Source organism: Vibrio diabolicus, assembly GCF_011801455.1.
GTDB classification, from domain to species: domain Bacteria; phylum Pseudomonadota; class Gammaproteobacteria; order Enterobacterales; family Vibrionaceae; genus Vibrio; species Vibrio diabolicus.
The window spans coordinates 1,729,316-1,844,658 of sequence record NZ_CP042452.1 but is presented as its reverse complement, the minus strand read 5'-3'; the positions used below and the strand labels follow the sequence as shown (position 1 = coordinate 1,844,658).

94 protein-coding genes (1 of these 94 cut by a window edge) are annotated in these 115,343 nt (G+C 46.2%); 44 read left to right on the top strand and 50 right to left on the bottom strand.

From position 1 onward, the window contains the following. Window positions 1-193 precede the first annotated feature (193 nt). Complete coding sequence (locus tag FR741_RS23495) at window positions 194-1,873, top strand: DUF342 domain-containing protein (protein WP_167427848.1); 1,680 nt, start codon at window positions 194-196, stop codon at window positions 1,871-1,873. Between the two features lie 56 nt (window positions 1,874-1,929). Here the strand turns inward: FR741_RS23495 and catC are convergent, their stop codons facing one another. Next, window positions 1,930-2,589 (bottom strand): type C chloramphenicol O-acetyltransferase, encoded by a 660-nt coding sequence (gene catC / locus FR741_RS23490; protein WP_167427847.1) that lies wholly within the window; start codon window positions 2,587-2,589, stop codon window positions 1,930-1,932. A gap of 88 nt (window positions 2,590-2,677) precedes the next feature. Here catC and FR741_RS23485 point away from each other — a divergent pair, with 88 nt between their 5' ends. Both FR741_RS23485 and FR741_RS23480 read left to right on the top strand, forming a co-directional pair. After that, the gene (locus tag FR741_RS23485; protein WP_167427846.1) at window positions 2,678-3,589 is read left to right on the top strand and encodes a LysR family transcriptional regulator; all 912 of its coding nucleotides are present in this window, start codon (window positions 2,678-2,680) and stop codon (window positions 3,587-3,589) included. Window positions 3,590-3,626: 37 nt separating this feature from the next. After that, entirely contained in the window at window positions 3,627-4,292 is a 666-nt protein-coding gene (locus FR741_RS23480) for a Type 1 glutamine amidotransferase-like domain-containing protein (RefSeq protein WP_025552528.1), read from the top strand. A gap of 89 nt (window positions 4,293-4,381) precedes the next feature. Here the strand turns inward: FR741_RS23480 and FR741_RS23475 are convergent, their stop codons facing one another. The 3 genes from FR741_RS23475 to murQ all read right to left on the bottom strand — a co-directional run bounded on the left by FR741_RS23475 (window position 4,382) and on the right by murQ (window position 7,971). Then, window positions 4,382-5,437, bottom strand: a complete 1,056-nt coding sequence (locus FR741_RS23475; protein WP_015313726.1) for a porin — start codon at window positions 5,435-5,437, stop codon at window positions 4,382-4,384. 148 nt (window positions 5,438-5,585) lie between these two features. Next, the gene (murP, locus tag FR741_RS23470) at window positions 5,586-7,040 is read right to left on the bottom strand and encodes a PTS N-acetylmuramic acid transporter subunit IIBC (RefSeq protein ID WP_005500182.1); all 1,455 of its coding nucleotides are present in this window, start codon (window positions 7,038-7,040) and stop codon (window positions 5,586-5,588) included. A 28-nt stretch (window positions 7,041-7,068) separates the two neighbouring features. Further along, window positions 7,069-7,971: an N-acetylmuramic acid 6-phosphate etherase gene (murQ, locus tag FR741_RS23465; RefSeq protein WP_015313724.1), complete on the bottom strand. Its 903-nt coding sequence runs from the start codon at window positions 7,969-7,971 to the stop codon at window positions 7,069-7,071. A gap of 242 nt (window positions 7,972-8,213) precedes the next feature. Between murQ and FR741_RS23460 the strand changes: the two genes are divergently transcribed. Continuing rightward, a complete protein-coding gene (locus FR741_RS23460; RefSeq protein ID WP_167427845.1) occupies window positions 8,214-9,065 on the top strand; it encodes a MurR/RpiR family transcriptional regulator in 852 nt (283 codons plus the stop codon). Window positions 9,066-9,084: 19 nt separating this feature from the next. Here the strand turns inward: FR741_RS23460 and mpaA are convergent, their stop codons facing one another. Beyond that, window positions 9,085-9,795, bottom strand: a complete 711-nt coding sequence (mpaA, locus tag FR741_RS23455; RefSeq protein WP_053808187.1) for a murein tripeptide amidase MpaA — start codon at window positions 9,793-9,795, stop codon at window positions 9,085-9,087. Window positions 9,796-9,936: 141 nt separating this feature from the next. Here mpaA and FR741_RS23450 point away from each other — a divergent pair, with 141 nt between their 5' ends. Further along, the gene (locus tag FR741_RS23450; protein WP_167427844.1) at window positions 9,937-11,562 is read left to right on the top strand and encodes an ABC transporter substrate-binding protein; all 1,626 of its coding nucleotides are present in this window, start codon (window positions 9,937-9,939) and stop codon (window positions 11,560-11,562) included. A gap of 62 nt (window positions 11,563-11,624) precedes the next feature. On the opposite strand, the gene FR741_RS23445 is transcribed toward FR741_RS23450, so the two are convergent. After that, window positions 11,625-12,209, bottom strand: coding sequence for a flavodoxin family protein (locus FR741_RS23445; RefSeq protein ID WP_085342445.1), 585 nt, complete (start codon window positions 12,207-12,209; stop codon window positions 11,625-11,627). A gap of 231 nt (window positions 12,210-12,440) precedes the next feature. Here FR741_RS23445 and FR741_RS23440 point away from each other — a divergent pair, with 231 nt between their 5' ends. After that, entirely contained in the window at window positions 12,441-12,779 is a 339-nt protein-coding gene (locus tag FR741_RS23440; protein WP_167427879.1) for a hypothetical protein, read from the top strand. A 301-nt stretch (window positions 12,780-13,080) separates the two neighbouring features. Here the strand turns inward: FR741_RS23440 and FR741_RS23435 are convergent, their stop codons facing one another. The 7 genes from FR741_RS23435 to FR741_RS23405 form a co-directional block, all read right to left on the bottom strand. Beyond that, window positions 13,081-13,674 (bottom strand): mechanosensitive ion channel family protein, encoded by a 594-nt coding sequence (locus tag FR741_RS23435; protein ID WP_012842403.1) that lies wholly within the window; start codon window positions 13,672-13,674, stop codon window positions 13,081-13,083. A 508-nt stretch (window positions 13,675-14,182) separates the two neighbouring features. After that, window positions 14,183-16,297 (bottom strand): type I secretion system permease/ATPase, encoded by a 2,115-nt coding sequence (locus FR741_RS23430; RefSeq protein ID WP_006740888.1) that lies wholly within the window; start codon window positions 16,295-16,297, stop codon window positions 14,183-14,185. 15 nt (window positions 16,298-16,312) lie between these two features. Further along, entirely contained in the window at window positions 16,313-18,226 is a 1,914-nt protein-coding gene (locus FR741_RS23425; RefSeq protein WP_031780239.1) for a bifunctional diguanylate cyclase/phosphodiesterase, read from the bottom strand. 5 nt (window positions 18,227-18,231) lie between these two features. Then, window positions 18,232-18,915 (bottom strand): transglutaminase-like cysteine peptidase, encoded by a 684-nt coding sequence (locus FR741_RS23420; RefSeq protein WP_005392134.1) that lies wholly within the window; start codon window positions 18,913-18,915, stop codon window positions 18,232-18,234. Between the two features lie 114 nt (window positions 18,916-19,029). Continuing rightward, window positions 19,030-20,421, bottom strand: a complete 1,392-nt coding sequence (locus FR741_RS23415; protein ID WP_005392136.1) for an HlyD family type I secretion periplasmic adaptor subunit — start codon at window positions 20,419-20,421, stop codon at window positions 19,030-19,032. A gap of 172 nt (window positions 20,422-20,593) precedes the next feature. After that, window positions 20,594-21,820: a sigma-54-dependent transcriptional regulator gene (locus FR741_RS23410; RefSeq protein WP_167427843.1), complete on the bottom strand. Its 1,227-nt coding sequence runs from the start codon at window positions 21,818-21,820 to the stop codon at window positions 20,594-20,596. Then, entirely contained in the window at window positions 21,813-23,687 is a 1,875-nt protein-coding gene (locus tag FR741_RS23405; protein WP_174856120.1) for a sensor histidine kinase, read from the bottom strand. The genes FR741_RS23410 and FR741_RS23405 overlap by 8 nt, the downstream gene beginning before the upstream one ends. A gap of 115 nt (window positions 23,688-23,802) precedes the next feature. Between FR741_RS23405 and pdxH the strand changes: the two genes are divergently transcribed. Next, window positions 23,803-24,438 (top strand): pyridoxamine 5'-phosphate oxidase, encoded by a 636-nt coding sequence (gene pdxH / locus FR741_RS23400; protein ID WP_005392142.1) that lies wholly within the window; start codon window positions 23,803-23,805, stop codon window positions 24,436-24,438. Window positions 24,439-24,510: 72 nt separating this feature from the next. On the opposite strand, the gene FR741_RS23395 is transcribed toward pdxH, so the two are convergent. Then, the gene (locus tag FR741_RS23395) at window positions 24,511-25,230 is read right to left on the bottom strand and encodes a helix-turn-helix transcriptional regulator (RefSeq protein ID WP_005392144.1); all 720 of its coding nucleotides are present in this window, start codon (window positions 25,228-25,230) and stop codon (window positions 24,511-24,513) included. 974 nt (window positions 25,231-26,204) lie between these two features. Between FR741_RS23395 and FR741_RS23390 the strand changes: the two genes are divergently transcribed. From FR741_RS23390 to putP, 4 genes are all read left to right on the top strand, one after another. After that, the gene (locus tag FR741_RS23390; protein ID WP_167427841.1) at window positions 26,205-27,017 is read left to right on the top strand and encodes an AraC family transcriptional regulator; all 813 of its coding nucleotides are present in this window, start codon (window positions 26,205-26,207) and stop codon (window positions 27,015-27,017) included. 405 nt (window positions 27,018-27,422) lie between these two features. Then, entirely contained in the window at window positions 27,423-30,554 is a 3,132-nt protein-coding gene (putA, locus tag FR741_RS23385) for a bifunctional proline dehydrogenase/L-glutamate gamma-semialdehyde dehydrogenase PutA (RefSeq protein ID WP_053808194.1), read from the top strand. A gap of 11 nt (window positions 30,555-30,565) precedes the next feature. Next, on the top strand, window positions 30,566-31,273 hold the full coding sequence (locus FR741_RS23380; protein WP_006740880.1) for a 1-pyrroline-5-carboxylate dehydrogenase: 708 nt from the start codon (window positions 30,566-30,568) through the stop codon (window positions 31,271-31,273). A gap of 136 nt (window positions 31,274-31,409) precedes the next feature. Continuing rightward, a complete protein-coding gene (gene putP, locus FR741_RS23375; RefSeq protein WP_005392162.1) occupies window positions 31,410-32,903 on the top strand; it encodes a sodium/proline symporter PutP in 1,494 nt (497 codons plus the stop codon). 124 nt (window positions 32,904-33,027) lie between these two features. Here putP and FR741_RS23370 read toward each other — a convergent pair whose 3' ends face one another. Further along, window positions 33,028-33,561 carry a GNAT family N-acetyltransferase gene (locus FR741_RS23370; protein WP_167427840.1) on the bottom strand — a complete coding sequence of 178 codons (534 nt, stop codon included), beginning with the start codon at window positions 33,559-33,561 and terminating at the stop codon, window positions 33,028-33,030. A 182-nt stretch (window positions 33,562-33,743) separates the two neighbouring features. Between FR741_RS23370 and FR741_RS23365 the strand changes: the two genes are divergently transcribed. Then, window positions 33,744-33,983 (top strand): RNA recognition motif domain-containing protein, encoded by a 240-nt coding sequence (locus FR741_RS23365; RefSeq protein WP_005392166.1) that lies wholly within the window; start codon window positions 33,744-33,746, stop codon window positions 33,981-33,983. A gap of 58 nt (window positions 33,984-34,041) precedes the next feature. Here FR741_RS23365 and FR741_RS23360 read toward each other — a convergent pair whose 3' ends face one another. After that, the gene (locus FR741_RS23360; protein WP_167427839.1) at window positions 34,042-34,596 is read right to left on the bottom strand and encodes a GNAT family N-acetyltransferase; all 555 of its coding nucleotides are present in this window, start codon (window positions 34,594-34,596) and stop codon (window positions 34,042-34,044) included. A 384-nt stretch (window positions 34,597-34,980) separates the two neighbouring features. Between FR741_RS23360 and FR741_RS23355 the strand changes: the two genes are divergently transcribed. Then, window positions 34,981-35,229, top strand: a complete 249-nt coding sequence (locus FR741_RS23355; protein WP_012842405.1) for a hypothetical protein — start codon at window positions 34,981-34,983, stop codon at window positions 35,227-35,229. A gap of 289 nt (window positions 35,230-35,518) precedes the next feature. Next, the gene (locus FR741_RS23350; RefSeq protein WP_006740877.1) at window positions 35,519-35,995 is read left to right on the top strand and encodes an Lrp/AsnC family transcriptional regulator; all 477 of its coding nucleotides are present in this window, start codon (window positions 35,519-35,521) and stop codon (window positions 35,993-35,995) included. A 124-nt stretch (window positions 35,996-36,119) separates the two neighbouring features. Here the strand turns inward: FR741_RS23350 and FR741_RS23345 are convergent, their stop codons facing one another. Both FR741_RS23345 and FR741_RS23340 read right to left on the bottom strand, forming a co-directional pair. Further along, window positions 36,120-36,827 carry a DUF445 domain-containing protein gene (locus FR741_RS23345; protein ID WP_005392172.1) on the bottom strand — a complete coding sequence of 236 codons (708 nt, stop codon included), beginning with the start codon at window positions 36,825-36,827 and terminating at the stop codon, window positions 36,120-36,122. Between the two features lie 591 nt (window positions 36,828-37,418). Beyond that, window positions 37,419-39,269, bottom strand: coding sequence for an ABC transporter ATP-binding protein (locus tag FR741_RS23340; protein WP_104972120.1), 1,851 nt, complete (start codon window positions 39,267-39,269; stop codon window positions 37,419-37,421). Window positions 39,270-39,671: 402 nt separating this feature from the next. Here FR741_RS23340 and FR741_RS23335 point away from each other — a divergent pair, with 402 nt between their 5' ends. Continuing rightward, a complete protein-coding gene (locus tag FR741_RS23335) occupies window positions 39,672-40,673 on the top strand; it encodes an arginine deiminase-related protein (RefSeq protein WP_085342453.1) in 1,002 nt (333 codons plus the stop codon). 130 nt (window positions 40,674-40,803) lie between these two features. Here the strand turns inward: FR741_RS23335 and FR741_RS23330 are convergent, their stop codons facing one another. After that, entirely contained in the window at window positions 40,804-41,727 is a 924-nt protein-coding gene (locus FR741_RS23330; protein WP_167427838.1) for an AraC family transcriptional regulator, read from the bottom strand. A gap of 436 nt (window positions 41,728-42,163) precedes the next feature. Between FR741_RS23330 and FR741_RS23325 the strand changes: the two genes are divergently transcribed. The 4 genes from FR741_RS23325 to FR741_RS23310 all read left to right on the top strand — a co-directional run bounded on the left by FR741_RS23325 (window position 42,164) and on the right by FR741_RS23310 (window position 44,483). After that, window positions 42,164-42,613, top strand: coding sequence for a cupin domain-containing protein (locus FR741_RS23325; protein ID WP_174856115.1), 450 nt, complete (start codon window positions 42,164-42,166; stop codon window positions 42,611-42,613). 150 nt (window positions 42,614-42,763) lie between these two features. Next, window positions 42,764-43,117: a cyclophilin-like fold protein gene (locus FR741_RS23320; protein ID WP_233059818.1), complete on the top strand. Its 354-nt coding sequence runs from the start codon at window positions 42,764-42,766 to the stop codon at window positions 43,115-43,117. A gap of 106 nt (window positions 43,118-43,223) precedes the next feature. Then, on the top strand, window positions 43,224-43,940 hold the full coding sequence (locus FR741_RS23315) for a carboxymuconolactone decarboxylase family protein (RefSeq protein WP_167427837.1): 717 nt from the start codon (window positions 43,224-43,226) through the stop codon (window positions 43,938-43,940). A gap of 42 nt (window positions 43,941-43,982) precedes the next feature. After that, window positions 43,983-44,483 (top strand): (R)-mandelonitrile lyase, encoded by a 501-nt coding sequence (locus FR741_RS23310; RefSeq protein WP_167427836.1) that lies wholly within the window; start codon window positions 43,983-43,985, stop codon window positions 44,481-44,483. 48 nt (window positions 44,484-44,531) lie between these two features. Here the strand turns inward: FR741_RS23310 and FR741_RS23305 are convergent, their stop codons facing one another. Next, the gene (locus FR741_RS23305; RefSeq protein ID WP_167427835.1) at window positions 44,532-45,224 is read right to left on the bottom strand and encodes an MOSC domain-containing protein; all 693 of its coding nucleotides are present in this window, start codon (window positions 45,222-45,224) and stop codon (window positions 44,532-44,534) included. Window positions 45,225-45,335: 111 nt separating this feature from the next. On the opposite strand from FR741_RS23305, the gene FR741_RS23300 reads away from it, so the two are divergent. Further along, on the top strand, window positions 45,336-46,151 hold the full coding sequence (locus FR741_RS23300) for an AraC family transcriptional regulator (protein ID WP_167427877.1): 816 nt from the start codon (window positions 45,336-45,338) through the stop codon (window positions 46,149-46,151). An 88-nt stretch (window positions 46,152-46,239) separates the two neighbouring features. Further along, window positions 46,240-47,232, top strand: coding sequence for a zinc-dependent alcohol dehydrogenase family protein (locus FR741_RS23295; protein ID WP_167427834.1), 993 nt, complete (start codon window positions 46,240-46,242; stop codon window positions 47,230-47,232). Between the two features lie 73 nt (window positions 47,233-47,305). Here FR741_RS23295 and FR741_RS23290 read toward each other — a convergent pair whose 3' ends face one another. From FR741_RS23290 to FR741_RS23280, 3 genes are all read right to left on the bottom strand, one after another. Next, the gene (locus FR741_RS23290) at window positions 47,306-48,001 is read right to left on the bottom strand and encodes a VC0807 family protein (protein ID WP_046875662.1); all 696 of its coding nucleotides are present in this window, start codon (window positions 47,999-48,001) and stop codon (window positions 47,306-47,308) included. 168 nt (window positions 48,002-48,169) lie between these two features. After that, window positions 48,170-48,655 (bottom strand): sigma-70 family RNA polymerase sigma factor, encoded by a 486-nt coding sequence (locus FR741_RS23285; protein ID WP_167427833.1) that lies wholly within the window; start codon window positions 48,653-48,655, stop codon window positions 48,170-48,172. An 84-nt stretch (window positions 48,656-48,739) separates the two neighbouring features. Next, on the bottom strand, window positions 48,740-49,426 hold the full coding sequence (locus tag FR741_RS23280) for a DJ-1/PfpI family protein (RefSeq protein ID WP_167427832.1): 687 nt from the start codon (window positions 49,424-49,426) through the stop codon (window positions 48,740-48,742). A gap of 126 nt (window positions 49,427-49,552) precedes the next feature. On the opposite strand from FR741_RS23280, the gene FR741_RS23275 reads away from it, so the two are divergent. Together FR741_RS23275 and FR741_RS23270 are read left to right on the top strand one after the other, a co-directional pair. Beyond that, window positions 49,553-50,509 carry a LysR family transcriptional regulator gene (locus tag FR741_RS23275; RefSeq protein WP_167427831.1) on the top strand — a complete coding sequence of 319 codons (957 nt, stop codon included), beginning with the start codon at window positions 49,553-49,555 and terminating at the stop codon, window positions 50,507-50,509. 127 nt (window positions 50,510-50,636) lie between these two features. Further along, a complete protein-coding gene (locus FR741_RS23270) occupies window positions 50,637-51,176 on the top strand; it encodes a CAP domain-containing protein (RefSeq protein ID WP_167427830.1) in 540 nt (179 codons plus the stop codon). A 77-nt stretch (window positions 51,177-51,253) separates the two neighbouring features. On the opposite strand, the gene FR741_RS23265 is transcribed toward FR741_RS23270, so the two are convergent. The 4 genes from FR741_RS23265 to FR741_RS23250 all read right to left on the bottom strand — a co-directional run bounded on the left by FR741_RS23265 (window position 51,254) and on the right by FR741_RS23250 (window position 55,639). Beyond that, the gene (locus tag FR741_RS23265; RefSeq protein ID WP_025793617.1) at window positions 51,254-51,673 is read right to left on the bottom strand and encodes a VOC family protein; all 420 of its coding nucleotides are present in this window, start codon (window positions 51,671-51,673) and stop codon (window positions 51,254-51,256) included. 920 nt (window positions 51,674-52,593) lie between these two features. Continuing rightward, window positions 52,594-54,162, bottom strand: a complete 1,569-nt coding sequence (gene ahpF, locus FR741_RS23260) for an alkyl hydroperoxide reductase subunit F (protein ID WP_164665966.1) — start codon at window positions 54,160-54,162, stop codon at window positions 52,594-52,596. A gap of 157 nt (window positions 54,163-54,319) precedes the next feature. Next, window positions 54,320-54,877, bottom strand: coding sequence for an alkyl hydroperoxide reductase subunit C (gene ahpC / locus FR741_RS23255; RefSeq protein WP_005395542.1), 558 nt, complete (start codon window positions 54,875-54,877; stop codon window positions 54,320-54,322). Window positions 54,878-55,180: 303 nt separating this feature from the next. After that, window positions 55,181-55,639, bottom strand: a complete 459-nt coding sequence (locus tag FR741_RS23250) for a MarR family winged helix-turn-helix transcriptional regulator (protein ID WP_005395543.1) — start codon at window positions 55,637-55,639, stop codon at window positions 55,181-55,183. A 137-nt stretch (window positions 55,640-55,776) separates the two neighbouring features. Here FR741_RS23250 and FR741_RS23245 point away from each other — a divergent pair, with 137 nt between their 5' ends. Next, window positions 55,777-56,199: an organic hydroperoxide resistance protein gene (locus FR741_RS23245; protein ID WP_006740859.1), complete on the top strand. Its 423-nt coding sequence runs from the start codon at window positions 55,777-55,779 to the stop codon at window positions 56,197-56,199. A 59-nt stretch (window positions 56,200-56,258) separates the two neighbouring features. On the opposite strand, the gene FR741_RS23240 is transcribed toward FR741_RS23245, so the two are convergent. The 5 genes from FR741_RS23240 to FR741_RS23220 form a co-directional block, all read right to left on the bottom strand. Next, window positions 56,259-57,158 (bottom strand): AraC family transcriptional regulator, encoded by a 900-nt coding sequence (locus FR741_RS23240; RefSeq protein ID WP_139059674.1) that lies wholly within the window; start codon window positions 57,156-57,158, stop codon window positions 56,259-56,261. A gap of 178 nt (window positions 57,159-57,336) precedes the next feature. Beyond that, on the bottom strand, window positions 57,337-58,461 hold the full coding sequence (locus FR741_RS23235) for a lipocalin-like domain-containing protein (RefSeq protein WP_167427829.1): 1,125 nt from the start codon (window positions 58,459-58,461) through the stop codon (window positions 57,337-57,339). Continuing rightward, window positions 58,461-60,971 (bottom strand): ABC transporter permease, encoded by a 2,511-nt coding sequence (locus tag FR741_RS23230; RefSeq protein ID WP_167427828.1) that lies wholly within the window; start codon window positions 60,969-60,971, stop codon window positions 58,461-58,463. The genes FR741_RS23235 and FR741_RS23230 overlap by 1 nt, the downstream gene beginning before the upstream one ends. Further along, window positions 60,958-61,692, bottom strand: a complete 735-nt coding sequence (locus FR741_RS23225; protein WP_139059671.1) for an ABC transporter ATP-binding protein — start codon at window positions 61,690-61,692, stop codon at window positions 60,958-60,960. Before FR741_RS23225 ends, FR741_RS23230 begins: the two co-directional genes overlap by 14 nt. Window positions 61,693-61,918: 226 nt before the next feature. Continuing rightward, entirely contained in the window at window positions 61,919-62,164 is a 246-nt protein-coding gene (locus tag FR741_RS23220; RefSeq protein WP_005383498.1) for a DUF3297 family protein, read from the bottom strand. A gap of 304 nt (window positions 62,165-62,468) precedes the next feature. On the opposite strand from FR741_RS23220, the gene FR741_RS23215 reads away from it, so the two are divergent. Beyond that, window positions 62,469-64,190: an ArnT family glycosyltransferase gene (locus FR741_RS23215; protein WP_167427827.1), complete on the top strand. Its 1,722-nt coding sequence runs from the start codon at window positions 62,469-62,471 to the stop codon at window positions 64,188-64,190. Window positions 64,191-64,229: 39 nt separating this feature from the next. Beyond that, complete coding sequence (locus tag FR741_RS23210; RefSeq protein WP_005395558.1) at window positions 64,230-65,231, top strand: glycosyltransferase family 2 protein; 1,002 nt, start codon at window positions 64,230-64,232, stop codon at window positions 65,229-65,231. Window positions 65,232-65,251: 20 nt separating this feature from the next. Here the strand turns inward: FR741_RS23210 and FR741_RS23205 are convergent, their stop codons facing one another. The 3 genes from FR741_RS23205 to FR741_RS23195 form a co-directional block, all read right to left on the bottom strand. Next, window positions 65,252-66,136, bottom strand: a complete 885-nt coding sequence (locus FR741_RS23205; protein WP_167427826.1) for a hypothetical protein — start codon at window positions 66,134-66,136, stop codon at window positions 65,252-65,254. Further along, on the bottom strand, window positions 66,126-66,770 hold the full coding sequence (locus FR741_RS23200) for a class I SAM-dependent methyltransferase (protein ID WP_053808213.1): 645 nt from the start codon (window positions 66,768-66,770) through the stop codon (window positions 66,126-66,128). The genes FR741_RS23205 and FR741_RS23200 overlap by 11 nt, the downstream gene beginning before the upstream one ends. Window positions 66,771-66,922: 152 nt before the next feature. Then, on the bottom strand, window positions 66,923-68,914 hold the full coding sequence (locus tag FR741_RS23195) for a U32 family peptidase (protein WP_167427825.1): 1,992 nt from the start codon (window positions 68,912-68,914) through the stop codon (window positions 66,923-66,925). A gap of 227 nt (window positions 68,915-69,141) precedes the next feature. Here FR741_RS23195 and FR741_RS23190 point away from each other — a divergent pair, with 227 nt between their 5' ends. Then, window positions 69,142-69,588, top strand: coding sequence for a DUF302 domain-containing protein (locus tag FR741_RS23190; RefSeq protein ID WP_167427824.1), 447 nt, complete (start codon window positions 69,142-69,144; stop codon window positions 69,586-69,588). Window positions 69,589-69,684: 96 nt separating this feature from the next. Here the strand turns inward: FR741_RS23190 and ptsG are convergent, their stop codons facing one another. Beyond that, window positions 69,685-71,127, bottom strand: a complete 1,443-nt coding sequence (ptsG, locus tag FR741_RS23185; protein ID WP_167427823.1) for a glucose-specific PTS transporter subunit IIBC — start codon at window positions 71,125-71,127, stop codon at window positions 69,685-69,687. 265 nt (window positions 71,128-71,392) lie between these two features. On the opposite strand from ptsG, the gene FR741_RS23180 reads away from it, so the two are divergent. Genes FR741_RS23180 through FR741_RS23170 form a run of 3 tightly spaced genes read left to right on the top strand, consistent with a single transcriptional unit; the run spans window position 71,393 to window position 74,767 of the window. Then, window positions 71,393-72,100 carry a response regulator gene (locus FR741_RS23180; protein WP_167427822.1) on the top strand — a complete coding sequence of 236 codons (708 nt, stop codon included), beginning with the start codon at window positions 71,393-71,395 and terminating at the stop codon, window positions 72,098-72,100. Next, window positions 72,090-73,520 carry an ATP-binding protein gene (locus tag FR741_RS23175; RefSeq protein WP_021822097.1) on the top strand — a complete coding sequence of 477 codons (1,431 nt, stop codon included), beginning with the start codon at window positions 72,090-72,092 and terminating at the stop codon, window positions 73,518-73,520. Before FR741_RS23180 ends, FR741_RS23175 begins: the two co-directional genes overlap by 11 nt. A 2-nt stretch (window positions 73,521-73,522) precedes the next feature. Continuing rightward, the gene (locus FR741_RS23170) at window positions 73,523-74,767 is read left to right on the top strand and encodes an ABC transporter substrate-binding protein (protein ID WP_167427821.1); all 1,245 of its coding nucleotides are present in this window, start codon (window positions 73,523-73,525) and stop codon (window positions 74,765-74,767) included. Window positions 74,768-74,840: 73 nt separating this feature from the next. On the opposite strand, the gene FR741_RS23165 is transcribed toward FR741_RS23170, so the two are convergent. From FR741_RS23165 to FR741_RS23145, 5 genes are read right to left on the bottom strand one after another with little or no spacing between them, the layout of a single operon-like run. Beyond that, window positions 74,841-76,043: a type III PLP-dependent enzyme gene (locus tag FR741_RS23165; RefSeq protein WP_167427820.1), complete on the bottom strand. Its 1,203-nt coding sequence runs from the start codon at window positions 76,041-76,043 to the stop codon at window positions 74,841-74,843. Beyond that, window positions 76,036-77,865: an IucA/IucC family protein gene (locus FR741_RS23160; protein ID WP_167427819.1), complete on the bottom strand. Its 1,830-nt coding sequence runs from the start codon at window positions 77,863-77,865 to the stop codon at window positions 76,036-76,038. Before FR741_RS23160 ends, FR741_RS23165 begins: the two co-directional genes overlap by 8 nt. After that, entirely contained in the window at window positions 77,837-79,042 is a 1,206-nt protein-coding gene (locus FR741_RS23155) for an MFS transporter (RefSeq protein ID WP_109169279.1), read from the bottom strand. Before FR741_RS23155 ends, FR741_RS23160 begins: the two co-directional genes overlap by 29 nt. Window positions 79,043-79,048: 6 nt before the next feature. Further along, the gene (locus tag FR741_RS23150) at window positions 79,049-80,881 is read right to left on the bottom strand and encodes an IucA/IucC family protein (RefSeq protein WP_167427818.1); all 1,833 of its coding nucleotides are present in this window, start codon (window positions 80,879-80,881) and stop codon (window positions 79,049-79,051) included. Then, window positions 80,878-82,089: an ATP-grasp domain-containing protein gene (locus tag FR741_RS23145; protein WP_167427817.1), complete on the bottom strand. Its 1,212-nt coding sequence runs from the start codon at window positions 82,087-82,089 to the stop codon at window positions 80,878-80,880. The genes FR741_RS23150 and FR741_RS23145 overlap by 4 nt, the downstream gene beginning before the upstream one ends. Before the next feature lie 250 nt (window positions 82,090-82,339). Here FR741_RS23145 and FR741_RS23140 point away from each other — a divergent pair, with 250 nt between their 5' ends. The 6 genes from FR741_RS23140 (at window position 82,340) to fecE (ending at window position 90,429) form a co-directional block, all read left to right on the top strand. Beyond that, window positions 82,340-84,376 (top strand): TonB-dependent receptor, encoded by a 2,037-nt coding sequence (locus tag FR741_RS23140; protein ID WP_167427816.1) that lies wholly within the window; start codon window positions 82,340-82,342, stop codon window positions 84,374-84,376. 121 nt (window positions 84,377-84,497) lie between these two features. Next, entirely contained in the window at window positions 84,498-86,636 is a 2,139-nt protein-coding gene (pvuA, locus tag FR741_RS23135) for a TonB-dependent siderophore vibrioferrin receptor PvuA (protein ID WP_029853989.1), read from the top strand. 100 nt (window positions 86,637-86,736) lie between these two features. Further along, the gene (locus tag FR741_RS23130; protein ID WP_167427815.1) at window positions 86,737-87,660 is read left to right on the top strand and encodes a Fe(3+) dicitrate ABC transporter substrate-binding protein FecB; all 924 of its coding nucleotides are present in this window, start codon (window positions 86,737-86,739) and stop codon (window positions 87,658-87,660) included. A gap of 74 nt (window positions 87,661-87,734) precedes the next feature. After that, on the top strand, window positions 87,735-88,694 hold the full coding sequence (locus FR741_RS23125; RefSeq protein ID WP_370685978.1) for a FecCD family ABC transporter permease: 960 nt from the start codon (window positions 87,735-87,737) through the stop codon (window positions 88,692-88,694). Next, window positions 88,691-89,662 carry a FecCD family ABC transporter permease gene (locus tag FR741_RS23120; RefSeq protein WP_025504940.1) on the top strand — a complete coding sequence of 324 codons (972 nt, stop codon included), beginning with the start codon at window positions 88,691-88,693 and terminating at the stop codon, window positions 89,660-89,662. The genes FR741_RS23125 and FR741_RS23120 overlap by 4 nt, the downstream gene beginning before the upstream one ends. Before the next feature lie 2 nt (window positions 89,663-89,664). Continuing rightward, complete coding sequence (gene fecE / locus FR741_RS23115) at window positions 89,665-90,429, top strand: Fe(3+) dicitrate ABC transporter ATP-binding protein FecE (protein ID WP_140291718.1); 765 nt, start codon at window positions 89,665-89,667, stop codon at window positions 90,427-90,429. 118 nt (window positions 90,430-90,547) lie between these two features. Here the strand turns inward: fecE and FR741_RS23110 are convergent, their stop codons facing one another. Next, window positions 90,548-92,434 carry a methyl-accepting chemotaxis protein gene (locus FR741_RS23110; protein ID WP_167427814.1) on the bottom strand — a complete coding sequence of 629 codons (1,887 nt, stop codon included), beginning with the start codon at window positions 92,432-92,434 and terminating at the stop codon, window positions 90,548-90,550. A 364-nt stretch (window positions 92,435-92,798) separates the two neighbouring features. Here FR741_RS23110 and FR741_RS23105 point away from each other — a divergent pair, with 364 nt between their 5' ends. Next, window positions 92,799-95,549 (top strand): M16 family metallopeptidase, encoded by a 2,751-nt coding sequence (locus FR741_RS23105; protein ID WP_167427813.1) that lies wholly within the window; start codon window positions 92,799-92,801, stop codon window positions 95,547-95,549. Window positions 95,550-95,637: 88 nt separating this feature from the next. Here the strand turns inward: FR741_RS23105 and FR741_RS23100 are convergent, their stop codons facing one another. Both FR741_RS23100 and FR741_RS23095 read right to left on the bottom strand, forming a co-directional pair. Next, a complete protein-coding gene (locus FR741_RS23100; protein WP_074190324.1) occupies window positions 95,638-96,090 on the bottom strand; it encodes a bactofilin family protein in 453 nt (150 codons plus the stop codon). Then, a complete protein-coding gene (locus FR741_RS23095) occupies window positions 95,994-96,947 on the bottom strand; it encodes a M23 family metallopeptidase (RefSeq protein ID WP_005395595.1) in 954 nt (317 codons plus the stop codon). Before FR741_RS23095 ends, FR741_RS23100 begins: the two co-directional genes overlap by 97 nt. 428 nt (window positions 96,948-97,375) lie before the next feature. Between FR741_RS23095 and FR741_RS23090 the strand changes: the two genes are divergently transcribed. Further along, the gene (locus tag FR741_RS23090; RefSeq protein ID WP_174856114.1) at window positions 97,376-99,130 is read left to right on the top strand and encodes a hypothetical protein; all 1,755 of its coding nucleotides are present in this window, start codon (window positions 97,376-97,378) and stop codon (window positions 99,128-99,130) included. A 90-nt stretch (window positions 99,131-99,220) separates the two neighbouring features. Here the strand turns inward: FR741_RS23090 and FR741_RS23085 are convergent, their stop codons facing one another. Next, window positions 99,221-101,467, bottom strand: a complete 2,247-nt coding sequence (locus FR741_RS23085) for a CehA/McbA family metallohydrolase (RefSeq protein WP_167427811.1) — start codon at window positions 101,465-101,467, stop codon at window positions 99,221-99,223. A 504-nt stretch (window positions 101,468-101,971) separates the two neighbouring features. Here FR741_RS23085 and FR741_RS23080 point away from each other — a divergent pair. Next, entirely contained in the window at window positions 101,972-102,181 is a 210-nt protein-coding gene (locus FR741_RS23080) for a DUF3955 domain-containing protein (RefSeq protein WP_104972970.1), read from the top strand. 16 nt (window positions 102,182-102,197) lie between these two features. Here the strand turns inward: FR741_RS23080 and FR741_RS23075 are convergent, their stop codons facing one another. The 4 genes from FR741_RS23075 to glgX all read right to left on the bottom strand — a co-directional run bounded on the left by FR741_RS23075 (window position 102,198) and on the right by glgX (window position 106,878). Then, complete coding sequence (locus FR741_RS23075) at window positions 102,198-102,842, bottom strand: START domain-containing protein (RefSeq protein WP_174856113.1); 645 nt, start codon at window positions 102,840-102,842, stop codon at window positions 102,198-102,200. A gap of 79 nt (window positions 102,843-102,921) precedes the next feature. Further along, window positions 102,922-104,106 carry a multidrug effflux MFS transporter gene (locus tag FR741_RS23070; protein ID WP_167427810.1) on the bottom strand — a complete coding sequence of 395 codons (1,185 nt, stop codon included), beginning with the start codon at window positions 104,104-104,106 and terminating at the stop codon, window positions 102,922-102,924. Then, window positions 104,103-104,747 (bottom strand): recombinase family protein, encoded by a 645-nt coding sequence (locus tag FR741_RS23065; RefSeq protein ID WP_167427809.1) that lies wholly within the window; start codon window positions 104,745-104,747, stop codon window positions 104,103-104,105. Before FR741_RS23065 ends, FR741_RS23070 begins: the two co-directional genes overlap by 4 nt. Before the next feature lie 160 nt (window positions 104,748-104,907). Continuing rightward, on the bottom strand, window positions 104,908-106,878 hold the full coding sequence (gene glgX, locus FR741_RS23060; RefSeq protein ID WP_167427808.1) for a glycogen debranching protein GlgX: 1,971 nt from the start codon (window positions 106,876-106,878) through the stop codon (window positions 104,908-104,910). A 446-nt stretch (window positions 106,879-107,324) separates the two neighbouring features. On the opposite strand from glgX, the gene FR741_RS23055 reads away from it, so the two are divergent. The 5 genes from FR741_RS23055 (at window position 107,325) to FR741_RS23035 (ending at window position 114,012) form a co-directional block, all read left to right on the top strand. Beyond that, complete coding sequence (locus tag FR741_RS23055) at window positions 107,325-108,596, top strand: maltoporin (protein WP_006740823.1); 1,272 nt, start codon at window positions 107,325-107,327, stop codon at window positions 108,594-108,596. Between the two features lie 100 nt (window positions 108,597-108,696). Next, window positions 108,697-109,506, top strand: coding sequence for a MalM family protein (locus FR741_RS23050; RefSeq protein ID WP_167427807.1), 810 nt, complete (start codon window positions 108,697-108,699; stop codon window positions 109,504-109,506). A gap of 317 nt (window positions 109,507-109,823) precedes the next feature. Next, window positions 109,824-110,330 (top strand): glycosidase, encoded by a 507-nt coding sequence (locus tag FR741_RS23045; RefSeq protein ID WP_167427806.1) that lies wholly within the window; start codon window positions 109,824-109,826, stop codon window positions 110,328-110,330. 120 nt (window positions 110,331-110,450) lie between these two features. Next, complete coding sequence (locus FR741_RS23040) at window positions 110,451-112,064, top strand: alpha-amylase family glycosyl hydrolase (protein ID WP_167427805.1); 1,614 nt, start codon at window positions 110,451-110,453, stop codon at window positions 112,062-112,064. Window positions 112,065-112,395: 331 nt separating this feature from the next. Beyond that, window positions 112,396-114,012, top strand: a complete 1,617-nt coding sequence (locus tag FR741_RS23035) for an endonuclease (RefSeq protein WP_167427804.1) — start codon at window positions 112,396-112,398, stop codon at window positions 114,010-114,012. A gap of 99 nt (window positions 114,013-114,111) precedes the next feature. On the opposite strand, the gene pulA is transcribed toward FR741_RS23035, so the two are convergent. After that, window positions 114,112-115,343, bottom strand: the end of a protein-coding gene (gene pulA, locus FR741_RS23030; protein ID WP_167427803.1) for a pullulanase-type alpha-1,6-glucosidase. Its footprint extends 2,758 nt past the window's final position; the window shows 1,232 of its 3,990 coding nt (coding positions 2,759-3,990); its start codon lies beyond the right edge, outside the window; its stop codon occupies window positions 114,112-114,114.

Here is a 115,343-nt window from a genome sequence, read left to right as displayed (position 1 = left end):
CTCCTTTTTATTTCAGTGTGTATTTTGATTGAGCTTTAGGTTAAATCGAAATGCTCTCTTAATATCTGTTTAACCGTTATTGATGGATTACTTTCTTTAGTGACGTGAGCCTTATAATAAGAAATGCGAGGTTTGTTCAGAAAACGGATTTGGGTAGACTGAAAGTGTTGATGGGAAGCAAAGTGGTAAGGGTATGTGGAAGCTGTGTCTTGAGTTATCTGAAGATAAGACCAAGGTGATAGCCCGTCTTCCGGGAGAAGTGGACCTCGGTGGTGAGCTAAATCAAAATGAATTAAACGAGCAGCTCGTCGCAATGAACGCTGAAAAGATGTTTGTTGTTGAGGGGGAAGTCGTGAGATTCATTAACTGCGCCAAAGAACGTAAAGCCGAGGCCTACGAAGGCATCGTCATTGCGGAAAAACGCAACGCGCAAGTTGAGGTTGAATTATCGAATAATGACATGCTCGCCAGTATGAACGTTGTCGGCGCGTACGGAGGCCGAGGTTTACGTGGCCCCGAGATTGTTCAAGCCCTTGCTCAAGCGCGAGTTTCGAAAGGCATCAACAAACTGGCTTTGAAGAAAGTGTTGGTTGTCAGCACTCAGCTCAAACCAGGCGAAACTTTTTCTCAACCTGTAGCGGTTGGTAAGCAACCTATCAAAGGCAAAGACGCTCTTTTTACTCCTCTCGTTAAAGACATCACCAAACGCATCCTCAAACCCAAAGACGGCCAATCTGCTAGCGACAAAATTGATTTACGTAACCTCGGTGAAACTATCGCGGTTGATGTAGGCGATGAGGTGATGCGCCGCACGCCTGCGACCAAAGGCACACCTGGTTTTACTGTTCAAGGACGAGTGATTCCTCCACAAGCTGGAAAAGACAGCCCAATGAAGCCAGGCAAGGGCACCGAGATAAGCAAGCACGACCCAAACCTATTGATTGCATCGGTATCCGGTACGCCTCTGATTAAAGACAAAACCATTGAAGTTGATAACGCACTCTGCCTCAATAGCGTTGGCGTGAATACAGGCCACGTGAAATTCAAAGGGAATGTGATTATCGGTGGCAACATTGAATCCGGAATGATTGTTAAAGCGACGGGCTCTATTACTGTAGGTGGCTTCATTGAATCGGCTGACGTACAAGCACAAGACGACATCCAAGTCGGTAAAGGGATCATTGGCCACACCGTGAGTGATGGTCAGCCAAAGAGTTGTCACGTCAAAGCCAAAGGTTCGATTCGTGCCAGCTACGCCCAATATTGTGATTTGCAAGCCGGCGAAGATATTGAGTTGGCGGTGCACAGCATGAATAACGATATTCTTTGTGGGCGCAATCTGACGGTGCTGGATGCGAACGGTAGGAACGGTACGCTCAGCGGCGGGGATGCAAAAGTCGGTGACAAAGTGGTGTGTTTACAATTGGGCGTAGAAGGCGACACCGCCACTAAGGTAGAAGCGTTCGCGCGATATTCTGCATTTAAGGAGCGGTTAGCAGAACTCAAAGATCGATACAAACGTACTCAAGAAGGAACGATGGATGTGATTCGTAAAGAGCTCGAATTTAAGAAACGTCCTAAAGCCGAACGTACCGACGAAGAACAAGCTCAGATTGATGTGATGAAAACACAAAACAACGAGCAACTTGAAGCGATAAAGCAAAAGTTAGAACAAACGGAACATGACTTTGAAGTCGCGTTAGAAGAAAATATTGTCGAAGCCAAAGAGCGTGTCTTCACTCGTGTGACGGTGCAGTTTGGCGACGAGCAAGTAACGACAAAGCGTACTCATGGCGGTTGTTCGTTCCGTTTCAATCAATACGAAATTCAAGTCTCGGCGAACTTGGAAGAAGAGGACGTCGCTGCGGTTTAAGCTTTCTTACTTACTGAGCCCACATGTCGAAACAAGATGTGTGGGCTTTTGTTTAACTAAAAATCGACAATGTGCTCTTGATAGTAGTCCGTAAGCGCACCGACTTGGCTGCTACACATTACTTTCATTGCTTGTTTAATGTGTTCTATTGGCCAGTTCCACCATTGGATATTGAGTAGAGTTTCAATCTCTTTATCGCTGAATCGTTGACGTACGACTTGGTTGTTTCCAACCACCACCGAATAAGGTTGGATGTCTTTCGTCACTAGGGCGCGTGCTCCGATGACGGCTCCATCGCCGATGTTTACTCCGGGCATGATCATCGCCTCACTGCCAATCCAAACATCATTCCCCACCACTGTATCTCCGGCACGCTCGAAACCGTCTTGTACGCCTTCTCCAAATTCTTCAGGAGAGAAGGGGAATGTCGAAATCCAGTCAATGCGATGACCTTGGTTGCCTGCCATCATGAAGGTGGTTCCAGAAGCGATGGAACAAAACTTGCCAATGATTAATTTGTCGATGCTATCGGGTTCTCTACTTTGCCATTCTTGAAGTGTGACGGGGTCACCCAACAAGTAGCGTACCGCTTGCTCTTCGAAGCTTTTTTGATGATAGAAGCCCGAGTAATAGCTGTAATCGCCAACGATGATATTGGGATTTGTGATGTGATCTTTAATGACTTGACCTTTTAACCACGTGTCGAAAACACTCATAACTCATCCTTTCAAATTTAGGTTGTACAGAGTTTAGATGCTTTCTATTATTTCCAGTAGTTTGATTTTAGAGATTCAGAATTACTGTATGGAAATAAAATGGCTCAGCTACGTACCACTTTACGTCGCTTTGTGCGAGGAGCGAAGTATTGCTGGCGCGGCAAAGCGCCTGAATTGTTCGAATGCGCATGTAAGTCGGCAACTTAAACAGCTTGAAGAGATATTGTCGGTGCAGCTTATTCAGCGAACTACGCGCCAGTTTAATTTGACCTACGATGGTTTGCGGTTTTATCAGCAGGTAAAGCAACTGCTCGAAGGCGCTGAGCAGATCAATGAGCAAGTCATGGCAAACGAGATCGTATCGGGAAAATTGAGAATAGCGGCGTCTGCTTCTTTCGGAGCCGCGTTACTCAGCCAAACATTGATCGAGTTTCGATTGCAGAATCCACAAGTGAGCGTCGAAGTGATCTTCACAGAGACACCTCTCGACTTGATTGAAGCTGGGTTTGATATCGCATTCTACTTTATCGATACTCCTCCTGAGGGATACGTCGGCCATCAGTTACGCGCTTTACACTGTAAACCGATCGCTCATCGCTCGTATTTAGCTGATAAACCAAATGTAAGTACGCCAGAGGAGCTTGGTGACTTAGAGCACATCCTTTATAAAAGTCGTGACTTGGTGTTAGACAAGTGGACGTTTACGCATAAGCAAACTCAACAGCAGTGCAGCATTGAGTTAGAAAGTACGCTGAGTTTTAATCTTGTCCAGTCCATGTTGGATGCTACTTTGACTGGCTGTGGTGTAGCCATGTTAGATGAATTTGCACTGGCTAAACTCGACCCTGCACAAAAAGAACAACTCGTGAGTTTGCTGCCAGAATGGCAAACGGATGCGATTTTGCCGCTTTATCTGCTTTACCCAAAACGTGAGCACTTACCAAGAAGAACGCGAGCGTTCATTGATCACTTTAGGAACATATATTCTGTCGGCGAATAGCGACAACAAACTTAGCAACAATTGAGGAAGCAAAGGAATGCGAAAACACTGTATTGCGATTGGTGGTGGTGGCTGGATGATGGGAGAGAACCCGAGTCCGCTCGATCAATACATTTTGTCTTTGTCTGGTAAGGAGAATCCAAACATTTGTTTTCTACCGACAGCCACAGGAGACGCTGATGAAGTTATTGAACGTTTTTACAATGCGAAGCTTAGTGAAAACGTAACCCATTTTCCGCTGTTTAAGTTTGATGCTGGTTGGAAAGAAACGCTATTTGAACAAGACATCATTTACGTCGGTGGCGGTAATACACGTTCGATGTTGGCCATTTGGCGCGAATGGGGAATCGATAGAATACTCAAGCAGTGTTATGAACAAGGCATCATCATTTGTGGCATGAGCGCTGGTGCAATTTGTTGGTTTGAGTTTGCGGTGACAGACAGTGATCCCGAAGCATACCAAGTTATGCGTTGTCTTGGATTAATTGACGGTTTGGCTGCGGCGCATTTTTCTCATGTAGGTGAGAAGTTCGAGGTTTTCCAAGCCTTTGCTCGTTCTCAACCGAGCATCACTTGTTATGGCATTCACGATTATGCGGCATTGCACTTTGTCGATGGAAAATTGTTAGCTACTGTCACCAGCTTTCCTGATGCAGGCGTGTTGGTTAAAATAGGTAACGAAGAAAACATATTGCGAGGGTGAGCTTCTTCAAATCAGCATTAAAGGCAATAACTACTGACCGGACACAGAAGAAGCTCATGGATTCAGCTAACTTACATTAAGTATCGTGCTTACAGCTCGTAACGCAGACCTAAGTGGTAGTAGCTTTCGTCTGCGTGCGCACCGCCAAACGAGACTTCTTGTCCATTGCTGTAGCCACGCGAACCGTTACGATCAACGTAGTTTGTGTAGATAGAAGAACGAGGCGTCAGTTTGTATTGCACTTCTAGCGTTGTATCTTTCAGCTCTAGCTCGTCACCCTCACTGTTTTCTAAAGAACGATAACCAGCACGCAGTGCCCATTTGTCATTTACACTGTAAACCGCCGTCAATTCCATCACTTTGTCGGTACTGGTTTGCGAGTAATAGCCCTCTAGTTCATCTTCCGAGTACAACGCACCCAACATTAAATCACCTAAGTAGTAACGCGTACCTGCGCCCCAGAATGTGTAATCGGTGTCGTTGCTTTCACGTGCATCACCTTTATTTTTCTGCATCGCCACCACTGGTGCCAAAGTACCCAAATTCCCCATGTCTAGCGTATAACGCAGTGCAGCGTTGTAACCGTAGTCGAGCTCAGAAGTGTTGTTTCCTAAAATGTACGCGACAGAAAAATCGAAATTACCTAGGCTGTTTTGGTATTGCAGCGTGCCATCTTGACGGAAAACTTGCGTCGCGGTTTTGTCGACTTTATTCGCTTGGCGCGCCATAGAAACATCGGAAGAGGCGAACACATCACCAATGTCGGTAAACATAATCAACCCAGAAGCCACGCGACCACCAGTAATGCGACCATAATCTTTCGCATCAATACCCGCCCATACATAACGTGCGGTCAGAGACGGTTTGTCGTTTACTTGGTTTGCGTATTCAGCGGCACCCACTTGGTATTGCGCTTGGCCGATGATCGACGCGTACTCGTTGATGGTTTGTGAACCGTTTAAACCAATACGGCCATCAAACTCGCCATTTGCATCGCCGTGCTCATCATTTTTACTGGTGACATTGAAACCAAGACGAGAGTAAATATTTAAAACTGACCCATCTTCCGCTTGATACAGCTGCGCTGCCATTGCGTTTGATGCCATCAATGTAGGGAGAAGTAGAGTCAAAATGTGCTTTTTCATGATTAACGACCTTTCATTTCTATTGTTTTAGGTACGACAAAGCCCCTTCCGAGTAACGGAATAAGAAAAACTGTCGTGAAGTAGAGAGAGGGTGCGCCCTTGTTTGCCAAGGGCGCGAGCTAGTCCATTCCTATAGGGGAAGAATGATTTAGCTTAAATCGACGTCTTTGCAGCCAAAGAAGTAAGTCGCGAGGAAGCCGACGATGTAAGAGATAAGCAGGCCAGCAACAAACACCATCATGCCCGGGAAGATGCCATTTTCAGATGTCATGAGAGGAATCGCCACGATACCGGACGGGCCAAACACCGTATTAAGACCAACTGGTAAGCCAAGGTAAGAAACTAAACCGATAAAGAAGCCGCCCGCAGCACCACCAATACAAGCGGTAACAAATGGTTTTACGCGTGGTAATGTCACGCCGTAAATCAATGGTTCGCCAATGCCTAGAAGACCCGGAATAATAGCGCCTTTAACTTGAGTGCGCAGTAGAGCGTCTTTTTTGGCTTTGAAATACAGCGCCATTGACGCGCCAACCTGACCGCCACCTGCCATCGCCAGGATAGGGAATAGCGAGTTAAAGCCCTGTGCTTCCATCAATGCGAAGTACACAGGAACAAAACCTTGGTGGATGCCAAATACCACAGAAATTAAGAACAAACCTGCCAAGATTGCAGCGCCTAATGGGTTATCGTTCAAGTTGAGGAACAACCAAGACATCCCTTTAAACAGCTCGCCGCCGATTGGCATGATGATCAAGAAGGTTACCGCACCCATGATCAACAGAGTGATAACGGACGTTAAGATCATGTCCAGATCATCTGGCATGTATTGACGAACCTTACGCTCGACTTGTGCACCGATGATCGCCGCCAAAAGTACGCCGATAATGTTGCCGCGCGGATCAATCGCAAAGCCGAAAAACTCGTTCATGCCAGAATAAATGCCGGATGTAGCCTCTGGGTTGTAACCCAGCACGAACAAAGAGGCGAGAATGGCACCATTAACACCAGAGCCGCCAAACGCTTGCTGCGCGTTGTAACCAATCAGAATACTTAGGAAAGCAAACAGACCCTTACCAAAGACTTTCATGTAGGCGATCAAATCCAGCATAAACTGGCTTGGTGTCTGGTCGAGAACAAACATCTGTTCCAATAACGTCGCAAAACCTAGCAACAAACCAGCGGCAATAAAACCAGGGATCAACGGCGTAAAGATGGTAGCAAACTTGCTTAAAAAACGCTGAACCGCACTGGTTTGTTTGCTCTTCATCTGCTTTTTCTGCTCGGCCGCGACGGCAGAAAGATCTTGTTGCGGCATATCTGGTTCTTCACTGTCACCAGAGGTTAAGCTGTCGATCAATTGATTCATCATCTCAGCCGCTTGTTGAGCTTTTCCGGGACCGAGAATGATCTGAAACTGCTCATCGCTTTCCACCACACCCATTACGCCGGGAATTTGCTTGATAACAGACTGGTCAGCCAAGCCATTGTTGGCGAGCGATAAACGCAAACGCGTCATACAGTTACCACATTTGCTTACGTTGCTGCTGCCACCCACTGCGGACAGCAACTGCGATACTGTGTTTGAAGTTATTTTTGCCATAGGGTCTATCCTTCAGAACTCGGATTATTTAGTTATTATTTAGTGCTGCGCGAATAAAACCGTTGTGCGCGGCGAGGCGTGATTTGGCTTGTTCGGCATCCAAATCGGCCAAAATCATTAAGATGGCAGTTTTGCAGTGGCGATCGCAGGCATTTAATGCTCGCTCTGCTTCTTCTTTTGATGCGCCAGTTGCTTCTACAACAATGTTGGTTTGGCGTTGGATGAGCTTGGCGTTGGTGGCCTCTACATCCACCATTAAGTTGCCAAATACCTTACCGCTACGAATCATTGCACCTGTCGTGAGCATGTTTAACACCAGTTTTTGTGCGGTGCCGGCTTTCATGCGAGAAGAGCCAGTAACGACCTCTGCGCCAACAATCGGCAGAATCGCGATGTCGGCCGCTTTTGCCATGGCACATTCTGGATTACAGGCGATAGATGCGGTCGTAGCTCCGATGGATTTAGCGTACTCCAAACCACCTAGCACATAAGGCGTGCGGCCACTTGCAGCTATGCCTACAACCACGTCATGCTTGGTGAGGTGAAGCGCTTTTAAGTCGTCTTGACCCATTTTCACGTCGTCTTCTGCGTTTTCTACCGCTTTCAAAATCGCTTGGTGTCCACCAGCAATTAAGCCAATCACCATGTCTGGATGCGTGCCGTAGGTAGGAGGACACTCGCTCGCATCAAGAATTCCTAAGCGGCCTGATGTGCCAGCTCCCATGTAAACCAAACGGCCACCATTGGCGAACGCTTGAGTAATTGCATCAACCGTCTTTGCAATTTGTGGTAGCACTGCTTTGACCGCGAGCGCGACTTTTTGATCCTCTTCATTAATGACTTGCAGCATCTCGATGGTCGAAAGCGTATCAATCTCTGCACTGGCTGGATTACGGCTTTCTGTCACCAATCGGCTTAAATCAATTTTCATGTTTTGCACTCTTCGTAATGTTCAATCTGAGGGCGATTTTATGGAATAAAATATTCAGGTTTGGTGATAAAAATCACACTTGAGGTTATTCTTTATGCAGGAGAAATTTGGAATAATGAGAGAAAATATACGTCTATTACGTCCGGGATTAACTGTCTTGGTTAGAATAATCAGGGGGTTAAATCAAACGCCTATTATTTCTGATTTGGAATAATTTATTTAAAATTTTTGAGGTTTTTGTTGTGTCAGTTATCAATAAGATAGTCGCGAGGCGTACTCAGCTTTCGCAAAGTGGTCGTTTGGTTGGCGATTGGATTGTTGAAAACGCAGAAAAGGCGGCGCTGCTCACCAGCCAAGAACTTGCGGCGCAAGTAAAAGTGAGTCAATCGAGCATTGTGAAATTTACTCAGCGTATCGGCTTTAAAGGTTACAGCGAGTTTAAGTTAGCTCTGAATGAAGAGATTGGCCGTAAGCATGCGATGCAGTCGACACCGCTGCACAGTGATATTTTGGCTGACGACCCCATTGCGGTTATTTCACAGAAACTGGTGAAAGCGAAAACCGACGCTATGTTTCAAACCACCAATACGCTGTCTTACGAAGCGTGTCACCAAGCGGTGAAATGGTTGAGTGAAGCGCGTCGAGTGCAAGTGGTCGGGATTGGGGGCTCTGCACTGACCGCGAAGGATTTAAGCTTTAAACTGCTTAAACTTGGTATTACGGCGCTTTCTGAACAAGACAGCCACGTGCAGATTGCTGTTTCCCGCACGCTCTCTCCAGAAGATGTTCAGATTGCAATTTCGTTTTCGGGTGAGCGCAAAGAAATTCTCGTCGCGGCAGAAGCGGCAAAAGAGCAGGGCGCGAAGGTGATTGCGTTATCTGCGCCTGGAAGAAGTCGCTTGCGCGGTATTGCCGATATTACGTTTGATACGATTGCCAATGAAACGGAACATCGCAGCTCATCCATTGCTTCGCGTACCGCGCAAAACGTGATCACCGATTTGCTGTTTATCATCTTGGTTCAACAAAGAGACGACAGTGCCCGTCAGTTGATCAGCGATATCAGTACCGACATCAAACAGATCCTCACATGATCGCTTAACCAACAGCGGACTAAAGATCCGGATCGTGCCTCAGCAAAGCAATAAAAGCAGAGAGATGTTTTTCAATGGTGAGATCGGCAGAAATAGCGGGCAATTCCAACGTGATGCAAGGTAAATCACGTTCACTACACCAAGTGCCGAATGAGCCGGGTGTTTCGTAGTCGACATCGTCCACGATTGGCAGTTGGAACTGCTCGCCGAGCCATTTGGCAAGGTCGGAATGTTTGGGATCATCTACAAACGCAAGCGGTTCATGAAACGACACCACAAACTTTGGCTTGCGCAGTTCAATCAAGTTAATTAATGCGCTAACTTCTGGCTCTAGCTGGTTTTTAGTGCCAGTTTTCACTTTTACGTCTCGAACGGGTGTGTGAGAACTCCATCGATACACTGTGCCATGCTCAGTCCAATTTTGGGTTGGAAACGCGCGATTGAGGTCCACTTGGTTTGCATTTGCGCGTGTGCCTAGCTGGTTGCCGTCCGGATTCAGTGACAGAATCACATCATGTCGTAAGTTTTCAGCAGGCAAGCTTCTTAGCGCGCAGGACAAACCTGCAATCGAGGCCGTCTCATCCCCGTGAGTGCCTGCTAAAATCAAACCTCGCGAAGCACTTTCGACTTGTGCCGGAAAATACAGTAATGGCGCACCAAGCACGGATTGACCGTATATTGTTGGCCGAATTAAAAATGCCGCTCTTTCCGTTCTTGGAATTAGACTCACCGTAATCTCCTGATTGATGAAGTAGTATCAATATCTAAGCTAATTACACCTAGCTAAACTGAACCGTTTAAACTCGTCAACGGTTGAAATGTTAATTGTGGCACTTGCTTCACAAGACGCGTTAGGAGAACGAAAAGCGATATGGATTTTAAAAAACATTCAACGGCGTTGCTGATTTCCTCTTTATTCACCCCTTTTCTTGCTACATCAGTTGCTGCGGAGACCTTACCTAAAGGCATTCAACTTGCCGCAGAACAGCATTTAGTACGTGCGAATGACGCAGAGGCGGCGACGCTTGACCCAGCGAAAGCCGAAGGTCTGCCAGAAATGCATGTGATTCGTGACTTATTTGAAGGGCTTGTGACTCAAGATCGTGACGGAAACATCATTCCCGGTGTGGCAGAATCATGGGAAACCAACGACAACCAAACCTTTACTTTTCACTTGCGCAAAGAAGCGAAATGGTCGAATGGCGAGCCTGTGACGGCGGAGGATTTTGTCTATTCACTGCGCCGAGCGGTAGATCCGAAAACCGCTTCTCCAAATGTTTGGTATCTCAAACTCACCAAGATCAAAAACATCGCCGATGTAGCAGAGGGCAAAAAGCCTTTGGACGAGCTCGGTATCAAGGCGGTAGATAAATACACCCTACGTTTTGAGTTGGACAGTCAAGTTCCGTACTTTGTTGCCATGACTGGGCACACGTCCATGATGCCAGTGCATCAAGCGACAGTGGAAAACCGCGACAAGCCGTGGAGCGATCCAGACCAATTTGTTAGTAACGGTGCATTCACATTGGATAAGTGGGTCGTGAATGAGCGCATTGAACTGGTTAAGAGTTCAAGTTACTGGGGCAGCGCAGATACGCATTTAAACAGAGTGACTTACATTCCGTTTGAAAACCAAAACGCGTCGATCAATCGTTATGCGGCAGGAGAGCTGGATATCACGTCAGATGTGCCGACTCATATGGCGCAGAAGCTTAAACAAGATTACAAGCAGGCTTACACGGTGGTGCCATTGTTGTGTACGTATTACTACGCATTCAATACCACTCGTCCGCCATTTGATGATGCGCGAGTGCGTCAAGCGGTGTCGTACTCCATCATGCGCGATGTGATTACGAATGGTGTCACGCAAGTGGGCAACCTTCCTGCTTATACTTTTGCGCATCAGTACACCGCAGGGTTTGATGCGACGCCGCCTGAATACAGTAAGTGGAGTCAGCAACAACGTGACGAGAAAGCGCGTCAGTTGTTAAAAGAAGCGGGTTACAGCCAAGACAAGCCGCTCGATTTTAAATTGCTGTACAACACCAGTGAGGCAAACAAATCGATCGCGGTTGCGATAGCGTCGATGCTACAAAAAAATCTCGGTGCAAATGTGGAGTTAGAAAACCAAGAGTGGAAGTCGTACTTAGTGGCGCGTAAACAAGGCAATTTCGATGTGATGCGCGCTTCCTGGTGTGGTGATTACAATGAAGCGTCTACTTTCCTGAGCTTACTTCGCTCAGGTTCTTCGGGTAACTTTGCACGTTACAGCAGTGAAGCGTATGACAACGCGATGAACAGTGCATTGGCTGCAACTAATGAGAAAGCGCGCCAAGGATTTTACGATCAAGCTGAACAGTTGCTGGCGACAGATATGCCTATCGCGCCAATCTATTACTACATGCAAGCACGTTTGGTTCGTCCAACCGTGGGTGGCTTTGCAAAGAATAACGTAGAAGGGCGCATCTACTCGAAAGATCTCTACATCAAGAAGTAGCGCTCAAAACAAGCGATAAACAGAAGCCCCGAAGATGTGTCTTACGGGGCTTCTGTTTATTGTTAGCGAGCGGAGAGCTTGTCCACTAGCATTGCGACTCGTTTGCCAAGATACTCCGCCGTTGCAACATCAGAAGCATGCAACTGACCACCTTCACCACCTTGTGCAACAATACCACCTTGTACACCATAACGATTCAGGTTTTGCTCCCCAGAATTGCTGATCTTATCCAACCCGACCCACATCATGCCGTGTTGGTTAGCGAGCGTTTGTAGATATTGTAATGTGCAAGATTGGTCGCCATTCATTGCCCCACCACTGGTAAAGCCAGCCGCGATTTTGCTCGCCCATTTTTGGTAATACCAAGATTCACTGCTTGCATCTGCAAATGCTTTAAACTGCGCTGCTACACCGCCCATATAGGTCGGTGAGCCAAAGATAATCGCATCACACTCAGCAAGTTCATCCATTAGTTTAGGGTTCACAAAACGTCCCTCAATAATCTCACTGCCTTCAATTCGGTGAGAGAGGATTTCACATTCATCTTGCTGCTTAATGCCTTGTTGTTCAACGCCTGCGGCAATCGCGCGAGCAAGCTGACCAGTAACGTCGGTTTTAGAGAAATAAATAATCGCAATTTTGGACACAATGGTTCCTTTTTTCATTGTTGATTTTTAATCGTGCGACTAAGGCTAAAACCTCAAGCTAAGTTGAGGTCAAGAAGAGGTTTGAGATAGATAAAGTACGAATTGGTATCTAAAGAGCTTTCTTATAGGGTAAGTCGACGGCATAACTACAGTGAATGCAACGACGATGAATGTCGTGTATAAAAGCGTTAAAGGAAGATCTTAAAGATGTAGAAAACTCTCTTGGAAACAATGATAAAGGTACCGATGCTAGTGATGATTAATAGGCGGAAAAATAGATTAAAATATGTAAACTCAGACCTGATCCAAGGCGGGAAAAGTACATTTCATCGTTTCTTAAGGCGAGGGATTATTATCATTATGGTAGGAGGCCTTTCTACAGCCTCTTCCACGGTAATTGCACACTTTATAGGGGGGATGTTTGATGTGGATATGAATGTTCATCCAGAGAGCTTAGAAGAAAAAGTGCATGCACTACTTTTTGTTTCGGTCAGTCTTGTTTTTTACCTCTTTTCTGCCCTTATCTCGCTAAATATTAGTGGGTGGCTCATAATGAAGCTAAAAATATAAGCTTAACTAAAACCATGTCCTTGTATTTTAAGGAAGATGGAACTAGTGACGATTTTTTCTTTGCTTGCACCATCTCTATTTTTTGTATTTATTTAAGGTTCGTAAAGAAGAAGCTTACTTTGGTTAAAGTGGCGCTTTTGGTTTCGGCGATGTGTCATGTGTTTATCATGAAAGAATACAGCGGTGACCTTTCAGTTTATACGTTTTGTCTCTTCACTGTTGTTCTCCATTAACTTTGGGTTATTTGTGACTACCAAGTGATATTAAAAAGCCGATGTATCTACATCGGCTTTTTAGTGGGTTATTTCTTTCTGCGAGTATAAATCCGAGATTTTGCTTTACTTGGCTCTGGCTTGTTTTTCGCCAGCTTTAGTACCGCTTTTTGCAAAATCTGGTTGTTTGGGTAAGTGATCAAGTTACCGTTATCGTGCTTAATTAACACGTGAAACATACTGATTTCTTGAATCTCGCCGCTGATGTCTTCGTCTTTGTCTACGACTTTAATGCGATCGCCCACTCGGTATGGGAAGACAAAAAAGATCAAAAAGCTGGCAGTGATGTTGCTCAGAATTGACCACTGCGCAATAAACGCCACACCCAATACGGCGAAAATGGACGATAGGAACAATGACACATCGCCATAGCCAATCCCGGTGATAATGGCAAAAACAGACGCGGTTAAAAATAAAAGCACGACGTTAAAACAACGCTGAATAAAACTCAGGCGGGCCTTTTTTACACCTTTTGAGGTCGCTAAGTTTAAAATGGCTCGATTGACGATTCTCTTCAGAATGCGATAAGCAATCAGGACAATAATGCCCATTAAGACTTTGTACCCGAGAGAGCCAGCGGTGAAATACTGGCTCACTTGATCTAGATGGATCCAATCATTCATTTCTTCAACTCGACGATATTAAGAAAACCGCTGTTATAGCTGATTTTCTGATGTAAGTAATCACAAATTTTTCTCTCCATTTTCGTCTCTCTACCTAGGAATTTCGCCCTAGAGCCTACGGAGAGTTGTAGAGTTTTATCAATAGTGTGCAGAGCTTTACTTCTGTTTGCGCTCACCGCATATATTCAACCAAAGTTGATGCGGTTTTAAAGTGTTTAATGTTTGAGCTGTATCTCATATCCGGTATTGTATGAGGCTAGGATCGTATAAACGTGCTGAATATGATTTTTGTCCTGATAACCTAAGACGTGTTGAGTGAAATGGCTTGCTAGGATATCTATCAAATGGAAGAAGATGAAAAGGCGATTATGATTTTATTCGTGATTGTTGGCCTTGTACTCGTTTGGATAGTGCTTGAAGAGCTTAACTATCTTGGATTCTCAATAAAATAAGCCCCGTTAAACATGAGTCAAACGGGGCCTTTCTCTTTTGTAAATGCTAATTTCGGTTAGCTAACCGCACGTACTTTGCCTTGCTTTAGGTCATTCAGCACTTGCGCTTTAGGACCGTCAGCAATGATGCTGCCTTTCTCCATCACAATTACTCGATCAACGATGTCGAGCATCGACGTTTTATGCGTAATCAGTATCAATGTTTCGCTCGGTTTGAGCTGAGATAGCTGGTGCTTAATATGCATTTCAGAGCGGTTATCCATCGCGCTGGTCGGTTCATCCATGAGTAGGACGGGAGGACGGCCCAAAAATGCACGAGCGATCGTGACTGCTTGACGTTGACCACCAGAAAGCATCGCACCACCTTCACCTACTTGACGTTCTAAACCAGCTGGATCCGATTGTGTAAATGCGGTCACGCCTGCACGGTTTGCTGCATCAAGCACGTCTCGGTCATCTGTTAGTGGACGACCCAAGGTAATATTGTCGCGAATCGAACCGAAGAATAGATTCGAATCTTGAGGCACACAGCCGATGTTACGTCGAACATCAACGTGGTGAAGCTGTGCAATATCAGTGTCATCGATACGTACGTGCCCCTCTGTTGGCTTATACAAGCCCATAATCAAGCGCTCCAACGTTGTCTTACCCGAACCAATCCGACCGATGATAGCGACTTTTTCTCCAGGATTTATCGTGAGAGAAATGTTACGTATAGACGCGACAGGAGAGTCTGGGTAATGAAACGTTACGCGATCAATTTCAATCTTACCTTGGATGATTGGGCGATGGATATAGCGTTTCCCTTCTTCTTGCTCGTCCGGCATTTCCATGACTTGATTGATAATCGTCATAGAAGACTTCGCCTGGTTGTAGCGCGTTGAGAGCAAAGACAACTGAACCAAAGGCCCTATGGCGCGACCGCTCAACATGGTTGCGGCGATTAAGCCACCCATAGTGAGCTCGCCCTCTGCAATCAGATAAACACCGAGAATGATCATCCCAACGTTACTACTTTGCTGCACGAAGCCTGCCGCATTCTGGATGCTGTCGGTAATGCGGCGGCTTTTGATGTTCCAGTTCGCCATGTGCGCCACCGCTTCTTCCCAACGGTATTGGAATTGGCTTTGCGCGCTGAGCATTTTTACGGTTTCTAGCCCCGCTAGACTCTCAATTAAGTTGGCGTATTTTTGCGATGCTAAGCGTGACCCTTCCTCTATAGAGCGACGCAGCGGTCCTTGTATCAGTAGCGAATGGACAATCAAAATGACCACGCCGACCATTGGAACATACACAAGATCACCAGCCATTAGCCATATAATCACCAAGAACAGAATGGCAAAAGGCAGGTCAATTAGGGCACTGACGGTTGCAGACGTGAAGAATTCTCGAATAGATTCAAACTCTTGAAGATGGCGAGCGAATGCGCCGACCGAAGGCGGCTTGGACTCCATTCGGATGCCCATCACTTTGCTGAACAGCTTGGAGGAAATCAGAATGTCAGACTTCTTTCCTGCGACATCAATAAAGTAGTTTCTCAACGATTTGAGTATGAAATCGAATAGAAAGACAACAAAGATGCCGCTTGCCAATACCCATAAGGTTTCAAACGCGAGATTTGGTACCACTTTGTCGTACACCAAACGAGTGAACAGCGGGGCGGCAACGGCAAAGAGGTTGATGAGAAGTGAGGCGATTAAAACATCGCGGTAGATACGTTTTGACTGCCACAAGGTTGACCAAAACCAGTGACCTTCGTTGGTTTTGAGCACCTCGGGAGAGCGCTCATCGAAACGGAATTGTTTTTTAACTAAAAAGTAGCGACCAGTGTACTGCTCAAGTAGGTCTTCTAATGGAATGGAGATTGGCACCATTCCACTTTCTAAGGTGGTGACTTCGGCTTCGCGTGTCTCCGCGTTAATGCTGTTGAGAACGCATGAGTCACCGCCTTTAAGAACTAAGATTGCCGGCAGAATCAGGCTGGAGATGTTCTCCAGCTCTGCACGGTTTTCCTTGGCAACCAATCCGGCCCTTTCCGCTGCTCTTGGTAGCAAAAATGGAGTTAGCTTGCCGTCTGAAAGCGGAAGGCCATTGACCAGCGCTTCTGGCGAGTTAGCTAACCCATAGTAACGGCTAACGTAGATGAGCGAATTCAGTAAAGGGTCTTTCATCTGTGGTAAACCTTTTTATTCCTTGTCGACGATGAATCCTTGGAATACCTCAACAAAATGCTCGGTGAGGAAGTCCAACTGGATTTGAGTTTCAATACGCGACGCGATAGTCGTAATGCCTAGGTTATGGGCAGTACGAGAAATCGACGTTAGCGTGAATTTCTGTTTTTCGTCGTGTAAGTTGTGTGTGAATAGGTAATCGAGCTTCACATAGTTAGGGCGGAACTCTTGGATGTACTCCAATGATTGGAAGTTACGTCCATAGTTATCTACGCCAAACTCAGCCCCGGATTGGCGAATGGCATTACATAACAGCGCCGTGTGGTGAGGCTGATCAATAAAACACTCCTCTGGAATTTCAAAGTGTAGCTTAGAGGCCACTTTTGCGTGTTTTTCCAACATGCTGGTGGTCCAGCGAATGAACGATGGCTGAGACAAGCTGCTTTGCGCAATATTGATCGCGACAGGATCGGTTAGCTCGCCACTTTCTAGCATCTTAATCATCGACTCAATAACGTATTGGTCGAAAATATTGGTGGCGTCTAACTGCTCTAGTGCGAATAAATATTGGTTGGCACGGAACGTTTCGCCCTCTTTTTCGATGCTTGAGAACACTTCGTTATGGAACACTTTACCCCAAGTGTTCTTCGCTGCTTGGAAGCGGAATTTAACCCAATCGCTATGAATCGCTTCTTCAACCAGCGCTTTCCACTGCTGTTTACCCATTAAGTTAGAAGGTGTGTCACTGCCGATAAAGCCGTAAGCTTTGTCTGGTTGAGCTTTTGCTTTCGAGAGCGCATTATCCACCATAGATAAGATTTCAGAGCGCGTTTTTTGGTCTTTACTATGCGCAACACCTAAGGCTGCTTTTGGTTTGGCTAGGCCGGTTGGATCAGTGTTCAACCCGTTAACGCAGTTCACGATGCTGTCCGCCAAAATGCGTAGTTCGCTTTCATCCATGTGTGGGAAAAGCAGGCCAAACTCATCACTAGACAGGCGTGCAATGGTAGCTCCCGGAACATCAATGGTGTTTTTCAGACGTTGAGACAGCTCTTTTACGTGGGCATCGGCGCGTTGGTAGTCTTTTGTCTCGTAAATGTCACCAATGTATTCTGCATGGAGTAGCGCGATACCCCCTTGCGTTTGCTCTGCAAGCCATTGGTCTATTTGGTTGATGTAGAACGAGCGATTACCCAGTTTGGAGATAGGGTCGAGGTAAGCTTGAGCACGCAGTCGTTGTGCCTCTTTCGCTTGCTCTTTGAATGACAGCTCAATTTGAGCAGACATCATGTTAATGCCATCTACCACCGCGATCAGATCTTTAGTTCTTGGACGAGCAAGTGGTTCACCAAATTGGTTATTAGCGATTTCATGCATTTTTTTCACGATGGCCGCTAATGGTTTTAGTGAGCGACGGAGGATGTACGAAATCGCAATTAAACCAGCCAGGAAAATGACACTGAATGCAGATAACAAACCAATAAAGCCTTGCCAGAGCTGCTCGTAAGCTGCTCCTGGGTGGCTAATGATTTCCACTTCAGCAAGTTGCATCCAACCACTGGTTACTACGCGCTTATCGTGAATGGCTTTGAATAGATTCATGTCGATAAACCATTGTGGCACCGTACTTGGTTTAACCGGGTAAGTGCGCACGATTTGGTAGTCAGAATCTAAAGCGGTCAGGCGAACAACCGAGTAGGTGCTGCCGTCAAACAGAGCATTAATCACGGATTCTACCGCGACTTTATCTTTGTCTTTAAGGTAAGGAGCCAATGCCAAACCTACGGTGTTAATGGTGTTGTTGACCTCTGAACGTTGCTGTTGTTCCAAGCTGTCTCGAGTCGTGTTGAATTGGATTACGAATACTGATGCCAACAAGAGTATAAAGACCGTAACCATTCCCACTACAAGCTTCTTATATAGGGTCATGTTTCTCACTCGTCATAGTTAATTTTAGGTTTATTTAACTGCAACTTACGTTCGCGCGAGCGTAAGTCATTCCAAAGGCTCAACCGTGATGCTTTCCCTGCCAGCTCTCCAGTGCTAGCAGAAGACTTCATCAACCACAGGTTTGTACCATTAAAACTGTATATCGGTAGCAAGTCGCTACGTTTAGAGGCTCGGACAATATCAGGGTTGATATTGTCGAGAATGAGCGGCTCAGAGCTTGGGGTTGGGTAGTAAGCTAATACCATGTGAAACTGATTCAGTTCGATGGCTTTTACGTAGATCAAACGCATCTTAGAATCTGGTATTCCTAGCTCGAGTAACGAGAAGTACTTGGCGATGGTGAAATCCTCACAATCCCCTGCATTACTCCCTAAAAATTCGAGTGGCGTAGCCCAATAATCTGTCTTTCCCCACAGTTTTATGTCGTCAACAAAATACAGCTGGTTAAAAAAGTCGTTGACGCCAGCGAGCTGTTCATGTGTCTCTAATTGTTTAAATAAGTCGAGGTTTTTTCGCCATGTATTTACGCGCAATCCCGCACGTTCGCCGTACACCGCTGTGACCGTATTGACCCATTGTTGTTCTTTACTGCTTAACGCACCAATTTGGAACGAAAAACAACTTAAACTGATTAATAATGTAACTTTACGCTTCAAATTGGATCGCATATTCGACTCATATCACAAGTATACTCTTCTAAAGGGTTCGTCAGTGAGAAACAAGTGCTTTTTATTTAATCACTTATCGCTCAATACTCGCCGTTGTGAGTACCTTGGTGTGATTTACTCCTTCAAGGCGTTCGTTTTGGCACTTAAAATCGGTTTAAGTAGATATTCCAAAACGGTTCGCTTCCCTGTGATGATATCGACCGATGCCGTCATTCCTGGAATGATTGGTAAATCTGCATCTTGACCAAAATTCGTTTTATCGGTGCGGACACGAACGATGTAAAAGCTATTTCCTTCTTCATCTTGGGTTGTATCTGCGCTGATGTGCTCCAATTCACCCTCTAAGCCGCCGTACTTAGTGAAGTCGTAAGCCGTAAACTTCACGATGGCGTGTAGGTCTGGGCGCAAAAATGCAATGTCTTTGGGTGCAATTTTCGCTTCAACTAATAACGTATCTTCAGTTGGTACAATTTCGACGATATCCATGCCTGGCTGGATAACCCCCCCAACGGTGTTGATGTTCAGCGTTTTGATTTTGCCTGTTACTGGCGAGTTCACAACGGTTCGATTAACTCTATCTTCTAAACCCACTGCTGATTCAACCAAGGCAGATAACTGGTCTTGGGCGCTGTTGAGCTTTTCTTGCTGTTCTGAACGGAATTTGAGCGCAACATCAATACGGTTGAGCATGGACTCTCGAATCGCTGATTTTAATACCGGGATTTTGAGCTCACTGGACGTCATTTCGCGGCGGGTGTCGTTGACTTGGCGTTGTAACTTGAGTAATTCAATACGAGGCACAACACCTTCATCAGCCAACGGTTTGGTGATGTCTAATTCTTTCTTCGCATATTGATAGCTTTGACGTAAGTTCCTTACTCGCGCTTCAATCTCTACTAAGTCCTGCTGCTTTTGCTGAACTTGTTGGTCAATCACCGAAAGTTGATTGCGTAAATTGTCTAAATCTTCGCGGTATTCTGCTTTCTGGCGCTGAGTGAGTTTCGGCTGAGTTTCTTCTAAAGTTGGTGGAAAGGTCAGTTTGCCATAATCGAGTACAACGCTTTGGCGCCAGTTTTCCGTTTCAAAATCACGATTCACGGCAACACTGTTGATCGAAGCTGAGAGTTGCAGCACAGACGCAGTTAGGTTGGCAACTTGTTGTTCACGCTCACGAAAATCAGAGCGAAAGCGAGTGTCATCGATAAGAAGTAACTGCTGACCTTTTTCAACCAACTGACCTTCTTTGACTAAAATTTCTTTGACTAAGCCACCTTCTAAGTTTTGGACAACTTGAATCTGTGAAGAGGGAATGACTTTTCCCTGACCAACAGTGACCTGGTCGATTTCAGCCCAAGATGCCCAGCCTATTGCAGCAATAAAAAACAACACCATCACCCAGAGCATCAAACGTGCGCTGTTGGGGGTGTTGAGGAGCAATGCTGCAGTTTTGTCGTCAACAAAATCCAACTCTTCATTGTTGAGTTTGTTGTAGTTATCTCGGCTCATCACAGTCCCTGCTTATATAAATGCTGATTATCTTTTTGATCTTATTATTATTAACCGATCATGTCAGTATGCTCGGCGAATAAAAATATGAGACGAAGACCATTCTCTCTCCGAATGAGCGTTTTCAATGCTTCTCTAGCAAAAGAAAAGTGAAGATATCGTCAGAGTATGGCTATTGCGCCTTGAACTTGGTTTTATCCAACTGATGTTTTTTTAGTTTGTCGTACAAGGTTTTGCGTGATACCTGTAATTCTAGTTGAACCTCTTTGAGTCTGCCTCGGTGTCTTTGTAGTGCATCGAATAATAAGCAATATTCAAAGTATTCTGTGCGCTGAGTCATACTCTGAATTTCGATACTTTTTTCACTGTTCCAATCTTCCATTCGGAAGGTATCTGGCTTGAGTGCGCGAAGTTCTGCAAATTGGCGCAGCTGCTTAATATTCTCTGGCCATTCTAAATCGGTCAGATGTTTGACTTCTTCTAAGCTAATGTGTGGCGGTTGAAGCTGATAACGGCTCGCTGCGTGGCGTACAAAGTGCTTATATAAAGGTCCAATGTCTTCTTTTCTTTCATCGAGTGTCGGCAAGTGAATTAGAGTAGCTAGGGCTCTTATAGACGGATCAACTTGGGTTGTCGCACCAAAAACACGCTCAAGTTTCGGGTGGTTAAACAAGCATTGCCATTGTTCATATAAGACATGCTCAGCACTATGTAAGTACAAGCTGCAATGGCTTTTTCCTTCAATCAAGCGATGTATGGCTTTATCGAGGGCTTCTAATGAAAGCTCATAGAGATCCTCACCAGAAGCGGCGATTAACTCGCTGTCTGGCGTTGCATGTATGTCGTGGGCAAATTGTGCGGCGAGCCGGCGACCTGTGCCATCTTGACCAACAAAAATGATCGGCTGGTTCGTTGGTGCGCTGATCAAAGCGCGACGAATGCTCACCATGGCTTTACTGTGACCAATCATTTTCGGACCAACATGAGTTTGCATGTCGAGCTCTTTTTTAAGCCAGATGTTTTCCTGCAATAGATTCAACTTATCACCAGCGTTATTGAGCGACTTCATAAGTTGTTCCGTTGAAAAAGGCTTTTCGAGAAAGTCGTACGCGCCGCTTTTCATCGCATCTACCGCGGTTTTCACATCTCCATGTCCGGTAAGTACGATAAATTGAAAGTGATCGTTTTTGCTTCGCAACGTTCGCATGAACTCCAATCCATCCATCACAGGCATATGGATATCGGTGATGATGATCGCTGGCGTATTTGGGTCGATAACGCGCAAGGCTTCCACGGCGTTTGGTAAGCAGGTGACGTCTATCCCTTCAATAAGCAGTGCTTGAGCGACGGCATCACGAATATGTGGTTCATCATCAACAAAGAAAACGGGATTATTCATGGTTGTTTTCCACTTCTAGGTTGCGTTGGTTTTGGATAGCGATTGGCAGCGTTACGATAAAGGTCATGCCTCCTGCTTGTTGTTCCGTGTTCTGATGTTTATAAGCACTGAGTGAACCGTGATAGCTTTCTAAAATGCGTTTGGAGATGGTCAAACCTAATCCTAAGCCCTCTGGCTTAGTCGTAAAAAATGGGTCAAAGACTTTTGCTAAGGCTTCGTCCGACATGCCGGGCCCGTTGTCGGAAACAAGAATGTCACAGCTGTCATCATGACACTGAACGGCAATAGATATTTGCGGATCAATGCAGTAGTTTTCCATCGCTTGTGCAGCATTATGGAAGAGATTGATCAGAACTTGCTCTAACTCAACGCTGTGAATTGCTAGCTTCACATTATAATCGATGGCTGGGACTTTTAATGTCACCCCTTGTTTAATGAGTTTGTTGCTCAAAATGCTGGTGGCAGTATGTACTGCGTCGTGCAGTACCGCGATTTCATTGTGTGAATCGTGCGTGGCTTTCCGAGTGAAGACTTTTAAGCGTGCGATCACTTCCGAAATGGTTTCATTGAGTGTCAGCATTTTGCCCAAGTTGTCGGCGACCATTGGGTATTTTTCCATTGCCAACAAACGCTGCGAGTTTTCGGTATAGGTTCTTAGTGCGGAAAGTGGCTGATTTATCTCATGATTAATACTGGCAGACAGCTCGCCCAACAGTGCCAATTTCGCGGCTTGGGTCAACTCTTGTTGAGTTTGTTTGAGTTCTTGCTGGCTTTGCTCATATTGGCGGATAGTCTGTTGTAGCTTTTGGTTGGCTTCACTCAGCACTAGTGTCCGTTGCACCACTTTTTCTTCTAGGCTCACATTAAGGTCGGCTAGGCGTGCCTTGTTCACGAGTGTTTGGAACCACGCCAACGCAATCAGCGCAATGAGCGCATATAGAATCAGGAAGACGATATCAGCCTGTAAAACGGCGGCAAGGACGGTGTTGTGGTTTATCAAGGCAACGACGCGAAATCCTTTATCCAATACATGTGTCGCGTATGCGAGGTAATTGGGTGAGAGGAGCAATTGATTATCAGCAAACTCGGTGACGCCACTTTGCGCGGTAAGCTCACCAAAATACTCTGGTAAGGTATCGCCATACTGACGCGTTTCGGTAAGCTCGTTTATCGCACTCGGTGACAGCGGGAAAAGTGCACGATAGCGCCAGTTAGGCAAATTGCTCATAAACACGACATTGTTTTTATCCGTGATGAGTACGTCCGTCGTGGTTTGCGAAAGACGCTGTTCTAACTGCTCCAAATTCACTTTTACCGTGATCACCCCAACGACCTCATCATTTACCCAAAGCGGAGATGAGAAGAAGTACCCACGTTTATTTGAACGAACGCCTAACCCGACATATTGAGCAGGTTCACCGCGTCGCGCATTTTTAAAATAGGGCCGATAGCTAAAGCTGGAACCAACAAACGTATCTTCTTGCTGAAAGTTACTTGAGGCAATGACTAAACCTGTGCGGTCATGAACGTAAATCGTATCGGCCAAACTTTGTTTCAACCAATCTGCTAACAATAGGTTGAGCTCGTGAGAGGACGCTCCGCGTTCTACTGCTTTGAGTAATCTCGGATCGTGACTTAATAGGTTTGGTATCTGTTCAAACTTTGCCAGCTCGTAGTCGACTTCTTGCGACACTTGCGCCGCTTGTCTCTCTAGCTTTTGTTGCCACTGATCATGTTGGTATTGAGTTGCGTAATGATGAGTAAGCGCAAGCCCTGAAATGCCAACGGCACACAGCAGCAGTAGAAAATGGCGTAGGGCTTTAGGGTTGAGTAAGTTCACGATCAGCTCACTGGTTTTTTGTGTCATGGTATCAAATGACACACTGTGATGCTGTGAGCGGCAACGATAACAAGCACAATGATGTCCTTGTATTTCCTCAGTATCGGGAGCACAATCGACAAAAACGAGTGAAGGAGTAAAGATGGAACTTGCTGATATTCGTCGTGAGTACACCAAAGGTGGGCTACGTCGTAAAGATTTGAAAGCTGATCCTATTGATCAATTTAATCTGTGGCTAGAGCAAGCAGTTGAAGCGGGTTTAACGGATCCGACTGCGATGACAGTTGCAACGGTTGATGAAAATGGCATGCCGTTTCAACGCATTGTTCTATTAAAAAACGTCGACAAAAATGGCTTTGTATTTTACACCAATCTAGGCAGTCGCAAGGCCCAGCAGCTTGAGCATAACAGCAATATTAGTTTGCACTTCCCTTGGCATCCGTTAGAGCGCCAGGTTCATATTACTGGTGTGGCAGAAAAGCTCACCGCCGTAGAAAATATGAAATACTTTACTTCTCGTCCAAAAGAGAGCCAATTAGCCGCAATCGCGAGCAAGCAAAGTAGCCGTATTTCTGCTCGAGGCGTATTAGAGGGTAAGTTTTTAGAGCTAAAACAGAAATTTGCGAAGGGTGAAATACCGGTTCCAACCTTCTGGGGTGGCTTTCGCGTAAAACCACAGAGTATTGAGTTTTGGCAGGGTGGTGAACACCGTCTTCATGATCGCTTTCTTTTCTCCCAACATGATGGAAGTTGGGACATTGACCGTCTAGCGCCATAAACTCTCTTGCCTCATGAATAAACAAACACCGCCCACTTGGGCGGTGTTTTTGTAGGTAGAAAGTGGCGCGAATTATCGCTCTCCATTCAACACTACCGATAATTGATGCTTAAGCAGCGTTTTGGGTACAACAGAGCCGTAGCCAGCTTCCATTGCTTTATCTATTAGTTCGTTCTTGCTGTTCGCTGCAAACTTATTACGTAAGCGTGCGACGTGACCTTCAACGGTTTTTGTTGATATGCCCATGACCTGAGAGATGAATTGTGGCTTCTTGCCATAGAGCAGGAGGAAAAGCGTTTCTTGCTCGCGACATGTGAGCTTCTCTGGTTTTGGTTGTAAATCAGAGAAACGAAAGATGGATTGCTGATTAGGGTTGGTGCTGATTGCACGACAAACCCAATACCCCACTTCAATCACGGCGGTGTCGGTGAGTTCTCTTCCGTAGAAAATGGTCCCTACGATGTTACCATTGTCATCTCGCCACGGTGTTTTAGTAAAGATATGCGCTCGCCAGCGGCCATCTGGATAAGGATGGATATCAAGAATTTTGAGTGACTCACCAGTTTCGATGACGTGTTTATCTTGGCGTTGAAATTCTTGTGCACATTCAGTGGTTGGGCTTGCCATCTCAAAATCAGTTTTACCGACGCACTCCTCGGGCGACGTGTGTCCCAACAGTTCTGCGTATTCCTGATTTACGTAGCGGAATACCGAATCTTTATCTTTGCATCCCCAACAACCTGGAAGCTGTTTAAGGAGGGATTGTTCTATGGTATCGACTGAAATATTCACAAAAGGACTCACTACATACTGCTTTTACCAATACAGAGACGTCCGTGTTGCGTTGTTAATATTGACATTGCCAAGTAGGCAGTCACGTTGCTAGAACACGTTCGTTGATTGGCGCTCAATCCAATTAAGTTCATGGTGTTCGATATTTTCGTCACACAGTGATAAACAACAACGAAATTGAACGAAGAATTTAATTGGGAAAATGGTCTGTTTCATTACAGATATGTGCGCTCACGGATGTCCGCCTGATGTTCGGCTTACAACTCGTATCGTCCTTGATCATGCTTCCTACAACTCAGTTGTAATTTAGTTGGCGTTCATATCACTCATCGAGAGGGAGAACGACGCCTAAGTCATATGAGAGGGACAGTGAGACGAAAGCTATAATATCAGCTTATGCCATTGTTTTCATTGTTGAGAAGCGAAAAAAAAGCCAGCCTGAAGACGGGCTGGCAACACAAGATATAATCTTGTCGACGTGTAGAAGAGGTTCTAAATTACCTAGCGAGGGTCTGCTAAGTAAGTTAGAGGTATCAATGAGATACCGAGAGCTTTAGATCGTATGCATCTTAAAGCTCGAGGACTAATGTATTGAATCAGAAGCATATTAGTAAGGGGGGAAATCCCTCTATGTTGATTTCAAGAGGTGGCTTTGATCTGTTTATGAGGCGATTTATCTATTTTGAACCGCAGTGTTCTACCAAATAACGGATTGTTCGGTAACAAGGATCTTTATATCTATTGGTTATGTATACGTAAGGTGCTTCTATCTATCCGTTTTTGTTAATAAAATTGGTTGCTCATTGACCGTAAGTTAACCTCGCATGATCATCGTTCCGGAACTATGATCATGTAAACGAACTTGATCATGCTGTTTTGATCTTGTGCGATTGAGTTGGGGAAAAGTTGCAACCCAACAAGGAAGGTATATGATGCCAAGACGTAAGCTGACCGTGTAAAGACGACTGTTTAAAATGAGTGATTCAGATAACCCCAAAGCCCTGCCATATCAAGAGATTATGCTGCCTAAGCCAGCAGAACTGATCACACTTCCGTCTTATATGGATTGCCATGATCATTCTTACACACAGATCGTGATTGGTTTAAAAGGACAAGCCGAATTTGAAGTGCGTGGACGAGGTAATTTTGTCGGTCCTGGCCAAGGTTGTGTGGTAACCGCATGCTCTGATCATGCTTTCGGTGGCGTTATTAATCAATCGGATATTTTGGTGTTGAATATGCCAAAACCGACAAATGATGATCCTGAAATGCTGCAGAAAATCAATAATCTGGAGAGAGACCATGTCTACTTTCAGTTAGACGGTCAAATTCAGAAGCTGATACAGATGTTGGTTCAGGAAATGCGAAACCATCCGGACGACCTGCTGTTAAGTCGCGCGTGCAACGATACCGTGATTGCATTAATGCAGCGCCATATCTCGGCATTTGAGACTAGCCGAAAAGAGTCACGCTTTGATTTGGAGGCGATTGATCGCTACATCGAGCAGCACCTTAGCCATAAGATCAGTGTGGCTCAGTTAGCGGGACGAGTGTTTCTTGGGGAAAGTCAGTTCCATTGCTTGTTTAAGGAGCAGATGGGGATTACACCTCATCAATATGTTCTCGGAAAGCGTATCGATATGGCTCGTGAATTAATCGAGCAAGGCCACCTTTCTTTAGGGCAAATTGCCGAATTTACTGGTTTCTCAAGCCAGAGTACGTTTACTCATACTTTTACTCGCTTACAGGGAATCTCGCCATCCCGTTATAAAAAACAAGTTGGATAACAACGCGTATTTTTAGGTCAAATTAGCAGCAATCAGAATAAAACCATGCAATATGTATGGTTTTTTGTGTTTTATTCACGTGACCTATCTCTCGTTTTGTTAAATTCTCTGTCCTTTGGTGTGACTGATATGCCACTTGATCCTACATTTTCTCTTAGAACGAACGCTTCACAAAAATCTTATTGATATTCTTGACATTTTGTTGTGATTGCAATGAAAAAATTAAAATTTACAACACAAAATATTACCTATTTGAATGTGACTATGTGGATGTTTTGTTATAAAAGCGAGTTTTTGGCAAAAATGTCGTAGTTTTTGACAAGTATTCTTATCGGCCTCAAAATACACTGCCAGCCATTGATAATCCTCGAAGCGGTTTTCGAGGAGTGAGATTGAGGAACACACATGTTTACAGCTACGAACGTGTTGACACCGGAATTTATCGGGCAGCCGCTTGATAAGTTGTGGTCACTGATCTCGCCATTGTATATGGTGGACGAGTCTCAATGGCTAGAGCAACTATTGCCACTAGCGACGCCGACAGAGGATGAAAAATCGGCGATCACTACCCAAACGACCCAACTTATCGAAGCCATTCGTGCCGATAAGAAGTCAATCCAGATGATTGATGCTTTATTGTTGGAATACAGCTTAGATACTCAAGAAGGTATCTTGCTGATGTGTCTTGCAGAAGCATTAATGCGCATCCCAGATGCCGCGACAGCAGATTCTTTGATTAAAGATAAGTTGAGCGTCGCAGACTGGAAATCTCACCTGAAAAACTCTGACTCTGTGTTTGTTAACGCATCAACATGGGGACTTATGCTAACAGGTAAAGTGGTTGGCCTTGGTGAGCAAGGCACCCAGAGCCCTGGTCAGGCTGTAAACCGTCTGGTAAATAAATTCTCTGAGCCTGTGATTCGTAAAGCCATGTATCAGGCAATGAAGATCATGGGTCACCAGTTTGTTCGTGGTCGTACGATCGAAGAAGCGCAAAAGAATGGTCGCCCAATGCGCGACAAAGGTTTCACCTACTCATTTGATATGTTAGGTGAGGCGGCGTTAACTACAGCGGACGCGAACAAGTACTTCAAAGATTACCTAATGGCGATCGAAGCGGTAGGTCGAGAGACTTACGGCAATGACACCAGTCCTGCGCCTTCGATTTCCATCAAGCTTTCTGCATTACACCCGCGCTACGAAGTCGCAAATGAAGAACGTGTAATGACAGAGTTGTATGACTCACTAATGCAGCTATTGAAACGTGCAATTGAAGTCGACGTTGCAATCACAATCGATGCAGAAGAAGCGGATCGCCTTGAGCTTTCTCTGAAGCTATTTGAGAAAGTGTACCGTAGCGATCTTGTGAAAGGTTGGGGCAAGTTTGGTTTGGTTATTCAAGCCTACTCAAAACGTGCTCTACCAGTCTTGGTGTGGCTAAACGCACTCGCAAAAGAGCAGGGTGACCTTATTCCGCTGCGTTTGGTTAAAGGCGCGTACTGGGACAGCGAAATCAAGTGGTCTCAACAAGCGGGTTACGCTAATTACCCGGTATACACTCGCAAAGAAGCGACGGACGTTGCGTACCTAGCTTGTGCTCGTTTCCTACTTAGCGAAGGTGTTCGCGGTAATATCTACCCGCAATTTGCAAGCCACAATGCCCACACGGTGACGGCAATCGCTGTTATGGCTGAGCACAAAGAGTACGAGTTCCAGCGTCTACATGGTATGGGTGACTCACTGTATAACCATGTTATGGAAATGTATGGTCAGCCAGTACGTATTTACGCTCCTGTCGGTAGCCATGCTGATCTTCTTCCGTACTTGGTTCGTCGTCTGCTTGAAAATGGCGCGAACAGCTCTTTTGTACATCGATTGGTTGATGCGCGTTGTCCGATTTACGAGTTGACTCATCACCCTGTTGATGTGTTGACGGGTTTTGACACGCTACACAACGACAAGATCCCATTACCTGCCGACATCTTCCCTGAGCGTAAGAACTCATACGGCGTCAACATTGATATCGACAGTGAGGCGAAGCCATTTGAAGCGCAGGTAGAAAGCTTCATGGACAATCAGTGGGTTGCAGGCCCGATGATCAATGGTGAGCGTTTTGCCGAAAGCATGATCAAGGAAAATGCGGCTGAGATCATCACCGCACCGTACGATCGCCGAATTGAAGTTGGCAAGGTGGCATTTGCAACTCTTGATCATGTTTCCGCTGCAATTGATGCGGCGCAAACCGCTTTCTCTGATTGGAAAGGCGTTCCTGTTGAGCAAAAAGCGGCTTGTTTAGAAAAGCTTGCTGACTTAATGGAAGAAAATCTGGCTGAGCTGGTGGCGATTTGTCACAAAGAAGCGGGCAAGACGATTCACGATAGTATTGATGAAGTTCGTGAAGCAGTAGATTTCTGTCGTTATTACGCGAAACAAGCGCAAAACCTACAGCCATTTGAGCTAGAAGGTTTTGACGGTGTGAAACGCATTTCTAGCCGTGAAGGTCTTGGTGTGTTTGTATGTATTAGCCCTTGGAACTTCCCGCTGGCTATCTTCCTTGGTCAGGTAACGGCAGCACTGATTGCGGGTAACACAGTGGTTGCCAAACCTGCTGAGCAAACAAGCTTAATTGCCGCTCGCGCTATTGAATTAATGCTTGATGCGGGTTTCCCTGCTGGTGTGATTCAGTTACTTACTGGTCGCGGCGCTGAGATCGGCCATGCACTGACTTCTCATGATGCCATTGCTGGTGTGGCATTCACTGGTTCAACGGCAACTGCGCAACGCATTAACGTCACGCTTGCGGAGCGCAGGGCGAAACCGGTTCCGTTTATTGCGGAAACAGGTGGTCAAAACGCAATGATCGTGGACAGTACGGCATTGCCAGAGCAGGTGGTGCGTGATGTGATTCGTTCGGCGTTTGCATCTGCCGGTCAGCGTTGTTCTGCCCTTCGTGTTCTATTTGTACAAGAAGATGTAGCAGACCGTATGATCAACCTGATTCAAGGTGCGATGAATGAACTGCATGTTGGTTTACCTTACCTACACAAAACGGATGTTGGTCCGGTTATCGACAGCAATGCAAAACAAAAACTCCTTGCTCACCTTGAGCAAATGAGCAAAACACAGACTAAAGTCGCTCAGCTACAGCTGGATGAATCGTGCCAGCATGGTGACTTTGTCTCACCAAGTGCGTTTGAAATCTCGGGCATCGATGTGCTGAAAGAAGAACAATTTGGTCCAATCTTGCACATTGTTCGCTTTAAAGCGTCTGAATTACCGAACGTGGTTGCGCAGATCAACAAGACGGGTTTTGGCTTGACGATGGGTATCCATAGCCGTAACGAAACCACGTACCGTTGGATTGAGAAACATGCTCGAGTAGGTAACTGCTACATCAACCGAGACCAAGTTGGTGCTGTGGTTGGTGTACAGCCGTTTGGTGGTCAAGGCTTGTCGGGTACTGGCCCGAAAGCTGGTGGTCCACACTACCTATTCCGCTTTACTCAACATCTTCTTGCTCAAGCAGAAAACGCATAAGGAGTCGCATTATGGTTCATCAGATCACCTATTTTAAAGATGCATTCTCTGCGTGGGAGCAGTGGAATCTGACTGATTTTGATTACAAATGCGAGCATGTTCTGGCATTTAAATCTGCATTAGAAGGGCAGCAGTCTACTGTTGCCAAAGTGGTTTCGTACCACTTGCAACAAGCATCAACTCTTCTTGCAGAAACTCACCAGTTAGTTGGCCCTACAGGGGAAACTAACGAACTGTATGCCGCAGGACGCGGTGTGGCTTTGGTGATTTGTGAAAACAACATCGAGCCTGCTGATAATGCGTTATACAGTGCTTTTGCAATGATCACCTGTGCCTTAATTGCAGGCAACAGCGTGGTCGTTTGCAGTGACAATGCAGAGCTAAACCAACTGGTTAAGCAAGCTGTAGCGTTGGCAAACTTCCCATCTAACTTAGTCCAGGTTGTTGCGTACGATGCGTCTGCCCCGTTGCTTGAGAGCGATGTACGTAGTGTGGGTTATGTTGGGCGTTCACAGGTTGAGCATGCGCTCAATCTTCAACTAGCTAAGCGTGACGGTGCAATCGTCGGCTTAGTTTCTGAAACGGATTTAGAGTCACCGAAATTGGCTCATGATCCTCATCTCTCGTTGCGCTTCATTACCGAGCGCACTCGAACGATAAATATTACCGCGGTGGGTGGTAACGCGACTCTACTCGAGTTGGGGAACGAAACTCACTAACCTGACTTGTGATACCAATCTGGAGTAACTGGACTGAGAGCCGGTCCAGATTGGTTTCTTATACTCTGATGTATTGCTGAGACGGTAAAATATCAGGGCAGGCAAGGAAGGAAATAATTATAACGAGGACTATCTAATGATAGAAAATAGCTTTGCTATCACGTCCACTTTTGTGGCGTATTTACTGATTATGGTTGCTATTGGCGTTTACGCGTATAAGAGGACTTCCAATTCATCTGATTACTTCCTAGGTGGCCGTAGCCTAGGTCCGTGGCCTGCTGCATTATCTGCAGGTGCTTCAGACATGAGTGGTTGGTTGCTGCTAGGCTTGCCTGGCTATGCGTACGCTGCGGGTATCGAGGCCTTCTGGTTAGCCGGCGGTCTACTTCTTGGTACATGGGCAAACTGGCTCATCAGTGCAAAACGCCTACGTACCTACAGTATCCAAACTGACGCGTTAACGTTGCCAGAGTTCCTGTCACGTCGCTTCAACGATAAGTCGAAACTGATCCAGACAATCTCTGCGTTTTTCATTCTTCTATTTTTCCTTTTCTACACCAGCTCAGGTTTGGTCGCAGGGGGCAAACTGTTTGAGACGGTATTCGGTCTAGATTACACCTACGCTGTTATTATCGGTACGGTGTGTGTCGTTTCTTACACACTATTCGGTGGTTTCCTTGCGGTATCTTGGACTGACTTAGTGCAAGGTCTGCTAATGGCCGCTGCGCTAATGATTGTTCCTGTTGCAGTAATGGACGGTGGTCTAGGTCAGCTAACTTCTGATCTGCATGACATCAACCCAGAACTTGCAACGCTATGGAATGACGCCAAAGGCGAACCACTGTCTGCGATTGCTATCATCTCTTTAGCGGCATGGGGTCTTGGTTACTTTGGTCAGCCACACATCCTAGCGCGTTTTAAAGCGTCTCGTTCAAACAAAGATCTAACGACTGCACGTCGTATCGCTGTGATTTGGACTGCACTATCTATGGTTGGTGCAATGCTTGTTGGTCTTGTTGGTCTGGTTTGGGTTACGGGTCATCCGGGCACTCAACTAGAAGATGGCGAGAAGATCTTCATGTTATTGGTTAACGCAGTATTCCACCCTGTCGTTGCGGGTATGTTGTTAGCAGCAATCCTAGCGGCGGTAATGAGTACAGCAGACTCACAGCTTCTTGTTTCATCTTCAGCGCTTGCAGAAGATTTCTACAAGCAAGTATTCAAGCCAGAAGCCTCTTCTGAAGAAATCGTAATGATTGGCCGTATCGGCGTTATCGTGATTTCGCTTGTTGCGCTATTCCTAGCAATGACACCAGATAGTTCAGTACTTGGTCTTGTTTCTTACGCTTGGGCTGGCTTCGGTGCTGCATTTGGTCCTGCGGTTGTACTTAGCCTTTACTGGAGCGGTATGAACCGTAACGGCGCACTAGCAGGTATCCTTGTTGGTGGTATCACTATCGTAGTTTGGAAGCAGCTAACTGGCGGTTGGTTTGATGTGTACGAAATCGTACCGGGCATCATCTTCTCTACGCTTGCTATCGTTGTTATCAGCAAAGCGACAGGTGGTGCAGCGCAAGACGTATTAGACCAACATCAATCGTACGAGAAGAAACTAGTTGAACTAGACTAATTACTTCCTTTTACGAACACAAAGCCCGCTTATACAGCGGGCTTTGTTTTATCTGAACTTAATAAACGTTAATGGTGATTGCTTGAGGCCAGATTTTCACGTCGCTTTATTCTTTGTGAGTGTGTTAGTCACGACGAACTTTGGCGTAAATGACGGTGTTACTCAGCTCGCCAGAAGACGCACGCCGAGCATTGCGTAGCTCACCTTCAAACTCATACCCACAGCGCTCAGCAACCGCACGACTTTTGCGGTTATTCGCATCGGCTAAAATCGCGATTCTTTTCGCGTCCAACGCTTCGAATGCATAGTTTTCAATCGCCGCTACCGCCTCAGAGATATAACCGTAGCCTACCGCGCGATCATCAAGCCAATAGCCAATCTCAAATGCCGGTATCTCTTGATCATGGATCATTAACCCAATGGCGCCGAGTAAACGATCGCTTTTCTTGTCGATTAGGTAGTAGCGCAACTCTTCTTCGAAGTTTTCAAAGTTTGCGATGGCTTTCTCTGTCCCTGCAATCATCGCTTCTAAAGTGAGCACGTGAGGTACCCATGGCAGGTAAACTTCAAGCGTTTTTTGGCTACGAACAACGGCCTGATGTGCTTCTTCTGCACGTTCCAAGCAAGCTGGGATGAGCTTTAAACGTTTGGTTTCCATGTCGAATCTCCTAGGCTTTTATACTCCAATCGTCTCGTAATGCAGGATTCAGAGCGTTATCACTAAAAATCATTTAAACAGAAACACTTAGAGACATCTAGCCTTCGCAAGAACATTATTCACTTGGTTTGTAAGGGAGAAGCTGAGAGAATTGAGGCGTTATAAACATAAAATGGTTTAATATGAAACTTCTAGTAAGAAACTTAGCTCGTGAGACGACAGAGCAAGACATCCGTACTCTGTTCTCAAACTACGGCAAAGTTGAGCTTTGCACCGTCGTGCTTGATCAAGAAACGGGTTTATCAAAAGGGTTTGGTTTTGTGATCATGCCGGATGAAGCCGAAGCCGTTGCGGCGTTGGAGGCACTAAACCTGTCTTCAGTACACAAGAGCAAGATTCGTGTGAAAGTCGCACAAGACTAGTATTTTTGCCTTTCAAGGTGAAAGATAAAACCAGCTGAGAGGCTGGTTTTTTAGTGCCTTAATTTTGAGAGGTTGCTACGGTTACTTGAGGCGAAAATATTTGCTGGTATACGCAGACTTCTCGTTCTTTTCCCTGCATTTTGATGATGTGATTGTCGATATACGTCATGCCCAACTTTTGAATGACTGATTGGGATTGTCTGTTTTCGACCAAGTGCATCGCTTTTAGGCCCGATAACTCAAAATGTGGTCTGGCAAATTGAATTAAAGCCATTGACGCTTCTTTAGCAAACCCATTACCCCAGTAATCGACGCCAAGCCAATACCCTAATGTGCCGACTCCCTTAGAAATGTTTAGCAAACTAACAGCACCAATTAACGCATCGTTTTGACGTAGAGTAATAGCATATATGACCCCACTACGTTGGTGATATACGCCAACATGGCTCTTAATCCAAACTTGTGCCATCGGCTCTTCATAGGGATGAGGAATGTTTGCGGTCATATCAGCAATGCTCTTGTCTCCTGCGAGTCGTGCGACTGTTGCGCTGTCTGTCGGATGAAATGGGCGAAGAATAAGCCTTTCTGTAGTGAGCGTTGGTTGAAGCGTCATCGTGCGTCCTTGAGATGAGTCAGTATTGTGGAAATTGCAGATTCACACTGTAAATCAGGCGTGTTTAAACAACCAAGTAATGCCTGAATAGAAAATGTGAGTGAAAGCCATATTTAAAACGCCATAGAACTGTTCATTGCAGATTGAAATAGCGAGTAGCAACAATTGCTTATGTGTGATGTGTCGTATTATTACACACATAAGCGCGTTTGTTCATAATAATGGTACAAAAGTTGAGGTCTGACCAATGTCTCAATTTTTTGATACTTTCGTCCAATTTTTTGAAGATAGGACACAAAAAATTAAAGGGGCTTTTTTATTGTGGAATTATTTTGAACAAAATATGTCAATTGTCAGTAGTACTGAAAAACAGGGAGAAGAGAAATGCCGGATATATATTGCGCAGCTTGTAGAAAATCAACGCAACATAAAGTGATCATGAAGCGTTGCGAGCCACAGCCCGTTGATTCGTTGACAGGTAAAGTGGTGAGTTTTACACAGCTGATGGCGAAATTTGTATCAGGTGAACACTACTACGAGATGGAACCACAATACTACTGCCGATGCTGTAATCATCGTGCAATTGGAGAAGTGATTCCTCATCCTACCAGGCATACGTCGGCAGCTCTCTAATTCAGAGCGATAGCTATGATTAATAGCTAAACAGGGCGGCTTGTCCCGCACGCCAGATCTATAAAGGCGTATCACACGCTTTCAAATTTGCGACTCTACGGGAGCCGCTAGATTACTTTTGTTCTTCATACTCGGTTATGGAGAGAGCGGCAGTAATCGCAGCCCTTTCCTTCCTTAGTTATTTCTAATTATTCTCTGCTGAATTTCACATGCTGTGCATTTGATGGTTTGCAATTGTTTAAGCAACGATTAATGTGATGCTTCCTGAGTGGTTACAAGGATGTGGTTAATGAGTTACCAATTGGACCGGATTGATTTACACATTTTGAGAGTGCTTCATTCAAGAGGCAGAATTCCAGTTGTTGAACTCGCAAAGCAGATCAACTTAACGACCTCGCCGTGTTCTGACCGCGTGAAGCGGCTAGAAAAAGAGGGGTATATCAATGGCTACCATGCGGAGCTGAATGCGGAAAAATTAGGGTTGGATGTGCAAGTATTCATCCATATTCGCTTAGACCAAACCAGTTTTTCCATTTTTGAAAAGTTTGCGAAAGCCGTCGAATTGATGCCGGAAATTGAAGAGTGTTATTCGCTCTCTGGGGACTTCGATACCATGATAAAGGTTCGTGTTAAGAGTATGAAAGCGTATCAGGAGTTTATGTCGAGTAAGTTAGGCACGCTTCCGGGCGTAATCCAGACTCGTAGTGAAGTGGTAATTGAAGAACATAAAACAGGATTTGGCGTGAACCCGGAGCTCCTTGGTTAGGCGAGGCTGATGTCTATGACTGCAGCGCTTATGCGTTGAGCATATTATTTAGCGTGACTTGGCGTATTACTTTTTCAAGATCAAAAAAGGAGCCGAAGCTCCTTTTTGATAAATCGGTGAGCGACTATGCGCCGATGAAGGTGCTGATAACACCAATTAAACCGCCAAAAACACCGCCCCAAACGACTAGCCAGCCAAGGTGTTCTTTAATCATTTTTTGCACCATTTCTTTGACCAGTGCGGGTGTTAATTCGCTCAAGCGCTGATCAATGATGCCTTCAATGTTCTGCTTTATCTCATCCATCATAGCAGGAGACTCGAACTGCTCTTTCAGTGCTTCTTTGATGTTATCGCTCTTGCTCAACTCAATAATGGATTCTTGCATCTTTTCGACGAAAGGCTGCCGCATAGGTTGTAATGCCTCCGCGCCGCCAAACATCGCTAGCATGCCGCCAAATTGAGAGCCTTCGATCACTTCTACCAAAGAGTCAAACGCTGGGTTTAAATCCACTTTCTCAATCACAGGTTGAAGATCGATGTTTACACCGCCCGCCATTTCTTTGTTCAAGAATCGATCGATGTTCGCTTCGGTAAAGAACTGCTCCATCATCAAGTTTTTGATAGCCAGTTTAAACTCTTCAAATCGCGCGGGGATCACGCCAGAACCGTATAATCCAGGCACTTTTTCAAACAGCATGTGGATGGCAAGCCAGTTAGTGATGGCGCCTGAGAACGCAAACAGCCCCGCATACCAAAGGTAGTCGTTTTGTAATTGATGACCTCCAGCCATCAAAGCGATAGCGAGGACATTCGTTAGCAAACTTTTGTTCATAGTGACCAGTTATATGTGAATATCGGAATAAATAAGTGGGCCTGATTCTATACCTAAGTCACATTGAGATGCTAGGTTTTGCCGTGATGAGTGACCGTGTTGCGAAGGGATAAAAATGGATGTACAGAAAAACAAAACCCGACAATTACTGTCGGGCCACTGCTTTTTCTTAGAAAAACTAAGATTCTATTTTTAATTTTAGATGCGGTAGATCTTACAACAAAGTTGGCATTTCCATCTTTCTGAGTAGCCGAATAGCTTGTCAGCCCAACTTGGTTTGAGTTGTACGATCTGCATTGAACCACATTTACACATAAGCTAATTACCTTATTGTTAATCTAATAACTAAGCCATCTATTGAGTATAGCTGTTTCTCAAAAAGTGAAATGACAAATGAAGACGGCTCAAAACTCTGTATTGTGTTCATTGCAATGGATACGCAACGAGGCGGTATATTAGCAGAAAAAATGTGAGCTTTATCATGGAGGATGTTTCATATATGAGAAACTATAATGGCTATATGAGTATAGGGTTATCAATAAAAATGAAAAACGGCGCTTCATGCGCCGTTTTTATTGGGTTTCTCGCTAATTAAGAAACGTGTTGATTTTCTAACTCTTCAGCGATAAATCCGCCAGTTTGATGGGCCCAAAGCTGGGCATAAATACCGTTGTTCGCGATGAGCTCTTGGTGAGAACCTTGTTCAACAATACTGCCTTTATCTAGCACGATGAGGCGATCCATTTGTGCGATGGTCGACAATCGGTGCGCAATCGCAATAACGGTTTTTCCTTGCATTAATTCATTCAAGCTTTCCTGAATCGCTGCTTCGACTTCTGAATCCAGAGCCGATGTAGCTTCATCCAGTACCAGCAATGGTGCATCTTTGAGTAGCACACGAGATATTGCGATACGCTGACGTTGGCCGCCAGACAGTTTCACACCACGTTCACCAACTTGCGCATCGTATCCGACATTACCAAATGGGTCGGTCAGAGTTTCAATAAACTCATGGGCATGCGCTTGCTTAGTGGCTTTCAGCAAATCTTCTTCTGTCGCATCTGGGTTGCCATACAAAATATTGTCGCGAATCGAGCGGTGTAGCAGAGAAGTATCTTGGGTCACCATACCGATCTTTGAACGCAAAGAGTCTTGTGTGACTTCAGAGATGTTCTGTCCATCGATCTTAATGCTGCCGTCTTCGACATCGTGGAAACGAAGTAACAAGTTCACCAAAGTCGATTTTCCGGCGCCGGAGCGCCCAACCAAGCCGACTTTCTCTCCTGGTTTGATGTTGAGATCGAGGTGGCTAATCACGCCTTTGTTCTCACCGTAATGGAAGCTGACGTTATCAAAGTGAATGCCACCTTCAGTGACAACTAAGTCTTTTGCGTCTGGTTTATCTTTAATATCAATTGGCTTAGAGAGCGTTTTCATTCCATCGACTACGGTTCCCATATTTTCAAAGAGGGCGCCAACTTCCCACATGATCCACATCGACATACCATTTACGCGTAATGCAAGGCTAACAGCAATCGCAATCGCGCCAACGCTGATGGCACTATCCAACCACAGGTAAATCGATAAAGCAGCAACGGAAAACACCAAAATATAGTTTGAGATCTCTACAGCAACGTCAAAGCCGGTCACTAGGCGCATTTGACGATAGACCGTATTCAAAAATCCCTTCATCCCTTGCTCAGCATATTGGGTTTCGCGCTGGCTATGAGAAAACAGTTTGACCGTCTGAATATTGGTATAGCTGTCGACGATGCGTCCTGTCATTGTCGAACGAGCATCGGCCTGCGCTGAAGCGACGTCTTTGAGCTTAGGAACGAAATAGATTTGAATAGCGATGTAAGCGAGCAGCCAGACGATCATTGGGATCATCAAACGCCAGTCTGCCGTCGCTAACATAATGATCATACTGGTGAAGTAAACCGTAACATAAACAAATACATCCATAGCTTTCATGACGGTTTCGCGCACAGCTAATGAGGTTTGCATGACTTTAGTTGCAACTCGGCCTGCAAAATCATCTTGATAGAAGTTTAAGCTTTGATTGAGCAAATACCGGTGTGCAAGCCAGCGGATAGACATTGGATAGTTGCCCAATAATGTTTGGTGAACGAGCAACGAATACACGATCACCAAAATGGGCATGACAACCAACAATAAGGTTCCGTAGAAAATTAAATCTGCTTTATTGTCTTGCAAGAACGTTTCTGGATTGCTGGTGGACAACCAATCAACCAATTGTCCCATCGCGCCAAACAACATAACTTCAACGACAGCAACAATCGTGGCCATCAAAGACATGATGATCAAAGGCTTTTCGTAGCCGCGGGTGTAATAACGTAAAAAAGCGAGCATCCCTGAAGGAGGCTGATCTGGTGTGGATTTGGGGAACGGCTCTGTAAAGCCTTCAAATCGTTTAAACATAACTCATCCTAAAGTTAAAACAGTGCCATTTGGGGTGGCTAAATCCATCGATTCACGTTGCTTTGGACGAAGCCGCGTGTATAAGAGTTTTTGGCTGCTCTCGAGAAAGCAGACGGATTGACGAGAGGGGCGAAAAAATAGTCTAACCGATTGTGTTTTAAATGTAACTAGTTGGTTATGGGTGTGGTTGTCTATGGTTCTGATTCTTATGATGAATTCTTCGCATGTTTATCGCGATGCCATAAAACCTTAAACCTGCATAGTGACAATAAAAATTCGGGAGGAATAAGCTAAGTGCAGTGAAAATTACTTCTAGATAATTAAATTAATTGTGAAAACAGCAAAACTGAAGTTAACAATAAATTTACAATCTCCTCATTCTAGTGATAAGGAATGTATTGGATGCTATTACACGAATCAGTGACCCAATTTGCTAATGGGAAAGAAGAAAGCACGCAAAGTGCTCAGCGCCAAACCGCAAACTGCGTAGTGATGGTGCCACCGAAAGAGTTTCGTTTTAATGAAGAAACCGCACAAGATAATGAGTTCCAACATAAAGTGTCACTCAGCCAAGAAGAAGTCTCGCGTAGAGTGATGGCCGAGTTCGCGAGTATGGTAGCTACGCTGCGTCAAGAGGGCGTTCAAGTTGTTGAGTTTGATTATCCAGCTTCTGATGTTGCGACGCCAGATGCGGTATTTCCAAACAACTGGTTTAGCACTACGCCAGATGGCACGTTGTACACCTTTCCAATGGCCTGTGAAAACCGTCAAAAAGAAGTGCGTCCCGATGCGCTTGTGGCGGCACTAGCGCAAGCTGGGCGAGAAGTTCATCGACGTAGCAGCCTAACTGAATATCTTGATGAGCAAGCGTATTTAGAAAGCACGGGTGTGATGGTCTTTGACCACTTAAATAAAACGGTCTATGCCGCACTTTCACAACGTTGTGATCGTCTGGTTTTAGAAGATTACGCCGATCGTATTGGCTATGAACGAGTGATCTCTTTCCAAACCCGTTTGCCGTCTGGTGCGCCTATTTACCATACCAACGTGATGATGGCTGTGGGTGAGCAGTTCTGCGTGATTTGTGACGAAGTGATCCCAGAATTTGAGCGTCGTTTTGTGATGAAATCACTCGCCAAAGATAAGCAAGTGATCTCTATTTCGATTGAGCAAATGAACCACTTCTGCGGCAACATTCTTCAGTTGGAAACCATCAATGGAGACAAAGTCATTGCGATGTCGCAATCGGCATACGATGCTTTCTCTCCTGCACAAAGAAATCAACTTGCGACGCACGGTAAATTGCTGCCATTCGATGTTTCTACCATAGAATCTATTGGTGGTGGCTCGGTTCGCTGTATGTTGGGTGAGGTATTTTTGCCTAGTCGACAAGCGGTGTTATAAACAATATTGCGCAGTTTTGCTTGCAAATGCAGGTGACGTTCATTCTCTCCCAAATAATAAAACCGTTAGCCTCGAGGCAGTACGAGGCTGACGGTTTCACTTTCTAGCTTCTTCCTAGGATATTCCGAGCTTAACCCATACTCTCGCGCAAAGACTTGATGTCTTTGGATGGTGGCGCACCAAATAAACGGCTGTATTCACGGCTAAATTGAGAAGGGCTTTCGTAACCCACTTTAAACGTAGTCGCCATGGCATCGAGGTTTTCTGTCAGCATTAAACGCCGAGCTTCGCTGAGTCTTAATTTCTTTTGAAATTGCAGTGGCGTCATAGATGTCATAGAACGAAAGTGGGTATAAAACGCCGATTTACTCATGCCACTGTAGGCGGCTAACTCACTGACACTTAACGGCTTTACGAAATTATTCTTCAACCAATCAATGGCCTTCGCGATTTGATGGCTGTGACTTCCTGCAGTCACGATTTGATTAAGACGAGCGCCCTGTTCGGTAATTAACAGTCGATAAAAAATCTCTCGTTTAATGATCGGCGCTAAAATTTTGATGCTTTGTCCTTCATCCAGCAGCTCTATTAAACGCAGAAAGGCGTCAAGTAATGGCTCCGACAACTCTCCAACCGCTATGCCTTTTTGTGCTTCTTTGCTTTGATTAAACGTCAGCTCACTATCGACAATAAGTTGAGATATTTCAGTCAGATCCAGCTCCATAATCACCCCTAAATAAGGTTTATCTTCACTGGCTTCAATGATATTGGCGATAATCGGCAAGTCGACAGAGGAGATTAAAAAGTGGTTCGCATCGTAAACAAAGCTATCTTCACCCAACAACACGCGCTTTCTCCCTTGAGCAATTAAGCAAATACTTGGGTTGTGGGTGTAGCTTGTCGGTGGTGTTGGGGTTGCCCAACGACTGAACCTTAATCCTGGAATTTCTGTGTCATATTGGTTCGAGCCATTTGCCCATTTCTCAATGTGCTTGGCAAGCTTTTCTATTGCACTGGCCAGGGTTGACGAAGTGTTTGACGGTACCTCTTGCATAAATCAGTGCTCTCCTCTGGTTGGCCTCAGGTTCGGTGTTAACGGCATGCGATTTCTGCCTTTGTAGTTAACGCCTCTTTGGAGTCAATTAAGCGACTTCATTAAGCATAGTTATAACAGTTCATTTCTTTAAGTAAAGAATATTGGGCAAGTGTCTATTTCGAGGTTAAGCGATCAGAGAGTGATCTTTCTGGTTGGTTTTTGAGTGGGTTAATTGTCTGTCATGAATTTTATTATTTAATAGTCAACTACTTATGTATAGATGAGTTTTTATTCCGTTTTTTCTAACCGGTCTCAAGTATGGTTGTCTTTTGTATTGGTTTGGAATATTGGGCAAGTATTAGCAATGAATAGGCTAACGGTCATCTATCAAAGCGCAATACAGTGAACCCATGGTTTAGTGAGTTGTAAGCACTCAAGAACACTATTTGGAGTCATGATGAATAACAAAAGCAATACTCAAACCCCTGACGTACTGCAAGCCGGTGTATTTCAAGGTCGAGGCATTTTCGAGTTTGGTGAAAAGAATGAAGCGTATGCGGATTACTTTACCGGTACGAGTTATCTGGCGTTGCTCAATCAGCCTGGTCTTATCGTGGCGAATGTAACGTTTGAACCAGGGTGTCGCAATTTTTGGCATATTCATCATGAAGGTGGGCAGATTCTGTTAGCGACAGGAGGGCGAGGTTGGTATCAAGAATTTGGCCAACCAGCAAAAGAGTTGAATGTTGGCGATGTCGTGCATATCGCGCCAGGTACTAAGCATTGGCATGGCGCAGCTAAAGACAGTTGGTTCTCACATGTAGCAATAGAAATACCGGCTGAAGGCGCAAGTAATGAATGGTGCGAACCAGTCTCTGATCAAGAGTACATGCAACTAAAGTAGCCCGAGCTAAGTTTTCAGTGAGAAAAGGGAATCTCGATGAGACAAGCGTACCGTTTCAATCAGTGGGTGAGATGCGTTTTGGTGAGTAGTGCCTGGATGTTCCCCTGCATTGTAAACGCAGAAGTTAATAGCGCTGGATTGGAGGAAAATATGGTGAAAATTCGTTTTATTTTCGATGATTGCAGTGTTTTAGGCACATTGAAGAGCAGTGCGAGTACAGACGATTTTGTTCGTCAATTGCCTCTTACATTAGATCTACAAGACTACGCAAATACAGAGAAAATTGCTTACTTACCGAACAAGTTAACTCGCGAAGGCGCACCTTCTGGAACTCAATCAAAAGCGGGTGACATCTCTTATTACGCCCCTTGGGGAAATTTAGTTATCTTTTATAAAGACTTTGGTTACGCGTCTGGGTTAATTAAATTAGGTCAAGTCGATGATGGGATTCATTGCTTTATTTCGAAAGAAACAAACCGTGTCACGATCGAAAAAGTAAATTAATAACCCAGTTAACAATGTGAATTATTAATGTAGAAATCAGAACGCTAATAAATATATTTCTAGAACTTCTATGGATTAGAACATCGTTACATAATGGAATCTTGATATGAAAGAATTAAACAAATTTGTTAAATCAATATTAATATTGGTGCTCACTATGACAACGCTATGCACAACGAATATCGCTTCAGCATCAGAAATATTCAGTGATAAAGAGCGAGCTATTATTCCTATTTCTGCTTTTACTGCGAGTGGTGAAATAGAAAAACTAACACAAAGCCTTAATGATGGGTTAGACGCAGGCCTAACGGTCAACGAGATAAAAGAAGTGCTGGCTCAGTTGTACGCGTATGCTGGATTTCCGCGCAGTTTGAATGGACTAGCAACATTTATGACGGTGTTGGAGGAACGTAAAAGCCAAGGTATTACTGATACCTTAGGGCGAGAATCAAGCGCGTTACCTAACGATAAAACCAGCTTAGAATTTGGCGCTGAAAACCAAACACAACTTGTTGGTGCAGAAGTAAAAGGCGCGCTATTCGATTTTTCTCCGCAAATTGATGAATACCTAAAAGCACATTTGTTTGGTGATATTTTTGAACGCGATGTGCTCACTTGGAAAGAGCGTGAAATTGCTACGATTGCAGCATTAGCAAATATGAACGGTGTTAATAGCCAATTAGCAGCTCACTATAATATCAGTATGAATAACAATGTTTCTATTCAAGAGTTAGAGGAATTTATTGTTGTATTAAGTGAGTGCTGTGGTGAAAGTGTGTCTAACAATGCTCAATCGGTCCTAAAAACAGTTTTGGAAAAATAAATATTATTTGGCCAATCATATCAATTAGAAAGGAATTCGTTTATGAAAAATAAATCATCATTGTTTATTTGGTCTGTGCTGTTGTCGACGGGATTTATGCTTCCAATCGCTCAAGCAGCCGATGGTAACTCATCTTCGCAGCAAGTTTATCGCTCTGCTGATCAGAAATCGTTTCAAGGACCTGAAAACCTATTTACCGGGAAAGTTAACGTCGAGATGTTGTTTCCTGAAAACGAAGTTGCAAACTACAGCGCCGCCTATGTCACTTTTGATGCAGGAGCTCGAACCGCTTGGCATACTCACCCAGCAGGACAACACATGATCGTCACTTCTGGTACCGCACTTACAGGAACGCGTGATGGGCATGTAATTCGATTTGCTGCTGGTGATAGTGTTTGGTGTCCTCCTGGTATCGACCATTGGCACGGTGCAACACCAAATGCGCCAATGACTCACCTAGTGGTTACGGCGTCAAAAGACGGTGAAAACGTTATCTGGAAAGAGCAAGTTACCGATGGTCAGTATGCAGCAGGACAGCAATAACAAAGCCCACGTTTTTATAGCGAGCGCAGAGGTTTTACTCTGCGTTTTTTATTGTCTTGTTGGGCCAACCAAGCGCATTTCCCAATCCTCGACTTCGCCAGTTTCTAGGCGGCGCTCGACTAACTTGCCCCAAGACTCGACTAACGGCAGTTCAGACAGCTTAGTGAGTTCTTTTCTATCTAAACAGCCAGTGAAAACCGCACCCATGATGCGAGCCAGTGGCCATTCTGGATAAGGTCTTTCGCACAGAATAATCTCGTCACCTGCACCGATATCGCCTTCTTCCAACACTCGGAAATACCAGCCTGTTCGAAGCGTATCTTGCAGTCTTCTCGCCATGTCGTGTTGGTCAAAGCGTACGTTAAGTTTCCAACAAGGCATGCGACCTTGCGACACTTCCAGTAGTGTTGAGCCAATGTGAATTTTATCTTTCAAGCAAATCGTGGATTCGGTGACGCCTTCGGAGCTGATGTTTTCGCCAAAGCCTCCGGTGGATTGGAAAATTGTTCTTTCGCCTAATTCTTGTTGCCAGATTGGGTAGTGCTCGCTTGGGTAAATATGAAGCGCTTTTTGAATTCCACCATGAAAGCGTGGATCGCCTTGCTCATCGCTGGTAAAACCAAGCTCTGTTGCGTGCTGGCGCTCGGGCAACACTTGTTTGTTGATTGCGCTTTGCGCTCCATGAGCATAAGGGACGGTTTTCCCTGCTAGCACAGCTTTTACGACGCCGATTTTCTTCATGTAACCTCCTTATTATTTGAATGAGAGATAAAGTGTTAACCTTCATTCGCGATGCGGAGCATGATAGCCTAGTGAACTTGTGTCGGAATAGGGATGAAAAGACAACTAACAATGCTAACTCGCCAAATTGATTCGAAGTCAGGCGTCGTCACCTCCAATGAGATGATGGCTGCGAATCCCCATTCCCCTGTTTTGGTGAAAACCATCGACATGCCAAAAGGTTACATTGATGCGCTGCATCAACACACTTGGCATCAAATCATCTTTCCTATCAAAGGGTTATTGCAAACGCAAACGGAGCATTATCAGCATTTGGTTCCGCACACTTCTGCGTTATTTGTTCCTGCGGGTGTTCAACACGAGTCGATTGCTCTAAGCAACACGATATTTGTTGGCATTTACCTCAACCCTGAGTTTGGTGCGACGTACGAGCCACAAGTGAGAACCATTGCTTTAACGCCGTTTTTAAATGAGCTTTTACAAGAGATCCGTAGACAGTGTGAAGGTGAGACAAGCCACGAAGAAGTGCTGCATTTGCTGGCGGTGTTGCATGATCAAATTTTGAAAAGCAACGTGCAGACATTTCAGTTGTTGCTGCCACAAGACAGACGACTAAAACTGATTTTCGAGCAACTGACTGACGAGCCCGCGTTGAGCTGTTCGCTAAAAGAGTGGGGGGAGAAAATTGGGGCGTCTGAGCGCACTTTATCACGGTTGTTTGCCAAGGAATTCAACACTTCATTTCTGCTTTGGCGGCAACAAATTCGGCTGATTTACTCGCTTTCTTTGTTAGATGAAACGTTGCCAATCCAAGCCATTGCAGACCTAGTGGGTTATCAAAACGACTCATCCTACATCAAAGCATTTAAAGCCTATTTTGATATGACGCCACAACAGTTTAGAGTGAACGGCGCATCGCGCAGGTAGAAATACAGAGTTTCGACTTAACTCAATGCGTTTGAGAAGAAGTCGCGAAACTTCCTTTTTGAATTTCAATTACATGGTATGAATAACAATGGCACCAACGATAAATACTCGAGTGAACCAATTCTGCTTTGGTCAGCCAAAAACGTCGCTGTCGTTGGAAAAAGAGCCCCTCAAACCGCTTGCTCAGGGCAAGGTTCGGGTGCGACTGGAAGCCACCAATATTAACCCAAGTGACTTGCTTTCCATTCATGGTGTTGGGCAATACCGTCGCGTTCACGTACCACCTCGCGTGCCGGGATTTGAAGCGGTTGGGCGTGTGGTGGAAGTCAGTGCAGTCGGTCACACTGACCTTCAAGTTGGGCAAAAAGTGTTGGTGGCGATGAGTGGTACTTGGCAATACTACATAGATGCTTCGCCTGAGAATCTTTTTCCGCTACCTGAGAGTTTGGATAACGGCTATGCCTGCCAGTTGTACATCAACGCGTTAACCGCGTGGGTGATCACCACTAAAGTGGCTAAGTTGAACAAAGAGGATGTGGTGATCATCAATGCGGCGGGTTCGGCGATCGGTAAGATATTTGCCCAGCTCGCCCACTCCCTGGGTTTTACACTGATTGCTGTCACTTCAAAGCCAGACGAGTATCCGTACGATACGATTCCAGTATTGGACGCGAAGCAAGACTTACACGCGCAACTGCAAACGCGCAAACTGCCACAACCAACGGTCGCTTTGGATGCGATAGGTGGTGAGGCTGGCACGGTTCTCATTCGTACCTTGAAAGAAAACGGTCAATACATCAACTACGGAACGTTGTCGTTGGCGCCTTATACGTCGGCGTTTTTTGAATCGATGAAGACCAACAACATCGACTTTAGCACCTTCTTTTTACGGTATTGGGAAGAGTCGGTAGGTAAAGGCGGGAGAAAAGCGGTATTCGCTGAAATGTTAGACCACTTTATTGCCAACGATATAAAGTTAAGTGTAGCGTCTGAACTGCCGCTAGAGGATTTTCAAACTGCGATTGAAATGGTTGAGCAACGCTCATCGGCGGTGTCAGGAAAAATCATTTTGACGCTATGAATTACAGTGAGTCTGTTGAGAAAAGGGAGGATAAAATCCTCCCTTTTTTGATGGGTTATTTGTAATGATGGGACTATTTTAGATGGAAAATTTGTTCTGTTTCGAGCGATGTCATCGTACGTACTTGACGCCAAATGTAATAAAAAATACCGAACATCATTAACATGCTTGGAATTGCAATCATCGGGTAGCTGTAAAGCGTCATCTTACCCAACTCTTCATTAAAGGCAGCCGTGCCCGAAGGACTGGTCACGATCCAAGTCGCAAGGAAGTAGTTCATCGCGGATGAGAACGCAAAAGTACTCGCAAACAGATAGTTTGATGACATTAGACAACGTTCAAATGCCTCTGATTGACCGTTCTCTTTCAAGCGTTCATTAATCAGCGATAAATTCAATACCGTGTCATTCAATACTAACTTCTGCATCAGTGGGTAGCGGGTAAACGTTGAGCCCAAAACCGCTAAACCGATCAGGCCAGGGATCAGGGCTTCTTTCAAGGCTAACCAACGTGTATCGAGCTCTAACAAGCCAATGCCGCCAGTTAATAAAACACTGATAAAGCCAAGTGCAGAAATAAAGTTAAATTTCTTGTTCCGGACAAGGTCCATACCGCCGTAAATGATAGGAAATAGCAAAGCGACAACCAGCGCCATTGCTGTTCCTAGGTGTTCATCGCCGCTAAACTTCATCAAGATAAAGGAAGGGATGAATACGTTAAAAAGAATCTCGAATAGGGGATTCGGCTTTTTCGCCGTTGTGTTACTCATAATGTTTTACTGACTCTACTCTATGTCGGCTGTTATTGTACTTTGACGAGAAGTGTTCATCTAGTCGCGCTTGATGTAAAGCGTTAAAGCGCCGAGTTGTGTAACGACTTATGAAATAGACCGGAGCATAGCCAGTTAGTTGACATGATTGACTACTTTTTTTGTGTCTTAATCGCGCTCCCTCTGCGCAATGTTCTGATTGCGTGCTCTGAATAATCGAGTCGCCACGGTGTTGTGATTAAGCTCTAATACTTGAGCAATTTCATTATGATTAAACCCGACTACGAGTTTTAAGACCAATGGCTCTCGGTATTTGGGTTCGAGAATCATCATTTGTTTTTGAAGCCAATCTTGTGCCATGTCGTGGTCACTGCCAGGGTAGGTTTTTGCCTGTATTACACACTCATCAATATCGACAAAATCGTACTGCTTTTTATCAAAGCGCCGAGCATTCTCACGACGCAAAATGGTGATGAGCCAAGGCTTCGCGGCATTGGGATCATTTAAGTTATCAAAGAATCGCCACGCTTTCAGGAAGGTGTCTTGCGCCAAATCTTCAGCAAGGTGATGATCTTTGCATAGCCAATATGCGAGACGATAGATATCTTGGTATTGCTCCTTCGTCAGTGCTTCGTATCGTTTGTGTTTTTCCATAGCATTAAGATCAGAAGTGTAGAGCTGAGCAGCAAGGTAACCTCTGAAGCTTCAAAGGTTACCTGCGGTTTCGTCCTTGCCCGCTTAAAATGGCTGGGTAGAAAAACGTGAGTATTGAAGGGCGTCTGCGACTTCTTGAGCTTTAGATTCCGAAGTCATGAGATGCAGCAATTTAAGGGCGGCTTGATAGCTAACTAGGCTGCCGTTTGAGGTGATGACGCCCTCATCAACAACAAAATTCTGGTCGACCTGTACATCAACTGCTGGATAGTCTTTTTGTAATCCGTTTTCACCTCCTGCCCACGTCGTCGCTTTCTTACCGTTTAACAGGCCAGCCTCGGCCAATAGATACGCACCAGAACAATTACTTGCCATCCAATCTGCCGCCTTTGATGTGGTTTGAATAAAGTGAATGAGATCCTTGTTTTCGATTAGCGCATCCATGTCGTAGCTGGATGTTAAAACCAGCACGTCGAGTTCCGGCTGATCGCCAATCCAAGCATCCACACCAATTTTTAATCCCTCTTCAGTGGTGATGGTTTTCTGTTCAGAGACGGAAATAGTGACTACTTCATAATCGCTAAACCAAGTCAGACGACTTGCAACGCCAAAGACCTCTAAAGGCGCAGTAACATCAGAGGTCAGTACGCCGTCGTAAACCAGAATGCCAATGCGTTTATCCGCCGCATGTGCCGTTTGAAGCATCCCAAAGAATAGGACTAAGGTCGCTATCAATAGTTGTAGTGCATTCTTTAATCCATTTTTACCCATTGTTTTTTCCTCGCTAACAGAGCGTCAAGTTATTGAGATTCATTATATTTGGGCTGATTGGTGATTGAAGAGCCACTTTGTCTTTACTAAAGTGAATAAAGTTCACGAATGGAATGCACGAGTTTTATGGATAAGATACGGTCCCTACGATTTTTTATTGCCACTTTAGAAGGTGGCAGTTTTGCTGCGGCCGCCAAAGCGCATGGCACAGACCCTTCTACGGTGAGTAAGGCCATCCATCGTCTTGAAAGCGACTTGGGAATACAGCTTTTCCAACGTTCTACGCGACAGATCCGTCTGACAGAAGCCGGTCGTCGATACGCAAATACCGCTAGGTTTGTACTGGACGAACTGACGGCGTGTGAGGATTCATTAAAAAGCCACAATGATGCGCTTTCAGGACTGCTTAAGATTAATGTGCCGGTCTCCTACGGTCGCCTTTACATTCGCCCTTTATTAAAAGAGTTTTGTCGCCGCTACCCCAGTATCACCATCGATATTCATTACGATGACGCCTACGTTGATATTATTGAGCAAGGGATTGATGTGTCGATTCGTTCTGGTGTTGTTCAGGACAGTCAGTTGATTGTGCGCCAGCTGAGTCCTATCGATTTTATTATCTGTGGCAGTCAGGATTACTTAGCGCGGCATGGTATTCCGAGTGGCCCAGACGCATTCAATGACCATTCTTGGGTTCGTTTTCGTTTTAAACAAACGGGGAAACTGTTGCCGATTCGGATGCCAGAACCAGACGGTGCAAGTGAGTATAACCCCGAGAGAAATTTTATTGTAAACGACGGCGAATCCATGGCAGAGCTTTGCGCAGAAGGCTTAGGGTTAACTCAGATTCCTCACTTTATCGCGAGAGATTGGCTCAAAGCGGGGCGTTTAGTGCCGATATTTCCGAGTATGCGCCAAGCTGGAAATGGCGTGTATCTGCTCTATGCCAACCGGGAATATGTGCCTGCTCGAGTAAGGGTGTTCATCGATTTTATCACCCAAGCGATACAGGATATGGATGAAACGCAATTCCATACGTGGGCTGAAACGTTGCCGATTTACCAACCGAACCAAGGAGATTGAAAACTTCATGTGAGTCTTTGGTTAAAACACTCCAAGCCATATGGTGCTTTTATGGGTTTTTGTTAGGTTATTGGGCGTTATTATCGACAAGCGCAGTTTGCTCTTCGTCACTCATAAAGGAAAGACAATGCCAACTAAGATCTTAGTGCCTGCTTTGGCCCTACTTCTCAGCGCATGTGACGGCGATGGGGAGTCGTCAGCTCCTGTAGAAAACGGCTCACAAAACACAGGTTCCACATCATCACAAGGCACATTTGCCGAGCAAATGCTTGCAGCGATCAACAGCGCTCGCTCTACTACACAACAGTGTGGCGCAACCACCATGCCACCTGTTGGGGCACTGACTTGGAGCTACGATTTGGAAAGCGCCGCTTATCGACATTCAAGCGACATGGCGAACAGCGATTTCATGAGTCACACAGGCTCTGACGGCAGCAATATGTCAGATCGAGTCAACGCAACGGGCTATGCTTGGAGCGCTATTGGTGAGAATGTCGCCGTAGGGCAAAGTTCCATTAACGCCGTCGTTAATGCTTGGTTATCGAGCGAAGGTCACTGCCTCAATATCATGAGTGCGGATTTTGATCAGATGGGCGCGTCGCTTGTCGAAAATCACTCGGCAAGCTACGGGTATTACTGGACTCAGGTTTTTGCCAAACAGCGCTAATGCGATAAAGAAACCAGATAGATAAACTAAAACGCCAGCAGTAACCATCTGCTGGCGTTTTATTATTTACGTCTCTTTTAGCTTGTCAGGTTACGAAGTTTTGGATCATCCGTCAGGTATTCAACGAATTCGATCTCAAAACCTGCAGGGTCAACAAAATACACATTCTTGCGATATGGCTCATCAGCCCCAGGTTGGGCAATCGGATAACCTGCATCGGTCAGTCTTTTTATGATGGCATCGACGTTGTTGGTCACATAAGCAAAATGCGCTAGCCCTACTTGGTGGCCGCCCAACTCGCGGTTCTCTCCTTCACCGTGGTCACTCATGGCAATGTATTGATACTCGTCGCCAAAATGTAGCCAGTTTCTTGGCTTACCACTCCATTCGCCTTTCCCCTCATCACGCACGTACCAATGTGGAAATGCAGTTTGATAAAACTTCAGCATTTCAGGGATGTTTTTCACGACTAAATTAATATGTTCTAGTTGGATCATGATGTGCTCCTTTTTGTCATTTCCTAGCCAACGATGAACATGCTAAAACCTCAAGTTACGTTGAGGTAAAGGGCTTTTTTAAATTTTTTAGGGTTGGTGTCTTTGGAGCTTGATACATGGAGAGATTCGGTGGGGTGGTACTTTGAATCTGCGAGTTGGGTTAGGTGCTTACAACCCTCTTTCATCTTTTGTTTGTTCGTGCTAATCATTTTCGATCGAGTTTGTGGTGAGTAGATTCCCAGTCTCACCTAGGTTCGCGGGAATGACGTGAAGAGAGCGCTAAACGAACTGAGTCATTCTGAAGGAGGCTAAGCGAGTATTCAGAATCTATTCGCAGCGCGTTGTGATGCTAGTGGAGTGAACTGAATTATCCGCGATTGCAGAACCAGCCCCACTTTTAGTCCGGAGTGCTGAGATCTTTAGAGTTTGATACAAGAGAAGGTTAGGTGGGATTGGTGGTTTGAGGTTGAGAGAAGGATCATGCTCATGAACCCTCTAACCGTTGATGCTTCACGTATATATGTGTGAATTTCTTTCGTTCAAGCTTGCGGTGGGTAGATTCCCAGTCTCACCTAGGTTCTCGGGAATGACGTGAAGAGAGCGCTTAACGAACAGCGTCATTCTGAAGGAGCCTAAGCGAGTATTCAGAATCTATTTGCAGCGCGTTGTGATGCTAGTGGAGTGAACTGAATTATCCGTGACTGTAGAACTTGCCACCTTAAGCACGGAGTGCTGGGGGATGTACTTACACCCCTCCCCAAAAACCAAAAAAGCCAGCAGTTAATACCTGCTGGCAAAGTCTTTGGGCTTCTAGGTTTTTTGCTTTTATTTCTTGTTACTCATCGCTGTCACGGTGCCCCGATTGGTTTTCAGGGGAAGAAAACACCGCACCGTGCGCTTTGTGCTCAAGAAATTGGAGATTAACCTTGCTTACGGATTAGGTAGTCAAATGCGCCTAAGCTTGCTTTTGCACCTTCACCCATCGCAATGATGATCTGTTTGTAAGGAACCGTCGTTGCGTCACCCGCTGCGAAGACACCTTCTAGGCTGGTTTCACCACGGCTACCAACTTCAATTTCGCCGCGCTCAGATAGGGCTACTTCTGAATCTTTTAGCCATTCTGTGTTCGGTACTAGACCGATTTGAACAAAGATACCTGACAGTTCAATCTCTTTGATTTCATCTGTGTTGCGGTCTTTGTACTTCAAGCTTGTTACGCGAGTACCATCACCCACAACTTCAGTAGTTTGCGCCATCGTGATGATGTCGATGTTTGGTAGTGAGTTCGCTTTGTCGATAAGTACCTGGTCTGCGCGAAGTACGTCTGCAAATTCAAGAACGGTTACGTGCTCAACAATACCTGCTAGGTCGATAGCCGCTTCGATGCCTGAGTTACCACCACCGATAACCGCAGTTTTCTTGCCTTTGAACAACGGGCCGTCACAGTGTGGGCAGTACGCGACGCCTTTGTTGCGGTACTCTTGCTCACCCGGAACGTTCATTTCACGCCAGCGTGCACCAGGGCTTAGGATGACACTCTTACTTTTCAGTGTTGCACCGCTTTCAAGTTGGATATGAATCAAGCCATCATCTGTGTGCGCTGCGCCCATCAGTTTTTGCGCTTGTTGCTCAGTCACAACGTCTACGTCATATTCTTTTAGGTGCTCGGCTAGGTCAGTCGCCAGTTTTGGACCTTCAGTACGTTTTACCGAGATAAAGTTCTCGATTGCCATGGTGTCCATCACCTGACCACCGAAGCGTTTAGCGACAACGCCAGTGCGAATGCCTTTACGCGCTGCGTATAGTGCAGCTGCACTACCACCAGGGCCACCGCCGACAACTAGCACGTCGTATGGGTCTTTTTCGCTCAGTGCTTTGGCGGCTTTCTCGTTCGCGCCGTCATCTACTTTGTTTAGGATTTCAGTCAAAGACATACGGCCTTGTCCGAATAGCTCTCCGTTCACGAATACGCTTGGTACGGCCATGATGTCGCGCTGTTTCACTTCATCTTGGAAGAGTGCACCGTCGATCATGGTTGCTTTCACTTTCGGGTTGATTGCCGCCATCATGTTGAACGCTTGAACGACGTCTGGACAGTTTTGGCACGACAGTGAAATGAACACTTCAACTTCCAACTCTTTATCTAGCGCTGCGATTTGTTCAATCACTTCCGGCTCTAGTTTGATTGGGTGACCACCAGAGTGCAGCAATGCCAATACCAGAGAGGTAAATTCGTGACCCATTGGTAGGCCAGCAAAGCGAAGTGCTGTGCCTTTTACTGGGTTGGTCACCGTCATCACTGGTTTACGTGCGCTTGCGTTGTCGTCACGTTCAACGGTGATAAAGTCGCTCATCTCTGCGATTTGGTTCGCCAGAGACAGAATGTCATTCGATGCTTTGCTTTCATCTAGACTAACCACTAGACGAACGTCTTCTTTTACATTAGCCAGATATTGTTTGAGTTGTTGTTGGATCGCTTGGTCTAACATAGTTGTTGTTACCTTAAATAAACAAAAGAGTGGTTACTCTGGATAAAATCAGTAGGGAGAGAGCAAACCAGGCAGAAGGTCGTCAAGGTATCTAACCTGGAATGCTCTCTAAGTTAAGCGTCAATTAGCATGTCAAATTGAGCTTAAATTCAGTGGCTTAGATTTTGCCTACTAGGTCTAGAGAAGGAGCTAGCGTCTCTTCGCCTTCTTTCCATTTCGCTGGGCAAACTTCACCTGGGTGTGCTGCTACGTACTGAGCTGCTTTTACTTTGCGTAGTAGGTCTTCTGCGTCACGACCGATACCTTCAGCAGTGATTTCCATTGCTTGGATAGTACCTTCTGGGTCGATTAGGAACGTTGCACGGTCTGCAAGACCTTGACCTTCACGCATCACACCGAAGTTGTTTGTGATGTTGCCTGTTTGGTCGCCAAGCATGTAGTACTGGATCTTGCCGATTGTTTCTGAGCTATCGTGCCAAGCTTTGTGAGTGAAGTGTGTGTCTGTTGATACTGAGTACACTTCAACGCCGCGTTTTTGTAGCTCTTCGTAGTGGTCTGCTAGGTCACCTAGTTCTGTCGGACATACGAATGTGAAGTCTGCTGGGTAGAAGAAGAATACAGCCCATTTGCCTAGAACATCTTGTTCTGTTACTTCAACGAATTCGCCGTTTTTGTATGCTGTAGCTGCAAATGGTTTGATCTTTGTATTAATCATTTTTACTTTCCTCAGAATGTTTTAGGGTGAGCAGTTCTTGCTTTCGGAAAGTATATTCGCATTGGAACGTGTTTAAGGAAAATCGCTTGTAACTATCCTATTGATAGTCATTTCCTATCTTTCTTAATAGGGAAAACCGATGTAAGTGAGTTTGCTTTGATAGGCTTTATTGAAGATGAAGGCCGAGTGGTAATAGAGAATACCGATGATGACCTTTAAGAGATCGTCTGGCTAAGATCGAAAGAACCTGCATTTCGGCAGGCTCTTTCTAATAAGAAGTGGAGAAGCTGATGCTTTTATTTTTTAGTTCAGATTGTCGAGCACCTTGCCGCACAACTTCTTCAGCATGATCATTTCATCCAGCTCTAACGTGATTTTACACATCATGGCGTTTGGCACTGACTTGGCTTGCTCTTTGAGATCACGACCTTGCTCTGTAAGGTTGAGTACGCGTACGCGCTCATCGGTGTCACTGCGACCACGTTCTACATAGCCTTTTGTTTCTAATCGTTTAAGCAGCGGCGTGAGCGTGCCTGAATCCAAATGCAGTTGCGAGCCCAGTTCTTTAACACTGGCACCGTCTTTCTCCCACAACACCATCATCACTAAGTATTGCGAATAAGTCAGATCAAGTTCGTCCAGCAAAGGGCGGTAAGCTCGGATCACCGCATTTGCTGCACTATAGAGCGGGAAGCAAACTTGGTTTTCGAGTAAGAGTTTATCGTCGTTGGTCATGGTGTTGTCGGTGTAACACTGGCTCATTGGCGTTGCCTACCTGCTCACAGAGAAAGAGAGTAACAAAATAAATTGTGCACAATATAGTTGCAAACGATCTTTACTTCGATATAAGATTGCAAGCAATTAAATTGCGCACAACTTAAATTAAGAAGGACAATCGCATGACTACTCTATACAAAACTCAAGCTACTGCTTTGGCTGGTCGTAATGGTCAAGTAAAAACAGATGACGGTCTTCTCGATCTAGAGCTGTCATACCCGAAGGAAATGGGCGGCACAGGTGCAGCAACTAACCCTGAGCAGCTTTTCGCAGCGGGCTATTCAGCATGTTTTTCTAACGCGATTCTGCACGTAGCACGTGAAGGTAAAGTAAACCTGAAAAGTGCACCTGTGACAGCTGAAGTAGGCATTGGCCCGAATGAAAACGGTGGCTTTGCGTTGACCGTTAGCCTCGCGGCAGAGTTAGATCTACCACAAGAACAAGCATTAGAGCTAACGCGCATTGCACACCAAGTTTGCCCATACTCAAACGCCGTTCGTGGCAATATTGATGTTGCTGTTACAGTAAACGGCGAAGCGATCTAATCGATTTAGACATTATTTCTAATAGAAGGAAAGCCTGCGAACGTGCAGGCTTTTTTCGATTATTTGATGGCAGTGCAGAAGCTGACGTCTGCATGGTGCGTTTGTGGATCGTAGCTATGATAAAGTTCGAAGCAAGGTCGACAGTCGTTCTCAATACCAGATTCAACCACTTTGCTCATCAAATCATCCCATGCTTTAGGGTATTGGCTGAATTCGGTAATTTGCTGGCGCATCACCGCATATTGACCGCCGGGGAAGTCTTGCAGCTCAATGCCTTTTGGTACTTCGGTATCTTCTGGCACCATTAGACAGATGTCAGTACGACACTTCTCGTCTGGCGTGATTTCTGGGTTATCGTGATAAATGAAGATACAGGTATTGCCCGCCAAACCTTTCATTCCTGCCCATTGATACAAGCGACCTGATGGTTCTTCATAACCTTGGCCATAAGGGCCGTTAACGCGAATGTAAGCCAATTTTGCTTTATCAAAGTTTTGCGTTTCCATATTGTTGCTCCATGTTGTGAGTTCAGAGTCAGTATATGAATCGCTTAGGGTTCGTTCGTTTCCATTCTTGCGCAGTGCGTGTCCAATCTTGCTGTTTCGCGCGAGTTCAGAAAATTGCTGGTAGTTTTTACAGTCGCGAAAGGCGGTTGGTGTTACGCCATAATGCTGCTTAAACGCTTTAGCTAGGCTTTGCGAACTAGAAAAACCGTACTCTAACGCGATGTTCAGCACTGGTTGCTTTGATTTGAAAAGGTCGTCTGCTGCCGCCTCTAGCCGTAAACGTCGAATGAAGTCGGCTAATGTTTCGCCTTGTACCGCCTTGAAGGTACGGTGAAAATGATAGGGAGAGAGGTTGGCTAGCGCTGCCACTTCGAGCAAATTGAGAGGATCGTTAAAGTGCTGTTCCAGATAGCGAATAACAGGAACGAGTCGTTGGTGATAATCGACACGCATGAGAGGGGCCACCCTTGTTTGATTTGCTCAAAGCGTACCGCAACGAAGCAAGGATTCAAGGCTAGTATCGAATAAATGCGTCGTAGTCATTTATTTCTGATTATGATGCATTCTGTTGCGGGTAGGAGATGGTTCTTAAGATGGCTTCTCAACGGTAATTGAAATCCGTTAAGAGCGCTTAATATCCCGTCAGCTCCATATAACCTGTCCCTGAATGAGAGCCATCAATACGCACTGGGCCTTCCCAATAAGGCACCGAAAGCGGCATTTTCGCGTTCGGGTTGAGTGCCGAAACCGTAAGATCGATTTGCTGGTTAGGAATCGACACTTGCCACTGGGTTGGATACTTTCGCCCTTGGATTTCTGTTTGCTTGGTTGCCTTTAACTGAATGTCTTTTTGTGGGATAGCGATGCCAGAACCATCTTGCTGCATCAGTCTTGCGTTGGAGTAACTGGCTGCTCCGGTTTTGGAATCCCGCAATTGGAACACCACCAAACTGGTGTCGTCACTCAACCTTAGAGCAAACCAGTCCCAGCCTTGTTGTGAGTCGAGTAAGAATTGCGAGCTCCACTCTCGATCTATCCAGCCTTTGCCGGATACTTGATGGGTTTTGCCATCGATCGTGACTTCACCGGAGACATCAATAAACGGTTGGCTGTAGTAATAGGAAGCCACACGGCCATCGGCACTTTTGGTGCTGTAACCTTGTTCGCCTTGCTTTTGATAAGGTGAGCTGCTGGTAAGCGTCAGCGAATAGCCAAATTGTTCGGAGTTTGCATTCAATGTGGCAGGGAAGAGATCGGTGGTTGAAGAAGTCCACTGCCAATCATCGAGATAAACCCGAAATGGTGAGGTGTCGACGCCAGCTAGAGAGGCTTGATCGCGTGACCATTTTTCATCAGCATAATGTTTGTCTTGCGTTGTAACCGCGCTATGCGCCATGTAGATTTGCTGAGTTTGCCATTCGGTTTTCTTCACGTCATCTTCGCCCATTGGTGGCGCAGCAGCAAAGCGAAATTGAGTCCACTGTATTCCGATAGGATTACCTTCTTCATCAATTAAGTTAGCGGTTAAGTACCACCATTCATGACGAAAGTTTGGGTGCGCTTGATGATCGGTAGGAAAGGTGAGTTCAACACCTTTTTCTACGGGTGTGAATCGGTTGCTCTCGCTTTGCATATCTCCACTGCCCAGCAATGCGCCCATATTTTGCGTGCCCATATTTTTTTGTTGGGGATCTTCACATCCAAATAGGAACAGACTGCTTATGAGTAGAGTAAGTTTGCTTGCCAAACGAACCATCACAACACCTCGCTTTGCAAACTGGACACGACAGGCTTACTGACCAATCGCCACAGCGGAATCAAGGTTGCAATCACCGCCACCAAGATGGTGATTGCCGCAATGCTGAGGGCATCACTCCAATTCCACAGATAATTTAAGCTCCAACCAAAAGCGCGCAAGGTGACGATATCTGTCAGCACATAACCCACCATAGCTCCTAGAGGTAAGGCGATAACCAGAGTAAAACTGACCAAAGCGACGATCTGTCCGACCACCATGGTCATTAATTTACGACGGCTGACGCCAAGTGCATACAGTCTTGCAATGGCGGCTTTGCGCGCGTCAAGCAACATGAAGCAAGCACTGAACAAACCAATCACGGCGACCATCAAAGTCACGCCGTTGAGTGCGCGCGTAATGGCGAAGGTCTGCGAGAAAATATCCAACGCGATGGATTTGATTTGCGCCTGATCGTAGAGCTGGCTTGGATGCAGATTCAATTGATCGCGCAGTTGCTCGTAGACGATTTGTGGGTCCCCCGAGACTTTTATGCCAAGGCTTGTCGGCAGGTCGGTAAATCCGCTCTCTTTCCATAACTTTGGTGCTAATAACACTTCACCATTGGGTGAGCCGTAATCGTGGAATATCGCACCCACAAGCAGGTTCTTATTTGGAATGGCATCAAGCTTAAGTTCGCTACCCAGTGATAAACCCAGTTTGATCGCGGTTGGTTCACTGATGGCGACTAACTCACCTTGGTAAAAACGCTGCCAGAAGTTCTCCAAATGCGATTTGAACACCATGGTTTGTTCTAAGGTATCTTTGTCTTTGGTGCCAAGCAAAATCGGTAAACCTTGCAGGTTATCGTCGACGTAGTATTGCTTGTAGACTGTCTCAACCTTGTCGAACTGCCCTAACGCGCGCTCCACATCTGCGATTTCCCCTTGCGCAGGGCTGACGTAAATATCGGCATGTAGCCTCTGTTCTAGCCACTGTTTTAGGGTGGATTCGAAGCTGCCCACTAAGGTATTCATCCCCATATTGGCAGTAACGGCGAGTAGCAGTGCCATCATGGCGAGAGAAAGCGGAGAAATCAGCTCACGCAGCTCTGCAAACAGATACTGCATCAAACCAGAACTGGTGCGCTTTTCACACCAATTTGCTAAGACGCTGAGTGTTTTGGGTAGATACAAAGGAATCGACACCACAAGCACGCCGAGCCACGCCATGGTGAAGCGGTGGTGCTCACTCAGCCACAAACCTGAAAGCGCGAAAGCCGTCAACGCAATACCTATCACGAACAATTGGTTTTCGTTAGAAGCTTCAGGTGCTTGATAAAATCCGCCATGAGAGGAGAGCAGTTGGCGCACTCGCTGTTTAAAGTGTTGCCAACATGCCAATAGGGTTGCGGCTAAAGTGAGCAGCAGCGCTTGCACCCACCATTGCCACTGCCAAGTGCCGGGCAGCAGTGTCGCGCCATAAAGTTGTTCTAAAGTCAGTGCCACGGTCGGATGTAACCAGTGGCTAAGCTGCATGCCCAATACAAAACCGAGGGAAGCGCCGATGGTAACGAGAGTAGTGAGTTCAACTAACAGCGCAGAGAACACAATGCTCGGCGCAACACCCGCCTGTTGAATCTGCACTAACAGCCGATTGCGTTTAAGCAAGCTGTACTTTACGCCGTTGTAAGCGATGAACAACCCGACTAAAAACGCGAGTAAGCTCATTGCCGTGAGGTTGAGGTGAAAGCTATCGGTCAGCGAGCCAAGGTCTGTACTTTGATTATTGGAAATCCATTGTCCTTGCTCACCAATGATGCTTTGCCAATTTGCTTGCGTGTCTTTATTCCCTTTATCGCCGGAATGGAAAACCGCAATGTAACTGAGCTGTCCTTGTTTATTGAGCAGTTGCTGGGCGAAGCCTATGTCCATCAACATTCGGCTACCTAACTGCCAATCATCGGGTAATACCACCACTTGGGTTGGAATGTCGTCTAAAGTTAGGGTTTCTACCTCTCCTAAGTTTTGATGTTGAGATTGGCTCATCATCACGATCGGCTTGCCAGCCAAAAGCTCTGGTAAAGGTAAAGCACTGTCGAACAAAGACACGTTCTGCTGGTTTTCTGATGAATAGCGAGAACGTGAAGAGATGGCGGCAATCAACTCGCTACCTTGTACTGACCAGCGACGCCCTTGTTCGTCTCTCACTCTCCCTTCGATTATAGGTAGCGCTGCACTGAGTCCGTTTTGTCTAAGGGTGAAGTAGAGCGATTCGGGCAGATAGTTTTGCCCTGCTGGTGGAATAATTAAGTTCTGAGCTTGTGCGCTAAGCTGCTCGGTAGACTCAGCATAACTGCGCTTGGCATTGAGGTTGATGGCTTGCACCGCAACAAACAAGGTCACAGCCAGCACAATACCGATCAGAATCGCGGCGGCTTGCAGTGGTGCCTGCCGATAGTGCGCCGCAAACAGATTCAGGGCGAGTCGAATATGAGTGAATCTGGTGTTTGGTTGCTTAGCTTGCTTCATGATGTTGCTCATTTACATCGCTCTGATTTTGCGTCAGTCCGCTTTGCAAACGACCATCCTTCAAACGCCCATCTTTTAAACGTAATTGGGTTTGCATGAACTCGGCACACTCAGGGCTGTGGGTCACCAAGAGCACAGCGGTATTGCCTTGGGTGGTGATTTCATTCAACAGTTTCATCACTTCTAAGCCCGCTTTTTGGTCAAGGTTTCCTGTGGGTTCATCGGCAAGCAGAAGTTTGGGTTTGTGTGCCAATGCTCGTGCAATCGCGACGCGTTGTTGTTGACCGCCTGAAAGAGCAGAAATATGCCTGTCGAGAAGCTGGCTGATGCCTAACGTTTCGACCAGATAATCGCACCAGTCATTCCATTTCTGTTGATTCAAATTGAGAGGAAAGGCGATGTTTTTCTTTACGTTAAGAGGTGTTAAGAGGTTGAATTGCTGAAAAATAACCCCGAGTTTTTGATGGCGGAAGCGGCTCCATTGTGGGTCTTTCCAAGCCACCGTGTTATCGCCATCTAACCACAACTCACCTTCGGAAAGCGGCTCAAAGCCAGCGATGATATTGAGTAAGGTACTTTTGCCGCTGCCACTCGCCCCCGTCAGTGCGACACTCGCTCCTGAATTCAGGGTGAAATCGACTCCTTCCAACACGCGATGTGTCTCTTTGCCATCAACAAAGCTTTTGCTGGCGTGTTTGAGTGTGACAAGTGGGCTTTCCATTTCCTCTCCCTACAATCAAAAGGTGTCGTTTCTTTTGGCAATGGTTATTACAGTAAGTTCTATAGAAACTTTAGCCAACAATCAGATAAAAACAGCGATTTACATCGATTTCTTAATAACTTGTACTGAATAGAGGAGGGAATAGATTAATCGAGAAAGGGATATAACAGGCATTAAAAAAGCCCGAGTCAAACTCGAGCTTTCAAAGAAATTCAGCTTGGTCAGCTTATACGTAGTACGCTTCAACTTCGCCTTTAAGTTTGATCAGCATTGGGTTACCAAAACGGTCTTTTGCTTTAGGAGAAGCAATTTTCACCCAACCTTCGCTCACGCAGTATTCTTCTACGTCTGTGCGCTCTTTGCCGTTAAAACGGATACCGATTTGGTGATCGAAACATTCTTTGATGAAGAATGGGCTACGTGGGTTACCTGCTAGGCGATCTGGTAGAGCTGGTTTAGCTGTATCTGTCATGTTTGTGACCTAAATTCCGTAAAAAGTGCGCCATTGTAGTCAGTGCACAGTGAGTGTTCAAGATATGTTGAGAGACTTAATACTAAAGCCTTTTGAAATAATGCAAAGTTTCCCGCTTTCAAAGTGTGGAATAAAAACACGGTCTCGTTGCTCAACGGTGTTTTGCTCTCGAAACTTCTCCTGCCACCCCTTATTTGGTTTTGAATCATGACTATACTCATTACTGGCAGTTCTAACCTTATTCATACAACTTAATGTCTCAGAGCATGCCACTAGTCGAGAAACGATTAACAAGGAAGGGTGAATGGAGACTGTTGAACAGGTTAATAAACGTCATTTATCGGATAGAGATACTACCTCTAGCACTTCTATTTTTCTTTGTATTCTAATCGTAGTGGCTGTAATCGCTCGGTTTTTTGTTGCGTTTAATTACGAAGTAAATTGGGACGAGTTTTATTACCTATCTTTTGTGCATCGGTTTATTAACGGCGAGGTGATTAATAGTTTCCAAACCTTTCACATTCACTTCTTTACTTGGCTGAGTGGTGTATCAGATAACGATGTTGACCAGATCATTGTGGCGAGAGTCGTTATGGTGTTCTTTCAATTACTCACGGGATTTTATCTATACAAGTTATGTCGATTGTACTGCAGCAAATCGGCGGCACTTTTTGCGGTTCTTGCCTATTTTTCTTTTGTTTATAATGTTCGTATGGGGGCCAGTTTTCGTACTGATCCTATCGCGACATGTATGATCATGGCGGCACTGTATTATGTGTTTAGTACAACATTTTCTTGGCGTGTATCCATTCTTGCTGGTGTCCTTACGGCTGTCGCCTTGCTCGTCACTTTAAAGACCGCTCTGTATATCCCGACTTTTATAGGCATAGTTTTAACCTCGCTTTATTGGTCGCGAAATCGTAAGCGTTATTTTAGGCAAGTTCTCATGTATGGAGTCGCAATACTGGTTGCCTTTGCGATGCTATACAGTTGGCATTACTTCTCTATACATGGAGCGAGTTCGGTTGGTGATGCAGGAACGATGTTCGGTGCTGCGGATAAGACACTAAACCAGCGCGAGCTTTTTCCTCGATTGTTTTACTTTGTTCATTCAGTTTCGACGAACTCATGGTATTGGTTAGCTCTTTTCATTGGTATTGGTACTGCTGTTTATGCGTGTTTTTCGCAAAAGCTATTAAGCCGTGAGTCATCGATTAAGTTTTTGTGCCTAAGTTTATTACTCTTCACTTTGCTCTTTTATCGCAACGCTTTCCCATACTATTACGCTTTTATGCTTGCTCCAGTGAGTGCTTTGTTTGCTGTGGCTTGGGTTGGTATCCAGAATTTCACTAACGCAAGAGTTGCACAATTTTTTAATTTTATTGTTCCCTGCTTGTTTGCGGTATCCATTGTGGTGAATGGTTTTGTTTTACCGATAAAAAGCAACTTGGCCTACCAGCGTCAGTTTCTTGATGAAATACATAAAATCTTTCCTCAGCCTGTTGCTTATATTGATCGATGCTCCATGGTTCCGACTTTTTCAAAACAAGGTTTTTTCATGAGTACGTGGGGTTACGAAGATTATATTGCGAGAAACATCCCCGTTATTCGCAATGCTATAGAGCAAGACAATCCGGCTTTTGTACTGGTTAATTCGCACTATTTAGATGTGTTTGGCCCTGACAAAACCGATAAAGGGCTATTAAGGCAAGATATTCAAGCGTTAAGGCAGAACTACATTCATCATTGGTCGCATCTGTATGTTGCAGGAAAGACGTTTGAACTGACGCCCAACTCTCTTAGTCGGGAAGTTAAGGTCAACATCGAGGGCGTATATACGCTTGAAGCTAGCAATAGTCTTCTGATTAATGGCAAGGTTTGGTTGGCAGGTCAAGCACGGTACTTGGCGCGGGGGGTCTATGAATTAGTGTCGAAAGAGCCAGGTAAAGTCGTTCTGCGTTGGGGAGATAACCTGTACCGACCTCGCAATCTTGAAGAGAAGCAGAGGTTATTTACCGGCTTCTAATACGCACAGTAATGTTGATTCAGAACATGAGGAGCAAGCATGAAGTTAATTGTTCAAATTCCGTGCTTTAACGAAGCGGACAATATTGCTGATGTTATTCGCTCAATACCAAAGCGCGTTGATGGTATCGCTAAGATAGAGATTCTAATCATCGATGATGGTTCTACGGATGGTACTTCAGAAGTCGCACGCAAGTGTGGTGTTGAGCACATTATTACTAACCAGGGCAATAAGGGGCTAGCTTACTCATTTCGAAGAGGGATTGAGGAGTGCCTTCGTCTTCATGCTGATATCATTGTGAACACCGATGGCGATAATCAATATAATGGGGCCGATATTCCGCACTTGGTTAAGCCTATTATCGAGCACAAAGCAGAAATTGTTGTTGGTGACCGAGGAGGGTATAGCAATACACATTTCTCTGTATTTAAACGATGTTTACAAGTGTCGGGGAGCTTTATTATTGCCAAAGCGACGGGATTGGATGTTAAAGATGCTGTGAGTGGTTTTCGCGCAATATCGAGAAGTGCGGCACAACAACTTAATATCGTATCGGATTTTAGCTACACAATAGAAATGTTGATTCAAGCAAGTGCAAAAAGGATTGGTGTGGTTTCGGTGCCAATCCGAACTAATGAAAAAACGCGAGAGTCCCGTCTGTTTAAGAGCATTCCGCAGTTTCTAAAAATGTCGCTCTCTACCTTGGTCAGGGTTTATACCATGTATCGACCTCTGCAAGTGTTTTTGTTTATTGGCTCGGTGGCGATGATTTGTGGTGTGATTCCCATTATGCGATTCCTGTATTTCTTTTTAAATGGAGCGGGAGATGGCCATATTCAGTCATTGGTCTTGGGGTCAACGCTACTTATCTTGGGTTTCATCACTTTATTGATGGGGTTGGTGGCCGATCTAATAGGGTTCAATCGAAAGCTGACCGAAAAAGTATTGCACCGAATTGAGGTATTGGAAGAAAAGCTGGAGCATCAGGAAAAGTTGCCCACTTATCAGTTTGAAACCAAGCGAAAACGATCTGGAGAGTAATAGCGAGTTACCTCGATACTTTAAAGAAGTGAGTTATTTGATACGGCTTGCTTAGGCCTAAATAGACTCGAGATAGCGAAGAACAACATATCCCCTAGAACCGTGACGATTCTGGAAACAAGGACGGCAACTAAGAGTGTATCTTCAATACTCGGCGAATCTAGAAGTGTGATTAAAACAGCCTCTCGGACACCCAACCCTGCAGGAGAACCTGGGGTGGCAAACCCTATTAACCATGCGATGATGAAGTAACAAGATGTTTGTAAAAATGTCTCTAAAGTTGGAGTTAGATTGTCGTTTAGCGTAAAAAATATGAGTGAGAAAATGCCGCCCGATACCAAAAAAAAGCAGAGATAAAGCCCACAAGCTTTTAGGTAATTGCGACTGGCTATCAAGCTTAATATTGATCCGGTGATCACGATAAGTCCAGCGAATAAAGTCATCTCGTACCCCATTAAATTAGGGAAGTACTCATTCAGCAGAAAGACGCCAAACGAACCAGCCGCAATACCCATCAACCCTATTTCCCATAAGGTCGATTTCAGTAATACATTATTCTTAATTCCGTGTTGTACGCCAATTACTTGTCGGCTAGCGAATTGGAAAATGTTTCCAGGTAGATACTTAGCAATTTGAGACCCGCCAAACATCCAAATGGCAGTTGATGCAGACAGAGTATATTCACTGTTCGCGATTAAAAGTCGCCACGCCATAGAAAGAATATAATTGCCCAAAGCGTAGAGACCTATACAAAAAACAAATACCAGATAGGAGTAAGAGGGAATATCCTGAATATTCAGTTGCTGCGAGTATGTAGAGAGCTTGATTAATACAAAGGCGATGGAAAAAATAGTAATGGTTCGCCCAACCCAGCGTAATATGAATTTACTCTTATTATGTTTCATGATTCACACGCTGGCATAAAACCATGGTCCAAGGAATGGGAGAGCGTACTTCGAGAATCTCAAAGTGTTGATTGAGCAAAGTCAGAAAGGCATTCTTGGACCAGTGTTGGATATGTCCGGGAGTATTGCCCCAACTGTTTAAATATTTACCTCTTGCCATGTTTAACGCACACCACAACGGCTCTCTTGGCACACTAAAAATGTAATAGTCAGTATCGAGATCTTGCAATGTTGCTAGTGCTTGCTCGGGATGCTCTAGGTGTTCCAAGACCTCACAACAAACAACAAGGTCAGCAGAATCAGTCTTTCTAGCAACGTCATACACACTTTTTTGTTCAAACAAAATGTCTTCCAAGTTGTGTGCTTGGGCATTGTCTCTTGCTAGTTGAATCACTTGTTGGGAGAAGTCACTCCCTTTCACACGGATCCCTTGTTGATGCCATTTAAGTGCCCAGACTCCTTCTCCGCAGCCGATTTCGTGTATCGACTTTGGTGTGACCATATCAACCAGTTGCGATAAATGATGATCGAAATTGCTCATCATTTTTCTGGCGATGGGGTTCTGAGTATTGTATTTGTCGTAATAGTTTCCGACAGGGATCCCCTGCTCTTCGATACCTTTAGATATTTTCATGGCGTACTCAAATAAATTATCTCAAATGGCCAGGAAGTTCTTCTATTGATGATCTAGGTTCTTCAGCCAACCATCTGACTTACAAAGCGTTACGCTTCCCTCTAGTAGAGTGTAGGATAATTTATTGTTTTGTTTGCCTCGTTAGAAAAATTCTACAACCCCTTTAAATACTGCGCGTTGGCTGTTGGTTGAATCATGGCATTCAGCGTTTGGACGGTTTGTTCGCTGTGTTCTTCAAGTAGAGCTAAGAACGCGTCAATCAACTCAGGTTTGCTTGCTGAGACTTTCGTTTCGGTCTGGATATCACGCAGATCGATCAACACATCGGTAAACAATTGCGGCAGATCGTGCAGCACTCGCAGGTTTAAGACGTTGTGTTCGCTGTAGATCGAATTGTGGCTGCCTTTCTGTTTTTGCACCACGTAAGGATTGTCTTTTAAGTTGATGATAGACGTGCGTTTATCACAGCGTTTCAAACAACCTTTGTTGACCTTCACCTTACGGCACCCTTCGGTTTGTTGGAACAAACATTGGCGGCTCGTAAGTAGGGTATTTGGATGATAAATGCTGTAGAAGCTGCGCATGTTTTTCGGACGCTTGATGTGGCGCATCTGCTTCATATTCAGCTCGTTAGAAACAAACGCGCCACTTGCCGCGAACTCGTCTTGAAGGCATTTAAACGCGTATGAGTTCACCGTGTTCATTTGTGGGCTTGCCACCCAGCCTAAGCCGAGCTCTTTTGCGATCATGCCGACGCCTGAGTTGTTGGTGATCAACAACTCAGGTTGGATGGTTTCCAAAAATACGCGCGCGGCTTGGTAGTCTTCGCCAATCAAAATGGCAGGAAACCAAGGTTTGAGTATTGGGTTGGCTTGGAACAACTCAATCATCGCGCTCAGTTCACCAGACAATCCCATTGGCAATTGATAGTAAACATCAATGTCGTGATATTCGCACAGCATGGCTTCTTGTGCTGACGAGATCAGAACCGATAATTTGGGCGCACCTTGGCGAGGTTCTGGTTGAGGTAACGCTGGCAGAGTTGGCACATAAATCGACCCTTTCAAGCTGCGGCCGGATACTTGTGTCGAAGTGACATCGAACGACTTGGTTTGCTCTGCCACTTTCTCAATGATCGCGGTTTTGTCGTCGTAGAGTTTCTTTTTCACCGCTTGCACATCATCAGCAGACTGGCATTGATAAACCTTCGAAAAATGCTTTACAGCGTAGTCGCGCGGGTTGTCGATGTACATCGCCTTGCCGAAATCACCTTGCAAAAATGCGTTAGAGAAATCGCGGTTGAACACCGTGTATAACTCGGTGGTGTCTTCAGAGAGTTCCAAACCCTCGCACAAGCGATCGATTTGCTGACGCCAATTGTCGACCACGGTATAGACGTAGTGCGATTTCTTGATTCGTCCTTCCACTTTTAATGAATACACGCCAGCATCGGCAAGCGCTTCCAAGTCCCCAAAGGCGGAGTTGTCTTTCATATTGAGTGGGTAGTTGTTGCCCGTTTTGGTCGTTTCGTACTGTTCGCGACAAGGTTGACTGCAACGTCCACGGTTACCTGATGCACCATTGCGAGCGGAACTGATATAGCAAATTCCGGAGAATCCGATGCAGTATGAGCCGTGGACAAACACTTCCATCATTACGTTGTGCTCGCGACCAAATTGCGCCAGATGTTTGATCTCATTGATGTTGAGCTCGCGAGATAAGTTTACTCGGCTCGCGGTGAGCTGGTTGAGAAAGAGGATTTGGCCTTCGTTATGCGTGTTCAGTTGCGTTGAAGCGTGCACATCCAAATCGGGAAAGTGATGTTTGAGAATGTAGGCCAGACCGAGATCTTGTACGATCACGCCATCGATTTTGGTGGTGTTCAGTTGGCTGAGCAAGCGAACAATCGCTGGAATTTCACTTTCTAAAATCAGCACATTCAACGTTAGGAAAATCTTACAGCTGTGCTGATGGGCCAACGTTAACACGCTATTTAAGTTATCTAAGGTGAGGTTGGTCGCTCGGTTACGAGCATTGAAGCGGTCGAGCCCACAGTAAATTGCATCGGCGCCAGCGGCAATGGCGGCTTTGATGGAATCTAAATCACCACCGGGTGCTAATAACTCAAATTGATCGCGTGTCACTACTTTTCTCTTTCTTACTAAAATAGGCTGCAAATGTTACGTATTTCACGCTTTTGATGCTCAGCTAGTTAACGCTTTATTAATCTGAATCAATTAATCCGTGTTACACGGTCGACTCTTGAGTGGGTAGAGTGCAATTCGCGATAGCGGAATCTGACTTCTATAGTTTTCCTACACTTGGTTTTTCTATATTTAGTTTTCGACTCATAGAGAGGAAGGGACGACAAATGAAAAAAGTAATCATCGGGTTGGTAGTGGCGTTGGCGTCATTGAGTGCGTTGGCTGGGGAGGGTGTGGTAACCGTTGCGAGCACGCATTCAGCAAAAGATACGGCGGATAAATTTGTCGCTATCGCGCAAGAAAAAGGATTGAACGTCTTTGCGCGCATTAACCATCAAGAGAATGCCACGAAAGTCGATATGACGTTGCGGCCAACCGAAGTTATCGTGTTTGGGAACCCTAAAGTGGGCACGCCACTGATGATCTGTGCGCAGGAAGTGGCGCTCGATTTACCCCAAAAAGTGTTGGTGTATGAAGATGCTGAAGGCAAAACGTGGTTAGCTTATAACGATCCTATGTATTTAAAGCAGCGCCATCATATTGAAGGCTGTGACGAGGTATTGAACAAAATCAGCGGCGTGCTGGGCAATTTAACCCACGCGGCGGCGAAGTAGGGCTGGTTATTGGCTTCGCTTTTTTTACTCCGAAAACGAAAAAGCCAACCTCACAAGGAGGTTGGCAAATCTTACCTATGCTGGGGGTAGATAAGATCAGGAGGCGGCGAGTACGCTGTGCACTTCTGACTTAATTGAGTCAGACTGCGTACCGAAAATCGCTTGTAAACTGTCGCCAATCACTAACACATCTCGCGCGCCGAGCGCTTTTAGCTTAGCAACATCAACGTTGGCAATGTCTTTTACCGAGACACGCAGACGGGTGATACACGCATCGACTGACTTAATATTGGCTTTGCCGCCCAATGCAGCTACTACATCCACCGCAATTTCATCAGGTTGTCCGGCAATCTTCACTTCTGCAATGTCGGTTTCACGGCCCGGCGTTTTCAGATCCAACTTCACAATTAGGAAGCGGAACAAGCCGTAGTACAGCGTCGCCCAGATTGGACCTATGATGATGAACATCCACGCGTTGCTCGACATTGGGTAGTAAAGGAAGAACTGGATCGCGCCGTGCGCAAAGTCCGTACTGTGTTTGATTTCCAAAAATGCGGTGATCGCAAACGCAATACCGGTAAGGAAAATATGGATCACGTACAGCACTGGCGCGACGAATAAGAATGTAAATTCGATTGGCTCTGTGATACCAGTTAACCAAGAGGTCAACGCCGCAGACATCATCAAACCGCCGACGATTTTCTTACGCTCTGGAGACGCGCAGTGGTAAATCGCCAGTGCCGCTGCTGGTAGCGCCCACATGGAGTACATAAAGCCACCAGACAGATAACCTGCGGTTTTATCGCCTGCGAAGAAGCGAGTGAGCTCACCAGTAAACTCTTTGCCGGTTTCTGGGTCTACATAGCTGCCAACTTCGAAGAAGAACGGCGCATTCCAGATGTGGTGCAAACCAACAGGGAGTAATGAACGTTCGCCCGCGCCGTAAACCGCCCACGCGAGTACCGGGTTTTGGTACGCTGCCCAATGAGAGAATGCATCAAGAAGTTGTCCGACAGGTGGCCATGCAAACGCGAGAATCGCACCAACGACGATCGCCGATAGACCGGTGACAATGGGCACAAATCGCTTACCCGCGAAAAAGCCCAAATATTCCGGCAGTTTGATGTTGTAGAAGCGGTTGTACATGATTGCCGCGACCACACCGATAAAGATGCCGCCAAACACCCCGGTTTGCAGCGTCTCAACGCCCATGATGGTGGCGTCAGTTTCTAAGCCACGCAGACCAGTCACGATACCGAGCGATGCGTTCATAATAATTAGGCCAACTAAGCCAGCGAGCGCAGCCGCACCGTCATTGCCTTTTGATAACCCGAGCGCCACACCGACCGCAAACATCAACTGCATGTTGCCGAACACGCCTTCACCAGCGGCGAGCATCACTTTGTTGACCGCGTCCGGAATAAACGCAAAACCCGCGTTACCAATACCCAGCATCAAGCCGGCCACCGGTAACACCGCCACAGGCAGCATCAACGACCGCCCTATTTTTTGTAGTTGTCCAAATATACTTGCAAACATGGTTTCCTCCTGACGAATGCCAGTGTTGTAGGACCTGATTCCTTCAGGTCATGTTGTTTCACGTAAGGTCAGGATGATCATAGCGAGCAAGGCGGCGCCTAAGGTTACAAAAGGCAATCAGTTTGTAAGTGGCCGCTTACAAATCTCTTCCACCGAGAAGTGAAAATTGCAATCGGCTCGATTGTGCATGGGCGTTTAAGAATGCATCATATTGGCCAGCGCCAAACTCAGGGGCAGGCACAGGGACGGACACAGGGAAAGTAGGATGGAAAACAAGCAGATACTGGTCGTCGATGACAACCTCGACCTTCGCGAAGCATTGTCAGATTACCTTGGTCGCGCAGGGTTTGAAGTGCTTTGCGCAGAAAACGGCGGCGTGATGTGGCAACTGCTCAACGATCACCATCCTGATTTGATCATCCTCGATATTATGATGCCCGGTGAAGACGGTTTTACCCTGTGCCAGAAACTGCGCAAAAACTCCGATATCCCGATCATCATGCTGACCGCCGTCACTGAAGAAGCTGACCGAGTCGCAGGGCTAGAAATGGGCGCTGACGACTACATCACCAAATCATTCAGTCCACGTGAACTGCTCGCACGCATCAAAACCATTCTGAGACGCAGCCAATCGACCGCCAATAGCAAACTGACGCGTAAAGTGCGTTTTGACGACTGGTTATTAGATACCGTAACCCGGCAACTGACCCACGTTGCTAGCCGCGAGGTTAAGCAACTGAGTGGCGCGGATTTGTCGCTGCTCGGTTTGTTCGTCAACCACGCGCAATCAATATTGTCTCGCGATGACATTGCGCGCGAGATCTGGGGACGCGATGCCGACCCGTTTGAACGCGGCATCGACGTGCAGATCAGCCGCTTGCGTCATCACCTTGAAGATAAAGACCGCTCGCTGATCCTAACGGTGCGCAACAAAGGCTACATGCTGACCACGGGCGTGCATTATGAGAATTAAACGCTGGACGGGATCACTGGTCGTTCGCACCAGTGTGTTCTTGTTGCTGGTGATCATTCTGGCGCAGGTATTATCCGGGATTATCTGGTATCAACACGCCAGCGAACGCGATAAAGAGGGCCTGACCACCACAGTCAAAAGCTTAGCACTGAGCGCTTCTTCCACCATCGCTTTCTTTCAAACCCTCCCTTCTGAATATCGCCACTTGGTGCTCAATCAACTGCGCAACATGGGAGGCACGCGCTTTTTCGTCTCACTCAACAATCACCAGATTGATGTCGACCCACTGCCAGAGAGCGAGCGCAAAACGTTGGTCATCAACCAAGTTCGCGAGGTTTTGGAAAGCGAGCTGAGCGGCATTCCTAATATCGAGGTGGAGTTTACCCAGCGTGACAAACTCAAAGTGTTCAACAACGAGCTACCTATCGACGAACTGCCGCTATTGTGGGCGCATTATTCGCTTTCGTTTGGTGACCTCAATCCGCCTATTCTGGTGATGCAGGTCGAAGTCGCGCAGAACGAATGGTTTTATCTCGCGGCGGTGCTACCCGCGCCTTACATCAACCTAGAGACTAACTATTTTGAGCTGCGCCAATGGCTGACGCTATTGGTGTCCGCGCTAATGCTGTTGCTGTGTACCTGGTTTATCGTTCGCAAAGAAATTCAACCCATTCGAGAGCTGGCAAAAGCCGCAACCCTGATGTCGAGCCGATTAGACGTGCCCGAAGTCTCTGAGCGCGGCAGTAACGAACTGAAAGCGGCGGTACGTGCGTTTAACAAGATGAATCGACGCATCGACAGCCACATTAAAGACCGCGAGATGCTGTTCAGCGCCATCTCCCACGATCTGAAAACGCCGATAGCCTGCCTAAAACTGCGGGCGGAAATGCTGGATGACGACGCCGACCGAGAACGCTTTATCCGCCTGAGTAACGACCTAGATTTGATGGTCAAAGGCGCATTGCAATGCATTAAAGAGACCGATATCCACGAGGAAATCGAGCCGATCAATTTCACCCAACTGATTCAGCACATTTCCTCCAATATCGCCGATGCGCCGGACACAATTCGCATCCACGGTGAAATCCGCACCCACTTTGCTGGTAAACCGTTAGCGATTAAGCGCTGCATTCAGAATCTGGTCGATAACGCGCTCAAATACGGCCATCAAGCGGACATTACGCTGAGTGAAAGCCCAGAGTCGATCCAGATTGAAATTGAAGATCACGGTGACGGTGTTGACGATTTATTACTTGAAAAGCTCTGCCAGCCATACTTCCGCGCTAGCAACGACAAAGAAGGCAGTGGGCTGGGGTTAACCATTTCACAGAGCATTGCAAAGGCTCACGGCGGCAGTTTGTCGCTGAGCCATTCTCAGTTTGGCGGCCTCTGCGCCACGCTGACTTTCCCGAGAGACTGACTATGAACAAACTGGCATTCTTGTTCCCACTGTTGCTCGCCCCTTGCGTCGCTCACGCTGAGTCGCCACAAGGGGTAGAGTTTTTACATTGGTGGACTTCTGACGGTGAGCAGCAAGCGCTGCAAACACTTAAAGCTCAGCTAAAACGGCACGATATTGAGCTGCTGCAAAGCCCTGTGTTAGGCGGTGGTGGTGACAGCGCGATGACGGTACTGCAAGCTCGCGCGCTGGCGGGCAATCCACCGAGCTTCGCGCAAATCGAAGGGCCAAGTATTAAGGCATGGGATGCCATCGGTATTTTGCACAACGTTAACGCGGTGGCCGATGAGCAGCACTGGGACGAGGTACTCTACCCGCTGTCTATTGAAATCAACAAAACACACAACGGTTATATCGCCCTGCCACTCACGCTACACCGTTTGAACTGGCTGTGGGTCAACCACAAACTGCTGAAACAACTGAATCTTTCCGCGCCGAAAAACTGGCAAGAGATGTTCGCTGCCATGGAGCTTGCCAAGCAAAATGGCATTGTACCGATCGCGGTCGGTGAGCAGCCGTGGCAAGTCGCCCAACTTTTCGAGAACTTAGTGATCTCCACTGGCGGTGTTGAGTTCTACACCAATGCGATGGTTAAGCTTGAGCGAGATAGCATCGACAGCGAAAAACTGCGCCAAGCGCTGACGCAATTTCGTCGCCTGAGTTTGTTGATCGACAACCAATTACCCGACAGTAAGTGGGATACGGCAACCCAAGCGCTAGCCGACGGTCAAGCGCTATTTCAAATCGGCGGTGATTGGATTTTGGGTGAGCTGCTCGCCAATCAAGTCTCAGTTCCGCAAGAGATCGGCTGTTACCCAACGCCGGACAGCGATGGTGTATTCCTCTACAACATGGACAGTTTGGTGTTTATGTCGAGCAAGTCGTTTTCTGCCGAGGCGGCTCAGCAAACCGCAAGCGCGCTGGCAGACGTCGAGTTTCAAGCCAAGTTCAATAAGGTAAAAGGCTCGATTCCGGTACGCACCGATATCGACATCAGCGATTTTAATCCGTGTCAGGTCCAGTCATATCAAGACTTTCACTACGGCGTTAAACACAACCTCGCTGTGCCGAGTATGATTGACTCGATGGCGGTCAATCCGGTTGCTCAGCAAGCGATAAACTCGGAAATCTTCCGTTTTTACCGCAATCCCAAGATGGAACCCGACGAGCTGATAAAACGCATTATTGCTATTTCGCAAAGCAGTTGATGGCAATGAATTTGTGCCGAGTGGAATAAAAAAGCCCCAATGATTGGGGCTTGAGTGAAGCGAAGTATGCCGTTTAGAAATAGTGGAAGATCGGCGGTTCATGCATCAAGAAGTTTTGATGGGAGATGTTCCACGCATAGGCGCCCGCTAAGGTAAACACAACGTAATCACCAATATCGACGTGGGCGACGTGTTGATTGCGTGCCAGCACATCTTTGGGCGTACAAAGCTGGCCGACAAAGGTCGCTTGTGCATGCTGAATTGGGTGAGAAATCTCGTGGTGCTGCTCGTTTTTCAGGATGACGAATGGATGGTCATGGTTCTGCGCTGCTGGCGTGCGGAAGTGGTGAGTTCCCCCGCGCGCGATGACAAAGTTTTCGCCAAGATTTTGCTTAATATCCAGCACTTCCATCACGTAATAACCACATGCCGCCGTGATGAACCGTCCGCATTCAAAACGCAGTGTCCAATCTTGCACTTGCTCTTTGGCGATCAGGAATTCCAACTTGTCGCAAAACTCCATCCACGGAAAGTGTTGCTCAGGGTTTTGGTAGTTGATGCCCATGCCGCCGCCCAAGTTGATCATCAGCTCACTGAGTTCGAACTCCTGCTGCCACGCTTTCACGACTTGGAAATAGCGCTGCATTAACGCTAAGTGACGTTCAACATCGAGCTGATGCGACATCAAGTGAAAATGGACGCCTTTCAGCGACACTTGCGGGAAATCGCGCAGCAACATCAAAGCATTGCTCAGTTCGGACTCGTCCAAGCCAAACGGAGTCGGCTTGCCGCCCATTGCCAACTTGCTGAGCGTGATGTCGCCAATATCGATGTTCATACGCAAAAAGATCGAAGCAGGGCGGTTGAGGCGCTCGGTTAGGGCACCAATGCGTTGCAGCTCAGTGAGGCTTTCGACATGAATTGCATCGACATCAAGTTCAATCGCTTGTTGCAATTCACTTGGCATTTTTCCTGGGCCGCCGAAGATCAATGGCTTATCGAGTTGTTGCTGGTGGAGGTGTGCCAACTCCCCACCAGATGCCGCTTCAAAACCATCGACATACGGCGCGAGCGTTGTAAGAATCGGGCCTGATGGATTGGCTTTGGCCGCGTAAAATAGCTCGACATTTTTCGGCAAAACGTGACGCAGTTGTTTGATGTGTTCTTCTAAGGCGTTTAGGTCATACAAGTACGCGCATAAGGGTTGATTTTGCTGCTGTGCGAGCGTGTGAATTTGCTGTCTAACGCGTGTCGGTAGAGAGAGGGAATTAGGCATGTTGCGCTCCTTTTTCGTGTTGCTGCCAAGGCGTGGCGACTTGGGTATAGCCCGACTCTTTATCGGCTTTTTGCATCAAGCGCGTGGTGAAATTATTTTTGCTTGGGAAGTGACCGCCATTCAGCAACGCTTCTAGTTCCGGCTGTTTTCCATTCACGGATTGCCAACGCACAATGGCACTTTGCACCGCATTCCACAGCGTTTGCTCTAGTGGCTCATCACCTTCTGCGATGAAGAAAATCGCTTCGCTGATGTTGTTGATAAAGGTGCAGTATCCGATGCGATTCCAGCCTTGTTCGCGACTGTAGTAAACCGATTGTCGCGCGCGTTCAGACAAATCAGTTAATGTTTCTGCTGGCCAGAACTCCGGCAGTAATTTAGTGCCTTCCAAATCACGAATCCAAACACAACACGGCATCTCTTGCTCAAAGCCAATCAAGGTGTTTTGCAAATGCGGCTCAAACGCCACACCGTGTTTGAAGTAGTAGTTAAACACACCCGGAATTAGGCCATGCAAATAGCGTTCAAACCACAGTGTCGCGATGTCGGAATAGCGATTTTGCGTAGTACGCGCTTTGTTTTTAAGGCGTTGAGCAATGCAACTGTTGCCGTTTTTGTCGTAAGCAAACAGAGCGCCAGCGAGGGTTGGTTTTAAGATATCGACTTCGCTCAACGAGAAATTTTCGCGATACAAAATCCCAAACGATTCGCGCGCTTTGGTGTTGTCATCCCAATTACGCTCAGCGACACTTTCTAGATTCAATGTGGTGGCGTAAGGCTCTGTCATCACTTTAAATACGGGGTTGTGCAGCTGTTCGTTTTCTCTAATAGGTTTGAGAATCGACGTGAGCTGCACGGCGCTGTCGAGTTCGTACCACGCGTTTTTGCGCACGCAATTGGTTAATCGTACGTTGATGGAGAATTTCGCAAACCAATCCATGTCTGGGTGGTAGAGGGTACGAACTGAAGAGGTCGGCTGCATCTTTTCACCACCTAAACCCAGTGGTGTGATCTTGCCTTGCTCAATGGCACGCTTCACGCTTGGGTTGCTCAAAATGGTGTAGCTTTCCCAAGGATGGCAAGGGTAGAGGGTCTTCTCATTGCTGGTGGTGTGTTGTGGCGCGAGCTGTTGTAGCATGCGCTGCGCAGGGTTAGCGTCTCCGTCTGAATTCAGCACATCAAGTAAGGACGTATCCACTTCAAACCAGTACAACGGGACTTGCGCGCCGACTTCTGGAGAAAACGCCAAGAGATCATCCATGGTGACGCCCGAACGACTTTTCGGGGTCGGATGGAAAGTATGCCCCCAAATCAGAGATTGTTCCGAAGCGATAAATTCGTTGTGATGCGATTTGGGCGCGACGTTGAGAAACTGCTCGGTAACCAGCACGCTATTTTCCAGTTGTTCGATCAGCTCATGGTTAAACGGGATCGCCAATACCTGCTTGAGATAGTTAAGCAAAAGCGTAAGAGTTTGCGTGGCATCCAATTTTGCCCAACCAGATCCCGGCATTTTCGCCCAAGGCAGTTCTGCCAATTTGATTTTGCCCAGTTTACTCGCGTAGTGAATCGGCAAAACCAGCACGCCATTTTGTTGAGACAGATGAACGGCTACCCGTTGCTTGGCGAAATAGTTGCGTTTTAACGTTTGGGGTAGCGATGTTGATTGGTAGTGCCATTCTACTTGTTGATTCGGCAGTGCAAATTCACGTAAGTAACAATTAAGAACACCCATAATCGTGTTGAGTTGGGCCTTCTCCCGATTGAGCTGCACATCATGCGCGCGCAACTCGCTAGTCTGAGAGGATTGAGTTTGTAACATGTTGATTTCCAAATTTTGAATGGAGAACCAGCGCGATCAAGGTGATTACGCTGACTATCGCAGAAAGTAGGAAAGGAACCTCAAGTAGCCCCAAGCTAGAAATGAAAGAAGCGCAAAATCCCGCTGCCACGCCACCCCATTTGGACATGGCATCAAAGCGAGAAAATACTTTGCCACTGAGTTTGCGATCCAGATTGCTCGCAAGATGCTGATGCAATCCGTGATAGCAACACACCATCGCGATGCCGAAGATAATTCTCGCAGCAATGAGTGCGGTTTCGGACGCAATCAAATGCAAGGCAGAGCTCACGGCAAGCAATGCAAACCCGAGCCACAACGTGCGCAGCGGTTGATGGCGATTCAACCCATCTGACAACACGTGGATTTTGCCTGCCAGCAACAGATAGACGCCATGCGGCAGTGCGTACAAAAAACCGATCCATGCGTGGTGAGTGATGCCATATTGCTGCACAAACGGCGAGAAATAAGGAAAGGTCACCACCATAGAAAACGCAAACCCGAACTGAGCAAAGAAGATCCAACGAATGGCATGCATTGCGTTTTTCTTTGCAACAGGTTGTTCTTGCTGAGATTCTGAGTTTGGCTTTTCGAGGTTTTGGTCGGCGGGTTTATCCGCTGGCAGTGTTAGCGTGATGCCCATAGCAATCAAAGGCAAAACGCATAACCACAGGTACGCGTTGAGTGGGTCGGTCTCTGACAAGCTCCAGCCGAGCCCTATGGGCGCAACGATCAGCGCCAAGCGAGCAGATAGTTGGGTTTTATTGAGTGACTTGCCGAGTGTTTTGGCTTCTTTAATTTGACTAGATAAGTAGCTGTTCGAGGCGGCCATGGTGCCACCAAAGGTTCCTTGAACAATAAGACCAAACACAAACATGGCGAGGTTGTCTGCCAAGCCGCACAGCGCAAACCCTGCTGCAAGGCCAAGTTGCGCACGCAAGAGTGAGCGGCGGCGACCGTAGCGATCGGCAAAGTTGCCCCAAAATCGCGCCGCCAACGCAGTACAAAACGTAGGTAGGATAAACAATACCCCTGCCCAGTCCGCATCAATGCTTGCGCCTAACGTTGGCAATACGACGGGTAGAAATAGCGGCATACCTAACGCGGCAAACGCAGCGATAAAGTGGCACAACAACACACTGTAGATGAGTTTGGTCATAATCGTTTAACGTACGCTTTTTTTGATGGCTTCTAAGTAGGCGCGCTGCGCTTCTTCGCTAGAAAGCAGTAAGAAGTTCGGAGCCGACAAACCATAGAATTTATTGATGTCACTCGCGCCGGAGGCTTCTTTCGAGAGCAAACTGCCAGAGCTCAACAAGTACTTGGCGTACAAATCAGGCGCATCTTGCAGTAACTCGCGTGCCAGTTTTGTTTCTAACCCTTCGCCTTCCAATCGGTTGAGTTGCTCAGCAATGCTTTTGGCCACGATGGCGTAAAGCGATGCTGAAGAGGCAATGCCCTTCGCTGCCATAGCTTCTACAATCGCTGCGATATCCAATTGTAATGTGATGGTGGTAAACATCTGACCGAGCGCCAATTCATTGTCGACTTTGATGCGTTGATCGAGCAGTTCATCGCAATCCACTGGAAGTGTTTTTGCGCCGTGTTTTTCGGCGGCATGCTCTGTAGCAAAGTGGAAGCGCTCTGGCCAAATTCGCGCCGCGTCGTTGTCTTTCATCGCGAGCGTCATTTTGCCCTGTTGATCAAATGCAACGATGGCGTTTTGCTGGTTGGACTCCAATGCGATGCCATAACGAAGCCACAAGGTGAGGTGCACTTGGCAAAGAAGGTCGACGTAATCTTGGAACCACGCCAGCGTATCTTGTTGATAGTACTGCTCTGCCAAATGTTCTAAGAACAAGCGGTCGTCAGGCATTGGGCTTGCCAGTGCTGCAACCGGAACTAACGCTTTGTCTTCGCAATGAGTAAGTGGGTACTCACGTACGATGTACGCGAAGGTTTTACCCTCGCCGACGTGTCCACCGTGTTTTTCGTTGCAATGGAACAAGCGAGTGTTTAAATCGGCGTCCGTTTGTTCAAGGTGGCTGAGTAGACGTTCAAACCAGTGGCCGTCATACAGTGTTGAAGGCTTGATTAAGCGAATGTTTTTCGTGCCTAGCGATCGCATGATCAGCGGAACTTTGATGTGAATATGCGGCGCGTCGTTGACTACCACAGTACGAACGGAAAGCGTTGGCGTCACGTCTAGGTACGTAAACGGCGCTTCTATCATGCCTTCGGGTAAGGTTTCTAAAGAGCGAAGGGTGAGCGGATGCGCAGGGAACAGTACGTGGCTCAGTGTAAAATCAGCAGGAAGCCCAACTTGCTCCATTGTCGGCCAGCAATCAGGTTGTTCGCTGGTTAATGTCACCAGTGATTTTTCAATCGCAATCCAATGCAGAGCAAAGCTTTGTGCGAACTCGGGCGCGTACTTAGCAAGGTCTTCATCGCTCAGACCAAACTTCGCACGCGCAGTTGGATAGTACGGGTGGTCAAGGTAAGAAGCGATCTGGTCGGCAAGCAGTAGCTTTTTATGCCAAGAACCAAGCTCGGATATTGGTTGAGAAATGTGGTCGGCGTGGTGACGAAACGCTTGGTCACACAGCGCTTTGTGTTTCTCTGCGCATTCCAGTTCTTGAAGATACCCCGCCAACAATTCGTGAGAGCTCTCATGCGCCAGTGTCGTTAGTAGCGCAATCCACTCTTGATAATGCTGCTGATGCTCGACTTGGCCATTCCTCTCCACCCACCAACCTAGCGGCGCTTCGCCATTGGTTTGGCCGTAACACCAATGCTGCATGTAATACGTTGGCACAACAGGTAAATAGAGCGTGAAATCCGGATTATCAAAGGTCAGCCAGACTTGCTCGCTTTGAGGAACAATAACCCCTTTTGGTGCGGCGCTACTGAACTTGGCGTTCGATAAAATGCCAAACATGTCTTCGCGCAGGCAAGTATCGATCAATCGTTGGGTTAGGTATAAAGCGTTGTGATTCATGCTGCCACCTCGCGAGTCGGAGCTAGATCGAAATTGCTAAGCGCGTTCTGCAGCGCTTGGTCGAGGTTTCGCCCTGATGGTGAGACAATCGAAATTCGGGCGAGATAATCCTTATTGGAATAACTCTGTTGGAAGTGTTCTCCAGCGGTTTTTAGTACCTGTTGCTGGGTGATGATATCGTCATCGTTTTGGATGAAGGAGGTCGAATCTCCATCAATCACACCGCTGTGCTCCGCAACTACGTAGTGCACGTGCGCTGACCCATGAATTTGGTAATCGCCGTCCAATCTTCGACCCAGATGCAGACCCAAAATCGTGCTAAACCAGCCGAAGTGAGCGAGATTGTTGAGCAAGAATTCGCGGCCATCTCCAATACTGCGGTAGTTAATTTCCACCAGAACCGGGCCATTTTCCGTAATGATAAATTCGCTGTGGCAAACTCCAAAACCAACGCCGAACGCTTTCAGTTGGGCCAAGCACGCTTCTCGGTGAGCAATGCCGTTTGGTCCGTTCCAGTCTGCGGCTGTTTCGATAAAGTAAGGCGGCTCAGAGAGCGACACATCAAAACCGCCGACGGCGATAAGGCGCTCACCATCTCCCAGAGTTTCGAGCGTAACCAACGGCCCTTGAAGGAATTGCTCCACCAGAATGGCGGCGTTTGGGTGTTTTTGCCAAAACGCATCGCAGTATGCGTCGAGCTCGCTTTGGGAGTCACAGCGCTGCACATCTAAACTTGCCACGCCTTCTTTGGGTTTTGCCACGACAGGAAAGGCCATGCCTAATGCCACATTCGAATGGCGGTGCAGCAAACAGCTTTGTGTGTTGGGTAGGGCTTTTTCATTTAACACTTGTCGAGTTAAGTGTTTGTTTTTGGCTTTTAACGTGACAGACCAATCTTTGGATGGGAGGCCAAAAAATTGCGCGCAGATGGCGGTGGAAGTTTGTAAGTGATCACTATTGCTGAAAATAGCGTCGGGTTTTAACTCATTCTCAGTGATGGTTTCGATGATCTCCAAGGGATTGAAGACATCGCACTCTAGAATGGCATCCGGATTAAAGTGACTATCACGACTCGCCAGCTCTAAATGGCTTAGCTTGTGGTCGGTGATAAGAACGACGTGAAGGTCCATCGCTTTAGCTGCAGGCACAAAGCCGTGAGTGACTGCATCGTTAACGACATGACTTACGATAATCATCGTAGATTTCATGAGCTTTCCTAATTTTCTAACATTTTCTTCTAACGTTGATAAAGTCGCTCACGGTCGTCTTCCAATGTGCCTCTCGCGAGATGGAGGGCAGAAGTTTTAGTGTTTATTGTTATTATGTTTGGTTTTTTTTGTTGTTAGTTGTGTTTTTAGGGTAAATAAATATAGAGCATAAAATTAATATTGCAAATAGAAATAATATTTGTTCTTATTTCCATCCGTTGGCTTTATAACAACTAAACGGAATTATGGAATGAATAAATTATTGACCCTGACCCCCTTGGCGGTCGCGATTGGTTCTTCACTAGTAGCACCAAGCGCAGTGGCTTCAGAAGAGACGAACTCAACCTCATCAGCAACTGAAACGATTCAAGTCTTCGGTCATCAGTACGAAGGTTATGCTGAACACATGCCTCAATCAGGCACCAAAACCGATGTGGAATGGCTTGATGTGCCACAAGCGGTATCTGTAGTAACGAAAACAGAAATGCAAGACCGAGGCGCGGTGCGTTTAGTGGATGCGCTAGATGGGGTAGCCGGGGTCAATAACACCTTGGGCGAAGGCAGCCGCGATCAGTTCATGATCCGTGGTTTTGATTCACTCAATGATATGTACCGTGACGGCATGCGAGACGACGGTACGTTGCAGTCTTACCGCAGCTTGGCGAACGTTGAGCGCGTTGAAATTGTGAAAGGCCCGGCGGGCGCGCTGTATGGCCGTGGCTCGGCAGGTGGCATCATCAACTTGGTGACGAAGCGCGCTAACGGCGATAACTTCACCCACGTAAAAGGCAGTGTGGGCAGCAACAGCCAGTATGTTGGTCAAGTCGACAGCTCAATGGCATTTTCTGACAAGGTCAACGGACGTATTAACTTGGAATACCGTCAGGCCGATTCTTACGTCGATCATGTTGATTCGAACGATTTCTTCATCGCGCCGACCATTCGCGTGTTGCCAGCGGACGGTCATACCATTGATATTGACGTTGAATACGCCCATCAAGAATTAGTGCCATATCGTGGTGTGCCATCAAAAAATGGCAAGCCAGTTGATTTGCCAGTGAGTACTTACTTTGGTGGCACGAACGATTATCAGGAGTCGGACAGTCTTCGCGTTGCAGTGGACTACGAATGGCGTTTGAACGATCAATGGGTATGGAACAACCGAGCGGCGTTCAACCATATCGAACTTGAGCAAAAAGGCACGCGTCAGGGCAAAGTGACGGGCAATGAAGTGTCTCAAACCGTGAATAACTTTGGCTACGATCCGCGTACTACAACCACTTTGCAATCTGAGCTGATTTGGGAAACCAACGACAATCAATTGATGTTGGGCGCGGATTTCAACCAAATTGATATCGACCTGACGTTGGCAAGTGACAAAACGCTTCCTCCGCAAAATATCTACAACCCAGTTGTGGGCCCAACACCCGATCCGGGCTTCAAACCATTCCGTGACAATACCACCACAACCACGGGTGTGTACGTACAAGATGTGTACACGTGGGGCGACCTTTCTGTGATCGGTAATGTGCGTTACGACTCGATGGATCTCGAACAGCAAAAAGCTGGCGCAGGAAAGGAAAAATTGGACGATGACAAAGTCAGCTATCGCGCTGGTTTGGTATACCGCATCAATTACGACACATCCGTTTACGCCAGTTTAGCGCGCTCTTGGCAGTTGCCGTACGCAGGCATCTACATCAATCCAAAGTTGGCGGAATTCTTCCATACCGACTTAAAAGAAGTGGGGGCGAAAGCGTACCTGCTGGATAACGCATTAATGTTGAATGCGGCACTGTTCCAGATCGACCAAGAGCAGCCACAAACTAACGTAGACGGCGATGTGATCGACAAAATTGAAGTGCGTCACCAAGGCATTGAGCTAGAAGCTCGCGGCCAAATCACCAAACAATGGGATATCTCTGTTGGTTACAGCTACTTAGACGCAGAAGACAAAGCCACAGGTAAAAAGCCGAACGATGTGTCAGACCACTTGTTCTCCCTTTGGAGCACTTACCAATTGGATGACAACTGGCGTTTGGGTGGCGGCGTGAAATACGTGGGCGATCGTTATGCAGGTAACGACGAAGCCGTCGCACTTGGCGATTACACCACGGTGGATTTGATGGCGGCGTACACCACTGGTCGTCACAAGATCCAAGCGAACGCTTACAACATTTTGGATGAGAAATACATTCTTGGCGCAACAAACGGCACGTCTGGCCTAAACCAGATTGGCTACGGCGCACCAGCCGAGTTCATGCTTAGCTACGGATACCAGTTCTAGGCTCGTTGTGCGTAGTTGGCGCACGTTAGCCGATTTTTGCCTCTTATTGAGGATGTTTTAGCCCCGAGAGCCTACGGGAAATGTTTTGCCCGAGGCTCAATTTCTCGCAAAGGAGACCTTAATGTCTTACCAGAATTTGGACGGTAAAGTGCGTGTACGTGCTGGTTTGTCTACCACTTACAGTGTGCTCGCGATTGCTATCGCTTCTGCCACCTCCATGAGCGCAGTTGCCGCTCCTGCTGAAAAAAACGAAACCACCGTGATGGAAACGGTGGTTGTCACTGGCAGCGTGATTGGCAACTCTGACATTGAAGACGTCAAAGAGTACCCAGGTGCTCGTACCGTCATTACCCGTGATCAAATTGAGAAAACCGCCGCAGGTTCGATTGATAATGCGCTACAGCGCGTTCCGGGTATTAAAGTTCAGGATGAAAGCGGAACGGGCGTATTGCCTAACATTTCCGTACGTGGTTTGAAAGCAAGTCGAAGTGGTCATGCGCAGTTCTTGATGGATGGTGTGCCGCTAACGCTCGCGCCATACGGCCATACTGGTCAGTCTATCTTCCCAGCAACGCTATCGATGCTTGATCGTATTGACATTGTACGCGGTGGTGCCGCAGTGCAGTACGGCCCAAACAACGTCGGTGGTGTGATCAACCTAGTGACTAAACCGATTCCACACACTTGGCAAACTGAAATCAGCAACCGCCTTACCGTGTTTGACGGTGGTGATGCGCCGCTGAATGATTTTTACCTACGCACGGGTGGCTGGTTAAGCGACACATTCGCGCTGCAGTTGGAAGGTAACTTTCTAAAAGGCGAAAGCTTCCGTGAACATTCCGATACGGACGTGAAGAACTTTCAAGCTAAAGCACAGTGGCTACTGAGTGATACTCAAGAGATTCAAGCATTCCTGCAACGTTACGATGCTGAAACGCAAATGCCGGGCGCACTTTCGCCACAAGATTACGAGCAAGATCGTCATCAATCGAAACGTCCTTACGATGATTATGAAGGTAAGTCGACGCGCTGGAGTGTTAAGTACATCCACGATTTGCCATTTGCCGACAGTGCCGAGCTAGAAGTGCTCACGTTTGGTCACAAATCAGAGCGTCTTTTCAAGTGGGGCTTTAACAGTGCGGGTGGCCATTGGGCGGATCCGGCTCTGCCTGCGACGGACGTTCGTACCTCTCCACGTGAATTTACCGTGTACGGCATAGAGCCGAAAATGGCGATGTATTTTGGTGAAGGCAAATCCGTTACCCAAAACTGGATCGTGGGTACTCGTTATGTTAACGAAGACATTGACTACAAACTTACTCAGACTCCAATCGCTGGTGGCGCAACCAAAGTGCCGCGTGATTGGCATTTAGATACGGATGCGTTTGCTGGTTACGTCAGCAACGAGATTGGCTTGTTCAACGACACGTTGAAGGTAACGCCAGGGCTGCGTGTTGAATCGGTTCGCATGACGTTTACCGATCGCGGTAAAAAGCAAACGGCAGACAACAAGGTGACCGAATGGCTGCCGGGTTTGACGGTGGCATACAACGTGACCGATCAGTGGGTAACGTATGCGAACGCGCAAAAATCGCTTCGTGCGCCACAAATTGCCTACATCCGAGGCTTGGGTGAAGAAGGGAGCGAACTGGCTTGGAACTACGAAGTCGGCGCGCGTTACACCCAAGATGCGACCAGTTTTAACGCTGCACTTTATCGCATCGATTTTGAAGACCAACTGCAATGGCAAAGCTCAACGCAGACCTTCGATAACATCGGAAAAACACTTCACCAAGGTTTAGAACTTTCCGCTCGTTACGTGCCTGAAGTTCTACCTGCTCTGAGCTTGGGCGCAAGTTACAACTACCTCGATGCCACGCTTGAAGAAGAAGGTGCGAATAAAGGTAACCAGCTGCCTTACACCTCTAAACATCAACTTGGTTGGGATGCGACCTACGCGTTTTACGGCATGGACACCACGCTGTCGGGCTTCTACTTCAGTGATTCGTATACCGATAACGCCAACACCAGTGCTGAAGACGCAACAGGTGCAACGGGCAAAGTGCCGTCTTACATGGTGTGGAACTTCAACTTAGGTACGGATTTATACAAAGACGACAAAGGCAAGTTACGCATGAATGTTGCGGTGAACAACTTGTTTGACGAGGAGTATTACTTCCGTGGGATTGATACCAGCCCAGTTGGTCGATACCCAGCTCCGGGACGCTCTTACACACTGGATCTGAACTATCAGTTTTAAGCGTTTCGTTCGCCGAGTTTGAAAATAAAAGTCGCCAATTTACCTTGGCGACTTTGCCGATCTTAGGTAATGGAAAACTCTTAGCACTGGAAAAAGCAAGATGAAAAATAAAAAACAATTTACGATCAAACACTTTTCAACCGTTTTGCTGATGCTGTTGAGCTCAGTTTTTATGTCATTTAGCGCATTGTCTCAGGCGCGCAGCGTGCAAGATGAGCAAGGCACTTTTGAGCTAGAAGCGATACCTCAACGTATTGTGGTTTTGGAGTTTTCGTTTGTGGACGCTCTGGCAGCCGTCGATGTCTCACCGGTAGGCGTTGCCGATGACAACGATGCCATACGAGTCATCCCTGCTGTTCGTGCCAAGATCGAACCTTGGCAATCGGTCGGCATGCGCTCACAACCGAGTTTAGAGGCGATTGCGGTGCTCAAGCCTGATTTGATCATTGCCGATTCCGAACGTCATCGCGCGATTTATCAAGATTTGCAGCGAATTGCGCCAACTTTGCTGCTAAAAAGCCGTGGAGAGACATATCAAGAAAATCTCGAATCCGCACAAAAAATCGGCGTGGCAATTGGCAAGCAAGCGCAAATGACGCAACGAATCGAGCTGCACAAACAGACCATGGCGGAGTTCAAACAGCATTTTGCGACACAAGAAACCATTCAGTTTGGTGTGGTTTCCGATAAAGGGATGTGGCTGCATAGCCCGGTTTCTTACGCTGGTGGTGTTTTGAGTACACTAGGCATCCAAAGCCCTCTGGCTCCGTCTGAGCAAAATGCTTATATCCCAACCAGCTTCGAACTTTTACTAAAAACCAACCCTGATTGGTTACTAGTTGGACTTTACTCTCAACCAAATATCGTGGATGAATGGCGCAAAAATCCATTATTTAAGCTGTTAACTGCGGCGAAAAAGCGACAACTGGTCGAAGTCTCTCCGGAGCTGTGGTCATTAAATCGTGGTATGTTGGCGGCGGAAGAAATTGCCCGCAACCTTGAAGCGTTATTGGGGCGCTCATGAGTGCGTCGATAATCTCAGAAAGCCCGACTTCGGTTAGAAAACCGCATTGGAAAGCGAGCTTGTTTGTCTGTGCTATGGCGTTGTGTACGCTGTCAGGCTATACCGCCTCAATGATTGGCTGGTCTAACTTTTCCTTGAGTGTTAATGATCTGACAAGCTATTGGTTTGCGTTTGATGAGGGCAATATGCTTCATCAAATTCTTGCGACGTTGCGCGCTCCTCGCACCTATGCTGGGTTATTAATTGGCGCTTCGCTTGCGGTATCCGGTGTGCTGATGCAAGGGTTAACTCGTAACCCTTTGGCGTCGCCATCTATTCTCGGCATTAATGCTGGTGCGGCGTGTTTTATGGCCTTGGCCTCCATCGGCGTACCATTCTTTAGTCAATTGAACCCCATCATCAACGCAGTATTCGGTGCGCTACTAAGTGGTGGTGCGGTCATGTTGTTGGGTGGTTTTTTTTCCGCGCGTTCTCACCCATTGCGTTTGGTGCTGGCAGGCATTGCCATCAGTGCGCTGCTGATAGGGTTAACTCGTGCGTCGGTAATTTTGGCGGATGACATGGCTTACAGCGTGTTGCATTGGTTAACGGGTTCACTCTCTGCGGTAGATTCTCAGCAGTGGCAGCAACTGTGGCCTTTTGCGACTTTAGGTTTGGTGCTCGCCATGGGATTAGCGCGAAACTTAAATTTACTCGCGTTGGGGGACGAAGTTGCTGTCGGGTTGGGTGGTAACATTCGTCTTACGCGATTAATCAGTGGTTTAGCGGTTGTGCTGTTGGCGGGTACTAGCGTGGCGATTGCTGGGCCAATTGGCTTTGTCGGGTTGTTAGTGCCGCACTTGGTACGCCCGATTGTTGGTCACAACTATCACATTCTCATTCCGGTTTCCGCTTTGTGTGGCGCGGCATTGGTGACGTGGTCAGATGCTTTGTCACGCGCGATTGCCTTTCCGGCCGAAACGCCGGTGGGCGTGATTACCGCACTGTTGGGCACACCTTGCTTTATCGCGATTGCAATGAGGAAATCATCATGATGAATCAAACCAAACTGATAGCACTGCTTGGGCTTTTGCTGATTGCGTCGTCTCTCACGCTGTTTGTTGGCGCGGCGAATCTGTCGGCTCAACAGGTTTTTGCATTGCTGTTTTCTTTCTCTGATTCGGACTTTGTGATTCACCAATATCGACTGCCGAGAATGTTGCTCGCCATTGGCGTGGGCGCTGGATTAGGGCTATCAGGCGTTTTAGTGCAAGGCGTCATCCGTAATCCACTTGCCTCCCCAGATTTAATGGGGATAAGCGCAGGGGCAGGGCTGGCGGCTACCGCTTGCTTGGTGTTGTATCCGAATGCGCCGGTGGCAATGTTGCCGATGGTCGCTATGGCGGGAGGTTTGCTTGCTGCAGGCTTTATTGCTGTTCTGGCTTATTGGTCGAAGCCAACACCTGCGCGTTTGGCGCTGATTGGCGTTGCTGTCAGCGCATTTTTAGCCAGCGGTATCGACTTTCTTCTGATTGTGCACCCTATTGAAATCAACACGGCGATGGTCTGGCTAACGGGCAGTTTGTGGGGACGAAACTGGCAACAAGTGCCGTTTATTTGGAGTGCTCTATTGCTGCTACTGCCATTGGCGTTTTGGCTGGCATGGCGGTTAGATGTGATGGGACTGGGAGAAGAAAGCGCCACTACACTTGGCACGAAACCAAGACAGATCCAAATTCTTGCGTTGATTGCTGCCGTGCTATTGGCGAGCATCAGCGTGTCTGTGGCAGGCACTATCAGCTTTGTTGGCCTGCTTGCGCCGCATCTTGCGCGTTTGCTGTTTGGTCACAATCACAAGTTATTGATTCCTGCTTCTGCAACCCTTGGCGCGCTGTTGGTGATTTGCGCCGATGGTCTAGCGAGAGGCTTACAGCCACCAATTGAGCTGCCAGCGGGTGTGCTGACTTCTGTTATTGGCGCACCATATTTCATTTTTCTTTTGTATCGTTATCGAGGTTGGTAAGCATGTTACGAACGCAGAACTTATCCGTCGCGTACGGCAAACAGACCATCATTCCAGATCTCTCTTTGTCGATTCCTCAAGGTAAAATTACCGCGCTTGTTGGCCCAAATGGTTGCGGTAAATCGACACTATTAAAAACCTTGGTACGCATCAATAAACCAGCTTCTGGCGAAGTGTTGTATGACGATAAACCGCTAAGCAACTACGGCGATAAACGCTTGGCGCGTTCGTTGTCTTTACTGCCGCAGATTCTTGTCAGCCCTGAAGGCATTACCGTCAGAAAACTGGTCGAATATGGCCGCTCGCCTTACCTCTCTCATTGGGGGCGGTTAAGTCAACAAGACAAAGCGTTGGTCGAGCAAGCAATGCAAGATACTGGCGTGATTGAGTTTGCTGACAAGCTAGTTGAATCGTTGTCTGGTGGTCAAAGACAAAGGGCGTGGATTGCGATGGTAATGGCGCAAGATACCGACGTAGTGATGTTTGATGAGCCAACCACTTACTTGGATCTCTCTCACCAAGTTGAGCTGATGAAACTCATGAGGCATATGAACGACAAAGGCAAAACAGTGGTCGTAGTGCTACACGATCTAAACCAAGCCTGCCGTTACTGCGATCATTTGGTGGTGTTGGAAAAAGGTCAGTTAGTCACGCAGGGAACGCCGCAAGAGGTACTGACAGAAGGCATGTTGGCATCGGTGTTTGATTTACAAGCGAGAGTATTTAACGATCCAATCTCAGGCACGCCGATGTGTGTGGCGGTGTAGGTCTTACGTCTTTCGAAAGCTATCTGCAATAAAAACGCTGAGCCATAAAAACAAACCCCGCTAGTAACAAAGTTGCTAGCGGGGTTTGTTGTTTTTAAGATCGTTCCTAACGTGGCGTTTAAGCCAGTTTAAACGTCGCTACTTTCGAGTTGAGATCCTCTGCTTGCGATTTCAGCTCAGCAGATTGATTCATCGATTCTTCGGCACCAATCACCAAGTGATCGGTCACATCTTTAATGGACGTGACGTTTTGTGTGATTTCATTGGTTACGTGCGTTTGCTCTTCGGCTGCGGTCGCGATTTGCGTTGCCATATCGCTGATCAACGCAACGGCCGCGTTGATTTCATCCAGAGCCAGTGCTGCGCGATCGGCATCTTCCACTGATCCTTGGGCAAGTTGAGAGCTTGTATCCATGATGGTCACAGCGCGTTGTGTGGTCTGTTGCAAAGTCTCGATCGTCGAGCGAATCTCTTCGGTTGAGGTGTGTGTGCGTTGTGATAGCACGCGAACCTCGTCTGCAACAACGGCAAAACCGCGGCCTTGTTCACCTGCACGCGCCGCTTCAATCGCCGCATTCAGAGCCAGTAAGTTGGTTTGCTCTGCGATGTCTCGAATCGTTGATAGCACGGTTGAGATGTCTTGCGCGTGCTGGTTGAGCTCGCCGATGACAACGCTCGCTTGGTTGACTTCAGAAGACAAATTGTTGATGGACGATTTGGAGTTGATCACCAGTTCATGACCATTTTGTGTGCTCGATGAAGAGTCTTGTGCGGCTTTGGCCGTCTGCTCTGCATGCGCTGCAATCTCTTGCGTTGCCGATGCCATTTCGGTCACAGCGGTCGCCACCATAGCAATTTCTTGTTGCTGATGGTTCAGATCAGAAACCGACTGATTCGCGCGAGTCGTGCTCAGCTCCGATTGTTGGCTCAGTTCTTCCGCTTGGTGACGAATGTGACCAATAAGTTGCTGCAAACTTTCAACGAACTGGTTGAAGTTTTCAGCCAGTTCACCAACTTCGTCACGGTTTTCTACTTTGATGCGTTGAGTCAGGTCGCCGCTACCGTTGGCGATTTGCGCGAGCGCATTCGAAACATTGTAGAGCGGACGGAACAAGATGTTACATAACAGGTTAAACAAAGCCACACAGATAACGACGACGATAGTGGTTGCGATGATTTGATCCCAAACAGCATCGTAAAGTGGGGCAACCAACGAGTTTTGATCTAACACTGTGACCGTTGTGAGTTTGGTGCCCTCAATATGGCGCGCGTAAACCACATATTCGGTGTTGTTAATCGAGACACGACGCTCTGTGCCGGAACGTGCGGCAGAGGTAATATCGCTGTTGTTTAGGCCCAGCTTGCTAACAGGTTGATTCAGCAGCTTACCGTCGTTATGGGTGAAAATATTGCCCTGATCGTTGGCAATAAACATATAGCCTTCACCCGGCAGGATCACTTGGTTGAGGCTGTTTAAAATATCTCCAATTTCGACATCCGCACCCAGAACGACGGTTTGACCATGTAGTTGCAGGGCTTTACCGAGCGACACGACGTTGGCCCCCGTGGCCGCTGCGACGGTTGGGTTATCCATAAAGACTTTCGATGGATTGGCAATGGCGTTGGTGTACCAACCCCATTTGCGTGGGTCGTTATTACCTGGTGGCAAAACCACCCCATTGGCGTTGTCTTGTGAGCCGTCTGGGTAAGCGAGAAAGACGTTATCAAACGCGCCAGAGTCTCGGACTTGTTTCAAGTGCGTAACCAGAGAACGCTTCTCTGAATCGGAAGAGAGTGACGTCAGTGCTCGCTCTTTTGAGAGTAACCAGTCCTTTACGTATTGATTGTAAGATGCGCTGGTGCTCTCTAGTCGTTGCGCGACTTCGACATCCAGTCTGTTTAATGAATCTCGAAAAGACAGCCCTTCTACCAGCACTCCCCCGAGAATGATGGCAGCACTGGCAGAGATTGCCAGTTTGTTTTTTAATGATAGATTTTTGAACATAAAGCGAATAATAGATCTTTGAATAATAGTTGTTGTGTTTTTATTCTCATCAGGACTCACCGAGCCGTTGAATATGCAGCAGAAAGTCAGATTCGAATCTGTTCAATAATTATATTTTATTGCTCAAAATAAATACTGACTCCATGTCGCGAATTTGAGTTTTACATCAAATAAGAAAAAGGCTTTTAAGCTGTGTTATTTATCTATTTGTAAAGTAAGGATTTGTCTATTTTTGTAAATGATAATTAATTTCATTAAAAGGTGATTTACGTCACGTTTGAGTAGTAAATAATCCATTAAAAATGTGAAGGTCATGGAACGAGGATTATATTGATCGGCTTAATCATTGTTATGGGCAATAGTTATGCGCAGTATATTGTTAGTCCCCGCGTTATTACTGTCAGGGTGTGCTCTGACACAACAATCGACGCCGATTCAGCCTGACGCCAACTGGCATGTCGACCAGTTATCGAACGGTATGAAATACCATCTTTACCCAACAAAAGACCAAGAAGTATCGGTCCGTTTGGTTCTGAATGTCGGCTCATTCCAAGAAGAAACCAATCAAAAAGGTTACGCTCACTTTGTTGAGCACATGGCGTTTAATGGCAGCACGCATTTTACCGGCAACGACGTTGTTAAACTTTTCGAGCAATCTGGTGGTAGCTTTGGTGCCGATATCAACGCCTTTACCACTTATCAGCAAACTTCTTACCAACTTGATCTTGCCAATAATACAAAGCTGGAAGATGCCCTGAAGTGGATGAGAGATATCGGAAACGGACTTCAGTTTGCTCCTAAACAAGTAGAGAAAGAAAAAGGGGTGATCCTTGGTGAATGGCGACGTGCTAACCCGGATGATAAGTCCTTTTCTATGCATGCTTATCAAGTGTCGATTGAAGGCACTATGTATGGTGAACACGACCCAATTGGTACTCGCGAAGCGATTCAAAATGCCTCATCAAGCAAGCTAAAAGCGTTTTACGACAAGTGGTACCAACCACAAAATGCCGAGTTGGTTGTGACCGGTAATATCGACGTGGATTCACTGTCCAATATTATCAAAAACAAATTCTCGAACTGGGAAAGCACGTCGGATACCGTAATAGAGAAGCGCCGCGATATTCGAGTGAACAACCAAAACCGAATCTTGCCAAGTAACACGATGGAATCACCAAGCCTTCATTTAGTGATTGAGCGTGGTCTAATTGGCAGCACTACGATTGAACAACAGCATCAAGTGTGGCGTGATGAAGTCGCAACACAGCTAATTCAACAACGTCTGATTCGTGTACTTAATGATGCCGCTGAACCTTTTCAGTATGCTTATGCCCAGCCTTACTATTCCAACTACCAGCGCATGATGTCGGCAGGTATTTCGTTTGGGCCTGAGCGTCGTGAACAAATGCATCAAACTTTCATCAGCACGTTGGCGTCACTGAGAGATTATGGTGCGACGCAATCTGAGTTAGAGAGCATCATGACAAATTGGCAAGGTGAGCTCGCAAATATTGATTCAGACTGGGACCAACGTAAGCCAAACAGTTATGCAGAAGCGCGCGTTTTCCAAATTGACCAAGGCAGTGTGAGTCAATCAAAAGAGAGTTACGCCCAGAGTTTGTCTGAATTCATCAACAACGAGAATCTAGAGAGCATTAACACGCAATTGAATGCCTTGTTGTCTGAGCAACCAATCTTTGTGATTGGGTTGGGGAAAAGTGAAACGTCAGCTCAGTTCAATGATGTATTTACCGATCTATACAGTGCCTACCTCCAAACTGGCGAAAAACCGTTAGAGATGTATGACAAAGTGGATGGATTCTTACAGCCTACTCAAGAAGGTACCATCACTAGCATGCGTCAGGAAGTGGGTGGCTTTCAAGTTTATACGCTATCAAACGGTGTCGAAGTGTGGTTCCAAAAAGATGCCAAAGCGGGTGGTCGAGCTTATATTTACTATGCGAGCCAAGGCGGTAAAGCCGCCGTTGATCCAGCGTTATATGCTGCGTATGAAATCGCCGCAACGACGGCGATACGCAGTGGGTTAGGGGCATTTTCTGGTTCAGAGTTAGACAGTTACTTACGCAAAAATAACATTGCGCTTAGCGCGATTCTTGATGCGACCAGTCACGGTTCACAAATTACCGCGCCAACAACGCATTTAACTTACGCGTTGAATGGACTATACAACCTAGCGACGGAGATTAAAGTCGACGAGCGCCAGATGGCGGCAGCAAAGCAAGAGTTTAAACAGCAGAGTGGCGCTTTTTTTGAATCGCCGATGGGAAAACTGATTCAGAAAGCAAACGGTAATTCTTATTTGCCGGGTAGTCGTCATCGTATAGTGTCCAGTGATGATGTTGAACAAGTGACTTCCGAGCAAATACTGGCGGTGCATGAGCAACTTTTCAAAACCAATGATGGTTTTAAGATGGTCATTGTGGCCAATGTCGAGCCGGAAGAAATTACGCCACTCTTGCGTAAGTATGTGGCCTCCATCGAGATGAAACCGGGTCGTTCGATTGATTACCATGTTGCGTTCAACACCGACGTGCCGGCGCGAACAGTCGTTGCGGATGGTCATGAACCTTCATCCTTGTATGTAATGCGTTTGACTAACACGAACGATTACCAACGTACGGCAAGGGATACGGTTATCGAAGATATTTTGCAACGTATCAGTAATGCGCGTGTCTTGGATATTGTGCGAGAAGAGTCTAGTCTCGATTACAGCCCAAATATTTACACCGTGACGCAAGATCGCGAACCAATCTCTGATTGGCTCTTGGAATCTCAAGTTGAGCCCGAAGACGTGGCAGTTTTAGATAGCAAGCTAGGCAAAATGTTTGATGACTTAGCTTCGAACATCACGCAAAAAGAAGTGGATACGGCAGCGAAGCAATTGGCGGTAGCTATGCAAGGATTAGATGATAACCCTGCTCAGCGCGCATGGTCGTATACTCGCTACTTAGTGCATGATTACGGCGTCGATGTGTTACTTGACGTTGAAAAAGCGGCTAAGAGTGTGACATTAGAAGAAGTGAAAGCGCATGCGAGAGCGGCTTTTGGTCCGCAAGCAAAGCGCTCGGTGATGATTTTAAACCCGGCCGAATAATCACTGTAGTTTCTGACGAAGCTTGTGTCTCTAGTAATAAAAAAGACGGCGTGAAAGCCGTCTTTTTTATGCACTTTAACCAAAGAGTTTACGCTGATTTACGCGCAGGCCGCTTTTCATTGTTGGTATTGTTTTCTTTCGTGCTGGCGTTCTCTTGAGTCTTCCCTTTCAGTGTCACCACTTCTTTTTCAGGTAATTCGGCCGCCTCACCAAAGAATTTACCACCAGGTTCGATGCTGAGGTTATTACTCCAGATCCTCCCACTTACACGTCCCTTGGCAAGTACTTGAATGTGTTCAGCGTGACAGTTACCATCCATCATACCATTGATGATCAGTTGCTTAGCGTAGATCTCACCGTTTACTCGGCCGCTTTCTGCAACGACGAGAGTGCCTTCTACATTAATTTGACCATCGACGATGCCATCAATCTGGACATCGTTTTCTACTTTGAGTTCTCCGCTAACAGCACAGCCTTTGGCGATGAGAGTTGAAGCTGCTGAGCTACTCGTTGTTCCACGGTTTTGATTAAAGATTCCCATCGTATTCTTCGCTCCTTAGTAAAAATGTCTTCGAAATCATTGAGGCTCCAATCGACAAATGGCTTCGGATTCAGTGCTCGCCCAACAAAACGCACCTCGTAGTGAAGGTGAGGGCCAGAAGAGAGCCCACTGTTGCCGGAAATTGCAATCAGTTGTCCTTTTTTGACGAACTGACCACTTTTTACTTTGAACTTTTTCAAGTGCGAATAAGAACTCGAAAAACCGAAAGAATGTTGCAGCCTGAGGAAGTTACCAGAGCCTTTATTGCTGCGGCGGGTGACTTCCACAACCCCATCTGCTGGGGCATAAACCTTAGTACCGGTATTCACGGCAAAATCGAGCCCGCGATGCATCTTAGCGACTTTTGTCACCGGATGAATGCGCTTACCGAAGCGAGAAGAGAGCCGCGCTTTACCGACCGGAGACCCGCTTGGTATTTGGTTTAACAACACCATGCGAACGTTCGACGTAATCGCCGCCGCATCAAGTCGAGCATCCAAATTATCCGTGGTAGTATGTTCTCCAACTCCAAGGACTTTCTCTAACTCTCCCAAACGCTCCGAAACAAGTTGTACTCGTTCTTCTCGCTCTGAGAGATCACTTTCCAGCTCGGATTTTAATGCTTTCAGTGTGCTGAGCTCTTCACCCATAGTGCGCGAATGTTCTGTCAATTCAGCTTGTTTTAACGCGGCATTATCGACGCGAGTGTACAAGTGATGAATTAAGATCGCGGTTGCGGCCAGAGCAATGACAAAAAAGCATAAAAACGTTTTTAGATTGCGTTGCATCCTTTTACTGAAGTACCAATGTCTGGAGCCATTGATGGTTGATATAGAGATCGTCAACTGGTCTTTCATCGTCTTCTACTGCTCGTATCTGGTATACGTCTCGTCACTGAGTTAATGGGAATGTAAGGAAAACGAACGGGGACCGCTAGAGGCAAATTGGAAAGAAGTGTCAGGCCGTGAGGCGTTTTCAGATATTAGATAAAAGACTCAATAAAGATTTAATATCCTAGCGCTTTTGGTCGTAGTTACTCCAAATCGCTTTATTGAACTGAAGATTTTGATTTGTAAGGTGGTTATCCGAGAAATTAGATTGTGAATATTGCCAATAGCATCCTCACGCAATTCAACTTACTTCACGGTTTACCTTATAAATGTTGGATAATTTATCAAACCGACATTCATTATATCGATAACTTGTTTATGATAGCGGTCGATATAAAGGTGCTATTCAAAGGCTTTAAACCTAAGCGTGATATTTCGCTTAGGAACACATAACTATGACAACGGAGTTGGTCGTGAAAAAACTACTATTGGCTACAGCAGTGGTCGCAGCTGCAGGGGGCGCTGGCTACCTGTACCAAAACAATACTACCTCGAGTGATTCAGTATCACTACTTTCGCAAGTTCCTGCGGATTCGCTCATGGTGACGTATCAGACGGAACCTTTTAATCATTATAAATACATGAATGCATTTGGCACGGCTAACCAAGGCTCGATTGCTGAACTTTTTGCCGATGAACCACTTTCTCCACAGCAACAGTTTGCCGTTAACTTGTTTGATGGATATCTGGAGAGCGCTGCATCGCCAGAAACGTTAAAAGCCTACTTAGGTACCGGAGAAAACATTAATCCTGTGTTGTACACAATCGGTATGGTACCAGTGTACAAATTGAAGATTGAAGACCCTGCAGCGTTATGGAAAACATTGGATCACGAAGAGCAGATGAGCGGTGCTAAGCACGAGCTGGTTAAACTTGGTGAAGTGGAGTTTCGTCGTTACGAGATGACAGATTCGGTTGACCCGCAAGATGGCATTGGCTTGGTTGTTGCCGTGGTTGACAACGTACTTACGTTAACGGTTGATATTCCGCAACTGGGTGTTCAAAACCCGCTTAAAATGGCATTGGGACTTGAGTCACCAAGTCAAAACATTGCGGAGAGTGGACGCCTAGCGGCGTTGCAGGCTAAATACGGCGAAAACAATAACTCTTTCGGTTACTTTGACCACCGTGAATTGGTTAAAGGTTTGACGACGAAAGATGGCAATATCTTTGCGCGTCAAGTCAGCATGCTGGATGCCATTGATCCTGAGCCGACTATTCAGGAGATGCGCTCACCAGCTTGTCATACAGAACTTACTCAAGTTGCAGAAAACTGGCCTCAATTCGTCGCATTTGCGGAATACAAGTTGAAAGGCGAGCAGGCATTCATTAAAGGTGCTTTTGTTGTTGAATCGAAAAATAAAGTGATTCTAGATGCGCTTAAGTCGATTCGTGGCGTTTTGGCAGAATCGAACAATGATAAGAGCTTCTTTAGCATGGCGCTTGGTTTAGACATTAATACGCTAGCGCCATCGATTGGTCAGATTTGGAGCGACTTGACTCAGCCTCAGTACCAATGTTCTTTATTGACTCAAATGCAGCAAGAGATGGGTGGCCAAAACCCAGCCGCAGCTGTGAGCATGGGCTCCGGCATGGTTAACGGCCTGAAAGGATTAAGCCTGCAAATGTTTGATATCCACGTTGACACTAATGCTCAGCACGGTGAAGTATTTAGCCAGCTAGATGGTATGTTGTCTCTATCTGCCAATGATCCAATGATGCTGATTCAAACCGCGCAAATGTTTGTCCCTGAGCTTGCTCAATTACAAATTCAGCCGGATAACCAGCCTGTTAATGTCAGTGACCTGCTCGAAATGCACACAGGCTTGAAGATGGATGTGTTTGCTCGCTTAAACGAAAACCATTTTACGCTCTACAGTGGTGAGAATGCCGAAGACGCGAGCAAAGAAGTGATGGCACAACCACTTTCTCCAAATGGCTTGTTCAGTTTTGACTTCGATTCAGAACGCATTTTGGAAGTGCTGGAAAGTGCATCAGCCGTGACTGGTGAGCCGTTACCTGATGATGTTATGAAAAGCTTACAAGGCGAGCTTGTTGGTGGTATGACGATGGATGTAACAGATCAAGGTATTGGTTTTGAGTTTGATTACCGTGGTGCGACCAAACCCGTGACGGTTGCACAGCAGTAAAACATCGAGTAGAAAAAGGCGGCACTGTGCCGCCTTTATTTCATCGTCGAACTCAGGTTTGTTTACCATCGAGTCGGACATTCATCAAGATTATGACTGCAACCAAACAGGGTTACTCCAGGCTGTGCTGCCGTCTTTATCTTCGACTTCTAAACTTATCCATCCCTCTGCGTCGCTAGGTATAGGTAGCGACAACTCTATGCGTTGAGTATCAACTTTCGGGTTAATCGTCAGGGTATTCAGCACGTTGCCGCCTTTACCGATCAATCGAATTTCTTTTAGACCATCGGCTGCAACGACGTGGATATCCCACGTATCGCCAGCTGTTGCTGTTTCACCAAACATAATGTTTTGCGGATAAAGAATAGGGCCTTGTGTTGCGTAGCCATGGCCGGCTTTAAGTGCTTGCGCAAACTTCGACGGCGTTAGCTCTCCATCGACTCTTGCCATCATTCGAATCTGCCCCGTGAGTTGGTTCCACGCATCGTGGGTGTCGGTTCCCGCCGTAAAGTACATTGCTTCACCTTGATCCCAGAGTTTATGTGCTTTCTTCAACGTTGGTTCATTGTCTACGCGCGCATTAAGCTCCATAAGGTCGAAGCGATCCGTTTTACCACCAGGGACTGCATTTTTAGCGATATTCGTAAAGTAGCCATAATCGTTGTATGGATGGTTCATCGGTACGACTTCAGCCCCCATCTCATGTACGGCGTCAAGTAACTTGTGAACGTCAGTGGTGCCAGGATCGACCGTTAGCTCGGCGCCATTGTCGATAGGAAATGGGTTCATATGTCCCCATGATGGCGAAACTTCGATTGACGGAATAAAAGGCACGCCACGTTTCGCAGATAGTTCTGCAAACTTCTGGTGGTTAATGGTTGAGTCATGATCGCTAATGAAAGTCAGATCAAGATCCGTTGCCAATTGAGCACGCACAACAATTTCTGGCGGAGTAACGCCTTCCAACACGTTGCCATGATGGTGTAAATCTGCGCCATACCAATGCTGACGGTTAGGAAACGTCACTTGAGGCACTTCTACTCGTTGCTTCGTCGTTTTACCGGACGTTAGAGTTACGTCTAATGTTTGGGTTTTAGCTGTAAAGCCTCCACCAGAGTTGATACCTAATTTGTATTGACCGGGTGCCAGTTTTAGCTCCGCATGACCTGCAGGCAGCAGATCGGTAAAGAAGGTGCGTTTACCCAAAAATTCAACCGGTGGCGCTTGACCTTCAAGGATGGTGATTCTCGCATCTTTGGCCAGACCTGATGTTGCCTCTTCAACTTGAAGTGAGAGAGTTGCTGGGCGTTTTAGAGACGTAAAATCGAGTGTTTGCTCGCTATTTCTCGCCACTTTAATCGATTGCAGCTTGCTGTTTGCGTGACCAGTCGCTGTGCCGTAGATTTGGTACTCACCCTCAGGCAGCGCCATGCTGTACTGGCCATCTTTGGCCAATGTCCAGGCATAGGGTTGTCCTTCTTTTTCGATCATCACGATGGCATCTTCAGGAATACGACCATTATCCGCGCGTAATTGGCCGTTGATGGTGCCTGTCGCTTGTCCTAGTCGGTCAGCTTCTGCCTTAACAATGGGAGCCATGTCTCCATTCGGAACCACTTGTAGTCGGGATTGGAAAGTGCGGCTTTCACTTGCTTTCAAGGTATGCCCCAGGTACATGTCACGACCATTGTATTTGACGCGATCAAAATAAGGAGTATGAAGTGCAAAGGCCCAGTCTCGATCATAAGCGACCATGCGATCGGCAAGGGCATTGTCGGCCATGGATTCTTCTTTCCCTTCCAACCCCGGCACGGCAAATTGGTAGCCCGTGTCTGGCCAAATGGTGTGCCCTGATTCTAATGCGAGATCTTTTTTACCTTGGTTGGTCATGACCGTTTTAAGCGCAATTGAGTCAGATCCAGAAGCGAGTGTATACCACGTTGTGATATCAACGTTATCGAAGTTGCGGCTCACTTTAATGACCGCTTTATTGTCGCTGTCTTCGATAATCTCAATGGATTTGCGATCATTCGGCCATGCGGACCAGCTGTTAGGAATGAAGTCAGCAAAGGCGACTCGGTCAAGATCTATTTTACCGTTCTTTACTGCTGCCAAATCGACCAATGTTCCTCGCGGTACGCCCCATGGTGGTGCTGATTCAACAGCGAGAGCGAAGGCGACATGTTCGTTTTGAACGGTAATGTCTTGAGCGTGTGTTGCTTCGCCATCGGGGATCGTGGTCTTTCCTTGTGTGATACTCACTCCCGCATGCGCTGAAGTTCCAAGCAAAAGGCCAGAGATTAAAGTTGCCACTGCACTTTTTGAAAAATTATGCATGAAGACACTTCCTTTTTTTCATGATTTATTATGTGAGTTGTCGATGGCATTGTGCGTTAACTTGATTAGACGTTCAATTAAAAAAGCGAAAGAGATGAAGAGGTCAACTCGTTACTATTATTGTTTTACAATTGATTTTTAAATATTAATTTTTGATTTTAAAGGTTTTTTGTTGTTTGGTTTGTTTTTGCGTAGAGTAATAAAAATATTTAGAACACTAATTATTTTGAGAGAAGTGTGAACGATTTTTGGCAGCATTGAGCAAACAAAATGATAACAATTACACTGTATATGTGAGAAAAAAGGTCAAGATGGCTCTGAGAACGCATATAATATTTTGAGTTCAATTTGACTTTTTATTCTTTATATTTGGGTTTTTATCTTGTGTCTAGCTAAAAGACCTCTAATAAAGATTGGAGCAAACATAGAGACAATATGTTTTTGAGTGAACTATATACGGTGGCAATATGTCGAAGACATATCAATTGATTGCTTGAGGTTTAGATGGGGTTTATTCGTAAATATAAACTGAGCATAGTTTTGTTTTTGAGTGGTGTGGCATGTTTAATTGCGTACCACGCTCAGGGCTCTTACGTAGATGAAAATGGCTTATTAGTAGAGCCATTTGGGTTTATCCCTTTGTTTTGGCTCTTTTTGGGGTTAGCCTTCGCCTCTTTTGTGGGCACTTTTTTCAAACACCGTAATCGTAATTAAAGAGCAAACGTGAAGTTTACTCCTTTATCTGAGGATGGGAGTATTGCTGATATTTTGGTAACTCTTTTCTTAGGTTACTAAATGTTGCTCGTGCACTTTGTTTTGATAGTTTGTTGATTAGCCAGATTGGCAAAAGGCCTCCGGGGTCAGCAAACGCTTTGTAGTCAATGAGTGTCGTGCCATTAGTGAGCTTTTGTAATTCCCAAGTTGCATCAACCGAACGAATGCGAACATAGCCCTTTTGTTCAGCAAGATATGAGTCTGGTGCGCTTTTGATTTTTATCGTGAACCCAAGCTCATCGACCCAATATTTAGAGTAGGTGAGCATATCACGATTTTTTGCAGGCCATGGCGCCGTAAATTGGGTATAAACGATGTTTTCGGTGGCTGATATTTGATTTAAAACCCGGCTATGACTGGCATTGTCAATCCAGTTCGGGATATTGTCACTATCTTCCAATAGCGTTAAAAATGCGCCATAGCTGGTGGGTGTGAACATCCGAGCACGAATCTCAACTAAACCGTCGGTATGCTCTCGAGAGTAGATAGTGATTCCGTTATCGTCACTATCAAATTGCCAGTACTCGTTGGCTTTCGCGGCGGTGCCAGCGGATATAAAAGTGGCGAGTAGTAGCGCGCCAATTCGTAAATGCAACATCATGTTAGTACCCGCCAACTTATTCTTAGTTAAAGCTTATACGATGTGTTCTTAATTATAAGGACAATAGTCAGTCTTTTCGTTACTGTTCTGAAGGTTGCTCTGCTCCAAAACCTCGTTGAATATTGGTGAGCGTTATTGCTGCAAACACCACAATAACGATTGATAGATGCCAGGCTTGGCTTAAACCAAGCTGTACCAATGTTAAGCTGACCAATGAGGATACGATCATTTGTCCACCTCCAGACATGGCTGCTGCAGCACCAGCCTGCTTTTTGTAGGGTTGCATTACCATGGCTTGCGCGCAAGGTAGAGCAATGCCGTTACCTAAGATCATTAATAGTTGGCCCAACATTAAATACAGCGGTTCTACCGAGCAGAAGAACAACCATATTGCAGCACTGAGATGCAGGAATGGACTACAAAGTAGCATTCTTTTGTTGCCGATAATTGGCCTTACTCGGTTACAAATCGTGGTGCCGCCTAACATACCTAAAGCGGGAATGAGTGCCCACATTGCGTATTGATCGGATGTCATGCCAATTTGGTCTTGCATGATAAATGGCATCACGGACACGGTCGTTATCATCAGGCTGAAGTTTAACCAACTGATGCTGGCAAAACTCATAAAGTAACGTGACGTCACCAAGTCTCGATACTGGAAAAGCATGTTGTGTGGTGATGGAATAACAGATCGTTTTGCTATGGTTTCTGTAAACTTAAAGGCGATGATTACCCAAGCGAGTGAGACATAACCTAGCAGTGAAATGAACACCATACTCCAACCAAAGTGGAAGTTGATAAAGCCGCCAATCACAGGCGCAATGAGTGGCGTGATCGAAGCTGCCATAGCGATATAAGACATGGCGACAGGGAGCTCATCACCGCTAAATCTATCCCGAGTCGATGCTCTCGCGAGTACCGCGCAGCACCCAGTTCCTAAGCCTTGTAGAAAACGCCCCATCACCATGCCTGTGAAGGTGTCACTGAGGAAAATGATCATTAATAGACCAGACATCGCGATGAGCAAGCCCGTCAGCAGCACTTTTTTTCGACCCAAAGCATCCGATACCGGACCGTAAATGAACTGAGAGGGACCAAAGCCGAGTAAGTAAATACTCACGAGCAGTTGGGCTTGATCAAGGGAGATAGAAAAGTCTTTTGCGATCCATGGCAAAGAGGGCATAACAAGCCCCATGCTCAATTGGCCAACACTGATAATAAGACAGGCGAGTAAGATAGTGCGAAAGTTGATTGGGCGACTCATGATGGATCACCATCAGAATAACCTCTTTGCTTTCGTGTTCTGAGGCAGCCTTCATCATCCACTTCATTTAACTTAGATTTGACGCGTTTTACGGTAGATAGGCTGACATCACACTGCTCCGAAACACTCTTCAACGTATAGCCTTCTAACAGCAACGTTGCGATCTGTTGGTGTTTAGTTTTGTCTGCTGGACGCCCGCGAAATTTCTGTTTCCACAAATCTGGATGCTCTTTAATGGCTTGTCGCCCTTGCTCCGCTGCAAACAGACGGTGCTCAGTCTGCACTTTTCCATATCCAGACAACACGGTGAGTAGCGTTTGAGTTTGAACAGAATCCGGTTCAAATGTGAGTGGCTCGCAAACGGTTTTCAGTGTGACCCCTTTTGCTAGTAACACTTTGATTGTATTTAACGCCTGACTAAAATCTCGACCAAATGCCGTTAGCCACCAGAGCACAATCGTATCACCTGCTTTGACGATATTGAGTAGCTGTTGGAAAGCTTCTCGTTCTGCTGGAGGCATGCAACCGCGAACCTTATCCTCAAAATGTTGGGCGTCAGGCACGAACGCTTTTAGGACACCGAGGTGCTCTTGATAAGCTCGATTCTTTGGCGAGTAACGTGTGTAAAGATAAGTAGCCATATGGACTATACGCCTTTTTAATTTGGTTCATATACTGTAATGGCTCATAAATATACAGAGGTTCATTAATGCTTACAACACTAAATGGACCCGAAGTCGTTAACGGACTTCGGGTCTTTTACTATTAAAGTCGTGTATATAAGCTTTCAGGGCTATTGCTCTATGATTGCTCCAATTTCGGCTGGTAATGCAAAATTACCATCGAAGTAGGTGATAGCAAAACCTCGCCTTCAGCATGTCCTGGATTGAGGTTACGTACGTTTGTGTCGCAGATCGTTACCCATTCTTGCTTTCGCTCATTAGGGAGCTTAAAGCGCGCTGTAGCGTTAGTTTGGTTGATGAGATAGACCAGCTCTTGTCCTTCTTTACCGATGCCAAGGTGAAGTGCGACAGAGCTTAAACGGTTCCAATCATCATGCTCCATTAAGCGACCGTCTGTTCGGCGCCAGAAAATGCGGTTGTTATTGCGGTTTTCGCCACTGAAAGCTCGGATAAATGGCACCATGTATTGATTTCGGTTGGCGACCATTTGTGACATCCACGTTTTGAAATGTTGCTTACGCTCCGTTTCTCCCCAGTTAAGCCAACTGGTTTCGTTATCTTGGCAATAGGCATTATTGTTACCGCCTTGGGTGTGAGACAGCACGTCAGCAGTGAGGATGTGTGGGATTCCAAAAGCAAACAGCAAGCTGGCAATAAGGTTGCGTTTTTGCTTCTCACGCGTGGCGATGATCATCAGGTTTTCCGTCTCGCCTTCGACACCGTAGTTTTCTGAGCGATTGTCACCGTGGCCGTCGCGATTTTCTTCGCCATTAGCTTCGTTATGTTTGTGCTTGTAAGACACTAAATCTTGCAGTGTGAAGCCATCGTGATACGTGATGTAATTCACCGTGAGTTTGTATGGCCAGTTCGCTGCACTATAAATGTCACGAGAGCCCATTAATCGAGTGGCAAACTCTTTTAAATAGCCTTGATCACCGCGCCAAAAACTGCGGGAAATATCACGCAGTTTGTCATTACACTCGTTCCAGCCAAATGGAAAGTTACCCACTTGGTAGCCATTTGGACCAATATCCCAAGGTTCGGCAATCAATTTGGTTTCACGCAAAATTGGGTCTTGCGCGACGGCTTTAAAGAAAGCCGCTTCTGGGTTGTAATCATCGCCCTGTCGACCTAACGTTGCAGCCAAGTCAAAACGGAAGCCATCGACTTTAAATTCGCTAACCCAGTAGCGCAATGTATCCATTACAAGGTTTAAAGCGGGTTGATAGGTGAGATCGACCGTGTTGCCACAACCAGTGTAATTTGCGAAGTGGTTGCCATGTTTGATGTAAAAACGGGAATCGAGCGCTTTCAGGTTGAAAATTGTAGGCCCTTCCCCCCCCTCTGCGGTGTGGTTGTAAACTACGTCGAGAATCACTTCGATGCCGTTTTTGTGCAGTTCTCGAATCGTTGTTTTGAGCTCTGTGACGGCGTCTTTTTCTGCATAGCGCGGATCAGGCACCATAAAGAGATAAGGGTTGTACCCCCAATAGTTGACCTTTTCCATCTCTAGTAGGTGAGGCTCATGCATGCACGCAGCGACAGGTAGCAATTGCAGCGTGTTGATGTTTTGCTGTTCATAAAAGGCCAGCATTTCAGGTGACGCTAGACCTAAATAGCGCCCCTTCAGTTTGTCCTCAACTTCTGGGTGGAGTTGGGTAAGCCCTTTGACGTGTGTCTCAAACAACACCATCTCTTCTCTGGGTATACGCGGATGATCCGTATCTTGCCAGTCAAAATTATCTTCGATAACGATGCACTTCGGCATATCGAAACTTTTGGCTGGAGAGTAGGGAGGGTGGTAGTGGAGGGCTTTATCAATTGACTTTGCGTAAGGGTCAGAAATTAATAGTGGCTCTTCCTTGTGGGAGACAAGGTAACCGTATTTTTGCCCCGGCTTAATATCCGGAATAAAAGTATGACGTATGCCAGCGTATTCATTCGGTAAATCATGAAGCGCGTAACTGCCATCGTCTGCAAACAGGGCGAGTTTTATGTCTTTATTCCCTGGTGCGTGAATAGAGAAGTTACAACCTTCTTTATTTACAGTTGCACCCAAGGGGTAAGGGCGAGAGAGAAGTCGTGTCATCGGAGATACTTTATTTAATATTTATTGCTACCTTTAGGAAACTATAAGTTAAAAACTTTGTCTTACTAAGGTCAACCACCCTAAATATAAAAATATTCATGTAATTTAATTACTTTATGTGACGGCTTAGAGTCAAAAATATGAAATGGCTATCACTTTGTAGCGGCTCAAAACCGAATAAACTTACTAATTCCTCCCTAGATTGGTGATCTGACTCGAAAAAACACCATTCGGTAAATTTTCTACTCCCTTCTCATCCCCCCTAAATTAGTTTGGGGCGGAGGAAGTCATCCCTGTACGCCTCGGGTAATCTCATAACTGTTGAAACAAACGGGGATTCGTTCCCATCTTACCTCTCTTTCTTTAGGTGTGTTTTTACTGCCTATATTCACCTAAAAGAGTGAGCAGGGAAGACAGAATTATAAATACCCTTAATGGAGTTAAGAATGAAAAAAGTAAGTGCAATTGCTGCTGCTGTGGCTGCAACTTTAGCTGCTGGTTCTGCGTTCGCAGTGGATTTCCACGGTTACATGCGTGCTGGCGTTGGCGTGAACGCTGACGGTGGTCAACAATTAACATTCGAAAAGAACAAGATCGGTCGTCTAGGTAATGAAAGCGATATCTACGGCGAGATTCAACTAGGTAAAGAAGTTTACAACAACAACGGCAAAACGTTCTACGTAGACTCTATGGTTGCAATGACTTCTAATGGTTCAAACGACTGGGAAAGCACTTCTGCTAACTGTGGTTTGGATAACGGCGAAGTGAAATGTGTTGACGATGCACAATTCGCACTACGTCAATTCAACGTTCAAGCTAAAGGCCTACTAAACTTTGCTCCAGAAGCAACACTTTGGGCTGGTAAGCGCTACTACCAACGTCACGACATTCATATCTCTGACTTCTACTACTGGAACATCTCTGGCGCGGGCGCTGGTGTTGAAGGTATCGAAGCTGGTCCAGGTAAAGTTTCTTTCGCTTGGGTTCGTAACGACCGTGGCGATATCGCAGATCCAGGTAACGATGGCGGCGATACAAACGTTAACACTCTAGACGTACGTTATGCAGGTCTTCCTCTATGGGACAACGGTTCTCTAGAAATGGGCTTGAACTACGCAATCCTTAACGAAACTGACGCTGCGCCAAACGGCACTAAAGATGCGAAAAACGGCGTAATGTTCACAGCAGAATTGACTCAAGGTCTAGACGCTGGTTTCAACAAAACAGTGCTTCAGTACGGTACTGAAGGCTACTCAAAAACAATGGCATTCTACGGCGACGGTAGCTGGTACGGCGCAGAAGCTGATAACGGTGCATCTGGTTACCGCCTAATCAACTGGGGTGTAATCGGCATGGGTGACAGCTGGGAAATGGGTCACCAGTTAGTTTACGGTGTTGGTGAAGACATGTGGGCTGGCCAAGACAAGTGGGAAACAATGTCTGTTGTAGTTCGTCCAATGTACAAATGGGATGACAACCACAAAACTATCTTCGAAGCTGGTTACGCTATCGATGATAACGACGGCGACGAAAACAAATACGGTAAGCTAACTGTTGCTCAAGCATGGTCTGCTGGTTCTAGCTTCTGGGCTCGTCCTGAAATCCGTGTTTACGCTTCTTACCTAACGGCTGACAAAGAAGACAACTCTAACACATTTGACAACGGTCGTTCAGACGATACGTTCCAATTCGGTGTACAAGCTGAAGCTTGGTGGTAATCATCTAACCACTAAGTCCTAAATTGTCCTAGAATGATACAGCCAGAACTTATCTGGCTGTATTTATTTAAAAAACAATAAAGAGTCGAGGTAGACAGTAATGAAAAAATGGCTTGCTCCCGTACTGCTGGGCATGTTGGCTACTGGTTGTGCGTCCGTAGAACAAGTAGAGATGAGTCCAAAAGATCAGCAACAAGTGATCACTCAATCGGGTGATATTCAATGGGTAACGGTTGATGTACCTGTGGTTACTGAATTCGCTTTGACTAATAAAAGCCAAATGCTGTTGGATGGTAACAGTGCTGGCGCTATTGCAGCGTTTGCTCTTCCGGGCAACCGTGGCAGTCTCGATATCAAATTAGAGACATTCGTAAGTAAAGAACTTCAATTTTATGCTCCTAATGTCGCAGTGATGAACTCGGCAGGAGAAACCATTTACCAAGCAGATTTCTCAAAGTTTAAGTACGAACCAGCAAAACTGTTGGACAATGATAAATTCGTACTTGATCTCAATGTGATTCCAGACATGACAGGTAACGATCTGCATGTATTGGTGTACACGACTTCCGCTGATCTAAAAGGCAGTACGCAAGTTCTGCATCCTGCAAAAGCCTTCGCCATGGCGCGCCACACTCAGCCGCCAGATATTGCAGACCCTTTAGCGAAACACAGCCCACTGGGTCAGTTCCGTTTGTCGGTATCCGCAAATGATATCGTGAATACCAAGATTGTTGCGAAAAACGACAACATTCCTCAAGGTACGGATCTCACTAGCTACTACCACAGCTCAATTGAAGCGGCAGTGGCAGCGAACGATATTCCGAAAGCACTCACCTTGCTCGATGAAGCAAAAGAACTGGGTATTGAAGGTGCGCAACAAGTGTTTGTGAAAGCCGTAAATAAAAAATAATTGAATATAAAAGGCCAGCAAAATGCTGGCCTTTTTTCATAGAATATAAACCAATAAAAATACCCCTACATAGAGTTATCTTATTCACATAATTATTTTTATTGTTTTGTTTTTTATATTGGTTAGATCAATAATTATTGACAGTTCCTAACTTATTTTTTGTACTTAGGAAATAAATAAACTTCTCGAAGTAATTTAAATTCGCAATCCGACGATATTTATTTAGCGTTTGATATTTCCATTTTAATAACGATTAATATTTCTTTTAAACGTTGAGTTTATTTTGCTTTGGATATACTAAAAAGGAATTACGTGAAATGAACATGATGAAGACCTCTCTTGCTGCTGCCCTACTTGTTGCCTTAGTGGGTTGTCAATCGACTGCAGAACCAGAAGCGGCCGCAGAGCCCGTTGTGAATATGTCTCAAGACGAAGTGGTTGCTTTCATGAAAGCGTGTGACAACCTAGATAGCACGGCGAAAGGACCAATTTCTAAACCACTGTTTGTGGTGGGTACGTTTGCGGATTCCGACTGGAAACACGTGCCTCAACGTCAATACACCTACAAAGGGAATAACTTCTACCAAGCTGTAGTTCAAGAAAAAGTAGGTTCCTACAAAATGCAGTATGCGACCGAGTTGTGGTTCCCACAATTTACCGCTAAAGGGAATCGAATGAACGTTGGTGAATTAACACCACTAACATTTGGTGGTTACGGTACAGATACTTCTGTTGATATTAAAGAAGATGGTAAATATGTCTGGAGCCTTCAATTTGAAGGAAAAGGCAAACCGCTTCATGTTATGGTAAATAAGTGTCAATAATATTCCATTCAGTTATTTAAAATCTGTTTTTATTTATTAACCCCTACATGGGAAGCATGTTGGGGTTAATTTTATTACTCAAATGTTTGTAGGTTATTTGAGTAAGTTAGGGAGAATAAAATGCGTAACGTCCGACGTAACCATCGCCTGTATCGATCGCTGCTTGGGTTAAGTGTGATTGGTGCTTTATCTGCGTGTAATTCTTCTGGTGGTGGCGATACTAATAGCAGCACTCCGCTACCGGATACCAGTTATGCTTGCCAAGCCAATGTCATGGCGCAAAGTAACCAACTTCGTACTTATCAAATCATGGTCGAGAGTTTTGTGGATGGTGATGCAAGCATTGGTCACGGTACGGGCTATGGCACCAGTCACCATAATGGCGATTTGCAAGGGGTGATTGATTCACTTGATTACATCCAAGATTTAGGGATGAACGCGATTTGGTTGACGCCGATTTTTGAGTCTGAAGCGATAGCAGGACAAGATCACTGGGCCGATCGTTTGGACGCCACGGGCTATTTTGCGACAGATTACTTTAAGATCGACCCAAAATTTGGTGATTTAGCGACCGCGAAAACCCTGGTCGATGAAGCACACAAACGCGGCTTATACGTGTTTTTTGATGGCGTATTTGGTCATCACAAAGATGGTTTGATCAAACCATCTCCCTCCGGCTTGTTGCCATCAGGATCGAGCAACCCCGTTGATTACCCAGCCAGTCTCGATTTCTACAAAGAAGTGGCAACGTATTGGATCAAAGAACTGAAGATTGACGGCTGGCGTTTAGATCAAGCCTATCAAGTTCCGACAGACGCTTGGACACAACTTCGTAAAGCTGTCGATGAAGCCTCGCAAGGTGTCACGTACACCAATAGCAAAGGCGAACAAGTGAATCCGTTGGGTTACATGGTGGCAGAGATTTGGAAAGGGGAGTATGAGATCGCGAATGAGGCGTATGGATCGAACAGCGATCCAGCATTGTGCTCTGCATTTGACTTCCCGATGCGCTATCGCATCGTAGAAACTTTGGCCGTGAATGAGAGCGGCGTGGGTGGTCGCGGTGTGGATTGGCTAGACAACGGCTACAGCACACACAACCAATATCCAACGCATGCGCAACCGAATTTGATGATCGGCAACCATGATTTAGTGCGCTTTGGTGACTTGTTGCAACGCGGAAACTTGGCGGATGTGAATGATGCAGAATATTGGTTACGCCATAAAGCTGCGTTTGCCTTCCAAGCTGCCTACACTGGGCCAATCACGCTGTACTACGGCGATGAAATCGGGGATCAAGTGGATGGTTTTGCCGCAAAAGAAGACAACAACACCTGCGCCATTCAAGGTTTGTGCGATGATCACGTTGCGCGCAGCAGTGCAAAAATTGAAGGTGTGACGGCGACACTTGACGCAAACCAAGCCGATCTCAAAGCTTACGTGAAATCGCTGATGACGATGCGCAGTGCGCACCCAGCATTGTATCAGGGGTCACGCACGAATTTAGTTGCGAGTAACGGCAGTTATGTGGACTTGAAACAATCTGGTACAGACAAAGTACTGTTTGCGCTAAACACTTCGAAAAGCGCGAGAACAATTATTCTTAATCAGGAAAGTGTTAGTACTGGTGAGTTGGTGGATCTGCTCACGAATGAAAAAATTACGCCAAGCAATGGTCAATATCAAATTCCGATGTCGCCATTACAAGGTCGATTCTTTGCGGTTACACCCTAGGAAGTATCCAGAATCACCGCTCATCAGTTGAGCTGACCAGAAGCTTTTCTCATACACAAGCCAAGTGTTGTTGCTGACCCCCATAGGCGCACACTTGGCTTTTTTCCGTCCGTTTTACTTTTCCCTTAATGGTTTTCCAACGATGTAGCCAACAGGTTGCTTCGCTTTTTGCATTGGCGTTTGTTTTCGGCAGGTAGATATTTGTGAGATAAGCTGCACATTAAAAAGTAAATTAACACTTGTGCAACGTAAAAGTGTGACCGAAGGATTACTTATGCCTTACTAATATGTTTATCGTGTTTGGGATTTACATAACTAATGGAAAAGTATAATGAAATCCATAACGAAACCCCTCTGTCTTCTTGCTGTTATTAGCTCTCCGCTTGCATATAGCCAAATTCTCAATGGTGACTTTGAACAGTGGAATGGCAGTGCGCCTACGCAGTGGTCAGTGATTGACGCTGGCATCGCGGTGTCGCCAAGCAGCGAACAAATCAAATCGGGCGGCCTGGCTGCTCAAGTCGTCGTGAATACAGGTACCCAAAGCAACACTGACCTTTTGCAAACCATTAATGTGGAGCAAGGGAAAACCTATCCGTTTTCTGTCTCGGTTTATCACACCGAAGGAAATGTAAAAGCACGTCTGGTGGTTGATGGTTATCACAATTACTCAGATCCGCAGCAGGTAAACCAGTGGCAAGAGCTGGCGCATAACTATACTGCGAGTTTGAACAAGACCATCAATGTCGGGTTGCGTTTTTATGATGAGGCCGGTTTTGACGGCTCAGAAGTTGTCTACATCGATAATTTTCAACCGACCGAGACAAGTACACAACCTCCTGTAGAAAGTTGTAGTGATCATGAAGTGCTTCTTACACTCACGACGGACAACTATGGCTCAGAAACTAGCTGGGAGTTGAAAAATAGCCAAGCGCAAGTGCTTTTCTCTGGTCAGGGGTATGAGTCGTCAACCACTGTTGAAAAGACCATGTGTTTAGCCGATGGTAACTACCAATTTACGATTCAAGACAGCTATGGCGACGGCATTTGCTGTGGCAATGGTTCGGGGTCTTACGCGTTGAAGGTGGGAGATAAGACTCTTGCTTCTGGCGCTGAATTCTCGAAAAGCGAAATCACCGACTTTACGTTAGGTGACTCAACCTCAACCCCACCAGTGGTTGATGGTTACTACCAAGCGGCGTCTGGCAAGACGGGCTACGCTCTAAAAACGGCGCTGTTTAACATCATCAACAACCACACTAGCCGAGGTTATTCTGCGGTGTGGACCTTGGTAAAAGATGCCGATATTGATCGTTATTACGAAAATGATGGCTCTATTCTCGATATGTATTCAGAGAAACCTGCGGGCACTGATGCTATCAGCTTCACGAAAGTGACAGACCAATGTGGTCAATATAGCCAAGAAGGGGATTGCTACAACCGTGAACACTCGTTCCCGAAAAGCTGGTTTGGCGGCAAAGTTGAGCCGATGAACTCCGATGGTCATCATTTGTTTGCGACCGATGGCTATGTGAACGCGAAGCGCAGTAACTGGCCATTTGGTGAAGTTGCCACCGCGACGTACGTGTCTAGTAATGGTTCTAAACTTGGTCAAGCAAGTACTAGCCTAGGTTATTCCGGTACGGTGTTTGAGCCGATCGATGAGTTTAAGGGCGACTTCGCCCGTGCTTATTTCTACATGGCAACCCGCTATGAAAATGTTGTAGGTAACTGGGAAGGCAATTCAAGCAATGCGGATGCTGTGCTTGATGGTTCAAGTTCAACGGTTTTTGAACCTTGGATGTTAAATATGCTGAAACGTTGGCACAAAAATGATCCGGTTAGTGAAAAAGAACAAAACCGCAATCAACAAGTGTTTGAGTTTCAGGGCAATCGCAATCCATTCATTGATCACCCTGAGTTTGTTGAACAGATTTGGGGAAACTAACACCTTCTTGATTTTGGTATCCACCATTTAGTGACGCCAAAAAAACAAAGGGGAAGCGTGATGCTTCCCCTTTTTCATTATGGATGTTTTTAAATGAAACTAGTTTTTCGTTACCGTCACGATTGGCGCCGACTTGTCAGCCGCGTTGAAGTGGAAGTTGTAATTTCCTGCTTCTGCAATCGCAATTTTCAGGTTTGCACTACCGCCACCGACTTCCATCGTTAGCGCTTTACCAAGCTCAACACTGCCTTCGCCACCGAAGTTGGTGTCTGCTGCCCAGTCTGCGCTCGCAACTTTCATCTCGTAGTTGCCCGCCGCTAGGTCAATGTCTAGCGAGTAAACGTCATTTGCTACATAGCTGAACTTCGCAGTTGAGTCTTGCGCTGGAGTATCCCATGTGGTGATAGTGCCACGTAGGTAAAGTGCTGTTTCACCGAACGTTGGTGCATCTGCTGACTTCGTCACTGAAACGACAGGTTTTTCTACGCTTTCATCTTGAACATGTAACGCGTTCAGAGTGAAGTTGTACTTACCAGTTTCAGCGACAGACAACGTACAGTTCCCCGCAGAGCCTAAGTCTAGTGAGCCAGAAGCCAAATCTGCAGCATCACAACCGATGTTTGGATTTGCCCATCCTGAGTCCGCAAATTTGAACTCGTGTTCACCTGCTTCAAGAACGCCAGTTACAGAGTACATGCCGTTGCCAATAAAGGTCATCGCCCAGTCACTGCTATCTGACCACTCGTTCATGGTGCCTTTGACGTAAACCACAGTTTCGCCGTAAGGAGGAATGCTCGATACGTCTTTATTGTCCGTGTTTACTGGTAGGCCTGCACCTTGCGCGCCGTCTTGTGGCTGTACGAATACCGCTGTTGTCAGTGCTGGTACTGTGAACGTTTCATTGGCGAAGCTTGCACCTTTCACGATGTCATCCGCAGAGTTTTGTTGAACTTCATGCAGCTCGAAACCAGTTGCGCCAGCAACTTTGAAAGATTTCTCAGTTGATGTTGAGTTCACAACGGCCACGATTGCATCATAGTTCGAATCCAAATCGGCACCTGCTGATGTGCCATCGTCGATAGACATCACAATCAAGCCTTCTACTTGGTCTTGGCCCACGTTGCGGAAATCAACACGATTCATCACTTCTTGCGCGGTGTCTAAGCGGAACAGTTCGCTTGTACTGCGGATTTTTAGTAGCTCTAGGAATTGTTGCTTAGTCAGCTCGATGTCCGTTGAGTCTGGTTTCGCCGTGCTGTCACCGACGATGGTTTTGATCAACTCCCAGTTTGCACTGTCTTTGTCTTCACGTGGTAGACCAACGTTCCAGT

Excerpts from the sequence above, each read along its gene's own strand:
- FR741_RS23145 (WP_167427817.1), bottom strand. The coding sequence starts at position 82,089 with ATGAAATCTACGATGATTATCGTAAGTCATGTCGTTAACGATGCAGTC.
- FR741_RS23420 (WP_005392134.1), bottom strand. The coding sequence starts at position 18,915 with ATGCGATCCAATTTGAAGCGTAAAGTTACATTATTAATCAGTTTAAGT.
- FR741_RS23380 (WP_006740880.1), top strand. The coding sequence starts at position 30,566 with ATGGTTCATCAGATCACCTATTTTAAAGATGCATTCTCTGCGTGGGAG.
- FR741_RS23285 (WP_167427833.1), bottom strand. The coding sequence starts at position 48,655 with ATGGAAAAACACAAACGATACGAAGCACTGACGAAGGAGCAATACCAA.
- FR741_RS23390 (WP_167427841.1), top strand. The coding sequence starts at position 26,205 with ATGAGTGATTCAGATAACCCCAAAGCCCTGCCATATCAAGAGATTATG.
- FR741_RS23200 (WP_053808213.1), bottom strand. The coding sequence starts at position 66,770 with ATGAAAATATCTAAAGGTATCGAAGAGCAGGGGATCCCTGTCGGAAAC.
- murQ (WP_015313724.1), bottom strand. The coding sequence starts at position 7,971 with ATGAAAATTGATTTAAGCCGATTGGTGACAGAAAGCCGTAATCCAGCC.
- FR741_RS23230 (WP_167427828.1), bottom strand. The coding sequence starts at position 60,971 with ATGAAGCAAGCTAAGCAACCAAACACCAGATTCACTCATATTCGACTC.
- FR741_RS23300 (WP_167427877.1), top strand. The coding sequence starts at position 45,336 with ATGCTAACTCGCCAAATTGATTCGAAGTCAGGCGTCGTCACCTCCAAT.
- FR741_RS23355 (WP_012842405.1), top strand. The coding sequence starts at position 34,981 with ATGCCGGATATATATTGCGCAGCTTGTAGAAAATCAACGCAACATAAA.
- pvuA (WP_029853989.1), top strand. The coding sequence starts at position 84,498 with ATGTCTTACCAGAATTTGGACGGTAAAGTGCGTGTACGTGCTGGTTTG.
- FR741_RS23075 (WP_174856113.1), bottom strand. The coding sequence starts at position 102,842 with ATGATGTTGCATTTACGAATTGGCGCGCTACTACTCGCCACTTTTATA.
- ahpC (WP_005395542.1), bottom strand. The coding sequence starts at position 54,877 with ATGATTAATACAAAGATCAAACCATTTGCAGCTACAGCATACAAAAAC.
- FR741_RS23325 (WP_174856115.1), top strand. The coding sequence starts at position 42,164 with ATGATGAATAACAAAAGCAATACTCAAACCCCTGACGTACTGCAAGCC.
- FR741_RS23275 (WP_167427831.1), top strand. The coding sequence starts at position 49,553 with ATGGATAAGATACGGTCCCTACGATTTTTTATTGCCACTTTAGAAGGT.
- pdxH (WP_005392142.1), top strand. The coding sequence starts at position 23,803 with ATGGAACTTGCTGATATTCGTCGTGAGTACACCAAAGGTGGGCTACGT.
- FR741_RS23165 (WP_167427820.1), bottom strand. The coding sequence starts at position 76,043 with ATGCCTAATTCCCTCTCTCTACCGACACGCGTTAGACAGCAAATTCAC.
- FR741_RS23215 (WP_167427827.1), top strand. The coding sequence starts at position 62,469 with ATGGAGACTGTTGAACAGGTTAATAAACGTCATTTATCGGATAGAGAT.
- putP (WP_005392162.1), top strand. The coding sequence starts at position 31,410 with ATGATAGAAAATAGCTTTGCTATCACGTCCACTTTTGTGGCGTATTTA.
- FR741_RS23180 (WP_167427822.1), top strand. The coding sequence starts at position 71,393 with ATGGAAAACAAGCAGATACTGGTCGTCGATGACAACCTCGACCTTCGC.
- FR741_RS23150 (WP_167427818.1), bottom strand. The coding sequence starts at position 80,881 with ATGAATCACAACGCTTTATACCTAACCCAACGATTGATCGATACTTGC.
- FR741_RS23205 (WP_167427826.1), bottom strand. The coding sequence starts at position 66,136 with ATGAAACATAATAAGAGTAAATTCATATTACGCTGGGTTGGGCGAACC.
- FR741_RS23335 (WP_085342453.1), top strand. The coding sequence starts at position 39,672 with ATGCTATTACACGAATCAGTGACCCAATTTGCTAATGGGAAAGAAGAA.
- FR741_RS23035 (WP_167427804.1), top strand. The coding sequence starts at position 112,396 with ATGAAATCCATAACGAAACCCCTCTGTCTTCTTGCTGTTATTAGCTCT.
- FR741_RS23050 (WP_167427807.1), top strand. The coding sequence starts at position 108,697 with ATGAAAAAATGGCTTGCTCCCGTACTGCTGGGCATGTTGGCTACTGGT.
- FR741_RS23270 (WP_167427830.1), top strand. The coding sequence starts at position 50,637 with ATGCCAACTAAGATCTTAGTGCCTGCTTTGGCCCTACTTCTCAGCGCA.
- FR741_RS23430 (WP_006740888.1), bottom strand. The coding sequence starts at position 16,297 with ATGAAAGACCCTTTACTGAATTCGCTCATCTACGTTAGCCGTTACTAT.
- FR741_RS23305 (WP_167427835.1), bottom strand. The coding sequence starts at position 45,224 with ATGAAGAAAATCGGCGTCGTAAAAGCTGTGCTAGCAGGGAAAACCGTC.
- FR741_RS23070 (WP_167427810.1), bottom strand. The coding sequence starts at position 104,106 with ATGAGTCGCCCAATCAACTTTCGCACTATCTTACTCGCCTGTCTTATT.
- FR741_RS23170 (WP_167427821.1), top strand. The coding sequence starts at position 73,523 with ATGAACAAACTGGCATTCTTGTTCCCACTGTTGCTCGCCCCTTGCGTC.
- putA (WP_053808194.1), top strand. The coding sequence starts at position 27,423 with ATGTTTACAGCTACGAACGTGTTGACACCGGAATTTATCGGGCAGCCG.
- FR741_RS23130 (WP_167427815.1), top strand. The coding sequence starts at position 86,737 with ATGAAAAATAAAAAACAATTTACGATCAAACACTTTTCAACCGTTTTG.
- FR741_RS23295 (WP_167427834.1), top strand. The coding sequence starts at position 46,240 with ATGGCACCAACGATAAATACTCGAGTGAACCAATTCTGCTTTGGTCAG.
- FR741_RS23245 (WP_006740859.1), top strand. The coding sequence starts at position 55,777 with ATGACTACTCTATACAAAACTCAAGCTACTGCTTTGGCTGGTCGTAAT.
- FR741_RS23475 (WP_015313726.1), bottom strand. The coding sequence starts at position 5,437 with ATGAAAAAGCACATTTTGACTCTACTTCTCCCTACATTGATGGCATCA.
- FR741_RS23175 (WP_021822097.1), top strand. The coding sequence starts at position 72,090 with ATGAGAATTAAACGCTGGACGGGATCACTGGTCGTTCGCACCAGTGTG.
- catC (WP_167427847.1), bottom strand. The coding sequence starts at position 2,589 with ATGAGTGTTTTCGACACGTGGTTAAAAGGTCAAGTCATTAAAGATCAC.
- FR741_RS23345 (WP_005392172.1), bottom strand. The coding sequence starts at position 36,827 with ATGAACAAAAGTTTGCTAACGAATGTCCTCGCTATCGCTTTGATGGCT.
- FR741_RS23105 (WP_167427813.1), top strand. The coding sequence starts at position 92,799 with ATGCGCAGTATATTGTTAGTCCCCGCGTTATTACTGTCAGGGTGTGCT.
- FR741_RS23095 (WP_005395595.1), bottom strand. The coding sequence starts at position 96,947 with ATGAAAGACCAGTTGACGATCTCTATATCAACCATCAATGGCTCCAGA.
- FR741_RS23315 (WP_167427837.1), top strand. The coding sequence starts at position 43,224 with ATGAAAGAATTAAACAAATTTGTTAAATCAATATTAATATTGGTGCTC.
- FR741_RS23310 (WP_167427836.1), top strand. The coding sequence starts at position 43,983 with ATGAAAAATAAATCATCATTGTTTATTTGGTCTGTGCTGTTGTCGACG.
- FR741_RS23100 (WP_074190324.1), bottom strand. The coding sequence starts at position 96,090 with ATGGGAATCTTTAATCAAAACCGTGGAACAACGAGTAGCTCAGCAGCT.
- FR741_RS23110 (WP_167427814.1), bottom strand. The coding sequence starts at position 92,434 with ATGTTCAAAAATCTATCATTAAAAAACAAACTGGCAATCTCTGCCAGT.
- FR741_RS23120 (WP_025504940.1), top strand. The coding sequence starts at position 88,691 with ATGATGAATCAAACCAAACTGATAGCACTGCTTGGGCTTTTGCTGATT.
- FR741_RS23220 (WP_005383498.1), bottom strand. The coding sequence starts at position 62,164 with ATGACAGATACAGCTAAACCAGCTCTACCAGATCGCCTAGCAGGTAAC.
- FR741_RS23425 (WP_031780239.1), bottom strand. The coding sequence starts at position 18,226 with ATGACCCTATATAAGAAGCTTGTAGTGGGAATGGTTACGGTCTTTATA.
- FR741_RS23085 (WP_167427811.1), bottom strand. The coding sequence starts at position 101,467 with ATGCATAATTTTTCAAAAAGTGCAGTGGCAACTTTAATCTCTGGCCTT.
- FR741_RS23190 (WP_167427824.1), top strand. The coding sequence starts at position 69,142 with ATGAAAAAAGTAATCATCGGGTTGGTAGTGGCGTTGGCGTCATTGAGT.
- FR741_RS23290 (WP_046875662.1), bottom strand. The coding sequence starts at position 48,001 with ATGAGTAACACAACGGCGAAAAAGCCGAATCCCCTATTCGAGATTCTT.
- FR741_RS23410 (WP_167427843.1), bottom strand. The coding sequence starts at position 21,820 with ATGAATAATCCCGTTTTCTTTGTTGATGATGAACCACATATTCGTGAT.
- FR741_RS23040 (WP_167427805.1), top strand. The coding sequence starts at position 110,451 with ATGCGTAACGTCCGACGTAACCATCGCCTGTATCGATCGCTGCTTGGG.
- FR741_RS23350 (WP_006740877.1), top strand. The coding sequence starts at position 35,519 with ATGAGTTACCAATTGGACCGGATTGATTTACACATTTTGAGAGTGCTT.
- glgX (WP_167427808.1), bottom strand. The coding sequence starts at position 106,878 with ATGACACGACTTCTCTCTCGCCCTTACCCCTTGGGTGCAACTGTAAAT.
- FR741_RS23415 (WP_005392136.1), bottom strand. The coding sequence starts at position 20,421 with ATGAGCCGAGATAACTACAACAAACTCAACAATGAAGAGTTGGATTTT.
- FR741_RS23320 (WP_233059818.1), top strand. The coding sequence starts at position 42,764 with ATGGTGAAAATTCGTTTTATTTTCGATGATTGCAGTGTTTTAGGCACA.
- FR741_RS23495 (WP_167427848.1), top strand. The coding sequence starts at position 194 with ATGTGGAAGCTGTGTCTTGAGTTATCTGAAGATAAGACCAAGGTGATA.
- FR741_RS23125 (WP_370685978.1), top strand. The coding sequence starts at position 87,735 with ATGGCGTTGTGTACGCTGTCAGGCTATACCGCCTCAATGATTGGCTGG.
- FR741_RS23370 (WP_167427840.1), bottom strand. The coding sequence starts at position 33,561 with ATGGAAACCAAACGTTTAAAGCTCATCCCAGCTTGCTTGGAACGTGCA.
- ptsG (WP_167427823.1), bottom strand. The coding sequence starts at position 71,127 with ATGTTTGCAAGTATATTTGGACAACTACAAAAAATAGGGCGGTCGTTG.
- FR741_RS23330 (WP_167427838.1), bottom strand. The coding sequence starts at position 41,727 with ATGCAAGAGGTACCGTCAAACACTTCGTCAACCCTGGCCAGTGCAATA.
- murP (WP_005500182.1), bottom strand. The coding sequence starts at position 7,040 with ATGGCAAAAATAACTTCAAACACAGTATCGCAGTTGCTGTCCGCAGTG.
- FR741_RS23435 (WP_012842403.1), bottom strand. The coding sequence starts at position 13,674 with ATGAATGATTGGATCCATCTAGATCAAGTGAGCCAGTATTTCACCGCT.
- FR741_RS23250 (WP_005395543.1), bottom strand. The coding sequence starts at position 55,639 with ATGAGCCAGTGTTACACCGACAACACCATGACCAACGACGATAAACTC.
- FR741_RS23055 (WP_006740823.1), top strand. The coding sequence starts at position 107,325 with ATGAAAAAAGTAAGTGCAATTGCTGCTGCTGTGGCTGCAACTTTAGCT.
- ahpF (WP_164665966.1), bottom strand. The coding sequence starts at position 54,162 with ATGTTAGACCAAGCGATCCAACAACAACTCAAACAATATCTGGCTAAT.
- FR741_RS23160 (WP_167427819.1), bottom strand. The coding sequence starts at position 77,865 with ATGTTACAAACTCAATCCTCTCAGACTAGCGAGTTGCGCGCGCATGAT.
- FR741_RS23235 (WP_167427829.1), bottom strand. The coding sequence starts at position 58,461 with ATGGTTCGTTTGGCAAGCAAACTTACTCTACTCATAAGCAGTCTGTTC.
- FR741_RS23065 (WP_167427809.1), bottom strand. The coding sequence starts at position 104,747 with ATGGCTACTTATCTTTACACACGTTACTCGCCAAAGAATCGAGCTTAT.
- FR741_RS23080 (WP_104972970.1), top strand. The coding sequence starts at position 101,972 with ATGGGGTTTATTCGTAAATATAAACTGAGCATAGTTTTGTTTTTGAGT.
- FR741_RS23265 (WP_025793617.1), bottom strand. The coding sequence starts at position 51,673 with ATGATCCAACTAGAACATATTAATTTAGTCGTGAAAAACATCCCTGAA.
- FR741_RS23405 (WP_174856120.1), bottom strand. The coding sequence starts at position 23,687 with ATGACACAAAAAACCAGTGAGCTGATCGTGAACTTACTCAACCCTAAA.
- FR741_RS23240 (WP_139059674.1), bottom strand. The coding sequence starts at position 57,158 with ATGCGTGTCGATTATCACCAACGACTCGTTCCTGTTATTCGCTATCTG.
- FR741_RS23045 (WP_167427806.1), top strand. The coding sequence starts at position 109,824 with ATGAACATGATGAAGACCTCTCTTGCTGCTGCCCTACTTGTTGCCTTA.
- FR741_RS23090 (WP_174856114.1), top strand. The coding sequence starts at position 97,376 with ATGACAACGGAGTTGGTCGTGAAAAAACTACTATTGGCTACAGCAGTG.
- FR741_RS23360 (WP_167427839.1), bottom strand. The coding sequence starts at position 34,596 with ATGACGCTTCAACCAACGCTCACTACAGAAAGGCTTATTCTTCGCCCA.
- FR741_RS23440 (WP_167427879.1), top strand. The coding sequence starts at position 12,441 with ATGATAAAGGTACCGATGCTAGTGATGATTAATAGGCGGAAAAATAGA.
- FR741_RS23225 (WP_139059671.1), bottom strand. The coding sequence starts at position 61,692 with ATGGAAAGCCCACTTGTCACACTCAAACACGCCAGCAAAAGCTTTGTT.
- FR741_RS23340 (WP_104972120.1), bottom strand. The coding sequence starts at position 39,269 with ATGTTTAAACGATTTGAAGGCTTTACAGAGCCGTTCCCCAAATCCACA.
- FR741_RS23450 (WP_167427844.1), top strand. The coding sequence starts at position 9,937 with ATGGATTTTAAAAAACATTCAACGGCGTTGCTGATTTCCTCTTTATTC.
- FR741_RS23155 (WP_109169279.1), bottom strand. The coding sequence starts at position 79,042 with ATGACCAAACTCATCTACAGTGTGTTGTTGTGCCACTTTATCGCTGCG.
- FR741_RS23280 (WP_167427832.1), bottom strand. The coding sequence starts at position 49,426 with ATGGGTAAAAATGGATTAAAGAATGCACTACAACTATTGATAGCGACC.
- FR741_RS23140 (WP_167427816.1), top strand. The coding sequence starts at position 82,340 with ATGAATAAATTATTGACCCTGACCCCCTTGGCGGTCGCGATTGGTTCT.
- FR741_RS23210 (WP_005395558.1), top strand. The coding sequence starts at position 64,230 with ATGAAGTTAATTGTTCAAATTCCGTGCTTTAACGAAGCGGACAATATT.
- fecE (WP_140291718.1), top strand. The coding sequence starts at position 89,665 with ATGTTACGAACGCAGAACTTATCCGTCGCGTACGGCAAACAGACCATC.
- FR741_RS23365 (WP_005392166.1), top strand. The coding sequence starts at position 33,744 with ATGAAACTTCTAGTAAGAAACTTAGCTCGTGAGACGACAGAGCAAGAC.
- FR741_RS23485 (WP_167427846.1), top strand. The coding sequence starts at position 2,678 with ATGGAAATAAAATGGCTCAGCTACGTACCACTTTACGTCGCTTTGTGC.
- FR741_RS23480 (WP_025552528.1), top strand. The coding sequence starts at position 3,627 with ATGCGAAAACACTGTATTGCGATTGGTGGTGGTGGCTGGATGATGGGA.